108 protein-coding genes (1 of these 108 cut by a window edge) are annotated in these 113,413 nt (G+C 67.6%); 67 read left to right on the plus strand and 41 right to left on the minus strand.

Annotated features, from left to right (window positions below; translation table 11 throughout):
* On the minus strand, positions 1–212 hold a 212-nt coding region (locus AC5Y5O_RS16535), incomplete at its 3' end, for a hypothetical protein (RefSeq protein ID WP_500025817.1).
* Positions 213–248: 36 nt separating this feature from the next.
* Positions 249–1,598, minus strand: coding sequence for a 4-aminobutyrate--2-oxoglutarate transaminase (gene gabT, locus AC5Y5O_RS16540; RefSeq protein ID WP_500025819.1), 1,350 nt, complete (start codon positions 1,596–1,598; stop codon positions 249–251).
* Positions 1,599–1,819: 221 nt separating this feature from the next.
* On the opposite strand from gabT, the gene yajC reads away from it, so the two are divergent.
* The 6 genes from yajC to AC5Y5O_RS16570 all read left to right on the plus strand — a co-directional run bounded on the left by yajC (position 1,820) and on the right by AC5Y5O_RS16570 (position 9,890).
* The gene (gene yajC, locus AC5Y5O_RS16545; RefSeq protein WP_500025821.1) at positions 1,820–2,167 is read left to right on the plus strand and encodes a preprotein translocase subunit YajC; all 348 of its coding nucleotides are present in this window, start codon (positions 1,820–1,822) and stop codon (positions 2,165–2,167) included.
* Positions 2,168–2,256: 89 nt separating this feature from the next.
* The gene (gene secD / locus AC5Y5O_RS16550; RefSeq protein ID WP_500025823.1) at positions 2,257–4,038 is read left to right on the plus strand and encodes a protein translocase subunit SecD; all 1,782 of its coding nucleotides are present in this window, start codon (positions 2,257–2,259) and stop codon (positions 4,036–4,038) included.
* On the plus strand, positions 4,035–5,294 hold the full coding sequence (gene secF / locus AC5Y5O_RS16555) for a protein translocase subunit SecF (protein ID WP_500025826.1): 1,260 nt from the start codon (positions 4,035–4,037) through the stop codon (positions 5,292–5,294). Before secD ends, secF begins: the two co-directional genes overlap by 4 nt.
* 5 nt (positions 5,295–5,299) lie before the next feature.
* Positions 5,300–6,949 (plus strand): ABC transporter substrate-binding protein, encoded by a 1,650-nt coding sequence (locus tag AC5Y5O_RS16560; protein WP_096286614.1) that lies wholly within the window; start codon positions 5,300–5,302, stop codon positions 6,947–6,949.
* On the plus strand, positions 6,946–7,488 hold the full coding sequence (locus AC5Y5O_RS16565; protein ID WP_423790890.1) for an adenine phosphoribosyltransferase: 543 nt from the start codon (positions 6,946–6,948) through the stop codon (positions 7,486–7,488). Before AC5Y5O_RS16560 ends, AC5Y5O_RS16565 begins: the two co-directional genes overlap by 4 nt.
* A gap of 32 nt (positions 7,489–7,520) precedes the next feature.
* Positions 7,521–9,890, plus strand: coding sequence for a RelA/SpoT family protein (locus AC5Y5O_RS16570; protein ID WP_096291035.1), 2,370 nt, complete (start codon positions 7,521–7,523; stop codon positions 9,888–9,890).
* A 3-nt stretch (positions 9,891–9,893) separates the two neighbouring features.
* Here AC5Y5O_RS16570 and AC5Y5O_RS16575 read toward each other — a convergent pair whose 3' ends face one another.
* The 3 genes from AC5Y5O_RS16575 to AC5Y5O_RS16585 all read right to left on the minus strand — a co-directional run bounded on the left by AC5Y5O_RS16575 (position 9,894) and on the right by AC5Y5O_RS16585 (position 14,483).
* Positions 9,894–11,675 carry a protein kinase domain-containing protein gene (locus tag AC5Y5O_RS16575; protein WP_500025829.1) on the minus strand — a complete coding sequence of 594 codons (1,782 nt, stop codon included), beginning with the start codon at positions 11,673–11,675 and terminating at the stop codon, positions 9,894–9,896.
* A gap of 20 nt (positions 11,676–11,695) precedes the next feature.
* On the minus strand, positions 11,696–13,513 hold the full coding sequence (locus tag AC5Y5O_RS16580) for a protein kinase domain-containing protein (RefSeq protein ID WP_500025831.1): 1,818 nt from the start codon (positions 13,511–13,513) through the stop codon (positions 11,696–11,698).
* Between the two features lie 70 nt (positions 13,514–13,583).
* Positions 13,584–14,483: a peptidylprolyl isomerase gene (locus AC5Y5O_RS16585; protein WP_500025834.1), complete on the minus strand. Its 900-nt coding sequence runs from the start codon at positions 14,481–14,483 to the stop codon at positions 13,584–13,586.
* Between the two features lie 104 nt (positions 14,484–14,587).
* Between AC5Y5O_RS16585 and AC5Y5O_RS16590 the strand changes: the two genes are divergently transcribed.
* Together AC5Y5O_RS16590 and hisS are read left to right on the plus strand one after the other, a co-directional pair.
* Positions 14,588–15,250, plus strand: a complete 663-nt coding sequence (locus AC5Y5O_RS16590) for an MBL fold metallo-hydrolase (protein WP_500026138.1) — start codon at positions 14,588–14,590, stop codon at positions 15,248–15,250.
* Positions 15,247–16,533: a histidine--tRNA ligase gene (gene hisS, locus AC5Y5O_RS16595; protein WP_096286619.1), complete on the plus strand. Its 1,287-nt coding sequence runs from the start codon at positions 15,247–15,249 to the stop codon at positions 16,531–16,533. Before AC5Y5O_RS16590 ends, hisS begins: the two co-directional genes overlap by 4 nt.
* Here hisS and AC5Y5O_RS16600 read toward each other — a convergent pair.
* The 3 genes from AC5Y5O_RS16600 to AC5Y5O_RS16610 are packed head-to-tail and all read right to left on the minus strand — an operon-like array spanning position 16,511 to position 18,548.
* Complete coding sequence (locus tag AC5Y5O_RS16600; protein ID WP_500025837.1) at positions 16,511–17,623, minus strand: oxidoreductase; 1,113 nt, start codon at positions 17,621–17,623, stop codon at positions 16,511–16,513. The two genes, hisS and AC5Y5O_RS16600, sit on opposite strands and share 23 nt — an antisense overlap.
* Before the next feature lie 5 nt (positions 17,624–17,628).
* Positions 17,629–18,066 (minus strand): hypothetical protein, encoded by a 438-nt coding sequence (locus AC5Y5O_RS16605; RefSeq protein ID WP_096286623.1) that lies wholly within the window; start codon positions 18,064–18,066, stop codon positions 17,629–17,631.
* Positions 18,063–18,548, minus strand: a complete 486-nt coding sequence (locus AC5Y5O_RS16610) for a peroxiredoxin family protein (protein ID WP_096286625.1) — start codon at positions 18,546–18,548, stop codon at positions 18,063–18,065. Before AC5Y5O_RS16610 ends, AC5Y5O_RS16605 begins: the two co-directional genes overlap by 4 nt.
* A 93-nt stretch (positions 18,549–18,641) precedes the next feature.
* Between AC5Y5O_RS16610 and AC5Y5O_RS16615 the strand changes: the two genes are divergently transcribed.
* From AC5Y5O_RS16615 to AC5Y5O_RS16625, 3 genes are all read left to right on the plus strand, one after another.
* The gene (locus AC5Y5O_RS16615; RefSeq protein WP_096286626.1) at positions 18,642–19,289 is read left to right on the plus strand and encodes a TetR/AcrR family transcriptional regulator; all 648 of its coding nucleotides are present in this window, start codon (positions 18,642–18,644) and stop codon (positions 19,287–19,289) included.
* Between the two features lie 226 nt (positions 19,290–19,515).
* On the plus strand, positions 19,516–19,803 hold the full coding sequence (locus AC5Y5O_RS16620) for a PPE family protein, SVP subgroup (RefSeq protein WP_165796351.1): 288 nt from the start codon (positions 19,516–19,518) through the stop codon (positions 19,801–19,803).
* Between the two features lie 79 nt (positions 19,804–19,882).
* Positions 19,883–21,358: an HNH endonuclease signature motif containing protein gene (locus AC5Y5O_RS16625; protein ID WP_500025844.1), complete on the plus strand. Its 1,476-nt coding sequence runs from the start codon at positions 19,883–19,885 to the stop codon at positions 21,356–21,358.
* Here AC5Y5O_RS16625 and helR read toward each other — a convergent pair.
* From helR to AC5Y5O_RS16650, 5 genes are all read right to left on the minus strand, one after another.
* Positions 21,355–23,532 (minus strand): RNA polymerase recycling motor ATPase HelR, encoded by a 2,178-nt coding sequence (gene helR, locus AC5Y5O_RS16630; protein ID WP_207768502.1) that lies wholly within the window; start codon positions 23,530–23,532, stop codon positions 21,355–21,357. The genes AC5Y5O_RS16625 and helR overlap by 4 nt on opposite strands.
* A 92-nt stretch (positions 23,533–23,624) precedes the next feature.
* Positions 23,625–23,945: a hypothetical protein gene (locus tag AC5Y5O_RS16635; protein ID WP_096286632.1), complete on the minus strand. Its 321-nt coding sequence runs from the start codon at positions 23,943–23,945 to the stop codon at positions 23,625–23,627.
* The gene (locus tag AC5Y5O_RS16640) at positions 23,942–24,406 is read right to left on the minus strand and encodes an SRPBCC family protein (RefSeq protein WP_096286634.1); all 465 of its coding nucleotides are present in this window, start codon (positions 24,404–24,406) and stop codon (positions 23,942–23,944) included. The genes AC5Y5O_RS16635 and AC5Y5O_RS16640 overlap by 4 nt, the downstream gene beginning before the upstream one ends.
* On the minus strand, positions 24,403–24,717 hold the full coding sequence (locus AC5Y5O_RS16645) for an ArsR/SmtB family transcription factor (RefSeq protein WP_096286636.1): 315 nt from the start codon (positions 24,715–24,717) through the stop codon (positions 24,403–24,405). The genes AC5Y5O_RS16640 and AC5Y5O_RS16645 overlap by 4 nt, the downstream gene beginning before the upstream one ends.
* Positions 24,714–25,277: a TIGR03086 family metal-binding protein gene (locus AC5Y5O_RS16650; RefSeq protein ID WP_243393854.1), complete on the minus strand. Its 564-nt coding sequence runs from the start codon at positions 25,275–25,277 to the stop codon at positions 24,714–24,716. The genes AC5Y5O_RS16645 and AC5Y5O_RS16650 overlap by 4 nt, the downstream gene beginning before the upstream one ends.
* Before the next feature lie 79 nt (positions 25,278–25,356).
* Between AC5Y5O_RS16650 and AC5Y5O_RS16655 the strand changes: the two genes are divergently transcribed.
* Positions 25,357–26,379 carry an Rv2578c family radical SAM protein gene (locus AC5Y5O_RS16655; RefSeq protein WP_096286638.1) on the plus strand — a complete coding sequence of 341 codons (1,023 nt, stop codon included), beginning with the start codon at positions 25,357–25,359 and terminating at the stop codon, positions 26,377–26,379.
* Here AC5Y5O_RS16655 and AC5Y5O_RS16660 read toward each other — a convergent pair.
* Entirely contained in the window at positions 26,376–27,980 is a 1,605-nt protein-coding gene (locus AC5Y5O_RS16660) for a purple acid phosphatase family protein (RefSeq protein WP_096291040.1), read from the minus strand. The two genes, AC5Y5O_RS16655 and AC5Y5O_RS16660, sit on opposite strands and share 4 nt — an antisense overlap.
* 89 nt (positions 27,981–28,069) lie before the next feature.
* Between AC5Y5O_RS16660 and AC5Y5O_RS16665 the strand changes: the two genes are divergently transcribed.
* Positions 28,070–28,510: an Rv2576c family protein gene (locus AC5Y5O_RS16665; protein ID WP_096286640.1), complete on the plus strand. Its 441-nt coding sequence runs from the start codon at positions 28,070–28,072 to the stop codon at positions 28,508–28,510.
* 33 nt (positions 28,511–28,543) lie between these two features.
* On the opposite strand, the gene ypfJ is transcribed toward AC5Y5O_RS16665, so the two are convergent.
* The 3 genes from ypfJ to AC5Y5O_RS16680 are packed head-to-tail and all read right to left on the minus strand — an operon-like array spanning position 28,544 to position 30,859.
* Positions 28,544–29,422 carry a KPN_02809 family neutral zinc metallopeptidase gene (gene ypfJ / locus AC5Y5O_RS16670; protein ID WP_096286642.1) on the minus strand — a complete coding sequence of 293 codons (879 nt, stop codon included), beginning with the start codon at positions 29,420–29,422 and terminating at the stop codon, positions 28,544–28,546.
* A gap of 19 nt (positions 29,423–29,441) precedes the next feature.
* Positions 29,442–29,945 carry an SRPBCC family protein gene (locus AC5Y5O_RS16675; RefSeq protein WP_096286643.1) on the minus strand — a complete coding sequence of 168 codons (504 nt, stop codon included), beginning with the start codon at positions 29,943–29,945 and terminating at the stop codon, positions 29,442–29,444.
* Positions 29,946–29,971: 26 nt separating this feature from the next.
* Positions 29,972–30,859, minus strand: a complete 888-nt coding sequence (locus AC5Y5O_RS16680; protein WP_207768525.1) for an oxidoreductase — start codon at positions 30,857–30,859, stop codon at positions 29,972–29,974.
* 60 nt (positions 30,860–30,919) lie between these two features.
* On the opposite strand from AC5Y5O_RS16680, the gene aspS reads away from it, so the two are divergent.
* Genes aspS through AC5Y5O_RS16695 form a run of 3 tightly spaced genes read left to right on the plus strand, consistent with a single transcriptional unit; the run spans position 30,920 to position 34,247 of the window.
* A complete protein-coding gene (gene aspS / locus AC5Y5O_RS16685; protein WP_096286645.1) occupies positions 30,920–32,695 on the plus strand; it encodes an aspartate--tRNA ligase in 1,776 nt (591 codons plus the stop codon).
* Positions 32,692–33,135 (plus strand): nitroreductase family deazaflavin-dependent oxidoreductase, encoded by a 444-nt coding sequence (locus tag AC5Y5O_RS16690; protein WP_096286647.1) that lies wholly within the window; start codon positions 32,692–32,694, stop codon positions 33,133–33,135. The genes aspS and AC5Y5O_RS16690 overlap by 4 nt, the downstream gene beginning before the upstream one ends.
* A gap of 47 nt (positions 33,136–33,182) precedes the next feature.
* The gene (locus AC5Y5O_RS16695; RefSeq protein ID WP_096286649.1) at positions 33,183–34,247 is read left to right on the plus strand and encodes an FUSC family protein; all 1,065 of its coding nucleotides are present in this window, start codon (positions 33,183–33,185) and stop codon (positions 34,245–34,247) included.
* A 6-nt stretch (positions 34,248–34,253) separates the two neighbouring features.
* Here AC5Y5O_RS16695 and AC5Y5O_RS16700 read toward each other — a convergent pair whose 3' ends face one another.
* The gene (locus tag AC5Y5O_RS16700; RefSeq protein ID WP_096286651.1) at positions 34,254–34,643 is read right to left on the minus strand and encodes an MmcQ/YjbR family DNA-binding protein; all 390 of its coding nucleotides are present in this window, start codon (positions 34,641–34,643) and stop codon (positions 34,254–34,256) included.
* Between the two features lie 90 nt (positions 34,644–34,733).
* Between AC5Y5O_RS16700 and AC5Y5O_RS16705 the strand changes: the two genes are divergently transcribed.
* A complete protein-coding gene (locus AC5Y5O_RS16705) occupies positions 34,734–35,666 on the plus strand; it encodes a transglutaminase family protein (protein ID WP_096286653.1) in 933 nt (310 codons plus the stop codon).
* Positions 35,659–36,708 (plus strand): zinc-binding metallopeptidase family protein, encoded by a 1,050-nt coding sequence (locus tag AC5Y5O_RS16710; RefSeq protein WP_500025850.1) that lies wholly within the window; start codon positions 35,659–35,661, stop codon positions 36,706–36,708. Before AC5Y5O_RS16705 ends, AC5Y5O_RS16710 begins: the two co-directional genes overlap by 8 nt.
* On the opposite strand, the gene AC5Y5O_RS16715 is transcribed toward AC5Y5O_RS16710, so the two are convergent.
* From AC5Y5O_RS16715 to AC5Y5O_RS16730, 4 genes are all read right to left on the minus strand, one after another.
* A complete protein-coding gene (locus AC5Y5O_RS16715) occupies positions 36,705–39,338 on the minus strand; it encodes a circularly permuted type 2 ATP-grasp protein (protein ID WP_500025851.1) in 2,634 nt (877 codons plus the stop codon). The two genes, AC5Y5O_RS16710 and AC5Y5O_RS16715, sit on opposite strands and share 4 nt — an antisense overlap.
* 26 nt (positions 39,339–39,364) lie before the next feature.
* Positions 39,365–42,694 carry a transglutaminase family protein gene (locus AC5Y5O_RS16720; RefSeq protein ID WP_500025853.1) on the minus strand — a complete coding sequence of 1,110 codons (3,330 nt, stop codon included), beginning with the start codon at positions 42,692–42,694 and terminating at the stop codon, positions 39,365–39,367.
* Positions 42,695–42,760: 66 nt separating this feature from the next.
* The gene (locus AC5Y5O_RS16725; RefSeq protein ID WP_500025857.1) at positions 42,761–43,795 is read right to left on the minus strand and encodes a hypothetical protein; all 1,035 of its coding nucleotides are present in this window, start codon (positions 43,793–43,795) and stop codon (positions 42,761–42,763) included.
* Between the two features lie 43 nt (positions 43,796–43,838).
* Entirely contained in the window at positions 43,839–44,879 is a 1,041-nt protein-coding gene (locus AC5Y5O_RS16730) for a DUF2189 domain-containing protein (RefSeq protein ID WP_500025859.1), read from the minus strand.
* 228 nt (positions 44,880–45,107) lie between these two features.
* On the opposite strand from AC5Y5O_RS16730, the gene AC5Y5O_RS16735 reads away from it, so the two are divergent.
* On the plus strand, positions 45,108–46,463 hold the full coding sequence (locus AC5Y5O_RS16735; protein WP_096286663.1) for a replication-associated recombination protein A: 1,356 nt from the start codon (positions 45,108–45,110) through the stop codon (positions 46,461–46,463).
* Between the two features lie 4 nt (positions 46,464–46,467).
* Here the strand turns inward: AC5Y5O_RS16735 and AC5Y5O_RS16740 are convergent, their stop codons facing one another.
* On the minus strand, positions 46,468–47,091 hold the full coding sequence (locus AC5Y5O_RS16740) for a hypothetical protein (RefSeq protein ID WP_096286665.1): 624 nt from the start codon (positions 47,089–47,091) through the stop codon (positions 46,468–46,470).
* Between the two features lie 212 nt (positions 47,092–47,303).
* Between AC5Y5O_RS16740 and AC5Y5O_RS16745 the strand changes: the two genes are divergently transcribed.
* The 10 genes from AC5Y5O_RS16745 (at position 47,304) to aroQ (ending at position 56,958) form a co-directional block, all read left to right on the plus strand.
* On the plus strand, positions 47,304–47,693 hold the full coding sequence (locus tag AC5Y5O_RS16745; protein WP_207768526.1) for a secondary thiamine-phosphate synthase enzyme YjbQ: 390 nt from the start codon (positions 47,304–47,306) through the stop codon (positions 47,691–47,693).
* Positions 47,694–47,780: 87 nt separating this feature from the next.
* Complete coding sequence (gene alaS / locus AC5Y5O_RS16750) at positions 47,781–50,492, plus strand: alanine--tRNA ligase (protein ID WP_096286669.1); 2,712 nt, start codon at positions 47,781–47,783, stop codon at positions 50,490–50,492.
* Entirely contained in the window at positions 50,493–51,017 is a 525-nt protein-coding gene (ruvX, locus tag AC5Y5O_RS16755; protein WP_096286671.1) for a Holliday junction resolvase RuvX, read from the plus strand.
* Positions 51,010–52,257 (plus strand): endolytic transglycosylase MltG, encoded by a 1,248-nt coding sequence (locus tag AC5Y5O_RS16760; protein ID WP_096286673.1) that lies wholly within the window; start codon positions 51,010–51,012, stop codon positions 52,255–52,257. The genes ruvX and AC5Y5O_RS16760 overlap by 8 nt, the downstream gene beginning before the upstream one ends.
* Entirely contained in the window at positions 52,232–53,071 is an 840-nt protein-coding gene (locus tag AC5Y5O_RS16765) for a shikimate dehydrogenase (protein WP_096286675.1), read from the plus strand. Before AC5Y5O_RS16760 ends, AC5Y5O_RS16765 begins: the two co-directional genes overlap by 26 nt.
* A 114-nt stretch (positions 53,072–53,185) precedes the next feature.
* On the plus strand, positions 53,186–53,605 hold the full coding sequence (locus tag AC5Y5O_RS16770) for an A24 family peptidase (RefSeq protein WP_096286677.1): 420 nt from the start codon (positions 53,186–53,188) through the stop codon (positions 53,603–53,605).
* 54 nt (positions 53,606–53,659) lie between these two features.
* A complete protein-coding gene (gene aroC, locus AC5Y5O_RS16775; RefSeq protein WP_500026142.1) occupies positions 53,660–54,871 on the plus strand; it encodes a chorismate synthase in 1,212 nt (403 codons plus the stop codon).
* A 7-nt stretch (positions 54,872–54,878) separates the two neighbouring features.
* Entirely contained in the window at positions 54,879–55,442 is a 564-nt protein-coding gene (locus AC5Y5O_RS16780; protein ID WP_500025865.1) for a shikimate kinase, read from the plus strand.
* Positions 55,439–56,527 (plus strand): 3-dehydroquinate synthase, encoded by a 1,089-nt coding sequence (gene aroB, locus AC5Y5O_RS16785; protein WP_096286681.1) that lies wholly within the window; start codon positions 55,439–55,441, stop codon positions 56,525–56,527. Before AC5Y5O_RS16780 ends, aroB begins: the two co-directional genes overlap by 4 nt.
* Complete coding sequence (gene aroQ / locus AC5Y5O_RS16790) at positions 56,524–56,958, plus strand: type II 3-dehydroquinate dehydratase (protein WP_096286683.1); 435 nt, start codon at positions 56,524–56,526, stop codon at positions 56,956–56,958. The genes aroB and aroQ overlap by 4 nt, the downstream gene beginning before the upstream one ends.
* A 3-nt stretch (positions 56,959–56,961) precedes the next feature.
* Here aroQ and AC5Y5O_RS16795 read toward each other — a convergent pair whose 3' ends face one another.
* Complete coding sequence (locus AC5Y5O_RS16795) at positions 56,962–57,699, minus strand: B-4DMT family transporter (protein ID WP_207768503.1); 738 nt, start codon at positions 57,697–57,699, stop codon at positions 56,962–56,964.
* A gap of 33 nt (positions 57,700–57,732) precedes the next feature.
* Here AC5Y5O_RS16795 and AC5Y5O_RS16800 point away from each other — a divergent pair, with 33 nt between their 5' ends.
* Entirely contained in the window at positions 57,733–58,845 is a 1,113-nt protein-coding gene (locus AC5Y5O_RS16800; protein WP_096286687.1) for a M24 family metallopeptidase, read from the plus strand.
* A 38-nt stretch (positions 58,846–58,883) separates the two neighbouring features.
* Positions 58,884–59,201: a hypothetical protein gene (locus AC5Y5O_RS16805; RefSeq protein ID WP_096286688.1), complete on the plus strand. Its 318-nt coding sequence runs from the start codon at positions 58,884–58,886 to the stop codon at positions 59,199–59,201.
* 8 nt (positions 59,202–59,209) lie between these two features.
* Here the strand turns inward: AC5Y5O_RS16805 and AC5Y5O_RS16810 are convergent, their stop codons facing one another.
* Complete coding sequence (locus AC5Y5O_RS16810) at positions 59,210–59,332, minus strand: hypothetical protein (protein ID WP_279304391.1); 123 nt, start codon at positions 59,330–59,332, stop codon at positions 59,210–59,212.
* Positions 59,333–59,353: 21 nt separating this feature from the next.
* Between AC5Y5O_RS16810 and efp the strand changes: the two genes are divergently transcribed.
* The 4 genes from efp to AC5Y5O_RS16830 all read left to right on the plus strand — a co-directional run bounded on the left by efp (position 59,354) and on the right by AC5Y5O_RS16830 (position 63,763).
* Positions 59,354–59,917, plus strand: coding sequence for an elongation factor P (gene efp / locus AC5Y5O_RS16815; protein ID WP_085221955.1), 564 nt, complete (start codon positions 59,354–59,356; stop codon positions 59,915–59,917).
* A 2-nt stretch (positions 59,918–59,919) separates the two neighbouring features.
* Positions 59,920–60,405, plus strand: coding sequence for a transcription antitermination factor NusB (gene nusB, locus AC5Y5O_RS16820; protein ID WP_096286690.1), 486 nt, complete (start codon positions 59,920–59,922; stop codon positions 60,403–60,405).
* Positions 60,402–60,758 carry an antitermination protein NusB gene (locus AC5Y5O_RS16825; protein ID WP_096286692.1) on the plus strand — a complete coding sequence of 119 codons (357 nt, stop codon included), beginning with the start codon at positions 60,402–60,404 and terminating at the stop codon, positions 60,756–60,758. Before nusB ends, AC5Y5O_RS16825 begins: the two co-directional genes overlap by 4 nt.
* A gap of 158 nt (positions 60,759–60,916) precedes the next feature.
* Positions 60,917–63,763 carry an aminotransferase class I/II-fold pyridoxal phosphate-dependent enzyme gene (locus AC5Y5O_RS16830; RefSeq protein ID WP_500025881.1) on the plus strand — a complete coding sequence of 949 codons (2,847 nt, stop codon included), beginning with the start codon at positions 60,917–60,919 and terminating at the stop codon, positions 63,761–63,763.
* Positions 63,764–63,792: 29 nt separating this feature from the next.
* On the opposite strand, the gene AC5Y5O_RS16835 is transcribed toward AC5Y5O_RS16830, so the two are convergent.
* Positions 63,793–64,155: a hypothetical protein gene (locus AC5Y5O_RS16835; RefSeq protein ID WP_096286695.1), complete on the minus strand. Its 363-nt coding sequence runs from the start codon at positions 64,153–64,155 to the stop codon at positions 63,793–63,795.
* A 247-nt stretch (positions 64,156–64,402) separates the two neighbouring features.
* Here AC5Y5O_RS16835 and AC5Y5O_RS16840 point away from each other — a divergent pair, with 247 nt between their 5' ends.
* The 6 genes from AC5Y5O_RS16840 to AC5Y5O_RS16865 are packed head-to-tail and all read left to right on the plus strand — an operon-like array spanning position 64,403 to position 71,092.
* Entirely contained in the window at positions 64,403–65,152 is a 750-nt protein-coding gene (locus AC5Y5O_RS16840) for a GntR family transcriptional regulator (RefSeq protein WP_096286697.1), read from the plus strand.
* Entirely contained in the window at positions 65,149–65,379 is a 231-nt protein-coding gene (locus tag AC5Y5O_RS16845) for a 4Fe-4S dicluster domain-containing protein (RefSeq protein WP_500025885.1), read from the plus strand. Before AC5Y5O_RS16840 ends, AC5Y5O_RS16845 begins: the two co-directional genes overlap by 4 nt.
* A 25-nt stretch (positions 65,380–65,404) precedes the next feature.
* Complete coding sequence (locus AC5Y5O_RS16850) at positions 65,405–66,793, plus strand: ABC transporter substrate-binding protein (RefSeq protein WP_500025888.1); 1,389 nt, start codon at positions 65,405–65,407, stop codon at positions 66,791–66,793.
* Positions 66,790–67,665, plus strand: coding sequence for an ABC transporter permease (locus AC5Y5O_RS16855; RefSeq protein ID WP_243393856.1), 876 nt, complete (start codon positions 66,790–66,792; stop codon positions 67,663–67,665). The genes AC5Y5O_RS16850 and AC5Y5O_RS16855 overlap by 4 nt, the downstream gene beginning before the upstream one ends.
* The gene (locus AC5Y5O_RS16860; protein ID WP_096286703.1) at positions 67,662–68,414 is read left to right on the plus strand and encodes an ABC transporter ATP-binding protein; all 753 of its coding nucleotides are present in this window, start codon (positions 67,662–67,664) and stop codon (positions 68,412–68,414) included. The genes AC5Y5O_RS16855 and AC5Y5O_RS16860 overlap by 4 nt, the downstream gene beginning before the upstream one ends.
* Entirely contained in the window at positions 68,411–71,092 is a 2,682-nt protein-coding gene (locus tag AC5Y5O_RS16865) for a fumarate reductase/succinate dehydrogenase flavoprotein subunit (protein WP_500025893.1), read from the plus strand. Before AC5Y5O_RS16860 ends, AC5Y5O_RS16865 begins: the two co-directional genes overlap by 4 nt.
* Positions 71,093–71,109: 17 nt before the next feature.
* Here AC5Y5O_RS16865 and AC5Y5O_RS16870 read toward each other — a convergent pair whose 3' ends face one another.
* The 4 genes from AC5Y5O_RS16870 to AC5Y5O_RS16885 form a co-directional block, all read right to left on the minus strand.
* Positions 71,110–71,649, minus strand: a complete 540-nt coding sequence (locus AC5Y5O_RS16870; RefSeq protein ID WP_500025895.1) for a GNAT family N-acetyltransferase — start codon at positions 71,647–71,649, stop codon at positions 71,110–71,112.
* A 4-nt stretch (positions 71,650–71,653) separates the two neighbouring features.
* On the minus strand, positions 71,654–72,859 hold the full coding sequence (locus AC5Y5O_RS16875; RefSeq protein ID WP_500025897.1) for a serine hydrolase domain-containing protein: 1,206 nt from the start codon (positions 72,857–72,859) through the stop codon (positions 71,654–71,656).
* Positions 72,860–72,883: 24 nt separating this feature from the next.
* A complete protein-coding gene (locus AC5Y5O_RS16880) occupies positions 72,884–73,714 on the minus strand; it encodes a DUF6065 family protein (RefSeq protein WP_370498100.1) in 831 nt (276 codons plus the stop codon).
* A gap of 87 nt (positions 73,715–73,801) precedes the next feature.
* Positions 73,802–74,593 carry a DUF6065 family protein gene (locus AC5Y5O_RS16885; RefSeq protein ID WP_500025899.1) on the minus strand — a complete coding sequence of 264 codons (792 nt, stop codon included), beginning with the start codon at positions 74,591–74,593 and terminating at the stop codon, positions 73,802–73,804.
* Positions 74,594–74,786: 193 nt separating this feature from the next.
* On the opposite strand from AC5Y5O_RS16885, the gene AC5Y5O_RS16890 reads away from it, so the two are divergent.
* Positions 74,787–75,221, plus strand: a complete 435-nt coding sequence (locus AC5Y5O_RS16890) for a cellulose-binding domain-containing protein (protein WP_500025902.1) — start codon at positions 74,787–74,789, stop codon at positions 75,219–75,221.
* A gap of 10 nt (positions 75,222–75,231) precedes the next feature.
* Here the strand turns inward: AC5Y5O_RS16890 and AC5Y5O_RS16895 are convergent, their stop codons facing one another.
* Genes AC5Y5O_RS16895 through AC5Y5O_RS16905 form a run of 3 tightly spaced genes read right to left on the minus strand, consistent with a single transcriptional unit; the run spans position 75,232 to position 79,402 of the window.
* On the minus strand, positions 75,232–78,108 hold the full coding sequence (locus AC5Y5O_RS16895) for an MMPL/RND family transporter (protein ID WP_243393858.1): 2,877 nt from the start codon (positions 78,106–78,108) through the stop codon (positions 75,232–75,234).
* Positions 78,105–78,533, minus strand: a complete 429-nt coding sequence (locus tag AC5Y5O_RS16900) for an MmpS family transport accessory protein (protein ID WP_096286719.1) — start codon at positions 78,531–78,533, stop codon at positions 78,105–78,107. The genes AC5Y5O_RS16895 and AC5Y5O_RS16900 overlap by 4 nt, the downstream gene beginning before the upstream one ends.
* Positions 78,530–79,402: a hypothetical protein gene (locus AC5Y5O_RS16905; RefSeq protein WP_500025906.1), complete on the minus strand. Its 873-nt coding sequence runs from the start codon at positions 79,400–79,402 to the stop codon at positions 78,530–78,532. Before AC5Y5O_RS16905 ends, AC5Y5O_RS16900 begins: the two co-directional genes overlap by 4 nt.
* A 585-nt stretch (positions 79,403–79,987) precedes the next feature.
* On the opposite strand from AC5Y5O_RS16905, the gene pyrR reads away from it, so the two are divergent.
* The 12 genes from pyrR to metK all read left to right on the plus strand — a co-directional run bounded on the left by pyrR (position 79,988) and on the right by metK (position 93,207).
* On the plus strand, positions 79,988–80,560 hold the full coding sequence (gene pyrR, locus AC5Y5O_RS16910; RefSeq protein WP_370498105.1) for a bifunctional pyr operon transcriptional regulator/uracil phosphoribosyltransferase PyrR: 573 nt from the start codon (positions 79,988–79,990) through the stop codon (positions 80,558–80,560).
* A gap of 10 nt (positions 80,561–80,570) precedes the next feature.
* Positions 80,571–81,524 carry an aspartate carbamoyltransferase catalytic subunit gene (locus tag AC5Y5O_RS16915; RefSeq protein ID WP_500025909.1) on the plus strand — a complete coding sequence of 318 codons (954 nt, stop codon included), beginning with the start codon at positions 80,571–80,573 and terminating at the stop codon, positions 81,522–81,524.
* The gene (locus AC5Y5O_RS16920) at positions 81,521–82,813 is read left to right on the plus strand and encodes a dihydroorotase (protein ID WP_500025911.1); all 1,293 of its coding nucleotides are present in this window, start codon (positions 81,521–81,523) and stop codon (positions 82,811–82,813) included. Before AC5Y5O_RS16915 ends, AC5Y5O_RS16920 begins: the two co-directional genes overlap by 4 nt.
* Positions 82,810–83,307, plus strand: coding sequence for a PH-like domain-containing protein (locus tag AC5Y5O_RS16925; RefSeq protein ID WP_500025913.1), 498 nt, complete (start codon positions 82,810–82,812; stop codon positions 83,305–83,307). Before AC5Y5O_RS16920 ends, AC5Y5O_RS16925 begins: the two co-directional genes overlap by 4 nt.
* Positions 83,304–84,434 carry a glutamine-hydrolyzing carbamoyl-phosphate synthase small subunit gene (gene carA / locus AC5Y5O_RS16930; protein ID WP_500025915.1) on the plus strand — a complete coding sequence of 377 codons (1,131 nt, stop codon included), beginning with the start codon at positions 83,304–83,306 and terminating at the stop codon, positions 84,432–84,434. Before AC5Y5O_RS16925 ends, carA begins: the two co-directional genes overlap by 4 nt.
* A complete protein-coding gene (gene carB / locus AC5Y5O_RS16935; RefSeq protein WP_500025917.1) occupies positions 84,434–87,808 on the plus strand; it encodes a carbamoyl-phosphate synthase large subunit in 3,375 nt (1,124 codons plus the stop codon). The genes carA and carB overlap by 1 nt, the downstream gene beginning before the upstream one ends.
* A complete protein-coding gene (gene pyrF, locus AC5Y5O_RS16940) occupies positions 87,805–88,632 on the plus strand; it encodes an orotidine-5'-phosphate decarboxylase (RefSeq protein ID WP_500025919.1) in 828 nt (275 codons plus the stop codon). Before carB ends, pyrF begins: the two co-directional genes overlap by 4 nt.
* A gap of 453 nt (positions 88,633–89,085) precedes the next feature.
* Positions 89,086–89,403, plus strand: coding sequence for an integration host factor, actinobacterial type (mihF, locus tag AC5Y5O_RS16945; RefSeq protein ID WP_003407240.1), 318 nt, complete (start codon positions 89,086–89,088; stop codon positions 89,401–89,403).
* 112 nt (positions 89,404–89,515) lie between these two features.
* Entirely contained in the window at positions 89,516–90,142 is a 627-nt protein-coding gene (gene gmk / locus AC5Y5O_RS16950) for a guanylate kinase (RefSeq protein ID WP_500025921.1), read from the plus strand.
* 88 nt (positions 90,143–90,230) lie between these two features.
* The gene (gene rpoZ, locus AC5Y5O_RS16955) at positions 90,231–90,554 is read left to right on the plus strand and encodes a DNA-directed RNA polymerase subunit omega (protein WP_342928818.1); all 324 of its coding nucleotides are present in this window, start codon (positions 90,231–90,233) and stop codon (positions 90,552–90,554) included.
* Between the two features lie 63 nt (positions 90,555–90,617).
* Complete coding sequence (gene coaBC, locus AC5Y5O_RS16960; RefSeq protein ID WP_096286741.1) at positions 90,618–91,868, plus strand: bifunctional phosphopantothenoylcysteine decarboxylase/phosphopantothenate--cysteine ligase CoaBC; 1,251 nt, start codon at positions 90,618–90,620, stop codon at positions 91,866–91,868.
* 127 nt (positions 91,869–91,995) lie between these two features.
* Entirely contained in the window at positions 91,996–93,207 is a 1,212-nt protein-coding gene (gene metK / locus AC5Y5O_RS16965; protein WP_500025925.1) for a methionine adenosyltransferase, read from the plus strand.
* Here the strand turns inward: metK and AC5Y5O_RS16970 are convergent.
* Both AC5Y5O_RS16970 and AC5Y5O_RS16975 read right to left on the minus strand, forming a co-directional pair.
* On the minus strand, positions 93,204–93,767 hold the full coding sequence (locus AC5Y5O_RS16970; protein WP_096286745.1) for a pyridoxamine 5'-phosphate oxidase family protein: 564 nt from the start codon (positions 93,765–93,767) through the stop codon (positions 93,204–93,206). The genes metK and AC5Y5O_RS16970 overlap by 4 nt on opposite strands.
* Before the next feature lie 23 nt (positions 93,768–93,790).
* A complete protein-coding gene (locus AC5Y5O_RS16975) occupies positions 93,791–94,771 on the minus strand; it encodes an Lrp/AsnC family transcriptional regulator (RefSeq protein WP_500025929.1) in 981 nt (326 codons plus the stop codon).
* A gap of 127 nt (positions 94,772–94,898) precedes the next feature.
* Here AC5Y5O_RS16975 and AC5Y5O_RS16980 point away from each other — a divergent pair, with 127 nt between their 5' ends.
* Entirely contained in the window at positions 94,899–95,657 is a 759-nt protein-coding gene (locus AC5Y5O_RS16980; RefSeq protein WP_500025931.1) for an SDR family oxidoreductase, read from the plus strand.
* Positions 95,654–96,511, plus strand: coding sequence for an LLM class flavin-dependent oxidoreductase (locus tag AC5Y5O_RS16985; protein ID WP_500025937.1), 858 nt, complete (start codon positions 95,654–95,656; stop codon positions 96,509–96,511). The genes AC5Y5O_RS16980 and AC5Y5O_RS16985 overlap by 4 nt, the downstream gene beginning before the upstream one ends.
* Here AC5Y5O_RS16985 and AC5Y5O_RS16990 read toward each other — a convergent pair.
* From AC5Y5O_RS16990 to lipI, 3 genes are read right to left on the minus strand one after another with little or no spacing between them, the layout of a single operon-like run.
* A complete protein-coding gene (locus tag AC5Y5O_RS16990) occupies positions 96,508–98,007 on the minus strand; it encodes a flavin-containing monooxygenase (RefSeq protein WP_500025943.1) in 1,500 nt (499 codons plus the stop codon). The genes AC5Y5O_RS16985 and AC5Y5O_RS16990 overlap by 4 nt on opposite strands.
* Before the next feature lie 3 nt (positions 98,008–98,010).
* Positions 98,011–98,970 (minus strand): alpha/beta hydrolase, encoded by a 960-nt coding sequence (locus AC5Y5O_RS16995; protein ID WP_096286755.1) that lies wholly within the window; start codon positions 98,968–98,970, stop codon positions 98,011–98,013.
* A 22-nt stretch (positions 98,971–98,992) separates the two neighbouring features.
* Positions 98,993–99,952, minus strand: coding sequence for an esterase LipI (gene lipI, locus AC5Y5O_RS17000; protein WP_096291044.1), 960 nt, complete (start codon positions 99,950–99,952; stop codon positions 98,993–98,995).
* On the opposite strand from lipI, the gene AC5Y5O_RS17005 reads away from it, so the two are divergent.
* The 3 genes from AC5Y5O_RS17005 (at position 99,951) to AC5Y5O_RS17015 (ending at position 103,466) form a co-directional block, all read left to right on the plus strand.
* Positions 99,951–100,694 carry a lysoplasmalogenase gene (locus tag AC5Y5O_RS17005; protein WP_096286757.1) on the plus strand — a complete coding sequence of 248 codons (744 nt, stop codon included), beginning with the start codon at positions 99,951–99,953 and terminating at the stop codon, positions 100,692–100,694. The two genes, lipI and AC5Y5O_RS17005, sit on opposite strands and share 2 nt — an antisense overlap.
* A gap of 80 nt (positions 100,695–100,774) precedes the next feature.
* Entirely contained in the window at positions 100,775–102,784 is a 2,010-nt protein-coding gene (locus AC5Y5O_RS17010; protein ID WP_500025950.1) for a primosomal protein N', read from the plus strand.
* 199 nt (positions 102,785–102,983) lie between these two features.
* Positions 102,984–103,466 carry a MarR family transcriptional regulator gene (locus AC5Y5O_RS17015; protein ID WP_096286759.1) on the plus strand — a complete coding sequence of 161 codons (483 nt, stop codon included), beginning with the start codon at positions 102,984–102,986 and terminating at the stop codon, positions 103,464–103,466.
* A 6-nt stretch (positions 103,467–103,472) separates the two neighbouring features.
* On the opposite strand, the gene AC5Y5O_RS17020 is transcribed toward AC5Y5O_RS17015, so the two are convergent.
* On the minus strand, positions 103,473–104,291 hold the full coding sequence (locus AC5Y5O_RS17020) for a class I SAM-dependent methyltransferase (RefSeq protein ID WP_096286761.1): 819 nt from the start codon (positions 104,289–104,291) through the stop codon (positions 103,473–103,475).
* Between the two features lie 153 nt (positions 104,292–104,444).
* Between AC5Y5O_RS17020 and fmt the strand changes: the two genes are divergently transcribed.
* The 4 genes from fmt to ribD are packed head-to-tail and all read left to right on the plus strand — an operon-like array spanning position 104,445 to position 108,536.
* On the plus strand, positions 104,445–105,377 hold the full coding sequence (gene fmt, locus AC5Y5O_RS17025) for a methionyl-tRNA formyltransferase (protein ID WP_096286763.1): 933 nt from the start codon (positions 104,445–104,447) through the stop codon (positions 105,375–105,377).
* Positions 105,374–106,768 carry an RsmB/NOP family class I SAM-dependent RNA methyltransferase gene (locus tag AC5Y5O_RS17030; protein ID WP_096286764.1) on the plus strand — a complete coding sequence of 465 codons (1,395 nt, stop codon included), beginning with the start codon at positions 105,374–105,376 and terminating at the stop codon, positions 106,766–106,768. The genes fmt and AC5Y5O_RS17030 overlap by 4 nt, the downstream gene beginning before the upstream one ends.
* A 35-nt stretch (positions 106,769–106,803) precedes the next feature.
* Entirely contained in the window at positions 106,804–107,502 is a 699-nt protein-coding gene (gene rpe, locus AC5Y5O_RS17035; RefSeq protein WP_096291046.1) for a ribulose-phosphate 3-epimerase, read from the plus strand.
* A gap of 32 nt (positions 107,503–107,534) precedes the next feature.
* The gene (gene ribD, locus AC5Y5O_RS17040; RefSeq protein WP_423790891.1) at positions 107,535–108,536 is read left to right on the plus strand and encodes a bifunctional diaminohydroxyphosphoribosylaminopyrimidine deaminase/5-amino-6-(5-phosphoribosylamino)uracil reductase RibD; all 1,002 of its coding nucleotides are present in this window, start codon (positions 107,535–107,537) and stop codon (positions 108,534–108,536) included.
* Here ribD and AC5Y5O_RS17045 read toward each other — a convergent pair.
* Both AC5Y5O_RS17045 and AC5Y5O_RS17050 read right to left on the minus strand, forming a co-directional pair.
* Positions 108,533–110,080 (minus strand): MFS transporter, encoded by a 1,548-nt coding sequence (locus AC5Y5O_RS17045; protein WP_500026147.1) that lies wholly within the window; start codon positions 110,078–110,080, stop codon positions 108,533–108,535. The genes ribD and AC5Y5O_RS17045 overlap by 4 nt on opposite strands.
* 5 nt (positions 110,081–110,085) lie before the next feature.
* Positions 110,086–110,790, minus strand: a complete 705-nt coding sequence (locus AC5Y5O_RS17050; RefSeq protein ID WP_096291048.1) for an LppX_LprAFG lipoprotein — start codon at positions 110,788–110,790, stop codon at positions 110,086–110,088.
* Between the two features lie 131 nt (positions 110,791–110,921).
* Between AC5Y5O_RS17050 and AC5Y5O_RS17055 the strand changes: the two genes are divergently transcribed.
* The 4 genes from AC5Y5O_RS17055 to AC5Y5O_RS17070 all read left to right on the plus strand — a co-directional run.
* Positions 110,922–111,530 (plus strand): riboflavin synthase, encoded by a 609-nt coding sequence (locus tag AC5Y5O_RS17055; RefSeq protein WP_500025958.1) that lies wholly within the window; start codon positions 110,922–110,924, stop codon positions 111,528–111,530.
* Positions 111,527–111,802, plus strand: a complete 276-nt coding sequence (locus AC5Y5O_RS17060; protein WP_096286770.1) for a hypothetical protein — start codon at positions 111,527–111,529, stop codon at positions 111,800–111,802. The genes AC5Y5O_RS17055 and AC5Y5O_RS17060 overlap by 4 nt, the downstream gene beginning before the upstream one ends.
* Before the next feature lie 270 nt (positions 111,803–112,072).
* The gene (locus AC5Y5O_RS17065; protein WP_096286772.1) at positions 112,073–112,435 is read left to right on the plus strand and encodes a hypothetical protein; all 363 of its coding nucleotides are present in this window, start codon (positions 112,073–112,075) and stop codon (positions 112,433–112,435) included.
* A gap of 281 nt (positions 112,436–112,716) precedes the next feature.
* Positions 112,717–113,413, plus strand: partial view of a bifunctional 3,4-dihydroxy-2-butanone-4-phosphate synthase/GTP cyclohydrolase II gene (locus AC5Y5O_RS17070; protein ID WP_096286774.1) — the 5' portion only. The gene runs 581 nt beyond the window's last position; the window shows 697 of its 1,278 coding nt (coding positions 1–697); it begins with the start codon at positions 112,717–112,719; its stop codon lies beyond the right edge, outside the window.

Consider the following 113,413-nt stretch of genomic DNA (forward strand, 5'->3'; position numbering starts at 1 on the left):
ACCTCGCCGATGTGCTTGGTCGCCCGATACGACGGCGCGTCCTTGGGAACCAGTGAGACCGAATGCTCTTCGGACACCGCCTCGAGCTGCGGGACGGCCACGTTGAGGACGGCCACCAAGCCAAGCCAGACCAAGATGATCGGGGTTGCGAGCCGGTGGATCGTCCGGGCCAGGACTGGGTGCTCGGCGCGCGCGGCGGATCGTGGTCTCACGTTGCGCGAGGCCTGCTGCACCTTTGGGCCGCTCTGCTACAGGTCGGCCAGCAGCAGGCGCAGGACCTCGAGGCCCTCGATGAGTAGCTCGTCGCTGATGGTCAGCGGGGGCAGCAGCCGGATGACATTGCCGAACATCCCACAGGTCAGGACGATGATGCCGGCCGCGCCGGCGGCGGTCACCAGCTTGTTCGTCAGTTCGGCGTCGGGGTCGCTGGTGCCGGACTTGACCAGCTCGACGGCGATCATGGCGCCGCGGCCGCGCACGTCGCCGATCCGGTCGTCGCCGGCCTGCATCCGCAGCAGCACGTCGAAGATCAGCCGCTCGATGTGCTGGGCCCGCTCGATCAGGCCGTCGCTCTCGATCGTCTCGATGCTGGCCAGGGCCGCCGCGCAGGCGACGGGGTTACCGCCGAAGGTGCCACCCAGGCCGCTGACGTGCGGGGCGTCCATGATCTCGGCGCGGCCCGTCACCGCCGAGAGCGGCAGCCCACCGGCGATGCCCTTGGCCGTGCAGATCAGGTCGGGCTCCAGACCGTTCGGGCCCTCGTGCTCGCAGGCGAACATCGCCCCGGTGCGCGCGAACCCGCTCTGCACCTCGTCGGCGATGAACACCACGTCGTTCTTGTGGCACCAGTCGACCAGCGCGGGCAGGAAACCCTCGGCCGGGACGATGAATCCGCCCTCGCCCTGGATCGGCTCGATGATGACGGCGGCCAAATTGGCGGCGCCGATCTGCTTCTCCAAGACGCCGATCGCCCGCGCGGCGGCCAACTCGCCGTCGGTGGCCAGCTCCTTGTCGAGCAGGCCGTCGCGGTACGGGTAGGACATCGGCGCCCGGTAGATCTCCGGTGCGAACGGGCCGAAGCCGCTCTTGTAGGGCATCGACTTGGCGGTCAGCGCCATCGTCATGTTGGTGCGGCCGTGATAGGCGTGGTCGAAGGCCGCCACGGCGGGTTTGCGGGTGTAGGAGCGGGCGATCTTGATGGAGTTCTCGACAGCCTCGGCGCCGGAGTTGAACAGCACCGACCGCTTCTCGCCCGAGCCCGGGGTGATCCGGTTCAGCTCCTCGGCGACCGCGATGTAGGACTCATACGGCGTGACCATGAAGCAGGTATGCGTGAACTCGGCGACCTGTTCGCGCACCGCGTCGACGACCCGCGGCGCGGAGTTGCCGATCGTGGTGACTGCGATGCCAGAGCCCAGGTCGATGAGCCGATTCCCGTCGACGTCCTCGACGATGCCGCCACCGGCACGCGCGACGAACACCGGCAGGCTGATGCCGACGCCGTGGGACACCGCCGAGGCGCGGCGCTTGTTGAGTTCCAGCGATAGGGGACCAGGGATTTCGGTAACCAGCTGGCGGCTCTGTTCGAGGCTGGCCACGACGTCCTCCTCCCGGCGACACGCGTATCGCGTCGCGCTGAAAGCCTATCCGTAGGACGGGTCTTGGCGCCTGCCGAGGATGCGGCCCAACCGCGCGCCCCCGGGCCTGCCAGACTGGACGGGCACACACCGGCGCACCGCGCGGTGCGTGACCTCCCGGTCGCTCGGCACCGACCGTCGGAAAACCCGGCAATACCGATACGAAAGACAGGCACGTTTCGATGGAAAGTTTGGTTTTGTTCCTGCCGTTCCTGCTCATCATGGGCGGGTTCATGTACCTGGCGTCGCGTCGCCAGAAGAAGGCGATGCAGGCCACCATCGACCTGCACGAGTCATTGCAGCCGAGGGATCGCGTGCACACCACCTCGGGCCTGCAGGCCACCGTCGTCGCGCTCACCGACGACACCGTCGACCTCGAAATCGCGCCCGGCGTGGTGACCACCTGGATGAAGCTGGCCATCCGCGACAAGATTCTGCCGGAGGACGACTTCGACGAGGACGACGACTTGGAAGAGTCCGACGACGCCCAGGGTCCGGCCGGCGAGAGCCACTTGACCAAAGATCAGTGACCACAGCGGTCCGATGAGCGGTTTCCGCCAGGCGGGCACGTAGGCTCTGTCGGGAGCCAGAACCGATTATCAAGGGAGAGATAAGGAAAGTGGCATCGTCTTCGGCGCCGGTGCACCCTGCCCGCTACCTGTCGGTTTTCTTCGTCTTGCTGATCGGCGCTTACCTGCTGGTGTTTCTCACCGGGGACAAGCACGCCGCCCCGAAGCTCGGCATCGATCTGCAGGGCGGCACCCGCGTCACCCTGACCGCGCGCACTCCGGACGGCTCCCGCCCGAGCCGGGAGGCTCTCTCGCAGGCGCAGCAGATCATCAGCTCGCGCGTCAACGGCCTGGGCGTCTCCGGTTCTGAGGTCGTGGTCGACGGTGACAACCTGGTCATCACGGTGCCCGGCAACGACGGCAACGAAGCCCGCAACCTGGGCCAGACCGCTCGGCTCTACATCCGCCCGGTGCTGAACTCCGCGCCCGCCCAAGCCGCCGAACCCAAACCCCCTGGGGGCCAGCCCGCACCGCCTGGTGCGCAGCCCGCACCGCCTGGTGCGCAGCCCGCACCGCCTGGTGGCCAGCCCGCACCCCCTGGGGGCCAGCCCGCGCCACCACCCGCCGGGCGGCCGGCGCCGCAGCCGCGTCCTTACCCGCAAGACCCGCCGCCCAGCCCCAGCCCCGCGCCGCCCGCGCCCGCGCCCGGAAACCCGGCCGCCGACGCCCCGCCACCCGAGGTGCCCGGGCCGCCCGATCCGCGCAAGGATCTCGCCGACCGCATCAAGGTGATGAAGGATTTCCGGCAGAGCAACAACCCCTACATCCAGATGGTTGCTCAGCAGTGGGTGGCCGCTCACTGCGACAAAGAGGACATCCTGGCCGGCAACGACGACCCGGCCCTGCCGCTGATCACCTGCTCGACGGACCACAAGTACGTCTACCTACTGGGGCCGTCGATCATCAGTGGTGACCAGATCCAGGACGCCAGTTCGACGATGAACCAGCGCGGCATCGGCTACGTCGTCGACGTTCAGTTCAAACCCGCCGCGGCCAACACCTGGGCGGACTTCACCGCCGCCCACATCGGCACCCAGACCGCGTTCACGCTGGACTCTCAGGTCGTGAGCGCGCCGATGATCCAGGAAGCGATCCCCGGCGGGCGCACCCAGATCTCCGGTGGCGACCCGCCGTTCACCGCCACCACCGCCAAGCAGCTGGCCAACGTGCTCAAGTACGGCTCGCTGCCGCTGTCCTTCGAATCGTCGGAAGCCCAAACCGTTTCGGCGACACTGGGATTGACCTCGCTGCGCGCCGGTTTGATCGCGGGCGCGATCGGCCTGATCCTGGTGCTGCTGTACTCGCTGCTGTACTACCGGGTGCTGGGATTGCTGACGGCACTATCTCTGATTGCTTCGGGCGCAATGATTTTCGCGATCCTGGTGCTATTGGGACGGCAGATCAACTACACCCTGGACCTGGCGGGTATCGCCGGTCTGATCATCGGTATCGGCACCACCGCGGACTCGTTCGTGGTGTTCTTCGAGCGCATCAAAGACGAAATCCGCGAAGGCCGTTCGTTCCGCTCGGCCGTGCCGCGAGGCTGGGTACGTGCCCGCAAGACGATCGTGTCAGGTAACGCCGTCACCTTCCTGGCCGCCGCGGTGCTCTACGGCCTGGCGATCGGCCAGGTGCGCGGATTCGCCTTCACGTTGGGCCTGACCACGGTTCTCGACATCGTGGTGGTGTTCCTGGTGACGTGGCCGCTGGTCTACCTGGCCTCCAAGTCTCCGACGCTGGCCAAGCCCAAATACAACGGCCTGGGCGCTGTCCAGCAGGTCGCCCGCGAACGCCGAGCTTCAGACGTGAAGACGGGACGGGGAACCCGATGACCTCCAAAGACACCGACGCCACCGAGCTCACGGAATCCACCGATGCCGTGGAGCTGATGTCCGACTCCGCCGCGCAGCCGCCGCAGCACAGCTTTCTCGCCCGGCTCTACACCGGGACCGGCGCCTTCGAGGTCGTCGGGCGGCGCCGGTTGTGGTACGGCATCAGCGGGGCGATCGTCGCGATCGCGATCCTGTCGATCATCCTGCGTGGCTTTACCTTCGGCATCGACTTCAAGGGCGGCACCACGGTGTCGTTCCCGCGCGGCAACGTCACGACCTCGCAGGTGCAGGACGTGTTCCGCAAGACCCTGGGCCGTGACGCCGCATCGGTTGTCATCGTCGGCAACGGCGGCTCGGCGACGGTGCAGATCAGTTCCGAAACGCTGACCAACGACCAGACGACGAAGCTGCGCAACGCGCTGTTCGACGCGTTTGCGCCCAAGGGCGCCGACGGCAAGCCGAGCAAGGCGGCGATCAGCGACTCCGCGGTCTCGGAGACCTGGGGCGACCAGATCACCAAGAAGGCGCTGATCGCGCTGGGCGTGTTCCTGGTGCTGGTCAGCGTCTACATCATGGTGCGCTACGAGCGCTATATGTCGATCTCGGCACTGACGACCATGGTTTTCGACCTCACCGTCACCGCCGGGGTGTATTCGCTGGTCGGCTTCGAGGTCAGCCCCGCGACGGTGATCGGCCTGCTGACCATCCTCGGGTTCTCGCTGTACGACACCGTCATCGTCTTCGACAAGGTCGAAGAGAACACCAAAGACTTCCAGCACCGAAACCGGCGCACCTTCGCCGAGGAAGCCAACCTGGCGATCAACCAGACCTTCATGCGCTCGATCAACACCAGCCTGATCTCGGTCCTGCCGGTGCTGGCGCTGATGGTGGTGGCGGTGTGGTTGCTGGGCGTCGGCACGTTGAAGGACCTGGCGCTGGTGCAGCTGGTCGGCATCCTGGTCGGCACCTACTCGTCGATCTTCTTCGCCACCCCGCTGCTGGTCACGCTGCGTGAGCGCACCGAACTGGTGAAAAACCACACCCGCCGCGTCCTCAAACGGCGCAAGCCGGGCACGCCGGAGCCGGCGGTCAGCTCGGCCGACGAGGCATCCGACACCGAGAACACCACCGAGACGAAGAAGGCCGCGACGCCGTCCGGCGAGCCCGCACCCAACAAGCCGGCCCCCGGTGCACGGCCGGTGCGACCCACCGGCACCCGGCGCCCGAGCGGCAAGCGAAACGCCGGCCGGCGGTAGCCGCCATGCTCAGGCGGTCCGCGGCTATCTCTCTGACCGTTGCGCTCGCCGTCGCGGTCCTGGTGACGGGATGCTCGGGCAGCGCGGCCTCGCAGATCGACTACGTCGTCGACGGCCGGTTGAGCACCTACAACGCCAACACCACCGTCGGGTTCGCGTCGGCCGGGGCCCAAGCGTTCGCCCGCACCCTGACCGGGTTCGGCTATCACGGCCCCGACGGACAGGTCGTCGCCGATCGCGACTTCGGGTCGGTCACGGTGGTGAGCGGCTCACCGCTGGTGCTCGACTACCAGATCGCCGACAGCGCGGTCTACTCCGACGGCAAGCCGCTGACCTGCGACGACCTGGTGCTCGCCTGGGCCGCTCAGTCGGGCCGGTTTCCCGGATTCGACGCCGCCACCCAGGCCGGCTACGCCGATATCGCCAACATCGAGTGCATACCGGGACAGAAGAAGGCGCGGGTCTCGTTCGTCCCGGACCGCGGCGTCGTCGACTACACCCAGCTGTTCGCCGCGACCACGATGATGCCGTCGCACGTCATCGCCGACCAGCTGAATATCGATGTGACCGCGACGCTGCTGGGCAACAATCCCCAGTCGGTCGCGCCGATCGCGCAACTGTGGAACACCACCTGGGACCTCAAGCCCGGTCTCACCCACGACGAGATCGCCAAGCGCTTTCCGTCGTCGGGACCGTACAAAATCGAATCCGTCCTGGACGACGGCGCCGTGGTGTTGGTCGCCAACGACCGGTGGTGGGGTCCCAAGGCGATTACCAAGCGGATCACCGTGTCACCGCAGGCCCCCGACATCCAGGACCGGGTCAACAACCGCAGCGTCGACGTGGTGGACGTCGCGGCCGGGTCGTCGGGCACGCTGAACACCCCGGACAACTACGAGCGCACCGATTCGGCAGCGGCGGGCATCGAGCAACTGATCTTCGCGCCGCAGGGACCGCTGGCCCAGAACAACAATCGCCGCACGTTCGCGCTGTGTGTTCCCCGTGACGTGATCGCCCGGGACGCCGGGGCGCCGATCGCCAACTCCCGGCTGTCTCCGGTCGCCGAGGACGCCGTCGCGCAGGCCGACGGCGCCGCCGAGGCGAGCCCGTACAACAAGGCGGACCCGGTCGCCGCCCGCGCCGCGCTGGGTGGCGCGCCGCTCGCCGTGCGAATCGGCTACCAGGGCCCCAACGCCCGCCTCGCGGTCACCGTCGGGACGATCACCAAGTCGTGCGCCGCCGCGGGCATCAATGTCTCCAACGTCACACTCGACACCTCCGGGCCCCAGGCGCTGCGGGACGCGAAGATCGATGTTCTGCTGGCCAGCACCGGTGGAGCCAGCGGCAGCGGGTCCACCGGATCGTCCTCGATGGACGCCTACGACCTGCACAGTGGCAACGGCAACAACCTGTCGGGATATGCGAATCCGCAGATCGACGGCGTCATCGGTGCGCTTGCGGTGTCCGGCGACCCGGCCGAGCGCGTTCGCCTGCTGGCCGAGGGAGCGCCGGTACTCTGGGGTGACATGCCGACGTTGCCCCTGTATCGGCAGCAGCGCACGTTGCTGATGTCGAAGAAGATGTACGCAGTCAGCGCGAATCCGACCCGCTGGGGCGCGGGTTGGAACATGGACCGATGGGCTTTGATGCAGTGACGGATATTCGCGAGGACGCGGCCTTAGCCGACCTCATCGCGTCGTTGACCCGCGATGTTTCCAACTTTCCGCAGCGAGGAGTCCAGTTCAAGGACCTCACTCCGCTGTTCGCCGACCGAACGGCGATGAACGCGGTGATCGACGCGCTCGCTAGCATCGCCGCCGGCTCGGATCTGGTCGCCGGGATCGAATCGCGCGGGTCGTTGGTGGCCGCGGCCGTCGCCGCCCGGCTCGGCACCGGCGTGCTGTCCATCCGCAAGGAGGGCAAGTTGCCGCCACCGGTGCTCCGCGAAAAGTACACCCGCGAGTACGGTCCCGCGGCGATCGAGATCCCCGCCGACGGTCTCGACTTGCGCGGCACCAGCATCACGATCATCGACGACGTGCTGGCCACCGGCGGCACTCTCGGCGCGGCGAACCGGTTGCTCGAGCGCGCCGGGGCCAACGTCACCGGTGCGGCCGTCCTGGTGGAAATCACCGCGCTGGGCGGCCGGGAGGCGATCGCGCCTTTGGCGGTAGCCAGCTTGAGCCGCGTTTAGAGGGGATATTCTCGAGTTCGGAGGTGACCAACGTGGCGGATGAGCAAAGCACGGCGCAAGCTGTTGTGCCGCCCACGGACTCGCTACCGGCCATCGACACGCCGAGCTCGTCGGAGGCACCGACCGAAACCCTGAAGACGTCCAGCAGCGCGTCGCGTCGCGTCCGGGCCCGGCTGGCCCGGCGGATGACCGCCCAGCGCAGCGCATTCAACCCCGTGCTCGAGCCGCTGGTGGCGGTGCACCGGGAGGTTTATCCGAAGGCGAACTTTTCGATGCTCAACCGAGCCTTCGAGGTCGCCGACCAACGTCACGCCAGTCAACTGCGCCGCTCCGGGGATCCTTACATCACCCACCCGCTGGCCGTCGCCAACATTCTCGCCGAATTGGGCATGGACACCACCACTTTGGTGGCCGCGCTGCTGCACGACACCGTCGAGGACACCGGATACACGCTGGAGGCGTTGAGCGAGGAATTCGGCGAAGAGGTGGGCCATCTCGTCGACGGCGTGACCAAGCTGGACCGCGTCGAGCTCGGCAACGCCGCCGAAGGCGAGACCATCCGCAAGATGATCACCGCGATGGCGCGTGACCCGCGGGTGCTGGTGATCAAGGTGGCCGACCGGCTGCACAACATGCGGACCATGCGCTTCCTGCCGCCGGAAAAGCAGGCGCGCAAAGCCCGTGAGACGCTGGAAGTCATTGCGCCCCTTGCACATCGGCTAGGTATGGCCAGCGTCAAGTGGGAGCTCGAAGACCTGTCGTTCGCGATCCTGCACCCGAAGAAGTACGAGGAGATCGTTCGTCTGGTCGCCGGGCGCGCGCCGTCTCGGGACACCTACCTGGCCAAGGTTCGCGCCGAAATCGTCGCCACCCTCAACGCGTCGAAAATCAAAGCGACAGTTGAGGGCCGGCCCAAGCATTATTGGTCGATCTACCAGAAGATGATCGTCAAGGGCCGCGACTTCGACGACATCCACGACCTGGTCGGCATTCGCATCCTGTGCGACGAGATCCGGGACTGCTACGCCGCTGTGGGCGTGGTGCACTCGCTGTGGCAGCCGATGGCGGGGCGGTTCAAGGATTACATCGCCCAGCCCAGATACGGCGTCTACCAATCACTGCACACCACGGTCGTCGGGCCCGAGGGCAAGCCGCTGGAGGTGCAGATCCGCACCCGCGACATGCACCGCACCGCCGAATACGGCATCGCCGCGCACTGGCGTTACAAGGAAGCCAAGGGCCGCAACGGTGTGCTGCATCCGCACGCCGCCGCCGAGATCGACGATATGGCCTGGATGCGGCAGCTGCTCGACTGGCAACGTGAGGCCGCGGACCCGGGCGAGTTCCTGGAGTCGTTGCGTTACGACCTTGCGGTGCAAGAGCTTTTCGTGTTCACCCCCAAGGGGGATGTGGTCACGCTGCCGGCCGGGTCGACGCCGGTGGACTTCGCCTACGCGGTGCACACCGAGGTCGGCCACCGCTGCATCGGCGCCCGGGTCAACGGGCGGCTGGTGGCGCTGGAACGCAAGCTCGAAAACGGGGAAGTCGTCGAGGTTTTCACCTCCAAAGCGCCCAACGCCGGGCCGTCGCGGGACTGGCAGCAATTCGTGGTGTCGCCGCGCGCCAAGGCGAAGATCCGCCAGTGGTTCGCCAAGGAGCGGCGCGAGGAGGCGCTGGAGGCCGGCAAGGAAGCGATGGCCCGTGAGGTTCGTCGCGGTGGACTTCCGTTGCAGCGCTTGGTCAACGGCGAGGCCATGTCCGCGGTGGCCCGCGAGCTGCACTACACCGACGTGTCCGCGATGTACACCGCGATCGGCGAGGGACACGTCTCGGCGCGACACGTCGTGCAGCGGTTGCTCGCCGAGCTCGGCGGTATCGACCAGGCCGAAGAAGACCTCGCCGAAAGGTCCACGCCGACAACGATGTTGCGCCGCCCGCGCAGCACCGACGACGTCGGCGTCTCGGTCCCCGGCGCACCCGGCGTGCTGACCAAGCTGGCCAAGTGCTGCACACCCGTGCCGGGCGATGCGATCATGGGCTTCGTCACCCGCGGCGGTGGTGTCAGCGTGCACCGCACCGACTGCACCAACGCGGCGTCACTGCAGCAGCAGGCCGAGCGCATCATCGAGGTGCTCTGGGCGCCGTCGCCGTCGTCGGTGTTCCTGGTGGCCATTCAGGTCGAGGCGCTCGACCGGCACCGGTTGCTGTCGGATGTCACGCGGGTGCTCGCCGATGAGAAGGTGAACATCCTGTCCGCGTCGGTCACCACCTCGGGTGACCGAGTTGCGATCAGCCGCTTCACTTTTGAGATGGGCGACCCCAAGCATCTCGGGCACCTGCTCAACGTTGTGCGCAATGTCGAAGGCGTATACGACGTCTACCGCGTCACGTCTGCCGCGTAGGCCTCAGCCGATCCGTACCGAACTGATGGTCACCGGGGAGACCGGAAGACCGCTGTCCCGATTGCCGGCCACGCCCGCAGCCGCAATCTTGTCGAGGACCGCCAGGCCGGCCTGGTCGATGGTGCCGAGCACCGTGTTCACCGGCGGCATTTCGCCGTCCTTGAAGAACATGACGAATTGGCTGGCGTTGGTATTGGGCCCCTCGTTGGCCAGGGCCAACGTCCCGCGCGGATACAGCACGGACGCCCTGAGTGCTGGGTCCCCGGCAGGGTACTGGTTGACGGGGTATTCGTCGTTGAAGATGTAGTTCGGCCCGCCGGTGCCGTCACCGTCCGGACCACCGCACAAAAGCGTTCCGATGTCGATGGCCTTGGTCAGCCGGGCGCAGACGGTGTTGGCGTAGAAGCGTTGCCGCGCCAGGCTGAGGAAGCTATTCACCGCACATGGGGACTTGTTGTTGTCCAGCATGATGCCGATGTCCCCAAAATTAGTGGAGATGGTCGCGGCGATTTGGGCAGGTTCGGTGGATACCTTTCCTGACGGGGGCAGGCTGACCGACTTCGTTCCCGTCCCCTCCTGTGCGTCGGCCGGCACGGGCGTGTATTGACAGTTGGCACCCAGGTCAGGTGGCGGAACGAATGGTGGCAACGGCGGCAGGCCCGCTGCGTTCGTGGTGGTCGGGATCGTCGGTCCGCCCGGTACCGGCCCACCAAATTTGGGCGTCCGGGGATGGGGCATGGTGCTGGATGTCGCGTTGTTCGAGGCGGAATTGTCGTTCGTCACCAGGGCAACGACCAGGACCGTCACCATCGCGAGGGTGAAGGCCGACGCGGCGACGATCCCGATGATCAGGCGCCGGTTCGAGCGCTGCGACTGGGGTCGCAGCGGGGTGTGGGCCGTCGGGGTCGGCCCGGGTTGCGCAAGCGTTGGCGGATACGGCGGTAACGGGCCGTGGGCAGCTGTGCCGCCGTGGCCCGCCAGTGCGGCTTTGGCGGCCTCGGCGAACTCGAGGGATGTTTGGTAGCGCTGGTCGACGTCCTTGGCCATGCCCCGGATGACCACCTCGTCTAAAGCGGGCGGAACGCCGGGCGCGGTGAACGAGGCGCGCGGCGGCGGGGTGTTCAGGTGCGCGTTGAGCTGTTCTTCGAAGGTGTCGCCGGGGTAGGGCAGGTGTCCGGTCAGGCATTCGTAGAGCACGCAGGCCAGCGCGTAGACGTCGGCGCGGTGATCGGTCATGCCCCGGAAGCGCTCCGGGGCCATGTAGGCCATCGTGCCCATCGTGTGACCGGTGTGGGTCAGCGCGGTGTCGGCGGCGGTGCGCGCCAGCCCGAAGTCGATCAGGTACACGAAGTCGCGGGTGGACACCAGGATGTTCGACGGTTTGATGTCGCGGTGGATCAATCCGACTTCGTGGGCCGTATCCAGTGCTGCCGCAACCTGTTCGACGACCGCGACGGCGCGCTCGGGGCTCAGCCGGCCGCCGTTTTCGGCGATGTAGGCCAACAGGTCGCGGCCTTCGATCAGCCGCATGTCGACATACAGTCGGCCGTCGATCTCGCCGTAGCTGTGGATCGGCACCATGTGCGGGTCGTTCAGGCTTGCCGCGATGCGCGCCTCACGCCGGAACCGTTGCTGAAATTCGTCGTCTTCCGCCAGATGTGCGGGCAGCACCTTGAGCGCGACCACCCGATCGGTGAGGGTGTCGCGAGCGCGGAACACCTGTCCCATCCCGCCGCGCCCCAACAGGCCCTGTAGTTCGTAATGCCCGAATACTTCCGTCGACACCCAACGACCATATGCCGTTGTTAGCTGACCCGTATCGAGTTGATCGTTACCGCGGAGGTCGGCATTCCGGTCATCCGGTGGCCGGCGACTCCTGCCGCGGCGATCTTGTCGAGGACCGTGAGGCCGGCCGCGTCGATGTTGCCGAGCACCGTGAATGTCGGCGGAGCCTCGGTGTCCTGGTAGAACATGACGAATTGGCTGCCGTTGGTATTGGGCTCGTTGGTGGCCATGACCACGGCTCCGCGCGGGTAGATCACCGTCGCCCTGAGCGCGGGATCTCCGGGCGGATATTGATTGGTGGGGTATTCGTCGGCGAATTCGTAACCGGGACCGCCGTTTCCGTCCTTATCCGGCCCACCGCACACCAGCGTCGCGCCGTCCGAGCCGGTGGACAGGCGCGGGCAGATGGTGCCGTCGAAGAATTGTTGGCGGGCAAGGCTGACGAAGCTGTTCACCGTGCACGGTGACTCGTTGTTGGCGAGCGCGATGCCGATGTCGCCGAAATTGGTGGAGACAGTGGCGGGAATCTGCGCCGGCGTGGTGGCTACCCTGCCGGACGGAGGCAGGGTGACGGGCTTGGGCGAGGCATCCACGGAATCGTTGCCCACGGTTTGGTATTGACAGTTGGCACCCAGGTCAGGTGGCGGGGCAAATGCCGGCAACGGCGGCGCGGCATTCCCGTTCGGGGCGGCCTGGGTCGTCGCCGCTCCCGGTCCGCCGAAGGTGGGTCCCTGCTTGGGCGACCTCGGGCGGGGTGCGGCGCTGGATGTCGCGTTGTTCGACGAGGCGTCGCCGTTGGTCACCAGGGCGATGACCAGCACCGTCACCATGGCCAGCGTGAACAGCGATGCCGCCACGATGCCGATGATCAGGCCCCGGTTCGACTTCTGCGGCTCCGGTTGCTGCGGGGCATAGGCCGTCGGAGGATGGCCGGATTGCGCTGGCGGCGACGACGGGGTGGGCGCGGTGGCCGGGTAGGACGGCGGCGGTGGCGGGCTGGGCGGGCCGTGGGCAGCTGTGCCGCCGTGGCCCGCCAGTGCGGCCTTGGCGGCCTCGGCGAACTCGATGGCGGTCTGGTAGCGGTGGTCGACGTCCTTGGCCATGCCGCGAGCGACCACCTCGTCCAGGGCGGGCGGGACGCCGGGCGCGGTGAACGAGGCGCGCGGCGGCGGGGTGTTCAGGTGCGCGTTGAGCTGTTCTTCGAAGGTGTCGCCGGGGTAGGGCAGGTGTCCGGTCAGGCATTCGTAGAGCACGCAGGCCAGCGCGTAGACGTCGGCGCGGTGATCGGTCATGCCCCGGAAGCGCTCCGGGGCCATGTAGGCCATCGTGCCCATCGTGTGACCGGTGTGGGTCAGCGCGGTGTCGGCGGCGGTGCGCGCCAGCCCGAAGTCGATCAGGTACACGAAGTCGCGGGTGGACACCAGGATGTTCGACGGTTTGATGTCGCGGTGGATCAATCCGACTTCGTGGGCCGTATCCAGTGCTGCCGCAACCTGTTCGACGACCGCGACGGCGCGCTCGGGGCTCAGCCGGCCGCCGTTTTCGGCGATGTAGGCCAACAGGTCGCGGCCTTCGATCAGCCGCATGTCGACATACAGTCGGCCGTCGATCTCGCCGTAGCTGTGGATCGGCACCATGTGCGGGTCGTTCAGGCTTGCCGCGATGCGCGCCTCACGCCGGAAGCGCTGCTGAAACTCCTCGTCGTCTGCCAGATGTGCGGGCAGCACCTTGAGCGCGACGATGCGGTCCGTGCTGGTGTCATAGGCGCGAAATACCTGTCCCATGCCCCCGCGGCCCAGCAGCTCGCGTAGTTCGTAATGTCCGAACGACTCCGTCACCACTCAATGACCTTAAAGTGTCGACCAGCTTCCTACGAATCTTGGCGACCCGTGTTGCGCTGCTTCGGGTCTAGTCCAGCAGGATCGACTTGATCGTCACTTCGCTGTTCGGTGCGCCGTCTTCGCCGCCACCGTTGATGCCGCCCTTGGCGATCTTGTCGAGAACGGCCAGCCCGTCAGGCTGAATCGTGCCGAAGACGGTGTACTGCGGCGGCAGCTGAGAGTCCTTGTAGACCATGAAGAACTGACTGCCGTTGGTGCCGGGTCCGGCGTTTGCCATCGCGAGGGTGCCCCGCGGATAGAGAACGGGTTCGCGCAGCTTGGGGTCGTTCGGCGGGTACTGGTCGGTCGGGTACTCGTTGGCGAACTGGTAACCCGGCCCGCCGGTGCCGTCGCCCTTGGGATCGCCGCATTGCAGCACACCCAGCGTGTCCGAGGTGGTCAGGCGGTGGCACTTGGTGTTGTCGAAGTACTTCTGTCCGATCAGGCTAGCGAAACTGTTGACCGTGCAAGGTGATTCGTTGTTCGCCAGCATCAGGCCGATGTTGCCCTGGCTGGTCGCCATGCTGGCGCTCACCTGCGCGGGGTCGGTCGGCACCTTGCCGGTGCGCGGCGGCTTGACCGGCTTGGCGGCCGGATCCGTCGACGGCGGGTACTGGCAGTTGGCGCCCACGGTGTCCGACGGTTTGAACACCGGCAGCGGCGGAACCGGCGGAACCTGACCCGTTTGCGGAGTCGTCGTGCCCGACGCCGCCGGCGAGTTGCTCGTCGTCGGCGCTGCCGTGTCCTGCTTGTGCTTGTTGTTCGTGTTGATCACGGTGACCACCACCGCGGCGATCACCGCGATGGCAGCCACGACGCCGCCGACGATGACTAACACACGTCGCCTGCGGGCTTGCTTCGCCCGGCGTTCGAGCTGCCGTTCGAGTTTGCGCTTGGCGTTGGCGCGTCGCTGTTCGTTGGTCGGCACGGCCGGTATGCCTCCATGCGTGTCAGTGGGGGCGGGTTTGCAGGCTCAGGCTAATGCGGGCGGCGCGAGCGGTGTCAACTGGGCCCCGTGGGAAAATGGCGAACGTGTTGATCACCGGATTTCCCGCGGGCATGTTGCAGTGCAACTGCTACGTGCTGGCCGAGCGCCCCGGTACGGACGCCGTGATCGTGGATCCGGGGCAGCGAGCGATGGCGCCGTTGCGGCGCATCCTTGACGAGAATCGGCTCACCCCCGCCGCCGTGCTGCTCACCCACGGGCACATCGACCACATGTGGTCTGCTCAGAAGGTTTCGGACACCTACGGCTGCCCGACCTACATTCATCCCGAAGACCGCTTCATGCTCAAAGACCCCATCTTCGGTATGGGGCCACGGCTGGCGCAGCTGATGACGGGTGCGTTCTTCCGGGAGCCCAAGCAGGTGATCGAACTGGACCGCGACGGCGACAAGATCGACCTGGGCAACGTCAGCGTCAACGTCGACCACACGCCCGGACACACCCGCGGATCGGTGGTCTTCCGGGTGGCCGCGGACCAAGACGTGGTGTTCACCGGCGACACCCTGTTCGAGCGCTCGGTGGGCCGCACCGACCTGTTCGGCGGCAGCGGCCGCGATTTGCTGACCTCGATCATCGACAAGCTTCTGGTGCTCGACGACAACACCGTGGTGCTGCCCGGCCACGGCGCGGCGACCACGATCGGGGCCGAGCGGCGTTTCAATCCGTTCCTCGAAGGCCTGGCCGGATGACGGAGTCGTTCACCGCGTTTTCCGCGCCCAAGGGCGTGCCCGACTATGTCCCGCCGGACTCGGCACAGTTCGTCGCGGTGCGTGCTGGCCTGCTGGGCGCGGCACGGCGGGCCGGCTACGGTGACATCGAGCTGCCCATCTTCGAGGACACCGGGCTGTTCGCCCGCGGCGTCGGTGAATCCACCGACGTGGTGTCCAAGGAGATGTACACCTTCGCCGACCGTGGTGACCGCTCGGTGACGCTGCGGCCGGAGGGCACCGCCGGGGTGGTGCGCGCGGTGATCGAGCACGGCCTGGACCGCGGCGCGCTGCCCGTCAAGCTCTGTTACGCCGGGCCGTTCTTCCGCTACGAGCGTCCGCAGGCCGGCCGGTATCGCCAGCTGCAGCAGGTGGGCGTCGAGGCGATCGGCGTCGACGACCCGGCGCTGGACGCCGAAGTGATAGCGATTGCCGACGGCGGGTTCCGGTCACTGGGCCTGGACGGGTTCCGGCTGGAGATCACCTCGCTGGGCGACGACAGTTGCCGACCGCAGTACCGGGAACTGTTGCAGGAGTACTTGTTTGGGCTCGACCTCGACCAGGAAACACTGCGACGCGCACGACTGAACCCGCTGCGCGTGCTCGACGACAAACGGCCCGAGGTGAAGGCCATGACGGCCGATGCGCCGGTGCTGCTCGATCACCTGTCCGATGAGGCCAAGCAGCACTTCGACACGGTGCTGGCCCACCTCGACGCGCTGGGTGTGCCCTACGTCATCAACCCGCGGATGGTGCGCGGGCTCGATTACTACACCAAGACGACTTTCGAGTTCGTGCACGACGGACTCGGCGCGCAATCGGGCATCGGTGGCGGCGGCCGCTACGACGGGTTGATGCGCCGGCTCGGTGGACAAGACCTGTCCGGCATCGGTTTTGGACTCGGCGTGGACCGCACGCTGCTGGCGTTGCGCGCCGAGGGCAAGAGTGCGGGGGAGACCACGCGTTGCGACGTCTTCGGAGTGCCGCTCAGCGACGCGGCCAAGCTGCGGCTGGCGGTGCTGGGCGGTGAGCTGCGGGCCGCCGGCGTCCGGGTCGATATGGCCTACGGCGATCGTGGGCTCAAGGGCGCGATGCGCGCCGCCGACCGATCCGGTGCCCGCCTCGCGCTGGTCGCCGGTGATCGCGATCTGGAGTCCGGCACGGTCGGCGTCAAGGATCTCGCGGCCGGGGAGCAGGTGTCGGTGCCGATCGAATCGGTTGTCGCCGAGGTTCTCTCGCGTTTCAGGCGACTTCCCAATCCTTGATGTTGGCGACGGGCCCGAACAGGTCCCGCGGCACATCCGGTGACAACGGTCGTCCGGATCGCACCCGATGGGGCCAGTCGCGATTCGCCAGCGCGGGTTTGGCCAGGGCGACGACATCGGCAGCGCCCGAGTCGATGATGGCGGCGCCGTCTTTCGGGTCGTCCAGGTGGCCGTTGGCGATGATCGGCAGCCCGCTGTACTGCTTCGCAAGCTGCGCGAGCGATTTGTCTGAACCGGCGAATGCCGGTGCAAGCGCGCGATATTCGGTGGTGTGTATGTAATCGATGCCGGTGTCGGCCAGCGTGGCGAAGATGGTGGCCGCGTCGTCCTCGCCGCCCGTCCAATGATGGTGGTTGTCGGAAACCTTTCCCTGGGAGATCCGGATACCGACCGCGATCTCGCCACCGACTGCCGACGCGACGTCGTGGCAGACCTCGGCCGCGAGGCGCACCCGATTGGCGACGCTGCCGCCGTAATCGTCGGTGCGGGTATTCAGGTAGTCGGTGAGGAATTCGTCCAGCAGATACCCATTCGCACCGTGGATCTCCACACCGTCGAACCCGGCGTCGCGCGCCTGCCGCGCGGCGTTGACGAAGGCGCTGCGGACTCGGCCGAGATGCTCGACGGTCATCGCTTGGGGAATTTTGAAGGGGCCGGCACCGCGGTACATGGGTAGTTGCTCGCCTTTCGGGCGTATGGCGGACGGCCCCCAGGTGGTGTCGGTATGCGGGTTGCCCTGCGACTGGCTGCCGGCATGCATGAGTTGAGCGAAATATTTGGCCCCGCAGTCATGGACACCCTCGACCACTGGCTGCCAGGCCGACGCGTGCACGGCGTTGGCGATGCCTGGTTGAAAGAGATATCCCTGACTGGTCAGGTCGTCGATGTAAAGCCCCTCCGTGATCAACAGGCCGAATCCGCCCCGGGCGAATCTGCGGTAGTAGGCAGCGACCTGGTCGGTGGGCAGTCCGTCGGCCGTCGCGCTGACTCGTGTCATCGGTGCCAGGGCCACGCGATTGGCGAGTTCGACCCTTCCGATTTTCGCGGCGTTGAACAAGGTCTGATAAGGCGGACACGTGTCGTCGGGCACTGCCATCACTTTCGGATCGGTTGACGCGGGTCGTTGTCTCGATGAACGGCAAGCACATTCACCGCAGCCAACCACATACACAACAGCGGTATGAACGGAGGCTTGATCCGCAGGGGAAGCACCTCGGCTGGCACCTCCGGGTGCAGATGTACATAGGTAGCCCCCGCCATGTTGGCAATCAGTGCGGCTGAGGCGGCGGAGGTGAGCGGGTTGGCACGTGGAGAGTGTTTGCGCCTCAAGCGGGAGGCTGAAAGCAGACTCAACCCAATAGATATCTCACCGACTATGCCCATCGGTATGCTGGATCGCGGCAATCGACTGTTGGTGATTTGAACATTGAACTGCGTACGAAACGGTTCGATCAACTTCAACAATCCGAACCAGAACATCACCCAACCCAGGAATGGCGTGTTGTATCGCAAGATTTTCGCGGGGTTGCTCATCGTAGGTCCGGATGCTCCTTGATGTAGCGGATGAAGCCGATCACGTCGTCGGCGACCAGCCGGCCTATCGCACCGCTCGAGTAGACGGCGAGTCGGACCGTCCCGTCCGGCGCCAGGACGAAGCCGGTCGATTGCAGGTAGTGCGGCTCCTCGCTGACGTAGGCGTCGGTCACTGCGGCGATCTTGTCGGCGTCGGCGCTGTGGCCGACCGGGAAGGACAGCTTGCGCTTCGACACCAGCGCTGCGGTGGTCTCGGCATCGTCGACCGAGAAGGCGACGACCTTGACGCCAAGGTCGTTCAGCGCGTCGGCGGCACGAGAGAACGCGGCCAACTGCGCGTTGCAGTAGGGGCACCACGACCCGCGGTAGATCAGGACGACGCCGTAGTACCCGGCGAGATCGCCCGGTAGCGAGATCGTGCCGCCACCGACCGCTGGAAGTTCTAACGCGGGAAACTGATCACCGTTATTCAGGCGGGACATGCATTCCTCTCCCGGGGTAGGCGGACGACGTGGACAAAGTGTGCTGAACCCGAACTGGACTATCAAGTCCAATTCGATCTACACTTCTGCTTCATGCCGTCAAAAGAGCGCCCCGCGGGTGCGCGGCTGACGAATCGCGGTGCGGCGACCAGAGCGCGAATCGTCGCTGCGGCCGCGGCACTCGTCCGCCGGCAGGGTGTCGCCGGAACAAGCCTGGACGACGTCATCGCCGATACCAACACGAGTAAGTCGCAGCTGTACCACTACTTCCCGAACAAGGAAGCGCTCATCTGCGAGGTCATCAAGACCCAACTCGGCCAGGTCATCGCGGCCCAGCAGCCAAATCTCGGCGAAGTCTCCTCGTGGGAAGGACTGCAGCGCTGGTGCGACCATGTCTTGGCGATGGCCCGCGCTACACACGGTGTCGGGGGTTGCCCGCTAGGTTCGCTCGTGGGCGAGCTCGCCGAACAATCCGACTCGGCGCGACAGCAGCTTGCGCAGAGCTTCGCCGAGTGGCAGGCATATCTCGCTGCTGGCATGACGACGATGCGTGGCAATGGTGAATTGTCCGCCGATGCCGATCCCGCCGATCTCGCACTGTCGATGATGAGTGCGGTGCAAGGCGGCTTGCTGATGGCGCAGACGATGCGCAGCGCGCGGCCTCTCGAACTCGCGCTGGACATGGCGCTCGGGCACATCGCTACCTACCGCAGCGACCCGAAGCGGGGGCGCAAGGCCTGAGGGCAACGAGCAGGTGTCGGTGCCGCTCGATTCGGTTGTCGCCGAGGTGCTCTCGCGTTTTGGGCGCTCATCGCCGCCGGTTTTGACCGGGCGGGCGGAAATTAGCGATCCCGTCGACGAATATTCAGCAAACTGGTTCATGGCGGCCCGTGGTTATTGTACGGTCGTGCAAGATTGCGCGGGACAGGCGTCGTCGCCGCGCAGGCCGGCCGATAAGGAGACGTCCGTGGAACGTGCTGAGATGCCGAGCGGGGCAACCCCTCCCAGGGTGAAGTCGTTCCGCGATTTCTCCAGCGTGGTGGTGGAGTGCGCGGCTCTGGGCGCGTCGCCCGCGCTGGGCTCGCTGTCGGTACCGCCGGCCTGGCCGAAGTCCGCTCCCAGGCCCGACGAGCTCCCGGCTACCCCGAAGGTCAAGCCACCCGGCCTCACTTACCAGGACGGCCTGATGAGCGTGATGACCGGCCGTCACGCCGTCCCTGCGCAACAGGGGGAGTTGCTGGCCGACGAGGCGTGAGTCAGTTCGCGCCAAATCACTTGTGTCACTTGCGTTTCAGGCTGACTTTCTTGTCGGTGGGGCGTTGTATCATTCGAACATGGGTTCGAGTAGCTGCGACGAGATCGATGAGGTCTTCGGGCGGCGCTATCCGTCCACCACACCCGATTCCGCGGCCTTGGTCAATCGCATCCGCTCGTCCGCACGGGCGGAAAATCGGGCGGCCGCCACCCAGCTGACCGACATCGCAGACCTGTTCGCCTATCGACTGGCGCGTTGTTCGGACACCGAGGCATGGGCGGTCGACACGATGGAGGCGGTGGCCGCCGAAGTGGCGGCGGCGTTGCGGATCAGTCAGGGGCTGGCGGCGAGTCGCCTTCGGTACGCCCGGGCAATGCGTGAGCGGTTGCCGAAGGTTGCAGCGGTGTTCAAGGCCGGCGACATCGACTATCGGATGTTTCAGACGATCGTCTACCGCACCGATCTGCTGACCGACGACGAGGCACTGGCCAGAGTCGATGCGGAGTTGGCGGTTTGCTTGCCGCGTTGGCCATCGCTGACGCACGGTCGGCTGGCCGGGCAGGTGGACAGGATTGTGGTGCGGGCCGATGCCGATGCCGTCCGGCGGCGAAAGCAACGGCAATCCGGGCGCGAGGTATGGATCGCGGACATCGGCGACGGCACGTCCGAGATCCACGGTTCCTTGCTGACCCCCGACGCCCGGGCTCTGGAAAAGCGGTTGAACGCGCTGGCTGCCACGGTGTGTGAACACGACCCGCGCGGCCGTGAGCAGCGCCGGGCCGACGCGCTGGGCGCGCTGGCCGTTTCCGCCGACCGGCTGGGGTGCCGGTGCGGCCGGCCCGACTGCGCGGCGGGCAAGCGTCCCGCCGCGTCGCCCGTCGTCATTCATGTGATCGCCGAGCGGGCCGCGGTCGACGGTACCGGCTCGGTGCCCGCGTCCCAGCTCGGTGCGGACGGACTCATCCCGCCGGAACTCGTTGCCGAACTTGCCAAGTCGGCCCGGCTGGTGCCGCTGGTCCATCCCGCCGATGCTGCGCCCGAACCCGGATATGTGCCTTCGGCGGCGCTGCGGGATTTCGTGCGATGCCGAGACCTGACCTGCCGCTGGCCGGGTTGCGACCGGCCGGCAGTCGAGTGCGACGTCGACCATACGATCCCGTACGGCGACGGTGGCCCGACGCATGCGTCAAACCTGAAGTGCTACTGCAGGACTCATCACCTGGTCAAGACGTTCTGGGGATGGCGCGACAAGCAGCTGCCCGACGGGACGGTGATTCTGACCTCGCCGGCTGGTCAGACCTATGTCACCACCCCGGGCAGCGCGCTGCTGTTCCCGAGCCTGTGCCAGCCGACAAGCGGCGCGCCGGCGCCCGACATCGAACGGCTGCAGGACTACTGCGGCGAGCGGACCGCGATGATGCCGATGCGACGGCAGACTCGCGCCCAGAATCGCGCCGCTCGCATCGCCGCCGAACGTCGGCAGAACCGCCAGGCGCGGGTGGGGCCGGACGAATCGCTCACTGCCACAGGCGATCCGGATCCGCCGCCCTTCTAGTTCAAGACGGCCAAGCCGGACAGCGCCTCTGGCAACGGTTCTCGATGCAAGACGCCGAGCCGTTGGGTGGCGCGGGTGAGGGCGACGTAGAGCTCGGATGCGCCGCGCGGGCCGTCCGCGAGGATCCGCTGCGGGTCGACCACCAGCACGGCGTCGAACTCCAATCCCTTGGTCTGTGAGACCGGCACCGTACCCGGCACCCCGGGTGGACCGATCACAACGCTGGTGCCGTCACGACCGGCTTCGTCGCGCACGAATTCTTCAATCGCGCCAGGCAATTCGTCGTCGGTGACCTGTCGCGACCAGGGCCGCGCGCCGCAGGCGCGAACCGATTCCGGTGGCTGTACCCCCGGCGCGAACTCCTCGAGCAGCGCGGCGGCGACCGTCATGATTTCTTCCGGCGTGCGGTAGTTGACCGTCAGCGACCGGTAATCCCACCGGCCCGGCACGTACGGCTGCAGCATCGCTTGCCACGATGTCGCACCGGCGGCCGACCGGCGCTGGGCGAGATCGCCGACCACGGTGAAGGACCGGCCGGGGCAACGTCGCATCAGCACCCGCCAGTCCATCTCGGACAGTTCCTGGGCCTCGTCGACCACGACATGGCGATAGGTCCAATCTCGATCTGCCGCAGCACGTTCGGCGAGTTCACGCGTGTCGCGCTCGATGAAACGGTCGGCTAGGGCCTCGGCATGGATCACGTCGCGGGCCATCAGCTGGTCCTCGTCGTCCATCAGATCCTCGCGCGCGATCATCAGGTCCAGCACGCCGGCGGCGTACTCGGCCTCGTAGTTGCGCTCGCGCTTGGCGTTCGCCTCCGCGGCCTCGGCCGCCTTGTCGCGGCCGAGCAGATCGACCAGCTCGTCGAGCAGCGGCACGTCCGACACCGTCCAGGCCTCGCCGTCGACACGCAACAGCGACTGGGGCGCACCCACGGCATGCAGCCGCTCGGGGGAGAGGTACAGCGAAGCCAGCAGCTCCCGCGGTGTCAGGATCGGCCAGAGCCGGTCGAGTGCGGCGGCGAACTGCTCGTTGTCCGCCAGCTCGGCGAGCAGGTCGGAACGCAGCTGTTCCCATGCGCTGCGGTCCTCGCGGGTCAACCAGCCGCGGCCGATCCGGGCGATCGCGCGCTCGGTCAGCGCCCAGGTGAGGATGTCGATGAACACCGCGCGGGCCTGGTTGTGCGGTTGTCCGCTGCCGCGTGCCTCGTCTCGCGCCCAGCCGCCGATCTCGGCGTCGATGCGCATTGTGACGTCGGCCAGTTCGATCTCCAGCGGGCGCTCGGGTAGTCGCTGCCGATCGGCGACCGCGGCGGCCAGCACGTCGAGGATTTTCAGCGACCCCTTGAACGCCGCGCACTCCGGGGTGTCCTCGGCGGTGACGCGCATTCCAGGGACCAGATCGCCCGGCGTCATGAACACCACGCTGGACTCGCCCAGCGACGGCAGCACCCGATCGACATGGCGCAGGAACGCCGGATTAGGTCCCACCACAAGGACTCCGTGGCGCTCGATGCGCTCGCGCTGGGTGTACAGCAGGTACGCGACGCGATGCAGCGCCACGACCGTCTTGCCGGTGCCGGGGCCACCCTCGATCACCAGCACGCCGGGATGATCGAGCCGGATGATCTCGTCCTGCTCGGCCTGAATGGTCGCGACGATGTCGCGCATGCCCTCGCCTCGTGGCGCGTTGATCGCCGCCAGCAGGGCCCCATCGCCTTGCGCGTCCGCGCCCGGCCGGCCGAACACCTCGTCGGTGAAGTCGTCGATGCTTCGCCCGCGGGTGTGGAACTGGCGCCGGCGGTGCATGCCCTCCGGGGTGGCGGCGGTCGCGACATAGAACGCCCGGGCGGCCGGAGCGCGCCAGTCGAGCAGCAGCGGGTGATACTCGTTGTCGGCGTCGAACAGGCCGATGCGGCCGATGTAGCTGCGTTCACCGGAGATGGCGTCCAACCGCCCGAAGCACAGCCCGTAGTCGGCGACGTCCAGCCGTTTGACCTCCCTCGCCACCGCCCGGACCTCCGCGTCCCGGTCCGACAGGCTCTCGCCATCGCCCAGCAATGCCGCGCGGAAATTCTCCTTCGCCCGGGCGCGCTCGGCATCGAGGCGCGCATAGAGCCCGGTCACGTAGTCCTGCTCGGACCGCAGTTCGCCTTCATACCCAGGATTCGACAAGTACCCCTCCGCCACTTCAGTTCTCGGCCAGCGATATTGCGCATTTAACCCAGGAGGAGCCGGAAGATTCCTCTTTCCATATTGCCCTTCGATCAAGCGCAAAAGGCCAGGGCCTCGTTGAGGAGGGCCGGCCAGTGTGGCGATTGGCTGGGTGTGATAGCGGCCCATTCCCGAAAGCGGCGTCCGGCCGGGGCGAAGGGTAAGGCCAATCCGGACGTGATGAGTTCATCAACTCTTGCCGCGGGAAGCTTGACCACCAAGCAATCGGTTCGCGGGTCGAACGATGCGAAGAAGAGCCCGTTGACGCGCAGGCAGGGTAGGCCCATCATCGTTGAGCGAGTCACCGAGTCGGTTTTCAAGAGGATTTCCGCGAGGTCGGAGAAGCAGACTTCGGGTGAGGCGTCATTGGTCACGTTCGCCGCTCTTCGAACGTGGGTACCCGACGTTGCGCCCACGGGTCGGCGCCGACGTCCTCACCCTCGGCCGTGCGTCGCATGCGGTCGATGTAGTGCGCCCAGCCGCCGCGGTGGGCATCGGCGGCGGGCTCGTCGAGGCCGCGATGGACCAATGTGACCATGGTGGAACCGTCCGGCTGAGGAGTCAGGTCGATCTCGACAGTGGTTGAGCCAGGCGGTATTTCGACCTCGGGGCGTTCCCATCCGTAGGTGAATACGATCCGGTGTGGCGTGATCTCCAGGTAGCGGCCAGAGACGGTGTCGCCGTTGGGATGGGTCCATCGCACGATCCCGCCGGGAATCGGTTCGAGCGTGGCTTGCGGGGCCATCCACTGAATGAATTGATCCGGGTCGGTGAACAGTTCGAACACCCGTTGCGCGCTGGCGTGGACTACGAGTTGCTGGGCGGCCAGTTTCATGTCGGATCTGATTCGGCGGTCGCACGCAGCCGTTGCAACGGAGCAGCCCAGAATTCGTCGAGTAGCGCAGCGATCTGGCCAACGCGGGCAAGGTCAGCGCGATACAACCGGCGGGTGGCCTCCACCCGGACCTCCACGAGGCCTGCCTCGCGCAGCAGCTTGAGATGTTGACTTGCAGCCGATTTCGACAACCCCGCGGCTTCGGCGAGAGCGGACGCGGTGCGTTCCTGGTCCCAGACCAGCTGCAACATCGTCCGCCGTCCCGGGTGGGCCAAGGCCCTGATCGCGTTCTCGACGGCGGCCTCGCTCATGGGCGACGACCCATCGCGGCCAGGAGCCGATCCTGCGCCGAAGCGTCAGCGCTGAGCTCCACCTCTGGTCCGATGATGCCGGCTGCCCTTCCCCGCCGGGGCATCTCGGGTACGAACATCGCCGTACACACCTGAACCAGTGCGGGGTCGAGCTGCTCGTCCTGACCGGTGGCGCGTGCCAGATCCCAGGTGTGGATCAGCACATCCATAAACGTCCCGGCGACCGCCTGAGCGAGCGGCCAATCAAAGCCGAGCGGGGACGCGCAGGTTCGTTCCAGCACCCCCGGCTTTGAGACAGCTGTCAGCACCCGATGAACGTCCTTGCGATAACCGCGCGGCATCGCATCCTGCACCACCGCGGGTTGGCGACCCGCCGCCGCTGCGAGGAGATACTCCGCGCCCCCGACGAGATGATCGATGAGCTGTTGCACGTTCCACTCTGAACATGGTGTGGGCCAATCGAGTTGATCGGACCGCACCGTTTCGACAACGGTGATCGCGCGATCAGTGGCGGTGCGGTACAGCGCGACGGGGTCGACCATCGTCTCATTGTTCAGCATCTGCTAAATTTAGCGTCTGCTAAACAATCGGTCAAGGACATCGCTTGACATCGCATCGAACAATTGTTCGAATAGTGGTATGCGGTGGGCAAAACAGGCCGTCGCTGTCAACGGGGAACCGGTCGACGACGGGGCATTACCAGGACTGCAGCGGATCGGCCTGGTCCGCAGTGTCCGCGCACCCCAGTTCGAGGGGATCACCTTTCACGAGGTGCTGTGCAAATCGGCGCTCAACAGAATTCCGGACGCGGCCGCGCTGCCGTTTCGCTATACCGTCAACGGCTACCGCGGCTGCTCGCACGCCTGCCGTTATTGTTTCGCCCGCCCCACCCACGAATATCTGGATTTCAACCCCGGCACCGACTTTGACACCCAGATCGTGGTCAAGACCAATGTCGCGCAGGTATTGCGCCGCGAGCTGCGCCGGCCGTCGTGGCGACGCGAAGCGGTCGCGCTGGGCACCAACACCGATCCGTACCAGCGCGCCGAGGGCCGCTACGCGTTGATGCCCGGCATCATCGGCGCGCTCGCCGAATCCGGCACGCCGCTGTCCATTCTGACCAAAGGCACGCTGCTGCGGCGTGACCTGCCACTGATAACCGCTGCGGCTCAACAGGTTCCAGTGTCGGTCGCGGTGTCGCTGGCGGTCGGCGACGCGGAGCTGCACCGAGACGTCGAGCCGGGAACGCCGACGCCGCAGGCGCGCCTGGGTCTGATCGCCGCCATCCGCGACGCCGGCCTCGACTGCCACGTGATGGTCGCGCCGGTGCTGCCGCACCTCACCGACTCCGTCGAGCACCTCGACGGACTGCTCGGCCAGATCTCGGCCGCCGGCGCCACCAGCGTCACCGTCTTCGGCCTGCATTTGCGCCGATCCACCCGCGGCTGGTTCATGTCCTGGCTGGCCGGTTCCCATCCCGAACTCGTCGGCCGCTACCGCGAGTTGTACCGGCGCGGAGCGTATTTGCCGCCCGACTACCGCGAAATGTTGCGGGCGCGGGCCGCTGCGCTGATCGTCAAACACCGGCTGACCGGTGACCAGCGACCGTTTTCGCAGGCGCCGAAGTCCGGGCCGGAACCCGGTCAGCCCACGCTGTTCTAAGCGGGCTTGTCGCCGCGCGGTTTGGTCAGGGTGAACTGCTCCACGACCGCGACCGCGCCGAGTTGCCCGCGCAGCGCGTAATGCGTGGCCTTGATCGAGGTGTCGCCGCCCGGTTGGCCCGGATCGACGTCGAAAGCCACGAAGCCATAAGGGTTCTCGAAGTCGCGAAACGCCGACCAGGGTGCGTCCTCGACGACGTAAATCGGCTTCTTGCGCCCGATCGAAGCATCGAACGCTCCGACGCCGGTGATCACCCGGCACCGGGGTTCGGGGAAGAGCATGCCGTTGGTCGGTGCCGAGGTGCCGCCGCCACCCGCGACGACGTGCACCGTCCCGCGGGTCGTATCGATCACGTCGTGGGTGTCGACGGCTATCGGCGTCCGGGTGTCGGTGCTTTCGGTTCCCCGCAACGGATGAGACCGCTCGTAGTGGTGTTCGTGACCGCACAACACCAGATCGACCTGGTACTGGTCGAACAGTGGCAGCCATTGCTCGCGGACGCCGAGGTCGGCGCCGTTGGCCCGTTCGGCGGTGGAGACGGCGGTCTGATGCATGCAGATGACCACCCAGTCGATATCGGGATCGCGCCGCGCCGCCGCGAGTTCGGTTGTCAGCCAACGCTTCTGCTCGCCACCCGAATAGTTGTGGACGTAGAAGTTGCCGCCGTCCTGGTAGGCCACGTCGTCGTTGTTGAGGCTGATCACTCGCACCGAACCGGCGGTGAACGAGTACCAGAGCCCCCGCAATTCGGGGCTTGCCCCGGAATCGGGCACCGTGAAGTACGTCTGGTACGCGCCGTAGCCGACCGGCCCGTTGCCCAACTCGTTTTCGTGATTACCGGCGGCCGGCATCCACGGCCGGTAGCGCGCCGAGCGCGTGTTGTTCTCGAACCAGTTCGACCAGGTGCGGACGCGGTCCTGGGCGAGATTGGCGTAGCACAGGTCGCCGTTGACGAGGTTGAACAACGGACCTAGACGCTCGATCGCCAGCGTGGTGTCGGCGGCCGCGGGCGAGCCGATGTTGTCGGTGCTGTAGGTGCCGTCGGGCATCTTGTCCAGCGCAGGGGTGGACTGATCGCCGAAGCTTGTGAAGCGCAACGGCTTTCGCCCGACGGGCCCGGTCCGCACGGTGCCCTGCTCCGGTTCGGCGCCGTCGTGGATCGCGGCGTACACATAGTCGGTGTCCGGCGTCAGATTGGTCAGGCGAGCGTGGTTGACGCGAACTTCATTGTTGGACTTGGCATCTCGATACGTTCGGGTTTCTGCAGCGATGGTCTGGCCGTAACCGGACCCCGGCGTGCCGAGCATCACCCGCGGATTGCGGACGGTCTCGGTGCTGTGCCAGGACACCACCACCTCGGTGCCGGCGTTCTTGCCGAATTGCAGGTGCAGGCCGAACACCGGCGGCGCGCCGCTGCGATCCGGCTGACGCAGCAGTCCGGGCTCGTGCGAGTCGGACCACAACAGCGCGGCGGTCCCCACCCCGACGCCGGCGCCGACGCCCAACCCGACGACCGCGGAGGTGGCGCTGGTGGTCAACAACCGGCGGCGGCTAATGCCAGGCGCGCTGTCCGGAACGGCCGGATCGACGTCGTCGGTCATGCCTGCTTCATACCCGAGCCGGGCGTCCGTTGGCATATCGAAGGGTGAACGCCGGAGCCGTCGGTAACAAATCCGGTAGCGTTTTCGATATGACGAGCGTGAAAACGAACCTGCGAAAAGGGGCCGGCGCGGCGGCGTTGGCAGCGTTTGCGCTGGTAGGGGGAGTGATTCTCGGACCGGCGACGGCGCATGCGGACGGCCACCAGGTGACCTACACGATCACCTCGACCGGCAACCTGACGGCCACGGTGAACTATGTGAGTTCCGATCCGCCCAGCCCGTCCGCCTACAGCGCGGACCCGTCGAAGTTCATGACCAGCGTGCAGGCCCCACTCAGCGGGGGAACGCCGGTCACCTACACGGCAACGCTGGCAAACCCGAACCAGTACGCGAGCATCACCGCCAGCGGCATGCTGCACTGGCCGGACTCGGGCAACGGCCCGGCCTCGTTCCACTGCGAGATCGCGGTGGACGGTCAGGTGATCGCCCAGGCGGACGCCACCACCACCGTCACCTGCAAGGCCGGTTAGTCGGCCCGGCCGGGCCTCCGGCCGGGCGTGGGTCTAGCCGAGGTTCGTCGAGGCGAACGTGTCGCACTGCTGCACATCGCCGGTCTGGTAGCCGACGGTGAACCACTTTTGGCGTTGTGCGGCGGATCCGTGGGTCCACGACTCGGGATTGACGCGACCCGTCGACTCCTTCTGGATCCGGTCATCGCCGACCGAGGCGGCAGCCGAGAGCGCGTCCTGAATGTCTTTGTCGCTCAACGGCTCTAGGTACGGTACGCCGGTGCTTTCCTGCTTGACCGTCGACGCGTAGTGCGCCCAGATGCCGGCGTAGCAGTCGGCCTGCAACTCGGTGCGGACCCCGTTCCCGCCGGCGCCCTGTGCGCCCTGCTGGGCGCGGCCCAGGTTGCCCTGCAACTGCTGGACGTGGTGGCCATATTCGTGGGCGACCACGTACTCCTGCGCGAAAGGCCCACCGCTGGAACCGAATCTATCGACCAGTTCCTTGAAGAAGTCGGTGTCGAAATACGCGGTCTGGTCGACCGGGCAGTAGAACGGCCCCACCGCGGTGGTGGCCGGTCCGCAGCCGGTGTTGACCGATCCGGTGAACAGCCGCACATGCGGGCGGGTGTAGTTCGGCATCAGCTGGTGCCACACCGCGTCCACCGAGTTGCCGGTGGCGACGACGCGGCACTGCACGTACTTGTTGGCGTCGGCTCCGGTCTTGCACTGGCTAAGGTCGAATCCGGGCGCCGAGTAGCCGCCGGTGTTCGCGCCCTGCGGGGCCATGACCTTGCCGGGATCGATGCCGAGGAACAAGGCCGCTACCAGGATCAGCAACCCGATCCCGCCGCCCCCGAGGGCCATCCCCATGCCGCCACCGCCGGATGACGCCGCGGTGCTGGTGTCGATCTGCATACCCTCGTTGAAGGTCATGGTTTAGCTTTGCACACACCTAACGTTGTTGCGTAGCAGCAAATCGGTTGTCGGTATAGCGGCGCAGGTTGCTCAAGAACCGGCGCAGGCCCAGGTTCAGCAGCGGCCCGGTGAAGACCATCGCAAATCGGGCCGGCCCGGCCGGTTTCTGGGCCATGGTCCAGGTCAGCCGGCAGCCGCCGGGGATGACCTCGACTAGGTAGTCCTCGGCGAAAGCGGCGACGGCTTTGGTGGAGCACTCGTTGAACCGGAAGGCCATGCGGGTGAACGGCTCCCAGGCCAGAAATTCCTCGTCACCGGTGATACCGCCCCGCATCTCGACGATGCGGGTGGTGCCCACCCCGCGCGGCTCGGGACTGGTCCAGGTCACCTTGGTGATCACCGACGCCCAGCGCGGCCAGGCCTCGGCGTCGGCCAGCACCTCGAAAACCTGCTCGGGTGTGATGGCCAGGTCGACGCTGTTGCGAAACCGGAATGGCGCGTTCTCGATGAAGTCGAGATCGACGCGCTCGCAGGGATGCATGGCGACGACCCTAGCCTGCCTGTCCCTCAGCCGGGACCGTCGCTGGCCGCGGCCAGCAGTGGCACCAGCACATCGCTGATCGGTGTCGGCAGGTTGTGCGCGCGTGCCTTGCGGATGATCACCCCGTTGCGCAGGTCCCATTCCATCCGCCGGTGGTTCTCCCGGTCGGCCAGGATCGAGGTGCCCATGTCCTGCGGCGCGCTGCGGAAGGTGCCGACCAATTCGCCGACGATATCGTCGGGCAACCGGGCGCCTTCGGCCTGCGCGACGGTCAGACATTCGGCGACATAGCGGTGCGACAGCTCGGCGACGTCGTCGCGGTGGAACATCCCGGACCTCCGTCCCGACAGCGCCATCAACCCGGCCAACGCGTTGAGCAGCAATTTGCGCCAGGCGCTGGTGAGAAAGTCGGGGTCGCAGTCCACCCGGCAGCCGGCGTCCCGCAGCAGCTCGGCAACCGTCTGCGCCGAAGGGCCGCTGGGCAGCACCAGTGCGGGCTCCGTGCGCAGCCGCACCCAGCCCTCGGGCTGGGTCTCGGCGCCGTACCAGACGATCCCCGGAACCACGGGCGACGACGGGCACAGCGGCTGGACCTGCTCGACCTGCTCGACGCCGTTCTGCAGCACCGTGACGATGGTGTGCTCGGCGCACAGGCGCGAGAGCCAGCCGGCCGAGGCCTCGTTCTGGGTGGCCTTGACCGCCAGTATCACCACGTCGACGGGTCCGGACACGTGATCGGGATCGGTGTGCACGGGCCCCGGCACCACGATCGGGTCCTGGCCGTCGGGACGCAGTTCGATGCTGGCGCGGGGCGTGCGGCCGCAGATCAGCACCGAATGCCCGGCCTTGTGCAGCAGTGCGGCGACCGTCGTGCCGACAGCGCCGGGACCGACGAGAGCGATGTTTGTGGCGATAAAAGCGAAGTTACACCGCCCCTTAGACTGGTCAGTCGTCCAACGTAAAGAGGAGTATTCGTGCTGCGCAGCCACGCCGCTGGTTCGCTAAGGGATCGCGACGCCGGCCAACGGGTGACGCTGGTCGGGTGGGTGGCTCGCCGCCGCGATCACGGTGGCGTCATCTTCATCGACCTGCGGGACGCGTCCGGCATCGCGCAGGTGGTGTTCCGCGCGGCAGACGTGCTGGAACAGGCGCACCGGTTGCGCGCCGAGTTCTGCGTCGCGGTGCAAGGCGTCGTCGAGATCCGCCCGGAGGGTAACGCCAACGCCGAGATTCCCACCGGCGATGTCGAACTGAACGTCACGTCGTTGACCGTGCTCGGTGAAAGTGCGCCGCTGCCATTCCAATTGGACGAGCCGGCGGGGGAGGAGCTGCGGCTCAAGTACCGCTACCTCGACCTGCGCCGCGACGGACCGGCGGCGGCAATTCGGTTGCGCTCCAAAGTGAATGCCGCCGCCCGGTCGGTGCTGGCGCGTCACGACTTCGTCGAGATCGAGACGCCGACGATCACCCGTTCGACGCCGGAGGGCGCGCGCGACTTCCTGGTGCCGGCGCGGCTGCACCCCGGATCGTTCTACGCGCTGCCGCAAAGTCCGCAGCTGTTCAAGCAGTTGCTGATGGTCGCCGGCATGGAGCGCTACTACCAGATCGCGCGCTGCTATCGCGACGAGGATTTCCGTGCCGACCGGCAACCGGAGTTCACTCAGCTCGACATGGAGATGAGCTTCGTCGACGTCGAGGACATCATCGCGATCTCCGAGGAGATCCTGACCGCGCTGTGGGCCCTGATCGGCTACCAGATCCCGACGCCGATCCCGCGGATCAGCTACGCCGACGCCATGCGGCGGTTCGGGTCCGACAAGCCGGACATGCGCTTCGGGCTGGAGCTCGTCGAGTGCACAGAGTTCTTCTCCGACACCACATTCCGGGTGTTCCAGGCGCCGTACGTCGGTGCGGTGGTGATGCCGGGCGGGGCGTCGCAGCCGCGCCGCACGCTGGACGGCTGGCAGGACTGGGCCAAACAGCGCGGGCACCGCGGGCTGGCCTACGTGCTGGTCGGCGACGACGGCGAGCTGAGTGGTCCGGTGGCCAAGAATCTGACCGACGCCGAACGCGACGGGCTGGCCGGCCACGTCGGGGCCGGCCCGGGCGACTGCATCTTCTTCTCCGCCGGCCCGGCGAAGGCGTCGCGCGCGCTGCTGGGTGCCGCGCGCGGCGAGATCGCCCAGCGGCTCAACCTGATCGACGCGGGCGCCTGGGCGTTCGTCTGGGTGGTCGACCCGCCGTTGTTCGAACCCGCCGAGGACGCGACCGCCGCCGGTGACGTCGCCGTCGGCTCCGGCGCCTGGACCGCGGTGCACCACGCGTTCACCTCGCCCAAGCCGGAGTTCGAGGGTGCCCTCGTCTCCGATCCCGGTGTGGTGCTCGCCGATGCCTACGACATCGTCTGCAACGGCAACGAGATCGGCGGCGGCTCGATCCGTATCCATCGCCGCGACATCCAGGAACGGGTGTTCGCGGTGATGGGCCTGGACCAAGCCGAGGCGCAGGAGAAGTTCGGATTCCTGTTGGAGGCGTTCACGTTTGGCGCGCCACCACACGGCGGCATCGCGTTCGGCTGGGACCGGATCAACGCCCTGCTGTCCGGGGTGGACTCCATCCGCGAGGTGATCGCCTTCCCGAAGACGGGCGGCGGCGTGGACCCGCTGACCGATGCGCCCGCGCCGATCACCGCCCAGCAACGCAAAGAGTCCGGAATAGATGCCAAACCCAAACGGGTTGACCAAGCATGACCGAGACCTCAGATACCGAAACCGTCAAGTCTTTCAACACCGCCATCGCCGACGAATTTCGCGCTAACGGCGGCAAGGTAGGCGGACCGTTCGAAGGTGCCAAGCTGTTGCTGCTCACCACGACGGGCGCCAAGTCCGGGCAGTCGCGGTTATCGCCACTGGCGTATTTCGACATCGACGGCAAGCTGATCATCCTCGGCTCGTTCGCCGGGTCGCCCAAGGATCCGGCGTGGGTACACAACCTGCGCGCCAACCCGCAGGCCCACCTCGAGGTGGCCACCGACTCCGGCGTGGACACCTACGACGCCACCGCCCGCGAACTGCCGCCTGCCGAGCGTGAAGCGATCCTGCCCAAGGTTGTCGCCGCGGCGCCGGTGTTCGCCGAATACCAGTCGAAGACCAGCCGGGTCATTCCGCTGTTCGAGTTGCGGCGCGGCTGACACGTCTCGCATTGCCGCGCGCACCGGCGCTGCGGTAAGCAGGCGAGATGAGCACTTCGCTGCTGACGCGGCCGTTCGCGGGCCGGGCCGTCGTCGGGGGTTTCCAACGGGTCCGCGGCGTGTGGTTCTATCTCGTGCAAACGTCGGTAGCAGCGGGTCTGTCGTGGTACATCGCGCATGACCTGCTGGCACACCCGCAACCGTTCTTCGCCCCGATCGCCGCGGCGGTGTCGTTGTCGACCAGCAACGTGCTGCGCGCGCAACGCGCGATCCAGATGATCGTCGGGGTGACCCTGGGCATCGGGACGGGGACCCTGGTGCAGGCGCTGTGCGGACCCGGCGCGGTGTCCATCACGATCGCGGCGCTGGCCGCGCTGTTGGCGGCGGTCTTCATCGGTCAGGGCTACATCGGTCAGGGGATGATGTTCGCCAACCAGACCGTCGTGTCGTCGATTCTGGTGATCGCCCTCTATCGCAGCGGTGTCGGCTGGGAACGCATCTACGATGCGCTGATCGGTGGGGGACTGGCGATCGTCGTCGCCACCCTGCTGTTTCCGGCCGACCCGCTCGTCGTGCTGCGCAGCGCGCGTGTCGAAGTGTTGCGCACCCTGCATTCGGTGCTGGACCGCACCGGTGCTCTGGCCCGCGGCCGTGACGTTCCCGCTCGGGACTGGCCGCTGCCCGCCGTCGACAGGGTGCACGAGCAGCTGAGCGGCCTCATCCAGGCGCGGGCCACGGCGCGTCAGGTCGTGCGATTCGCCCCGCGGCGGTGGGGACTTCGCGACGCCGTGCAAGCCGCGGATCACCAGGCCCTGCATCTGGCCCTGCTCGCCGTCTCGGTGCTGCAGCTGGCCCGTGCCGTGGTCCCCGCGGTCGACGGCTGCTGCGCCCGGCTCCCGCAACCGGCGGAGGCGGTGCTCGACGATCTCGCGCAGGCGACGGCGCTGGCCGACTCCGATCCCGCGACCGCGACCAGCCATGTCGAAGCCGCCCGCCGGCATACCTCGCTGCTGCTCGCGAACGCGCGGGAAAGAAACGAAGTGGTGCTGGCCGACGTCGTCCAGGCGTGCGTCGACGACCTGCAGCGGGTGATCGACCTGGGCCAGCGGTAGGGGTGCTCAGATCGAGCCGGTCAAATACTCCTGGACCAGCTTCTTGGGCGCGCGCGTCAGCCAGGCTTCGGTGATCAGCTCCTCGAGACCGCGGACGTCGATCGCGGCCAGCCTGACCAGCACCGCGGGATAGCCGTCGAAGTGCGGCGTGGTGAAGTAGATGTCCGGCTCGTCGGCGACCAGCGCGAACTTGACGCCCTCGTCGGACACCCAGACGCCGAGGATGTCGCCCTCGGGCGCCTGGACCCCGTTGGCCGCCAGCGCGGCGCGGTCCGATACGCGCAGCGGTCGCTCCCACGCCAGCAACTTCTTGCCGACCCTCCAGTCATGCGGTGACTGCTCGCGGGTGAGTGGCAGCTCATCCACGATCCGGGCGACATCGTCCCAGGTGGCCACACGTCGATTGTGCTCCCGCTAGGGTGCGGTTGGAGCCGTATTGGCTATCGGTCGCCCACCCACGCATTCGGAGATATCAGGAGGTCAGTCGTGTCTTCTGCAGTGCATGAGCCGGACACCCGCCGCCATCGCGTCACCCACCGCACCGAGTACCGCTACTCGGACATCGTGACCAGCTCCTACGGCCGCGGCTTCCTGACGCCGCGCGACTCCCAGCGCCAGCGCTGCATCGCGCACCGCCTGACGATCGACCCGCCCCCTGCCGACAGCTCTACCAGCGTCGATGGGTACGGCAACATCAGTTCGTACTTCCATGTCACCGAGCCGCACACCGCCCTGACGGTCACCAGCGACTCCATCGTCGACGTCTATCCGGCGCCCCCGCAGCGCTACCGCAGCGGGCCGGCGCTGCAGCCCTGGGAAGCGGCCCGGCCGGCCGGGCGCCGGGGAGCGCTGGCCACCGAATTCGCCCTGGACCTGAATCCACCGGAGATCACCGACGAGGTCCGCGACTATGCGGCGCCCAGTTTCGTACCCGAACGCCCGCTGATCGAGGTGCTGCGCGATCTCACGTCGCGGATTTACGCCGACTTCACCTACCGATCGGGGTCGACGACGATTTCCACCGGGGTCAAAGAGGTTCTGGCGGCCCGGGAAGGGGTATGTCAAGACTTTGCACGGCTGGCGATCGCCTGCCTGCGAGCCAATGGGTTGGCGGCCAGCTACGTGTCCGGTTATCTGGCCACCGACCCGCCCCCCGGAAAGGAACGAATGATCGGCATCGACGCGACCCATGCCTGGGCCGCGGTGTGGACCCCGCAGGAACCCGGCCAGTTCGAGTGGCTTGGGCTAGATCCCACCAATGACCAAATGGTCGACCAGCGCTACATCATCGTGGGGCGGGGCCGTGACTACGCCGACGTCCCACCGCTGCGCGGCATCATCTACACCGACTCCGAACGCAGCGTGATCGACGTGGCCGTCGACGTGGTGCCCTTCGAAGGGGACGAACTCCATGCGTGATTTCAATTGCCCCAACTGCGGACAGCGGCTGACGTTCGAGAACTCCACTTGCCTGAATTGTGGTAGCGCGCTGGGGTTCTCAATTGATCAGATGGCTCTGCTGGTGATCACCGACGGCGAGGCCAGCGAGAAGCCTGGCTTCGTCAGCGCCTCCGAGTATGAGCTGTGCGCTAACCGTCAAGTGGCCGTGTGCAATTGGCTGGTGCCAGTCAACAACCCGCGGCTGCTGTGCGCATCGTGCGTACTGACCACCGAACGGCCCAACGATGCCGACTCGGTCGGCCTGGCCGAGTTCGCGGCGGCTGAGGCCGCCAAGCGGCGGCTGATCGTCGAGTTGCACGAGCTGAGGCTGCCGGTCATCGGCCGCGATCAGGACCCCGATTACGGGCTGGCCTTCCGGTTGCTGTCGAGTGGGCAGGAAAAGGTGATGACCGGCCACGAAAATGGCGTCATCACAATCGATTTGGCCGAGGGCGACGACGTGCACCGGGAGCAGCTACGGGTCGAGATGGACGAGCCCTACCGGACGTTGCTCGGGCACTTCCGCCACGAGGTCGGGCACTACTACTTTTACCGCCTCATCACGTCGGACGATTACCTGCGGCGGTTCAACGAGTTGTTCGGCGATCCCGATGCCGACTATCAGGAAGCGCTGGATCGGCATTACAACCAGGGTGCACCGGAGGGCTGGCAGGAAAGTTTCGTGTCGTCGTACGCGACGATGCACCCGGCCGAGGATTGGGCCGAGACGTTCGCCCACTACCTGCACATCCGCGACACCCTGGACACCTGCGCGTGGTCCGGATTCGCGCCGGCCTCGGCGACCTTTGATCGACCACCGTTGGGCCCCAGCGCGTTTGGTGCCATCATCGACTTGTGGCTGCCGCTGTCGTGGTCGCTGAACATGGTGAACCGCTCGATGGGCCACGACGACCTGTACCCGTTCGTGCTGCCCGCCCCGGTGCTGGAGAAGATGCAGTTCATCCATAACGTCATCGAAGAGGTGACGACGGCGGACACGCCGGCCGCCGTCGCGGGCTAGGCGGGCATCACCCGTCGTTCGTCCGGGCCCCACAGCGGCTGCATGCCGCCGGGCAGGGTCAACTGCGTGTCGGTGATGACGCCGGCCAGGTCGCGCAACTCGGTGTGGATCGTGGCGAGCAGGTCGGCCAGCTCTTCGCGGTGCCCGTCGACGGCCACCTCCAGCTCGGCGGGGTCCGAGCGGCGCAGCAGCGTGCTGATCTCCTCTACGGTCCGCTCCGGACGTGACGACCCCGACGCGCTGGGCAGGTCCTTGAGGTTGGCCCGTAGCCGCTCCAGCTGATAGAGCAGGGAGCGGGGGTTTTTCGCGTCGAACAGCATCAGTTCGGTCACCGCGGCGATGCTGACCTGACCGACGGTGCGGCGCCGGTAGATGACCGACGATTCGCAGGCCACCAGCGTCGACTCGATGATGGTCTGCTCGGCATCCGCGCTGCGCACCGTCGTGAGCGTGGCGCCCAGCAATGCGGTCAGCCACAGGCCGCGTTCGATCCGCTTGCCGATGTCCATCATCGTCCAGCCCGCGTCGCGCACCATCGACTCGCCGGCCACCCCCGACAGGGTCAGCATCCCGGCCAGGGTGCGTCCGTGCGCCGACGCGAGCCGGGTGTCGGCCTCGGCCAGCGATTGCGGCGGCTCGGGCCGGTGCGCGAGTCCGCGCTCCAGGTTGGCCAGCACCACCCAGGTGTCGTTGGACATCTGGTCGCGCACCGCCCTGGCGGCCAGGGCGAGGCCCTCCACGGACTGGATCAGAGATCCCGCCCGGTCCGGGTCGAAGGTCAACGCCCACAAGGTCGACGGGACGATCGCGATCATCTCGGCGTGGTCGTTGTCGGCCCCGGTGTCGCTGCCGGTGATGTGGCCCAGGGCGGCCATCAGCACCGGCACCACCTCGCTTTCCTCGGTGTCCTGATGGTGGCGGTAGACGTGGAAGCGGTCGCGGGCCGCCATCAGCAGCCGGGCGGTGCTTTCCGCGCGCTCGCCGTAGCGGCCGATCCAGAACAGGTCGGAGAGCACCCGCGGCGAGCTGACGCCCCAGGTGCCCGCGGCGGTCTTGACCGGTTGCGCCTCGGTCGGCAACGTGATGGTCTCGGCTCGCACACGTTCGGTGGGTCGAACCCAAACATCTTTAGCCGCAACAGTTTTCAACTCATAAGCGGCGGGACCCGGAGCCACTACGTAGCCGATGCCGCCGATCATCGGGGCATAGCCGCTGCGCTGGGCGACCGTGAACAGCCGCATGCCCACGCCCGCCGACGACAACACTCCGGCGTGGTCGGTCGGTGCGGAGGAGAATTGGGGTAGCTCCTGGCCGGCCCACTGCCACGGCATGCTCTCGATCTGTGCGGCGAGTCCGGTCAGCTGGGTCGACGAAAGCGTCGGTCCGACAAGGGTTTCCCCGCCGACGGTAGATTTGATCAACAGCGACGAGAGGTTGGCCAGCAGGTGCGAACGTTCCTTGTCGATGCCTCCCCAGTACACCGGCGCCGTGTTCAGTAGCGGGGCTTCGCCGAGCAGTTGCTCGGCCAGCTCGGGCAGAAAACGCAGCAGCCCAGGGCTTTCCAGGATTCCACTGCCCAGCGTGTTGACGACGGTCACCGTGCCGCGGCGTTGCGCCTCCACCAAGCCCACCACCCCGAGCCGGGAATCGGCGCGCAAGTCCAGCGGATCGGCGTAGAGCGCGTCCACGCGGCGAAGAACGACGTCGACCCGCTTGAGCGTCCCCAGCGAACGCATCCAGAGTTTGCCGTCGCGGACCACCAAGTCGGCGCTTTCCACCAGCGGAAAACCCAGCTGCGTCGCGAGATACGCCTGGTCGAACGCGGTTTCGGAGTAGATGCCCGGGCTGAGCACCACGACCACCGGGTCCTGGGCGTCGTCGGGCGCAGAATCGATCAGCGCCAGCCGCAGCGCCTGCGCGAACGGTGTGTTGGGCCGCGGCGCGATCCGCTCGTAGAGATCCGGAATCGCGTGCGCCACCACGCGCCGATCCGCCAGCGCATAACCGGCGCCCGAGGGCGCCTGCGTCCAGTCGGCATTGACCTCGAAGGAGCCGCTGGGCAACCGGCTCAAATCGCAGGCGTGCATGAACAATTGGTGGTGGCCCGGCACTTCGATTCCGCTGGCCGCGCGCACGTATCCGGGGTGGGCGAACACCAGCTCCGGGGGCAGCAAGCCGTCGGTGAGCAGCCGGCGCGGCCCGTACAGGTCGGCCAGCACGGCATCGAGCAGCCGCGAGCGCTGCACCAGCCCCGCCTCGAGCACCTCCCAGTCGGCCGCGGACACCACGATCGGCAGGGTGTCCAGGCTCCACGGCCGGGGTTCGAGGGCGTGGCCGCTGGTGGGATCGACTTCGGTGTAGGTGATTCCGTCGTTGTCGATCAGGTTGTGCACCACCGAGCGCAGCTGATTCAGCCCGGTGCGGCCACGTTCGGCGACCGTGTCGGCCAGCTCGGTCCAGGCCGGCCGCACGTGTCCGTCTTCGCCGAGGAATTCGTCGTAGCCGGCTCCCAGCGAGCCGGTGGGGCGCACCTCGAACAGTGCTTCCTGGGCGCGTGCGGTCCGGTACCCGGCCAGCAGGCGATCGGCGTCGTAATGCTCGGCCGAAACCGCCGACGGGTCGAGTGCCATCTAGATGCCAGTTTCCAAAGACGCCATCACCGCTGCACGGTACGCACGCGCCGCAGGTCGAGAATGCCCGGCGCGCCGATATCGGTGAATATCCGGGCCTGCTTCTCCCGGAGGCCGGCGAGGTCCAATTTGCCGGGGGTGAAGCCGATCGCCTCGAACCGTCGGGCTCGCCGCGATTCGGCCGCAACGGCGTTGACGGGTGGCTCCTCGTACGCCATGCCACCGGGATGCGAGACGTGATAGGTGCAGCCGCCGCGCGAGGTGCCCGACGTCAGGTCGATCAGCTCGAACTGTAACGGCACGTCGGTGGTGATCGTCGGATGCAGCGCGCTGGGCGGCTGCCACGCCTTGTACCGCACCCCGCCCACGTGGATGTCGGGGTTGTCGGTGGCCAGCAACGGCACCGGATAGCCGTTGCAGGTCACCACGTAGCGGTGCCGGTCGGCGCCGATGACGCGGATCTGCAGACGCTCGACCGAGGAGTCGACATAACGGGCGGTGCCCGTCGCGGTGGCCTCCTCGCCGAGGGTGTTCCACGGCTCGATCGCTCCGCGCAGCTCGATCTCGACGCCGTCGAAGACCGCGGTACCGATGCGCGGGAACCGGAATTCGGTGAACGGGTCCAGCCAGCTGGTCTCGAACGCGATACCGTGCGCGCGCAGGTCGGCGGCGACGTCGGCGATGTCGTGAATCAGGAAGTGCGGCAACAGGTATCGGCCGTGCAGATTAGTCCCGTGCCGGATCAGCGGGGCGCGCAGCGGCTCGTCCCAGAACCAGGCCACCAGCGAGCGCACCAGCAGCGACTGCACCATCGCCATCCGCAGGTGCGGCGGCATCTCGAAACCGCGCAGCTCCAGCAGGCCGAGCCGGCCACGGGGGCTGTCGGGGCTGTAGAGCTTGTCGATGCAGAACTCGGCGCGGTGGGTGTTGCCCGTGATGTCGGTCAGCAGGTGCCGCAGCGCACGGTCGGTCACCCACGGTTGTGGCGCCCCACCCTTGGAAGATGAAGCGAGCCGGGCGATCTCGGCGAACGCGATCTCGAGCTCGTACAGCGCCTCGGCGCGACCCTCGTCGACCCGTGGCGCCTGCGAAGTGGTGCCGACGAACCGGCCGGCGAACAGGTAGGACAGCGACGGGTGCCGCTGCCAGTAGGTCAGCAGCGAGACCAGCAGGTCCGGGCGGCGCAACAGCGGCGAGTCCGCCGGCGTCACGCCGCCGAGCGTGATGTGGTTGCCGCCCCCGGTGCCGCCGTGGCTGCCGTCGATGTCGAACGACTCCGTGGACAGGCGGGCCAATCGTGCCTGCTCGTAAAGCGTTTCGAGCTGCTGGCGCTGTTCGTCGAAACTGGCGGTGGGCGCGATGTTGACTTCGATCACGCCGGGGTCGGGCGTGATCGTCGTCGACTGCAGCCGCGGGTCCGGCGGCGGGCCATAACCCTCGATGACGACCGGGCTGCGGGTTTTGGCGGCCGCGGCCTCGATGCGGGCGACGATGTCGACGAAGTGTTCCAGCGCCTCGGTGGGTGGGATGAACACGTAGAGCAGCCCGTCCCGGGCCTCGGCGACCATCGCGGTCGGCGGCGCGGTGTCCGAGTCCTCCACCGGCGCGCTGGACGACTCCGCCGGCAGGGTGTGCGACACGGCGGTGGGATCGACGCCGAACGACGGCCGCGGCGGTTTCCAGCTGATCGAATTCAGGGGCAGTCGCAGCCCAGCGGGCGAATCTCCCTCCAGCAGCACGACGCGGCCGCGGCGCAGCTTCCAGTTCGCGCTGGCCCAGCCCAGGTCGTCGTCGCGGCGGTGTAGTGGAAGCACGAATGCGGCTGGGGCCGTGGTGGTTTCGTCGAGGTGAGCCAGCAGTGCCGCGCGCGCCTCGGCGTCGTCGTCGGCGAGGTCATCGCCGGGTTGCACCGCGTCGCCCTGCGGGAGGCGGACTTTGGCCGCCAGCCGGGCCAACGGGTCCTCGAAGGCGGGCCGCACCTGGGACAGCGGCAACCCCAGACCTTCGGCGACCTCGGCGAGGATCTTGTAGGCCGTCTCGGTGTCCGCGGTCGAACTCGTCGGCTGCGCCGCCCAGGGGTCGGCCAGCAGCGCGTCGTCGGTCCACAGTGGCAACCCGTCGGTGCGCCAGTACAGCCCGATCTGCCAGCGCGGCAACGGTTCTCCTGGATACCACCGACCCTGGCCGCGATGGATCAGCCCCTGCGGAGCCCACACCGCTTTGAGCCGAGCGGCCAGCGCCGACGCGCGCTCTCGTTTGTGCGGACCGTCTGCGGCGGTCGTCCACTCCTTATCGACCTGGTTGTCCACCGACACAAAGGTCGGTTCGCCGCCGACCGTCAGCCGGACATCGGCGGCGGCAAGCCGCTCGTCGACACCGCGGCCGACCGCGCAGATGGTCTCCCACGCCGCCTCCGCGTAGGGCCGCGTGACGCGCGGATCCTCATGGATGCGGGTGACGGTGTTGGAGAACTCCAGAGTGGTCTGACACGGGTCGGTGCTGCCGGTGATGGGAGCAGCGCTCGAGGGATGCGGGGTGGCCGCCAGCGGGATGTGGCCTTCCCCGGCGAACAGTCCTGACGTGGGATCGAGCCCGATCCAGCCCGCGCCGGGGATGTACACCTCGGTCCACGCGTGCAGGTCGGTGAAATCGGCCGCGGGCCCCGACGGCCCGTCGAGGGCTTCCACGTCGGAGGCCAGTTGCACCAGATAGCCGGAGACGAACCGGGCGGCCAGCCCGACCTGGCGCAGGATCGACACCAGCAGCCATGCCGAATCACGGCACGATCCGACACCGGTGCGCAGCGTGAAATCCGGTGTCTGGACGCCGGGTTCCATCCGCAGGCTGTAGGCCACGTCGGCGTTGACCGCATGGTTGAGTGCGACCAGGAAGTCGATGGTGCGGGTGCCGTTGGGCACCGAGAAGTTCTCCACCCAGGCCCGCGCCAGCTCACCGGGGCCCGACCCTTCGATGTCCTCGTCGACCGGGCGCAGATAGGGCTTGAGATCGTCGGCGAGCGCCTTGGGGTAGATCAACCCCGAAGCGGGAGGCCATGTTTCGGCCCAGTCTTCGATGAAGAAGTCGAACGGGTTGATCACCTTGAGGTCGGCGATCAGGCCGACGGTGATCGTCAACTGTTGCATGGGATTCGGAAACACAAGCCGGGCAAGGAAATTGCCGAGCGCGTCCTGCTGCCAGTTGATGAAGTGGTCGGCGGGCTCGACGCGCAGCGAGTATGCCTCGATGGGCGTGCGCGAGTGCGGAGCCGGGCGCAACCGCACCACGTGCGGGAACACTGAAACCAGCCGGTCAAAGGTGTAGCTGGTGCGATGCTCCAGCGCAACTTTGATGCTCATAACCGCTGATCTCATCACAAGGGCCGCAGCGCCGCAGCGCGCCGCGAGCGGGCAGAGCCGGGTCGGTTACGCGGAAACCGGTCCCGGCGGGGGGCCGGCGGGCGGTCCGGGCTGGTAGCCGGGCTGCTGCACCGGCACCACCTGACCACCCGAAAGCTTGCGGTAGGAGTACGTCAGGATCAGCGCCACCAGCGGGGCGGCCACCACGAGGCCGACACCGCACAACAGCGCACCGACGATGATCGTGGCCATGGTGACCAACCACACCAGCAGGGCGTTGAGGAAATTCGAGGCGACCAACGAGAAGCCCGAGGCGAACCCCTTGAAGGCGTTCTCCCCGCGGTCGACCACGAACAGGATGATGAACTGGGTGAAGATCCCCACGATGATGCCCGGAAGGAAGCACGCGGCATAGCCGACCGAAGTGACGATGCTGACCAGGATCGCGGCGAGAAACGCCATGCCGAGGTTGCGTGGCTTGAAGAAGGATCCGATGCTCACCGCCCGCCCGTCCGCGAGATCGAGGCATCCGGAGAAGAACGCGGCCTGGGCATACGCGGTCACAATCAGGGAGACGACGTAGCCAAGCCCGGCGACGGCCATACCGGTGGGACTGAGATTCGCCGCGAACGCGAAGTCATAGTCGGACGAGTCGTATGGGGTCACGTTCGAGCTCATGTTCTGGCCTACGAAGTTCAGCGCGGACGACGCGGCGAACAGCAGACCGAAAACAAGGGTGGGAACGATCAGCGCGACGGCATTCTTGGTGAAGGCGTTCCAGGCCCAGCTGAAGGCATCACCCACGCTGAATTGCGGCTTGGCCGGGCCGCCGTAGCCCGGGGGCGGTCCGTAGCCGGGAGGAGGAGCGCCGTAACCGGGGGGTGGGCCATAGCCCGGGGGTGGCGGCGGGGGCGCGCCATAACCGGGGGGTGGGCCGTATCCGGGCGGCGGTGCGCCGTATCCGGGAGGTGGCGCGCTTCCGGGAGGTGGGCCGTAGCCGGGTGGTGGCGCACTTCCGGGAGGTGGCCCATAGCCCGGAGGAGTGGGGCTGCTGCCGAGAGGTTCGGCCGAATCGCCTGGATGTTCGGGGGGCTGGCTCATGTTGTCGTCCTAACGTGCACGCGCGGAACTTGGATTGGCCTGGCTAGGCGAGCTGTTGTCCGGGTGGGGGCCCGGCGGGCGGTCCCGCCGGGTAACCGGGCTGCGCCAGCTCAACGACCTGACCGCCGGAAAGCTTGCGGTAGGTGTAGACCTGGATCAGCGCGGCAACCGGGATGGCCGCGATCATGCCCACCCCGCAGAGCAGCTCGCCGACCAGCACCACCGCGTACTGCACCAGCCACGACAGCAGCGCAGGGACGAGGTTGGCCCGCGTCGTCGCGATGCTGGCTTTGATGGATTCCACCGGTGACAGCGATCGGTCGACGGCGAACGGGATGGCGAACAAGGTGACGAACGCAAAGATGATGCCGGGGATGATGCACAGGATCGATCCGACCACGGTGCCTAACGCAATCAGCAACGCGACGACGAACACCGCCCCGACATTGCGTGGTTTGAAGAACGTGCCGATCGTCACCGGTTTGCCGTCGGCGATGTCCAGGCAGCCGGTCGTCACCCCCGCGTGCATGTAGATCGCAGCGATGAAGAGCAGCACGTAGCCGACGACCATGACCGCGATCGACGCCGGGCCGTACGCGATGTCCACGCCACTGGTCGTCTCGCCGTAGCTGTCGGTGTAGGTGGTGCTCGTGGTCTCACCGAAAACCATCGGCAGCAGCGCGGCGATCAGGGCGAAGATGGTGATCACCGCGACGTAGATCAGGACCGGAACGACCAGTGTGGCGATGTTCTGCTGGAACTTGCCCCACGCCCACTTGAACGCCTGGGTGACGTCGAACTGCGGGGACGCTGGTTCCCCGTAGCCGCCGAAACCGGGCGGCGGCGGGTAGCCCGCCGGCGGTGCGCCGTAGCCGGGGGGCGGGGGCGGCGGTGCGCCGTAGCCGGGCGGCGGGGGAGGTGGTGCGCCGTAGCCGGCAGGCGGCTGGCCGTAACCCGGAGGAGGCGGAGGCGGGGTGCCATAGCCCGGCGCGGCGTGCTGGGGTGGTGGCGCGTAGCCCGGCGGGTTCTGGTCGCCAGCGAAGGGTTCGGCCGGGTCGCCTGGCTGTTCAGGGGGCTGGCTCATGTGCCGTCCTAATTTGCTGTCGGAATCGCTTGCTGGGCATACGCGCGGAACTAGGCAACCCGGAACTTAGCAAATATGCGGCGGGGGAGCGAGGATTGGGCTTCGGTTGTTCCGGAGGTTGTTTCGGGGCTTGTTTCGCGGGTTGTTTCGGGGCCTGTTTTGGAGCCCTTTGCGGGGTCCCTTGCGGATCCCAGCGGCCAATACGCGTCCCTGCCCCAGCTGCGTGGTATGCCTGAAGCCGTGTCCGACGGTCTGTTTGACCTGCCCGGCGAATCGCAGACGGCCAACGACGCCCTGAGCGTGTCCGCCGGCGCGCCGCTGGCGGTGCGGATGCGCCCGGCCTCGCTGGACGAAGTCGTCGGGCAGGACCACTTGCTGGCGCCCGGCTCGCCGCTGCGCCGCCTGGTCGAGGGCTCGGGGGTGGCCTCGGCCATCCTGTACGGGCCGCCGGGCAGCGGCAAGACGACGTTGGCGGCGCTGGTCTCGCGCGCGACCGGCCGCCGATTCGAAGCGCTGTCGGCGTTGTCGGCGGGGGTCAAAGACGTCCGGGCGGTCATAGACAGCGCCCGCAAGGCCCTTCTTTCCGGCGAGCAGACGGTGCTGTTCATCGACGAGGTGCACCGGTTCTCCAAAACCCAGCAGGACGCCTTGCTGTCCGCGGTGGAGAACCGGGTGGTGTTGCTGGTGGCGGCGACGACCGAGAACCCGTCGTTCTCGGTCGTGGCGCCGCTGCTGTCGCGATCGCTGATCTTGCAGCTGCGCCCGCTGACGGCCGACGACATCCGGACCGTGGTGCAGCGCGCCATTGACGATCCGCGGGGGCTGGGCGGCCAGATCGGCGTGCAGCCCGAGGCCGTCGACCTGCTGGTGCAACTGGCCGCCGGCGACGCCCGGCGCGCGCTGACCGCGCTGGAAGTCGCCTCGGAGACGGTCGAGGCGGGCGGCGAGCTGACGGTGGCGGCCGTCGAGCAGTCACTGGACAAAGCCGCCGTGCGCTACGACCGTGACGGCGATCAGCACTACGACGTTATCAGCGCGTTCATCAAATCGGTGCGTGGCTCCGACGTCGACGCCGCGCTGCACTATCTGGCCCGCATGCTGGTCGCGGGAGAGGACCCGCGGTTCGTCGCGCGCCGGCTGATGATCCTGGCCAGCGAGGACATCGGGATGGCCGATCCGACGGCGCTGCAGATCGCGGTCGCCACCGCGCAGACGGTGGCGCTGATCGGCATGCCCGAGGCGCAACTGACGTTGGCGCACGCCACCATTCACCTGTCCACCGCGCCGAAGTCGAACGCGGTGACCACCGCACTGGCCGCGGCGATGAACGACATCAAGGCCGGCAAGGCGGGTCTGGTTCCGGCGCATCTGCGCGACGGTCACTATTCGGGAGCGGCCGCACTGGGTAACGCGCAGGGCTACAAATACGCGCACGACCACCCGGATGGCGTTGTCGCACAACAATATCCGCCGGACGAGCTGACCGGCGTCGACTACTACCGGCCGACCGGGCGCGGCGTCGAACGCGAGATCGGCGGACGGCTGGAACGGCTGCGCGCGATCATCCGCCGCAACCGCGGCTGACGCCTCAGACCAGGTCGGCCACTTTCACGTTGGCGATCGCCAGCTCGAACTCGGCCACGTCGACGATCTCGGCGCCCAGGTCGCGGGCCCGGCGGCTGCGCAGCTCGCTGGCCGCGTCACCGTTGCGAGCCATCGCCTCCGGGCTGTCGAACGTCGTGCACAACACCGCCCGCCGGCAGGTGGGGTGGTCGACCAGCAGGCTGGCGTTGCAGAAACCCTCGAGGTCCTCCATCTCCGGAACCACGACCAATTGGTAGAAGTCGAGAGAGCGCTCGAGCTGGTCCGGCACGATCTTGACCCAGGTGGCCCGCACCGCGGCGCCCTCGTGCGACGGCTGGCGACGGTTCAGGAAGGCCACGCTCCATTCCTGCACGCTGGCGCTGCCGTCGAACATCAACGCGATGTGGTCGCGGATGATGGCCACCCGCTCGGCGCTGGCGCGCATCTCCCGGATGCTCTCCCATGAGCTGGTGGCGATGCAGCGGCCCGATTGCCGGTCGACCAACAGCGAAAGGCCGACACACCCCTCAAGCTCCTCCATGGCGGGCACCACGACCTCGCGACAATGCGCGATTCCGGTGTCGATCGACTCGGGTTGTCCCTCGATGGTGAAAGAACGTGCGAACACGGATGGACCCCTAACTCCTCGGAGCAACGCCCCCTGCGTTGCGCGCCAACGGCCCCCTGGCAAATAACCTTCCTCCTCCCCGCTACCGCTGGCAATGGCTTCGCCGCAGTGTTCTCGCGGTGTTCTCCGGCTGTGGCCGCGCTCACAAACGGATGGCTGGTCCAGGGCACGTCCAGTGGTCGCGCCGTACGCTTGATCGGATGCAGACGGATGTGCTCGAGGTCGACACCAGCAGTCGTCGCATCGTGGACCTGACCGATGCGGTGCGCAGGTTTTGCTTCTCGTACGGCGACGGTCTGTGCAACGTGTTCGTCCCGCACGCGACGGCCGGGGTGGCGATCATCGAAACCGGCGCCGGATCCGACGACGACCTGGTCGAGACCTTGGAACGGTTGTTGCCCCGCGACGGCCGCTACCGGCACGCGCACGGCTCGGCCGGACACGGCGCCGACCACGTGCTGCCGGCGATCGTCGCGCCCTCGGTGACGCTGCCGGTCGCGGCCGGCGAGCCGCAGCTGGGCACGTGGCAAAGCGTCGTCTTGGTCGACCTCAACCGGGACAACCCGCGCCGCTCGGTGCGGTTGAGCTTTCTGGAGGGTTAGCTGCCGGGTAGGGGACGGCGCCGGGACCGGTACTGTGAGCGGTCGAAACGCGTCGTTGGACAGCTGATAGGAAGAAGCGGAAAAGAAGTGCAGACACACGAGATCAGGAAGCGGTTTCTTGATCACTTCGTGAAGGCGGGCCACACCGAGGTGCCGAGCGCATCGGTGATCCTCGACGACCCCAACCTGCTGTTCGTCAACGCCGGCATGGTCCAGTTCGTGCCGTTCTTCCTGGGTGCGCGCACCCCGCCGTACGCGACGGCCACCAGCATCCAGAAGTGCATCCGCACGCCGGATATCGACGAGGTGGGCATCACGACCCGGCACAACACCTTTTTCCAGATGGCCGGCAACTTCTCGTTCGGCGACTACTTCAAGCGCGAGGCCATCGAGCTGGCCTGGTCGTTGCTGACCACGTCCGTCGCGGACGGCGGCTACGGCTTGGACCCCGAAAAGATCTGGACCACGGTCTTTTTCGACGACGACGAGGCCATGCAGCTGTGGCAGGACATCGCCGGGCTGCCCGCGGAGCGGATCCAGCGACGCGGCATGGCGGACAACTATTGGTCGATGGGCATCCCCGGACCGTGTGGCCCGTCGTCGGAGATCTACTACGACCGTGGCCCGGAATTCGGTGTCGAGGGCGGCCCGATCGCCAACGAAGACCGCTACATCGAGATCTGGAATCTCGTGTTCATGCAGAACGAGCGCGGCGAGGGAACCGGCAAGGAAGACTTCGAGATCCTTGGGCCGTTGCCGCGCAAGAACATTGACACCGGCATGGGTGTGGAGCGGGTGGCGTTCATCTTGCAGGGCGTGCACAACGTGTACGAGACCGACCTGCTGCGCCCGGTCATCGACATGGTGGCAGCGCGCGCCCCGCGCGGCTACGACGCCGGCAACCACGACGACGACGTGCGCTACCGCGTGATCGCCGACCACAGCCGCACCGCCGCGATCCTGATCGGCGACGGCGTCAGCCCGGGCAACGACGGCCGCGGCTACGTGCTGCGCCGGCTGCTGCGCCGGGTGATCCGCTCGGCCAAGCTGCTGGGCATCGATGGACCGATCGTCGGCGACCTGATGACCACGGTGCGCGACGCGATGGGCCCGTCCTATCCCGAACTCGTCGCCGATTTCGACCGGATCAAGCGCATCGCCGTCGCCGAGGAGACCGCGTTCAACCGCACCCTGGCGTCGGGCTCGAAGCTGTTCGACGACGTGGCCGGTGCCACCAAAGCCGCCGGGGCCAAAGTGGTTTCCGGTTCGGACGCCTTCGCCCTGCACGACACCTACGGCTTCCCGATCGAGCTCACCCTGGAGATGGCGTCGGAGGCCGGCCTGCAGGTCGACGAACTCGGTTTCCGGGAGCTGATGGCCGAGCAGCGCCGGCGCGCCAAGGCCGATGCCGCCGCCCGCAAACACGCGCACGCCGACCTGACCGCCTACCGCGAGCTGGTCGACTCTGGCCCGACGGAGTTCACCGGCTTCGACGAGTTGAGCTCGCAGGCAAGGATTTTGGGCATCTTCGTCGACGGCAAGCGGGTGCCGGTGGTCGCGCACGGCGAGCACGGCGCCGAGGCGGCCGACCGAGTCGAGCTGATCCTGGACCGCACGCCGCTGTATGCGGAATCCGGTGGCCAAATCGCCGACGAGGGCACCATCAGCGGAACCGGAGCCGGCGAGAGCGCCCGGGCGGCGGTCACCGATGTGCAGAAGATCGCCAAAACCCTTTGGGTGCATCGGGTTAACGTCGAGTCCGGTGAGTTCGTCGAGGGCGACACCGTGATCGCGGCGGTGGACACCGGCTGGCGTAAGGGTGCAACCCAGGGTCACTCGGGCACCCACATGGTGCACGCCGCACTGCGACAAGTTTTGGGCCCCAACGCCGTTCAGGCCGGATCCCTGAACCGTCCGGGCTACCTGCGCTTCGACTTCAACTGGCAGGGCGCGCTGACCGACGAACAGCGCAGCCAGATCGAAGAAGTCACCAACGAGGCCGTGCAGGCCGACTTCGAGGTGCACACCTTCAACGAATCGCTGGAGAAGGCCAAGGCGATGGGCGCGATGGCGTTGTTCGGCGAGGCCTACCCCGACGAAGTGCGGGTGGTCGAGATCGGCGGCCCGTTCTCGCTGGAGCTGTGCGGCGGAACCCACGTGCACAACTCGGCGCAGATCGGCCCCGTGACGATCCTCGGCGAGTCGTCGATCGGCTCGGGGGTGCGCCGGGTGGAGGCCTACGTGGGGCTGGAGTCGTTCCGGCACCTGGCCAAGGAGCGGGCGCTGATGGCGGGGCTGGCGTCTTCGCTGAAGGTGCCCTCCGAAGAAGTGCCCGCCCGGGTGGCCAACCTCGTCGAGCGGCTCAAGGCCGCCGAGAAGGAACTCGAACGCGCCCGGCTGGCCGGTGCGAAGGCCGCGGCGGTCAATGCGGCAGCCGGCGCGGAGCGGATCGGTAACGTCCGTGTGGTGGCGCAGCGGATGGCGGGCGGGATGACGGCGGCCGATCTGCGTTCCCTCGTCGGAGACATCAAGGGCACGCTGGGCAGCGATCCCGCGGTGGTCGCCCTGATCGCCGAAGGCGAGAACGAGACGGTGCCCTACGCCGTCGCCGCCAATCCGGCCGCCCAAGATCTCGGGCTGCGCGCCAACGATCTGGTCAAACAGCTCGCCATGGCCGTCGACGGCCGCGGTGGCGGCAAGCCCGACCTGGCGCAGGGCTCCGGGAAGAACCCGACCGGCATTGACGCGGCGCTGGAGGCCGTCCGCTCCGAGATCGCCGTGATAGCGCAGGTCGGTTGAGTGGCATTGGCAGAGCATCGCTTGCCCGACCGGCCCGGCGACCCTAACCAGGACCCCGGGCGGGGACGGCGGGTTGGCATCGACGTGGGCAGGGTGCGCATCGGCGTGGCCGCCAGCGATCCCGACGGCATCCTGGCCACACCGCTGGAAACCGTGCGCCGGGACCGTTCCGGCAAGCACGTCCGACGGCTGGCCGAGCTCGTCCGCGAGCTGGAAGCCGTCGAGGTCGTCGTCGGGTTGCCCCGGACGCTGGCCGACCGCACCGGCCCGTCGGCGCTCGACGCGATCGAGATGGCCGAGGCGCTGGCCGAGCTTCTGGCGCGGGGAGCCGCGCCGGTGCCGGTCCGGCTGGCCGACGAGCGACTGACCACCGTCAGCGCGCAGCGTGCCCTGCGCGAGGCGGGAGTGCGGGCCAAGGAGCAGCGGGCGGTGATCGACCAGGCGGCGGCCGTCGCGATCCTGCAGAGCTGGCTCGATCAGCGCCGGGCGACGCTGGCCCAGTCGGGGGATGTCATCGATGGTTGATAGCGCACGCGACGAACGGGCCGAGCCGGCCGCGGTCGGTCCACCCCGGCAGCGGATGAGCCGGATGGCCCGCATCCAGGCCGAGCGCGGCCGTCGACGGCGCCGCTTCACCGGTCGCATCGTGCTGGGCGTGCTCGTCGTGATCGTGGTTGCCGCGGTGTTCGTCGGCTCCAAAATGTGGCACACGATGTTCGGCGCCGGCGACGACTACAGCGGAGACGGCAAGCGCGACATCGTGATTCAGATACAGGCCGGCGACTCGACGACGATGGTCGGTGAGACGCTGCACAACCAGGGTGTGATCAAGACCGTCCGGGCGTTCATCAACGCCGCGCACGGCAACGCCGCGATCACCTCGATCCAGCCGGGCTTCTACCGGCTGCGCACCGAGATCCCGGCCGATTCGGCCGTCGCGCGGCTGACCGACCCCGGCAACCGGGTGGGCAAGCTGGTCATTCCGGAAGGGCGCCAGCTCGACGACACCACCGACATGAAGACCAACAAGGTCAACCCGGGAATCCTGACGCTGATCTCCCGCGCCAGCTGCGTGGACCTCGACGGCAACAAGCACTGCGTCTCGGTGGAGGACCTGCGCGCGGCGGCGGGCAACACCCCGCCCAACGTGTTGTCGGTGCCGGCCTGGGCGATTCAGCCGGTCACCGAGCTGGGCACGGACCACCGCCGCCTCGAGGGCCTGATCGCACCGGGAACCTTCAACGTAGATCCGTCGGCCGCCCCGCAGAACATCCTGGCCAACCTGATCAGCGCGGGGGCCGCGACGTACATGCAGTCCGGGCTGGTGGACAGCGCGCAGGCGATGAAGCTGTCGCCCTACGACATCCTCGTGGTGGCCTCGCTGGTGCAGCAGGAATCCAACTCGCAGGACTTCGCGAAGGTGGCGCAGGTCATCTACAACCGGCTGAACGCCCACCACACACTGGAATTCGACTCGACGGTGAATTATCCGCTGGACCGTCGCGAGGTGGCCACCAGCGATGCCGACCGGGCGCAGAAGACGCCGTGGAACACCTACGTCTCACCGGGCCTGCCCGCCACGGCGATCTGCTCGCCCGGCATCGACGCGCTGCGTGCCGCCGAGCACCCCGAGCCGGGTGACTGGTTGTACTTCGTCACGATCGACGCCCAGGGGACCACGCTGTTCACCAAGGACTACAAGCAGCATTTGGCCAACATCGAGCTGGCTAAGCACAACGGTGTCCTCGACAGCACGCCCCGCTAGCGCGGGCCCGAGAAAGGCGGCCGTCCTCGGCTCGCCGATCGCCCATTCGAAGTCCCCGCAACTGCACCTGGCCGCCTATCGTGCGCTGGGCCTGGTCGGGTGGACGTACGAGCGCATCGAGTGCGGCGCCGAAGAGCTGCCGGGCGTCGTCGGCGGGTTCGGGCCGGAATGGGTCGGCGTGTCGGTGACCGCGCCGGGCAAGTTCGCCGCGCTGGAATTCGCCGACGAGCGCACCGAACGCGCCGAGCAGGTGGGATCGGCCAACACCCTGGTGCGCACGCCGCACGGCTGGCGGGCCGACAACACCGACATCGACGGCGTCAGTGGCGCCTTGGCGTCCATCGGGGGAGCCTCGGGATGGGCGCTGGTCTGTGGATCGGGCGGCACCGCGCCGGCGGCCGTCGTGGGCTTGGCGCAGCTCGGCGTCAGCGGCATCACGGTGGTGGCGCGCAACCCGCAGAAGGCGGCCCGGTTGATGGACCTGGGAACGCGGATCGGGGTGCCGACCCGGTTCCGCGGGCTGGACGAGGACGCCTTGGGTGACGAGGTGGCGGCGGCGCAGGTGCTGGTCAGCACGATTCCGGCCGATGTGGCGTCGCGGTATGCCGGCGCTTTCGCGCCGATTCCGGTGCTGCTGGACGCTGTCTACGACCCCTGGCCCACCCCGCTGGCCGCCGCGGTGGCCGACGCGGGCGGACGGGTGGTCAACGGCCTGCAGATGCTGCTGCACCAGGCCTTCGCGCAGGTGGAGCAGTTCACCGGGCTGCCGGCCCCCCGCGAAGCGATGACTTGCGCGCTGGCCGCCCTGGACTAGCGTTCCCTCGGTCTGGTGCCGACTTTCAGTCGCCGAGCGTGGGGCTTATGGACGAATTCGGGGCGGTTTCTGTACCTAGCCCCCACGCTCGGCGCACGCCACAGGAGAAAACCCATGCGGGCAACAGCGGCGGCGGTGGTGGCCGTCTGGCTGACGGTGCTGAGCTGCTACGACCTTCGGCACCGCCGATTGCCCAACCTGCTGACGCTGCCCGGTGCCGGCGTGATTCTGGTGGCCGCGGGGTGTCTGGGGCGCGGCGGGCCCGCGCTGGCCGGCGCCGCGGCATTGGCCGGCCTGTATCTGCTGGTGCACCTGATCGCACCGGCCGGGATGGGAGCCGGCGACGTGAAGCTGGCGATCGGCCTGGGCGGGCTGGCCGGCTGCTTCGGCGCCGCGGTGTGGTTTCTGGCGGCGGTGGCCGCGCCGCTGCTGACCGCGCTGGTGGCGGGGGGGCGGGGCGCCGGTTCGGTGCCGCACGGTCCGTCGATGTGTCTGGCCACCGCGGGCGCGGCGGGCCTGGCCCTGCTGGCCTGACGCTGGCCGGCACCATGGCAAGACCGGGCCGCGCACCATGGGAGAATGGGACCCGTGTTGCGTTGGATCACCGCCGGGGAGTCCCATGGCCGCGCGCTGGTAGCCGTGGTCGAAGGCATGGTCGCGGGCGTGGAGGTCACCTCCACCGACATCGGCGACCAGTTGGCCCGTCGCCGGCTCGGCTATGGCCGCGGCGCCCGGATGCAGTTCGAGCGGGACGCGGTGACCGTGCTGGCCGGGGTGCGCCACGGCGTGACCCTGGGCGGGCCGATCGCCATCGAGATCGGCAATACCGAATGGCCGAAGTGGGAAACCGTGATGGCCGCCGATCCGGTCGATCCCGCCGAGCTCGCCGACATCGCCCGCAACGCGCCGCTCACCCGGCCGCGGCCCGGGCACGCCGACTACGCCGGCATGCTCAAGTACGGCTTCGACGACGCCCGCCCGGTGCTGGAGCGGGCCAGCGCGCGGGAGACCGCCGCCCGCGTCGCGGCGGGAACCGTCGCCCGGTCGTTTCTGCGCCAGGCGCTCGGTGTCGAGGTGCTCTCGCACGTCATCGCGATCGGCCCGTCGCAGCCCTACGACGGGCCGCCGCCCGGACCGGATGACCTGGCGACGATCGACGCCAGCCCGGTGCGCGCCTTCGACAAGGCCGCCGAGCAGGCGATGATCGCCGAGATCGAGGCCGCCAAGAAGGACGGCGACACCCTCGGCGGCGTGGTGGAAGTCGTGGCGCTGGGCCTGCCGGTCGGACTGGGCTCGTTCACCAGCGGCGACAACCGCCTGGACAGCCAGCTGGCCGCCGCCGTGATGGGCATTCAGGCGATCAAGGGCGTGGAGATCGGCGACGGCTTCCAGACCGCACGACGCCGCGGCAGTCAGGCCCACGACGAGATGTACCCGGGGCCCGACGGCGTGATCCGCTCGACCAACCGGGCCGGCGGCCTGGAAGGCGGCATGACCAACGGCCAGGTGCTGCGGGTGCGGGCGGCGATGAAGCCGATCTCGACCGTGCCGCGGGCGCTGGCCACCGTCGACATGGCCACCGGTGACGAGGCCGTCGCCATCCACCAGCGCTCCGACGTGTGCGCGGTGCCGGCCGCCGGCGTCGTCGTCGAGACCATGGTGGCGCTGGTGCTGGCCCGGGCCGCGCTGGACAAATTCGGCGGCGATTCGCTGACCGAAACCCGGCGCAACATCGAGGCTTACCGGCGCGCGGTCGCCGAGCACGAAACACCGGCCGCGCGCGCCGAGGCGTCCGGGTAGGCGCGCGGTGACCCCCAGGGCGGTACTCGTCGGGTTGCCGGGCTCGGGCAAGTCGACCATCGGACGCCGGCTGTCCAAGGCGATGGGCGTCGGCTACGTCGACACCGACGTGCTGATCGAGCAGCAGACCGGCCGCACCATCGCCGACATCTTCGCCACCGACGGGGAACAGGAGTTCCGTCGCATCGAGGAGGACGTGGTGCGCGCGGCGCTGGCCACCCACGACGGGGTCGTGTCGCTCGGCGGCGGTGCGGTCACCACGGCCGGGGTGTGCGATGCGCTCGCCGGCCACACCGTCATCTACCTGGAGATCGGTGCCCGCGAAGGGGTGCGGCGCACCGGCGGCACGTCCGCGCGGCCCCTGCTGGCCGGCGGAAACCGGGCCGAGAAATACCGCGCGCTGATGGCGCAACGCATTCCGCTGTACCGGCGCGTCGCGACCATCCGGGTCGACACCAACCGTCGCAACCCCGGGGCGGTGGTGCGCTACATCATGTCCCGGCTGCCCCTGCAAACCACCCACCAGCCGGTCACGCCCGGCACCCCGAACGCCAGCAAGGCAACCACATGACAGAACCCACCCCACCGGTCACCGTGCAGGTGGCCGTCGATCCGCCGTACCCGGTGGTGATCGGCACCGGATTGCTGACCGAGCTGGGCGAACTGCTCGGCAGCCGGCACCGGGTCGCGATCCTGCACCAACCGGTCCTGGCGCAGACCGCCGAGGCGATCCGCAGCCACCTGGCCGGCCAGGGCGTCGACGCGCATCGCATCGAGATCCCCGACGCCGAGGCCGGCAAAGACCTGCCGGTTGTCGGATTCATCTGGGAAGTGTTGGGCCGCATCGGAATTGACCGCAAGGACGCACTGGTCAGCCTCGGCGGCGGCGCGGCCACCGACGTCGCGGGTTTCGCGGCCGCCACCTGGCTGCGCGGCGTCTCGATCGTGCATGTGCCGACGACCTTGCTGGGCATGGTCGACGCGGCAGTGGGCGGCAAGACCGGCATCAACACCGAGGCGGGCAAGAACCTGGTCGGCGCCTTTCACCAGCCGCTTGCCGTTCTGGTCGACCTGGCCACCCTGGAAACCTTGCCGCACAACGAGATCGTGGCCGGAATGGCCGAAGTCGTGAAGGCCGGGTTCATCGCCGATCCGGTGATCCTCGACCTGATCGAGGCCGACCCGCAGGCGGCCCTTGACCCCAAGGGTGAGGTGATGCCGGAGCTGATCCGTCGCGCGATCGCGGTCAAGGCCGAGGTGGTCGCCGCCGACGAGAAAGAATCCGAACTGCGCGAGATCCTGAACTACGGCCACACTTTGGGGCACGCCATCGAGCGCCGGGAGCGCTACCAGTGGCGGCACGGCGCCGCGGTGTCGGTGGGCCTGGTGTTCGCCGCCGAGCTCGCCCGGCTCACCGGCCGGCTCGACGACGAGACCGCCGCGCGTCATCGCGCCATTCTGACCTCGCTGGGCCTGCCCGTCAGCTACGACCCGGACGCCCTGCCCCAGCTGCTGGAATACATGGCCGGAGACAAGAAATCCCGCGCCGGCGTGCTGCGGTTCGTGGTTCTCGACGGGCTGGCCAAACCGGGCCGGCTGGTGGGACCGGACCCGGGCCTGCTGGTGACGGCCTACGCGGGAGTGTGTGCGCCATGACCGTCACCGTCAACGTCGTCAACGGCCCCAACCTGGGCCGGCTGGGCCGCCGTGAGCCCGAGGTCTACGGCGACACCACGCACGATCAGCTGGCCACGCTCATCGAACGCGAGGCCACCGAACTCGGACTCAAAGCCGTTGTGCGGCAAAGCGATAGCGAAGCCGAATTGCTGGACTGGATACACGCGGCCGCCGATGCGGGAGAGCCGGTGATCCTCAATGCCGGCGGCCTGACCCACACCTCGGTGGCATTGCGTGATGCCTGCGCCGAACTGCGGGCACCGCTGATCGAGGTGCACATCTCCAATGTGCATGCGCGCGAAGAGTTTCGGCGTCACTCATACCTGAGCCCGGTGGCGACCGGAGTGATCGTCGGGCTGGGTGTCGACGGGTACCTGCTGGCGCTGCGCTACCTGGCGAACACGGGCTAGCGACTAGTCCTTCTTCCCCCACTGCGAACTCGGCCATTCGGATTCCGGGCCCGCGTGCTTCGGGTCGGACTCGGTACGGATCACCTCGGTTTTGTCGTCGTCCGCACGGGTCGGGATCACCTCGGTTTTGGCGTCATCGGCACGAGTCGGGATCGTCTCGGTGGGCGCCTCCCGCTCGGCGGTGGCCACCGCCGAGGTCTGGGCCTGCGCTCCCGGGTGCTGCACCGGAACCTCACCCGTCGGTGCCTCGTCGGCGCTGGCGGCGGCGAACACGTCGGTGTCGGCGCGTTCCTCGTCTCCTCCCGTGCCGCGGTCAGCCGGGGGATTGCGGTCGATTCGCCATCGGCCGACGGCCACGCCGATGATGCCGGGCAGGAAGACGCACAGCGCGGTGAACGCCGCGAACGTCGTCACCTCGTTGATCAGGCCCCCGGTGTAGAGGCCCTTGTAGAACAGCGCGATGAGCCACGAGACGGCCCCGCTCACAATCCCGGCGAACAGGCCGGCCAGCAGCCAGGTCATCGCCAGATCCGCCCGGCGATCCGGATCCGCGTGGGCTTTCGCGTCGGCCCGGCCGTCCATCACCCCCCACACGCTCACGGCGATGACGAACACAAGAAGCAGTACGACACTTACCAGCGCGGCCTGTGTCTGCCACGCGTTGATGATCGCCCCCTGAAACAACCGGACAACAACCATCAGCCCAGCGAACGCCAATCCACGCAGCATCCAGTTACTCATGGCCAATCAGCGTAGCGAGTACCGTCGTGAGTCGTGACACATTCCCAGCGTCGAGACAATCTAAAACGCCAGATCGGGGCCAGTGGCTTGGACGCGATGCTGGTCACGGACCTGATTAACGTGCGTTATCTGTCAGGTTTCTCCGGATCCAACGGCGCGTTGCTGGTCTTCGCCGACGATCGCGAGGCCGTTTTAGCCACCGACGGCCGTTACCGCACCCAGGCCGCCGCTCAGGCGCCCGATCTCGAGGTCGCCATCGAGCGGGCGGTCGGGCGCCACCTGGCGGGGCAGGCGGCCGAGGCGGGCGTGTCCAAGCTGGGCTTCGAAAGCAATGTGGTCACGGTGGACGGCTTCGACGCCCTGACCAACGAGGTCGGCGAGCACGGCGGCGCGACCGAGCTGGTGCGGGCCGCCGGAATGGTCGAGGCGCTGCGCGAGATCAAGGACGCCGGCGAAGTGGCGCTGCTGCGACTGGCCTGCGAGGCCGCCGACGCCGCACTCAAAGACCTGGTCGGGCGGGGCGGCTTGCGGCCCGGCCGCACCGAGCGTGAGGTGAGCCGCGAGCTCGAGGCCTTGATGCTCGATCACGGCGCCGACGCGATCTCGTTCGAGACGATCGTGGCCGCCGGACCGAATTCGGCGATCCCGCACCACCGGCCGACCGACGCGGTCCTGGCCGACGGCGATTTCGTCAAGATCGACTTCGGCGCGCTGGTCGCCGGCTACCACTCCGACATGACCCGCACCTTCGTGCTGGGCAAGGCCGGCAAAGTCGCCGCCTGGCAGCTGGAGATCTACCAGCTGGTCGCCGAGGCGCAGCGGGCCGGCCGGGAGGCGCTGCGGCCGGGCGCCGATCTGCGTGAGGTGGACGGCGCGGCGCGGCAGGTGATCGTCGACGCCGGCTATGGCGAGCAGTTCAGCCACGGCTTGGGGCATGGGGTGGGTCTGCAGATCCACGAGGCACCGGGAATCGGCGCGACGTCGTCGGGGACTTTGCTGGCCGGTTCGGTGGTGACGGTGGAGCCCGGTGTCTACTTGCCCGGCCGCGGCGGTGTGCGCATCGAGGACACCTTGGTCGTGGGCGACCAGCCGGCCGCGGCGGAACTGCTGACCCGGTTCCCCAAGGAGCTGGCCATCCTGACGTAGCCGGCGTTCGCGCCCGGATGCTGCGTAGGATTCGGGAAATGGCCTACCTAGCCCTCATCGCCGTCTACGTAGTCGCCGCGTGCACCGCTCTGGCCGGGTTCTGGCTCACCGCCGTGTTGTTCGTCGGCCACGGCTACGACGCCACCGGGGTTGTCATGACGGCCGTCCGCCGGGTGGCCGGGCGGGGCCCGCTTCTGATCGCGGCCGGCGTCGGGCTGGGTTTGCTGGGCAACCTCGCCGCGAACCATCTGCCCCCGGCGCCCGCCTCCGACCTGGTGGCGCCGTCGCACCCGTCGGACCTGTGCGATCTCAACGACGGCCTTTTCGGCCTGTGCGGTGCCGGGCAGCTGCGCTAGCCGCGCGGTTAGTGGCGCACCGCAGCGCGGGTAAGCTGCATCCGGTGCTGTTCTGCTCGCACCGTTTGCGGCGGAACCCCGCTGCCGGGCAGCTGCCCGGCCTTGGAGAACAAGCCCTGTAAATTGGCCATCCTGTAGGAGATAGAGCGACCGTGGCATCGACTGCCGACTTCAAGAACGGACTGGTGCTGGTGATCGACGGCCAGCTGTGGCAGATTACCGAGTTTCAGCACGTCAAGCCGGGTAAAGGTCCGGCCTTCGTACGTACCAAGCTGAAGAACGTGCTCTCGGGCAAGGTCGTCGACAAGACCTACAACGCCGGCGTGAAGGTAGACACCGCCACCGTCGACCGCCGCGACGCCACCTATCTGTACCGCGACGGCTCGGACTTCGTGTTCATGGACAGCCAGGACTACGAACAGCACCCGCTGCCGGAATCGCTGGTCGGCGACGCCGCCCGGTTCCTGCTGGAGGGCCTGCCGGTGCAGGTGGCCTTCCACAACGGCGCACCCCTGTACCTCGAGCTGCCGGTGTCGGTCGAACTCGTCGTCACCCACACCGAGCCGGGCCTGCAGGGCGACCGGTCCAGCGCCGGCACCAAGCCCGCGACCGTGGAGACCGGCGCGGAACTGCAGGTGCCGTTGTTCATCAACACCGGCGACAAGCTCAAGGTGGATTCGCGCGACGGCAGCTACCTGGGTCGGGTCAACGCCTGACCATGCCGGACGGTAAATCGCCGAGGCCTGCCAAAGGACGCCACCACGCCCGTAAGCGCGCGGTGGACTTGCTGTTCGAAGCCGATTCCCGCGGCCTGACCCCGGTCGAGGTGGCCGAGGCCCGGATCGCGCTGGCGCAAGCCAACCCCGACGTCAAGGCGCTGCACCCGTACACGGTCGCGGTCGCGCACGGCGTCGGCGACCAGTTCGCCCACATCGATGACCTGATCAGCACCCACCTGCAGGGCTGGACGCTGGACCGGCTGCCCGCCGTCGACCGCGCGATCCTGCGAGTTGCGGTGTGGGAGCTGCTGTATGCCGACGACGTGCCGGAGCCGGTCGCGGTCGACGAGGCCGTGCAACTGGCCAAGGAGCTGTCCACCGACGAATCGCCGGGCTTCGTCAACGGCGTCCTGGGCCAGGTCATGCTGGTGACGCCGCAGATCCGGGCCGCGGCCAAGGCCATGCGGGGCAGCCAGGAAACGTGACCCGGCTGGAACTCCGCGTGTTCGTCGCCGCCTTCCTGGCCGCGACGGTGGTGCTGGGTGCGGTGATCTGTGCCGCGTACGGGTGGACCATCGTCGCCTCGGCGCTCTCGATCTACGCGCTGGGCGTGGGCGCCTGGCTGTACCACTCGATCGAGCGGCTGATCGTCGCCCGCCGCATCAGCACGGTGCGAGCGGCGGCCAGGCCGCTGCAGCCGCTATTGCCGGTGATGGCCGCGATCATGGGTCTCACTCAGGCGGTGGTGCGCTCGCTCAGCGACGTCGGCGATCTGCCGGTGCGACGGTGGGAGCTGCCTCGGCGGCGAGTCGTCGACAGCGACGAAAGCGAGCGCTGACCGAACAACGGCGATGCTGAGCGAAAAGATCGCGCACGCAGGCCAGACCGGATAACAATGAGGACGCGCGCTGATTCGTACGAGTCGTTTAGGTCGGTGTCGGGAAATATTCACTGCGGTAGCCGAGTATCGGACACCATCACAGAACAGGTGACGACATGAATCCCTACAGTGCCTACACGCGACGGCTGCGGGTCTCCGCGCTGGCGGCAGTGGCCAATCCGTCGTATACCCGCATCGACACCTGGAACCTGCTCGACGACGCATGCCGTCATCTCGCCGAGGTGGACCTGGCCGGGCTGGACAAGACGCACGAGGTGGCGAAGGTCAGGCGGCTGATGGACCGCCTCGGCGCCTACGAGCGGTACTGGCTGTATCCCGGGGCGGACAATCTGGCGACCTATCGTTCCCACCTCGACGGCCTGTCCACGGTGCGGCTGGCCGAGGAGGTGTCGCTGGCGGTGCGTCTGCTCAGCGAATACGGCGACCGCACAGCACTTTTCGACACTTCCACCCCGCTGGCCGACCAAGAGTTGGTGGCCCAGGCCAAGCAGCAGCAGTTCTACACCGTGTTGCTCGCCGACGACTCGCCGAATACCGGACCCGACTGCCTGGCCGAAGCCCTGCGGGCGTTGCGCTGCCCGTCCGACGACGTGCAATTCGAGCTGCTGGTGGTGCCCAGCGTCGAAGACGCCATCACCGCCGTCGCGCTGAACGGCGAGATTCAGGCCGCGATCATCCGCCACGACGTGGCACTGCGTTCGCGTGACCGGGTGCCGTTGATGAACACCCTGCTGGGCGCCACCGACGACGCGGTCGGACGCGACAGCGGCAGCGACTGCATCGAATGTGGCGACTGGATCCGTGAATTGCGGCCGCACATCGACCTTTATCTGCTCACCGACGAGTCGATCGCGGCGGGCAACGACGAGGAACACGACGTCTATGACCGGACGTTCTACCGGCTCAACGACGTCACCGATCTGCACAGCACGATACTGGCCGGACTCCGAAATCGTTTCGCCACACCATTTTTCGATGCTTTGCGGGCGTACGCGGATTCGCCGGTCGGGCAATTCCACGCGCTGCCCGTCGCCCGCGGCGCCAGCATCTTCAATTCCCGGTCACTGCAGGACATGGGGGAGTTCTACGGCCGCAACATCTTCATGGCCGAGACCTCGACCACGTCGGGCGGCCTGGACTCGCTGCTGGACCCGCACGGCAATATCAAGAAGGCGATGGACAAGGCCGCACGCACCTGGCACTCCAACCAGACCTACTTCGTCACCAACGGGACGTCGACGGCCAACAAGATTGTGGTGCAGTCGCTGACCCGGCCGGGCGACATCGTGCTGATCGACCGCAACTGCCACAAGTCGCACCACTACGGCCTGGTGCTGGCCGGCGCCTACCCGCTGTATCTCGATGCTTATCCACTGCCGCAGTTCGCGATCTACGGGGCGGTGCCGCTGGACACGATCAAGAAGGCGCTGCTGGACCTGGAGGCGGCCGGCCAGCTGGACAAGGTGCGCATGCTGTTGGTGACCAACTGCATCTTCGACGGCGTCGTGTACAACCCGCTGCGGGTGATGGAGGAGGTGCTGGCGATCAAGCCGGACATCTGCTTCCTGTGGGACGAGGCGTGGTACGCGTTCGCGACGGCCGTTCCGTGGGCCCGGCAACGCACCGCGATGGTGGCGGCGGACCGCTTGGAGCAGATGCTGGCATCGCCGGAATACGCTGCGGAATACCGTGATTGGGCCGCGAAGATGGAGGGGATCCCCCGGTCGGAGTGGGTCAACCACCGGCTGCTGCCCGACCCGGCCAAGGCGCGGGTGCGGGTGTACGCGACGCACTCCACGCACAAGTCGCTCTCAGCGTTCCGGCAGGCGTCGATGATCCATGTGCGCGACCGCGACTTCAATTCGCGCGCTCGCGACGCGTTCGGTGAGGCGTTCTTGACGCACACCTCGACCTCGCCCAACCAGCAACTGCTGGCCTCGCTGGACCTGGCGCGCCGGCAGGTCGACATCGAGGGATTCCAGTTGGTCCGCCAGACCTACGACATGGCACTGGTGTTCCGGCACCGCGTCCGCAAGGACCGGCTGATCAGCAAGTGGTTCCGCATCCTCGACGAAGCCGACCTGGTGCCCGAGGAGTTCCGGGCGTCGGCGGTCAGCTCGTACCGCGAAGTCCGGCAGGGCGCGCTGGCCGAGTGGAACGAAGCCTGGCGGTCCGATCAGTTCGTGCTGGATCCGACGCGCGTCACCCTGTTCCTGGGCAACACCGGGATGAACGGGTACGACTTCCGCGAGAAGATCCTGATGGACCGGTTCGGGATCCAGATCAACAAGACGTCGATCAACAGCGTGCTGCTGATCTTCACGATCGGTGTCACCTGGTCGAGCGTGCATCACCTGCTCGACGTGCTGCGCCGGGTCGCCACCGACCTCGATCGGGAGCGGGAGCTGGCCAGTGTGGCCGACTGGACGCTGCACCAGCGCCGCGTCGAGGAGATCACCGAGGATCTGCCACACCTGCCCGACTTCAGCGAATTCGATATCGCGTTCCGCCCGGTGGATGCCTGTGCGTTCGGTGACATGCGGGCGGCGTTCTACGCCGGCTACGAGGAGTCCGATCGCGAGTACGTGCAGATCGGCAGCGCCGGTCGGCGGATCGCCGAGGGCCGCAAACTGGTGTCCACCACGTTCGTGGTGCCCTACCCGCCCGGTTTCCCGGTGCTGGTTCCAGGGCAGGTCGTCTCCAAGGAGATCCTGTATTTCCTGGCGCAGCTCGACGTGAAGGAAATCCACGGCTACAACCCGGATCTCGGGCTGTCGGTGTTCACCGCGGAGGCATTGGACCGGCTGGAGGCGCAGCGCAGCGCGGCGTCGGCCGCGGTGGGCACCGCGTACCCGTCGTTCGAACTGCCCGCGGACACGTCGGTTCTCAACGGCGCGCGCAACGGTGATCGCATCCAGCGGGCCGTCACCGAAGACGCCTGACGTTTGATGCGGCCGCACGGTCGCCGGGGCTAAGCGATCAACGACCCGACGATTTGCCCGCCTCTGAGCGACTCTGCCCGTGCGCGTAGTGCGAGCACGCGTTGATGGATTCGATGCTCGGTGCCGCGCGGCATCCAGCCAGGCCCGTACCGGCCGCGGGCCAATCGCACGACTCGCACATAGCGGATCTCCCAACGCAACGCGTCGGAAATGGACTTCGACGGGCGCTCGCCGGCGTCAAAGTTGTGGTGCGCCAGCGCCTGGATCAAATCGGGGATTGTCGCCGCACCGTGCAGGGCCAGCTGCCACGTGAGCACATAGCGGAGTTCAATTCCGCTGAGTCGTAAAGAGTTGCTCGTGATTCTCCGAACTGTCCCATTGCACTCCGACATCCTCGGTGTTGTCGCTCGGAGGCGGGCAAAACGTCGTGTCCCGCGCGGCGCGACGCCGCACCCGGGGTGAAAGTTCGGCTCACCGCGATCACAAAGGCACCGCGTTTCCGTAGGTGGCGTAATAGTCGAAGGGCTCTGGGTTTTAGCTGGTCGTGGCCGAATGTGAACCGGCGCAATACTCGCGGCCGCCGGTCAGGCCCGGATCCCCGGCCCCAAAAATGCCCCTGAGCTGCATTAGCGTGGCGGCGTGGCCGAGGCGATACCCATTCGCGGACCCCGGGCCGACCGTGCCCGCCGGGTCGCCGACGTGTTGCGTCAGCAGATTCACGCCGCCGCCTATCCGGACGGTCTGCCCGCCGAAAGCCAACTGGCAGCCGAATTCACGGTGTCCCGCAACACGATCCGCGAGGCCCTGGGCATCCTCAAGCACGAGGGCCTGATCGACCGTGGGCCCAAGGTTGGCACCCATGTCGCACAACGCAAGTACGACCACCGGATCGACTCGCTGCTGGGGCTGAAGGAAACCTTCAAGCACATCGGCGAAGTCCGCAACGAGGTGCGCGCCGCCATGCTGGTGGTGGCGCCGCCTGCAGTGGCCAGCCGGCTCCAACTCGGACCCGGTCAGCAGGCGGTGTTCATCGAGCGATTGCGTTACCTCGGCGACCTGCCGCTCAGTCTCGACCTGACCTACCTGACCCCGGATATCGGAACCCAGATCCTGGACCACCCGCTGGAAAACCCCCTAGAACAGCAAGACCTTTTCGCGCTGATCGAGCAGGTGAGCGGGTGCCGGCTGGGCTCGGCATCGCTGGCTCTGGAGGCGATCCCGGCCGACGCCCACTCCGCGGCCACCCTGCACGTGCCCGACGGCTCGGCGCTGCTGATGCTCGAGCGCCTCACCAGCCTTGCCGACGGCAGGCCCGTCGACCTCGAGTACATCCGGATGCGCGGCGATCGAATCACCATGCGCGGCCACCTAGTAAGGAGTAAGCCATGACCTTGGTCAACAACAACCGAGTCGACGTGCCGGTCACGATCGACGAGTCGCTGTGTATCGACGGCTGTACCCTCTGCGTCGACGTCTGTCCGCTCGACGCGCTCGCCATCAACCCGGATACCAACAAGGCGTACATGCACGTCGACGAATGCTGGTACTGCGGCCCCTGCGCCGCCCGTTGCCCGACCGGAGCCGTCACGGTCAATATGCCCTGTCTACTTCGCTGAAATAACCTACAGCCCAGGATCTTTCATGAAACGACACGCCTTTGCGCTGTTGTCGGTAGCGGCCGTGATCATCATGGCCGTGTCCGGCTGCTCGCTGGAATCATTCTCGGCGTCCTCCGGTGTGGTCAACGTCGTCATCGGTTACCAGTCCAAGACCATCAACACCGTGACCGCCGGAACATTGCTACGCGCCCAGGGCTACCTGGAACATCGGCTCGCCGACATCACCGCCCGCACCGGCACCAAATACGCGGTCCGGTGGCAGGATTACGACACCGGTGCCCCGATCACCGCTCAGATGCTGGCCGAGAAGATCGACATCGGCTCGATGGGGGATTACCCCATGCTGATCAACGGCTCCAAGACGCAGACCAATCCGCTGGCGAAAACCGAAATCGTCTCGATCACCGGTTATAACCCCAAGGGCGCACTGAACATGGTTGTGGTGGCGCCCGGTTCGCCGGCCGCCACGTTGAACGACCTGGCCGGCTCCAAGGTCTCGGCCAGCGTCGGATCGGCAGGCCACGGCACGTTGGTGCGGGCCCTGGACAGGGGCGGCATCAAGGGCGTCGAGGTGCTCAACCAGCAGCCGCAGATCGGCGCTTCTGCACTGGAATCCGGCCAGGTACAGGGTCTTTCGCAGTTCGTTGCCTGGCCCGGGCTATTGGTGTACCAGGGCAAGGCCAAACTGCTGTACGACGGCGCCGAGCTGAACCTGCCCACCCTGCACGGCGTGGTGGTGCGCCGAGCCTATGCGGCGTCGCATCCGGAGGTGCTGGGCGCGTTCCTGCAAGCGCAATTGGATGCCACCGACTTCCTCAACCAGAAGCCACTGGAGGCGGCCCGCATCGTCGCCCAGGCCAGCGGGTTGCCGCAGGAAGTGGTGTACCTCTACAACGGCCCCGGCGGCACGTCATTCGACACCACCCTCAAACCGCCACTGGTCGAAGCGCTGAAAAACGATGTGCCATACCTGAAGTCGATCGGCGACTTCGCCGATCTCGACGTGGCGGGCTTCGTCCAGGACGCGCCGCTGCGTGCCGTGTTCGGCGCACGCGGCCGCAACTACGACGCGACTGCGGCCGTGACCGCCAACCCATCCCTGCTCACTGGGGACCCCGCGCAGGCCAGCGAACTGTGGCTGGACGGAACCGATACCACCCACACACTGGCCAATCCGAGCAGCCTGCTGCGGGCCGTGCGGAACGCGACCGCGCACGGTGCCAAGGTCCGTGCCGCCTATGTCCCCGACGCCGAGCTGGGCACCCGGTGGTTCGCCGACAAGGCAGTCTGGGTGCAAGACGGCCCGAACTACCTGCCGTTCGGAACCCCGGCCGGCGCGCATCGCTATCTCACCGCCCATCCCGGCGGCGCCATCGTGAACTACCAACAGGCCCTTGGAGGTTCGGTATGACTGCTTTCCTGACCGGCGATCCGGCCGCACCGGTCACCGGCCACGTCGCCGACGTGGTCCCGGCGGCCGGCACCCCGCGGCGCGTCACGTCGCCCTGGCAGTGGCGGCTGCTGCGGCTCGTCTCGGTCGCCGCCGCGATCGGGTTGTGGCAGCTGCTCACCGCCGACAAGGTGCGGCTGCTGCTGCGATTCGACACGCTGCCCACCGTCACCGAGATCGTCCATGCGCTGGGGCGCCGGCTCGGAACCTACGAGTACTGGCTCGACCTGGCGCAGTCGCTGATCCGCATTCTGACCGGTTTCGGGCTGGCCGCGGTGATCGGTGTCGCGACGGGCGTGCTGCTGGGCCGTTCCCGGTTGTTCGCCAACACCTTTGGTCCACTGGCCGAATTGGCCAGGCCCATCCCCGCGATCGCGATGGTTCCGGTGGCGATCCTGCTGTTCCCGACCGACGAGGCCGGGATCGTGTTCATCACCTTCCTCGCGGCCTACTTTCCGATCATGGTCAGCACCCGGCATGCGGTCCGGGCGTTGCCCACGCTGTGGGAAGACTCGGTGCGCACCCTCGGTGGCAACCGGTGGGACGTGCTGAAACAGGTGGTGTTGCCGGGCATCCTGCCGGGCGTGTTCGGCGGCTTGTCGGTCGGCATGGGGGTGGCGTGGATCTGCGTGATCTCCGCCGAGATGATCTCCGGCCGCCTCGGCATCGGCTATCGCACCTGGCAGGACTACACCGTGCTGGCCTACCCGCAGGTGTTCGTCGGCATCATCACCATCGGTGTGCTCGGGTTCGCCACAGCCGCCGCAGTCGAAGTCGTCGGCCGCCGGGTGACCAGCTGGCTGCCGCGCGCCCAGGAGGAGAGCAGGCGATGACCCTAGAAAACGTCGGTATGAGTCTCGAACTGGATCGAGTTCGCTTGTCCTACACCGGAGATCCGGTGATCGACGGGCTGAGCCTGTCGGTGCGCCCGGGTGAGATCCTGGTGCTGACCGGTCCCTCGGGATGCGGCAAGTCGACGGTGCTGCGTGCGCTGGCGGGCCTGCTGCGCCCCGACGCCGGCCGTGTGTTGGCCGACGGCGCCGACGTGACCACGACGTCCGGCGACCGCGGGATGGTGTTCCAGGACAACGCCCTGCTGCCGTGGCGCACCGTGCGGTCCAACATCGAGTTGGCCCTGCGGCTTCGGGGTGCGCCGCGATCCGGGCGCCGCGCGGAGGCCGACCGCTGGATCGCCGAACTCGGCCTCACCGGCTTCGGCGACTACCTGCCCAAGAGTCTGTCCGGCGGCATGCGACAGCGGGTCCAGCTGGCCCGCGGCCTGGCGGGGACGCCGCGCGCGGTGATGATGGACGAGCCGTTCGGCGCGCTGGACACCCAAACCCGTACGGCCATGCAGCGGCTGCTGATCGACACCTGGAGCGCACATCCGACCACGATCGTCTTCGTCACCCACGACGTCGACGAGGCGCTGCTGCTGGGTGACCGCATCGCCGTGCTGGGCAAGGCCGGTCAGCCGCTGCGTGCCCTGATCGACGTGCCGGACCCGCGAGTCGATCAGCAGCGCACTGCACTGCGTGCCGAAGTGATTGCCGCCCTGGATCATTCGGCGGTGGCGGCATGATGGAGATTCCAGACATGACGCCGCTGCGCCTGGACTGTGACGTGCTGGTCATCGGCGGCGGGACGGCCGGAACGATGGCGGCACTGTCGGCCGCCGAGAACGGCGCGCAGGTCCTGCTGCTGGAGAAGGCCCACGTGCGGCACTCCGGCGCGCTGGCGATGGGCATGGACGGGGTCAACAACGCCGTCATCCCGGGCAAGGCCGAGCCGGAGGACTACGTCGCGGAGATCACCCGTGCCAACGACGGAATCGTCAACCAGCGCACCATCTATCAGACGGCCAGCCGCGGGTTCGCGATGGTGCAGCGACTCGAGCGCTACGGGGTGAAGTTCGAGAAGGACGAGCACGGCGAGTACGCGGTGCGCCGGGTGCACCGTTCGGGTTCCTACGTGTTGCCGATGCCCGAGGGCAAGGACGTCAAAAAGGCGCTGTACCGGGTACTGCGGCAACGGTCGATGCGCGAGAAGATCCGGATCGAGAACCGCCTGATGCCGGTGCGGGTGCTCGTCGACGGCGGCCGTGCCGTCGGGGCGGCGGCATTGAACACGCGCACCGGCGAATTCGTCGCGATCGGCGCTAAGGCGGTGATCCTGTCGACCGGGGCATGCGGCCGGCTCGGGCTGCCCGCGTCCGGCTACCTGTACGGCACCTACGAGAACCCGACCAACGCCGGCGACGGGTACGCCATGGCCTACCACGCGGGCGCCGAACTGTCCGGCATCGAGTGTTTCCAAGTCAACCCGTTGATCAAGGACTACAACGGCCCGGCCTGTGCGTATGTCGCTAACCCGTTCGGCGGCTACCAGGTCAACGCGGACGGTGAGCGGTTCGTCGACTCCGATTACTGGTCGGGGCAGATGATGTCCGAGGTCAAGAGTGAAATCGACTCCGCACGCGGGCCGATCTACCTCAAGGTGTCCCACCTGCCGGACGAGACGCTCACCGCGCTGGAAAACATCCTGCACACCACCGAGCGGCCCACCCGTGGCACGTTCCACGCCAACCGCGGTCACGACTATCGCACCCACGACATCGAGATGCATATCTCCGAAATCGGTTTGTGCAGTGGGCATTCCGCGTCCGGAGTCTGGGTCGACGAACACGCCCGGACCACGGTGCCGGGGCTGTACGCCGCGGGCGACCTGGCGTGTGTCCCGCACAACTACATGATCGGGGCTTTCGTGTTCGGCGACCTCGCCGGCACGCACGCCGCCTCGAAGCGCTCGGAAGTGGCTGCGCCACAGCAACTCCCGGAGGATCAACTCAAAGAGGCACACGAGCTGATCTACCGGCCGCTGCGACACCCGGACGGGCCGCCGCAGCCACAGGTGGAGTACAAGCTGCGACGCTTCGTCAACGACTATGTGGCCCCGCCGAAGACGGCGGCCAAGCTGTCGATCGCGGTGCGCACCTTCGACCGGATGCATGACGAGATCGCCGCGATGGGGGCCCGCACTCCGCACGAGCTGATGCGCGCGGTCGAGGTGTCGTTCATCCGGGACTGCGCCGAGATGGCCGCGCGATCCTCGTTGACCCGGACCGAATCCCGTTGGGGTCTTTACCACGAACGCGCCGACATGCCGGTTCGCGACGACAGCGAGTGGGGCTATCACCTGAACCTGCACAAGGGTCCCGACGGACAGATGCGGTTCCTCAAGCGTCCCGTGGCCCCTTACCTGGTGTCGGTCCCTGAGCTGGACGGTCTGCCGCCGGTGGATCAGACGGTGCATGCGGTGGCGCAGCCGCCGCTGGTCGGCGGCAAGGCCCCGGCCGCTGCGGGTTCGCGAATCGAAACGGCGGCAACCACATTCGATCCGCCCTCACCACGGATCGCCGAGGTGCTCGCCCTCGAGGAACCGACGATCGCCGATCTGCAGCCGTATCTGGCCGACGCTGATCCCGGGGTGCGCCGCACCGCCGTGGCGACGCTGACCGAGTACATTCCCGACGGCTATGCGCCCGCGCTGTTTGCCGCGCTCGACGACGCCGACCCCGGGGTGCGCCGCACCAGCGCCGAGGCGATCCGCGAACTGGTCGAGGTACTGCCCGATCCGGGCGGTGCCGAGCCCTATCTGCGGTCCCAGGACACCGTGGTGCGGGCGGCCGCGGTCTACCTGCTGTCCGCGCGCCGCGCCGGTGCGGCCGGCCAATACCGCCGCGCGCTCGACGATTCCGACCACCGGGTGCGGATCGAGGCGGTGCGGGCGCTGGTTTCGGTCGACGACGTCGACGGGGTCCAGGCGGCCACCCGCGACGAGAGCCGCGAGGTCCGCATCGCCGCGGCAGCCGGCTTGGCCACGTTGCGCGCCGGCGGCGCGGCGGTCAGCGCATTGATCGTCGATGCCGACCCGTTGGTGCGCGCGGCCGCACTCGCGGCCCTCGGTGAATTAGGTTGCAGCGAAGATGATTTCGAGGCTGTCCAGCGCGCATTGCAGGCGCCGGCGTGGCAGATCCGCGAGGGTGCGGCGCGTGCGCTCAAGGGTGCCGCGACCGAACTCGCAGTTCCCAGACTGGCCGATGCGCTCGCCGATGCGCACCTCGACGTGCGCAAAGCGGCCGTTCTCAGCCTGACCCGCTGGGCCGATCAGGCCGCGGCCCGTGACGCGCTCGGCATCGCCCTCAAAGACAGCGACGCCGACGTGCGGGCCTATGCACGCCGGGCGTTGGAGAACACGTAGTCGGGCACGTCGCACGCTCAGCGCAAGGCCATGCCGTAGAGCAGGGCGTCCCGCGGCTCGGGTCCGATCGTGGGGTAGACGGCGTGGCGTTCCAGCCGGGCCTCGAGCGCGAACCCGGCTCGCTCCAGCAATTGCGCCGACCGCAGATTGTCGACGGCGCAGGTCGCCCAGACGCGCAGCAGCTCGGGGTCGGCGCGCAGCGCGGTCAGCACCATGTCCAGCACCTCGGACATCAGACCCTTGCCCCACCATTTCCGGCCGAGGCAGTAGCCGATCTCGACCGCGTCGGGCGCCGAGCGCCGGCAGCTGGTCAGCCCGATGACCTCACCGCTGTGCCGCAGCTCGACGGCCCAGGTTCGCTCTTCGTCAGTGGCGTTGAGCTTCTCGGCGATCACTCGCCGCGTGGTCGCCACGTCGCGATGTGGGGACCACAGCAGATATTTCGTGACCGCGCGATCGCGGGCGACCCGTTGGTACAGCGCACCGGCGTCCGCGAGCGTGGGGAGCCGCAGCACGAGCCGCGGGCCGACGATGCGATCGGGCGGGTGGTCGGCCACGGTGCTAAAGGTTGAGCGCTTGATAGGTGCGGCGGACGAATTTGGGTTGTACCGCTTGCAGTTTCGCGAGCGTGGTGTTGCCGGCCACGGCCGCCGCGACGTCCGCTGACATGTCGGGCATGTTCTGGACCAGATACAGCAGAACCAGATCCGCGGCCGGGTCGGCCTGCCACCACGTCCCGTACGCACCGGGCCAGCTGAACGTCCCGAGCCCGCCCGGCCCGAACAGCGCGGCGCTCTTGGCCGGATCGGTCACCACCGACAGGTTGAGCCCGAACCCGCGGCCGACCCAGTACGGCGCGCCCAGGAAGTTGTGCCGCTTGTGCTCGTCGGTGAGCCGGTCGGTCCGCATGAGACGCACCGATTCTCCGGACAGGACCCGCTCGCCGTCGACCGTCCCGTCGCCCAGCAGCATCCGCACGAATCGGAGGTAGTCGTCGGCCGTCGACAACAATCCGCCGCCGGCGTTGGGGAAGCTGGGCGGCGTGATGTGCGGCGGCCCCATCACGTCATGGTGCAGCCGGCTCTGTCCGTCGAGCCGGTACATCGTCGCCGCCCGGCGGCGGCCTTCCGGGGACACCGAGAACCCGGTGTCGGGCATGCCGACCGGGCCCAGCACCCGTTCGTCGAGGACCTGGTCGAACGGTTTGCCCTCGATGCGCGCCGCGATGACGCCGAGCAGGTCGATGGAGTGGCTGTAGGTCATCCGTTCGCCGGGCTGATGCACCAGCGGGAGCTTGGCCAGCTCGCTGACCCACACGTCCGGACCCTGATTGAACGGCAGCCGCTGGTAGGCCCGCGAGATGGGCCCGGATACCGAGAAACCGTAGGCCAGTCCGCTGGTATGGGTCAGCAGGTCCTCGATCAGGATCGCCCGGTTGACGGGGTGCGTGCGGTCCAGCGGACCGCGCGGGTCGTCGAGCACCCGCAGGTCGGCCAACTCGGGTACCCAGTGCGTGATCGGGTCTTTGAGCGTCAGCTTGCCCTCGTCGACCATGCTCATGATCGCGGCGACCGTGACCGGTTTGGTCATCGACGCGATGCGAAACAGTGTGTCTCGCTGCATCGGCAAGCCGGCGTCGACATCCCGGTAGCCGATCTCGTTGACCTGCAGGACTTCTCCGTGCTGCCATACCACCGTCACCGCACCGGCGAGCAGGCCGGCGTCGCACGCCTCGCGAATGGAGGCCTGGTTGCCATCGAGATTCACCCGGTCAGGGTAGCCCGCGCCCGGTTAGCCGTTCTGCGCGCGTTGGTCGCGGGCCCCCTGTTGGTGCTCCGCATGTTGGGGCCGAACAAAGGAACGAAGGTGACGGCGCGTCTGGTGATCCGGTGGCCCGGCGTCACCGTCGGTATGTCTGCCCCGGGTGTAGTCGCCCTGCCACTGGACTTGTTCGCCCGCGTTGAGCCGCGTCAGTTGCTCCATTTGCTTTGCCTTGCTGCGGGAACCGAGAAACACCTGATACTTGCGGTGTAATTCGGCATCGGACTCGATGCTCCTGAGTTCGGGGGCGAATTCTTCGAGCTCGCCGCGCCGTTGCGGGACGATCATGCAGATCGGCTCGTCGACCTCGAATCGCACCGGCATCAGTTTGCGGGTGAATTTCCAGCTCATGCTGAAACTCGCGCTTGTCCAGTCGGTTTCGACGATGCCCTCCAGCGCGCAGACGGCGTCCTTCGGATAGTTCGCCGGTCCGCGGACCAGCAGGTTGTAGCCGGGGGGAGTGCGAAACAGCATGGGCAGATGCCAGGTTAGGATCCCGTTGCCGAAGTGGCTGGTGGGCAGCAGCTGACCGGTGTTGCGCTGATGGGGTGCGATGATCACGTCCACACCGTCGTCCTGACCCATCCAGGTGGCGGTGAACGCGCACGGATTGCGCAGCTCCCAACCACTTTGGTTCGCGATCAGCATCGGCAGACACCGATTCGGCCAACCGGTCCGGGTCTTGGACATCTCGGGCATCCACGCCCGGCTGATCGGTGCCGGACCAATCGGGGGTGCGTTGTCACGGGTGATGAACCCGATCAACGGACGAGGCGTTCCGCCGTTGGGTGTGTCACTCACGTGCGCCAGACTAAACGGGGAACCTGGGAGTTCCCCAAAACCGGCGTCACGCCTGGTCATCGCCGGATGACACCGGCTGTCGGCGGTCTACTGCTGCTTCTCGCCGGGTGGGAGCGCAAAGGGACGAAGGCGGCGACGGGTCTGGTGATCCGGCGCCCCGGGCTCTCCGTCTCGGTGTGTGCCCCGGGTGTAGTCACCCTGCCAGTCCACCCGTTCACCGGCGGCGACGCGCGCCAATTGCTCGGCGTGCTTTGCCGCATCACGTTCGCGAAGGAACAACTCGTGTTTGCGCTGCAGCTCTGGATCGGCTGCGATGGGCCGGATTTCGGGCGCGAACTCTTCCAGCTCCCCGCGGCGCTGCGGGACGATCATGCAGATCGGCTCGTCGACTTCGAATCGCACCGGCATGGATTTGCGGGTGATTTTCCAGTTGATACTGAAACTGGCGCTGGCCCAGTCGGTTTCGACGACGCCCTCCAACGCGCACACGCCGTCTTTCGGATAGTTCGCCGGTCCGCGGACCAACAGGTTGTAGCCCGGGGGAGTGCGAAACAGCATCGGCAGACGCCAGGTGAAGATGCCGTTGCCGAAATGGCCGGCGGGCAGGAACTGATCGGCGACGTAGCGATCGGGCTCGATCATGACGTCCATACCCTCTTGGGCTATCCAGGTGGCCGTGAAGGCACACGGATTGCGCAGTTCCCAGCCGCTCTGGTTGGCGATCAGCATCGGCAAACACCGACTGGGCCAACCCTTGTCCGCCTCCGACTGCGCCGTCATCCACGCCCGGCTCGCCGGTGCCGGGACGATCGGCGGCGCGTTGTCGCCGGTGATGAATCCGATCAGCGGGCGGACCGGCCCGTCGGCGTTGTCACTCACGCGAGTCAGATTAGCTGCGAACCGATCGCCACGCCCACGGCGAGTCGGCCCCGGAAAAGGCGAGCCGGGCGCCGCGTCCCGGCCCGCCATGTCGGGGCTAAAGTTTCATAACGGTTGCGGTTGCGCAAAGTTGCTGCAGCTACCCCGCGATGCGCGGGCCGGTATCGCCGGTTTGCGCCTTAGTGTGGCTGCTATGGCCGGACTGAACAATCACGTGAAGCGCTGTCGCACAGCGCTTCACGCAGCCGTGTCGGCAGTGTTGGTTGCCAGCCTCGGACTCGCCGTCACCCCCGCGGCTCATGCGGCTGCGGCCATGGCCACGTTGCAGGTGGAACATACCTGGCAGACCGGTTTCATCGCCCACTTCACCGTCACCAACCCGAACATGTCGCCGATGGCCGACTGGAGGCTTGACTTCGACATGCCGGCGGGCCAATCCGTCTTGCACGCGTGGAACAGCACCGTCACCCAATCCGGCACGCACTTCGTGGTCACCCCCGCGAATTGGGATCGCGAGATCGCACCCGGCGGTACGGCCACCGGTGGTTTCCGGGGCGTGCTGAGCGGTACCTACACCCCGCCGTCGAATTGTCTGGTCAACGCGCAATACCCCTGCACCGTCGGGTAGCCGCCGAGCGTCATCCGGCGGTGTGTGCATTCGCGGCGTACTCGGCGGCGCGGCGCTGATCGACCGCGAAGGGGCGAGCGGGAGGCGGCGCGGCGTGGGTGCGGACCTGGCGGGGCCACCAGAACCAGCGTCCCAGCAGTGTGGCCGCGGCCGGCATCATGAATGAGCGCACGATCAGGGTGTCGAACAACAACCCGATCATGATCGTGGTGCCGATTTGGCCGACGACGCGCAGATCGCTGGTCCCCATCGCGCCCATCGTGAAGGCGAACACCAGGCCGGCGGTGGTGACGACGCCCCCGGTGCTGCCCATCGAGCGGATCATTCCCGTCTTGAGCCCGGCGCCGATTTCTTCCCGGAACCGCGCGGCCAGCAGCAGGTTGTAGTCCGATCCGACGGCCAGCATCACGATGATGGCCATCGCGAGCACCAGCCAGTGCAGCGGCATGTGCAGCATGTGCTGCCAGATCAGCACCGACAGGCCGAACGATGAGCCCAATGAGATCGTGACCGTGCCCACGATCACGGCGGAGGCGACCACGCTTCCGGTGATCGCCAGCATGATCATGAAGATCAGGCACAGTGACGCGATGGCCGCGATCATGAGGTCGTACATGGACCCGTCGCGCTCGTCTTTGTCGGTGGACGCCGTGCCGGTCAGATAGATGTTGGCGGCCGCCAGGGGAGTGCCCTTCACGGCCTCGTCCGCGGCCTGACGGATGCCGTCGATATGTGAAATGCCCTCGGCCGCTGCGGGGTCACCCTTGTGGGTGATGAAGAACCGCGCCGAGCTGCCATCGGGGGACAGGAACATGCTCAGTCCCCGCTTGAAGTCCGGATTTTCGAACGCTTCGGGTGGAAGGTAGAAGAAGTCGTCGTTCTTGGCGCCGTCGAAGGCCTGTCCCATCACGGTCGTGTTGCGTGTCAGCGCGTCCATTTGGGTGATCAACCCGGAGAAGGTGCTGGTCGCTGTCTGAGCGAGATCCTTGACGGTCTGCATCGCCGCGATCAGCGGGGGCATCTGCGCCAGCATCTGCGGCATGATCTTGTCGAGTTGATCGGTGTTGTGTGCCAGGTTGCCGACGTCTTCGCTGAGCCGGTCGATGCCGTCGACCCCGTCGAACAGCGACCGCAGCGACCAGCACAGCGGGATGTCGAAACAGTGTCGCTCCCAATAGAAATAGCTTCGGACCGGCCGCCACAGGTCCTCGAAATCGGAGAGGTGATCCCGCAATTCACCGGTGGTGTCCCGCATCTGTGTGGTGTCGCCCGCCATGCCGTGCGTGACGTTCGCCAGCTGCCGTGTCAGGTCCTGGATGTGCAACGAGACATCGATCATGTGCTGCAGCTCGTTGGTCATGCGGGACATGTCGGCCACCCGATTCCGCAGATTCTTGAGGTTCTCGATCGTGACGGCACTTTGCGCGCTGATCTGGAACGGGATCGAGGCGTGGTCGATCGGCGAGCCCAGCGGCCGGGTAATGCCTTGCACCCGCGCGACACCGGGCGTGTGGAAGATGCTGCGGGCGATCCGGTCCAGGACGAGCATGTCCGTCGGGTTGCGCAGGTCGTGATCGGCCTCGATCATCAGCAGCTCGGGCTCCATGCGGGCCGCCGGGAAGTGCCGGTCCGACGCCTGGAAGCCGATATTCGACGGGGTATCGGCCGGCAGGTAATAGCGCCCGTTGTAGCCCGTCTGATAGCTCGGCAGGGCGATCAGACCGATCAGCGATACCAGGATCGACGCGACGAGCACCGGCCCGGGCCATCGGACGACGATGGTGCCGATCCGGCGCCAACGCCGGGTGCTCACATTACGTTTGGGATCGAACGTTCCGAATCGGCTGGCGACGACGACGACGGCGGGCGCCAGGGTGAGCGAGGCGACGATCACCACCAGGACCGAGATCGAACACGGCCACCCGAGAGTGTTGAAGACCGGAAGCCGAGTGAAACTCAGGCAATACATCGCCCCCGCGACGGTCAGCCCGGACCCCAGGATCACATGCGCGGTTCCGTGGAACATGGCGTAGTACGCGGCTTCTCGGTCCATGCCGGCCGCTCGAGCCTCCTGGTAGCGTCCGATCAGGAAGATGACGTAGTCCGTTGACGCCGCTATCGCAAGTGCTACAAGCACATTCACGGCGAACGTGGATAGGGCGATGACGTCGTTGTCGGCCAGGGTGGCGATGACGCCCTCGGCAGTGAGCAACTCAACGCCCACCGTCAGCAGCACGAACAGCACGGTGGTCACCGAGCGATACGCGATGAACAGCATCAAAGCGATCACGACCACGGTGATCAGGGTGATCTTTTCCAGGCTGCGGTCGCCATAAGTGTGGGTATCACCATTGAGCGGACCCGGGCCGGTCACGTAGGCCTTGATCCCGGGCGGTGGCGGCACGCTGTCCACGATGCGTTCGACGGCGACGACGGATTCGTTGGCCGCCGAGCTGCTTTGATCGCCGGTCAGGTACAGCTGGACATAGGCGGCTTTACCGTCGGCGCTCTGCGATCCCGCCGCGGTCAGGCTGTCGCCCCAGAAGTTCTCCACATGCTCGACGTGCGCCCGGTCTTCGGAGAGTTTGGCGATCAGCGTGTCGTAGAAGCGATGCGCGCTGTCGCCCAACTTGTCTCGGCCCTCCAGCAGCACCATTGCCGTGGTGTCCGAATTGAACTGCTGAAAGTTCTTGCCGATGCGCTTCATCGCGATCAGCGACGGCGCGTCGTGGGCGCTGTAGGAGACCGCATGTGTTCCGGCGACTTCCGACAGCAGGGGTGTGGCCGTGTTGAGCACGGCGCACAACGCCACCCAGAACAGGATGATCGGCAGCGCAAGCCACCGGATTGTCCGGCCGGCCGCAACCACCCGCCCGCCTTCGCTCACGCGGACTTCACCAGGCAGCTGGTCGCAGCGTTGTGCGATCTCACCGTAAGCTCGTCGCGCACAACGCCATTGACGGTGATGCGGCATCCGAGGCTGGCGCTGTCGCCCTGCGCCACAACGTTGGCCACCACGGCACTGAGCGTGGTATCGATGCGCAGCGTCCATGGCACCGCGGCGTTTTCGACCTCCTGCGGCTGCGCGTCGGCATCCAGATAATGGATGCTTGCCGTCGCGCCGGGCGGGCCGAAAATCTCGTAGACAACGTGCTTGGGATTGAACGCGACGATTGCGTCGGCATTGCTCTTGTCTGATTCGTGTTGATGTGAGCCGAAAACCCCGTGCAGCCGGGAAACGATGATGGTGCCGACCGCCATTACGACCACCATGACGATCGGTACCCAGATGCGTCCAAGAATGCCGGTCATGTGACCTTCACGGGGGTCACCGCACGCAGGGCCCGGGCGAATCCGCTGGCGAGATCCGCCATGTCGGCCCGCACCCAAACCAGCAGCGATTCACCTTGGGCGAAGCGGGGATTGAGGTCGAGATAAAAGCGGACATCGGGGTCGTGTTCGAGTCGCTGCAATCGCGACGGGTCATGGGGCGCGGCCGACCGCACCACCCACGGGTTCTCGCTGACCTGCACGTAGTGCCGGCGCGGACTCAGTGCTCGCACCAGCGTCTCGACGTTGACCGGTGTCTGTCGCCTGCGACTCGGGTAAATCGTCGGCATCGTCACGGCGAGCCGGCGGTAGGCCGCCGGGGTGCTGGCCCGGGTCAGGTAGGCCAGCGGTACGTGCGGTTCGCGCAGCCGGGCGCGGATGCCCTGGCCGAGGAAGAACAGCGAGGCCGACGGCCCGCCGCGATAGTGCGATCGGAAGAATCCGCCGCCTCCCAGCACGGCGTGGGTGCGGCCGGCGTGCTCGATGCGGTCGATCGCGGCAAATGCACAACCCGCGAGTTCGCCGCGCGCCCCGTAGAACAGCGCAAGGCGAACCCGGGCGGCGCCGAAGATCAAATCGTCGATCTCTTCGGGTGTGTGGCCGTGCAGGGTCTCGCTGTAGATGTTGTAGAGCTCGTCGGCCAGTGCACGCCGGCGCGCGCCCTGCAGGCATTCCGATCGCAGGTATTCGCGCCGTGCGATGCGCTCGGCCGCGGGGCGCCGGCCGGAAACGGCCGACGAGACGTCGCCGCCCCCCAGCACCGCGTCAGGAGTAATGATCTGCGCACAATCGATCGGACCGAGCGATGCCGCGGGACACGGCTCATTAGCACGCGAACTCGCGCTGCGCATGGAAACTCCTATTCGGATGTAAGAAATAGCAGGCAAGGGTGGGGGTTTGCCCGCCTGCGCTAGGAATCTTTGCATTAGGGCGGAAGGTTTGCAACTGATAATTCTTGGTGAATTCACGTCGTCGCGTCAATGAAATCGACCCCGGAATCCGGTCGTATCGGCCCTTGTCATGGCCGTGTCGCACATGCTTCAAAACCCGGTAATCCCAGCTAAACCCGGCGAATGACGGCGTGGCAGCCGGCCGCACGACAATCCCTGGGCCGAATGATTAGCCCGCTTAAACTACTTGTCGATCATTGGTAACCATGTATTCCGCTGGAATTGCCCTGAGGGGCTGCGAATTATCGCTGTTGTACGTAGATTCAACAGGTTCGCTATTGATGTGCATTGTTCGATATTGCGAATATTCGGCGCCGCGCGAATAGCCATTTTTGCTTCGGCGAAGTAGCGGGGTCAGTACGGGCGGCCCCGGAGCACCGGGCGCGTCCCCCGTCGTCGGGCGAGCCGCGAAATGCTACGCTGCCCGACAGTCGACATCCTTTAACGATCCGTCCGGAGAGGCGGAGAAGGAGGTCAGGGTTTCGCATGAGTGCCGCGGGTGATTCCGCATCCGGCCGCGAATTGATGTCGGCGGCCGACGTCGGCCGAACGATTTCCCGTATCGCCCACCAGATCATCGAAAAGACCGCGCTGGATGGTCCCGACGCGCCTCGCGTGGTGCTGCTGGGAATCCCGACCCGCGGGGTGAGCCTGGCCGCGCGGCTGGCCGCCAACATCGGCGAATTCTGCGGCGTCGAGGTCGGCCATGGCGGGCTCGACATCACTTTGTACCGTGACGATTTGATGACCAAGCCGCCCCGGCCGCTGGAGGTCACCTCGATACCCGCCGGTGGCATCGACGACGCACTGGTGATTCTCGTCGACGACGTGTTGTATTCCGGCCGCTCGGTGCGCTCCGCGCTGGACGCGTTGCGCGACGTCGGCAGACCGCGAGTCGTACAGCTGGCGGTGCTGGTCGACCGCGGCCATCGCGAGCTGCCGATACGCGCCGACTACGTGGGTAAGAACGTGCCGACCGCGCGCAACGAGAGCGTGCACGTCCAGCTGCGCGAGCACGACGGCCGCGACGGCGTCGTCATCGGGAGGGACTCCGAATGAGGCGAGAGTCATGACCAGACATCTGCTGGCCGCCGGCGACCTCAGCCGCGACGAGGCCACCGCGATCCTGGACGACGCCGACCGGTTCGCACAGGCGCTGGTCGGGCGCGAGGTCAAGAAACTCCCCACCCTGCGCGGGCGCACCGTCGTCACGATGTTCTACGAGAACTCCACCCGCACCCGGGTGTCGTTCGAGGTGGCCGGGAAGTGGATGAGCGCCGACGTGATCAACGTCAGCTCGTCCGGGTCGTCGGTGAGTAAAGGGGAGTCGTTGCGCGACACCGCATTGACGCTGCACGCGGCAGGTGCCGACGCCCTGATCATCCGGCACCCGGCCTCCGGTGCGGCGCACCTGCTGGCCGACTGGACCGCGCACTCCAACAGCGAACACGGTGGCCCGTCGGTGATCAACGCCGGCGACGGCACCCACGAACATCCGACCCAGGCGCTGCTGGACGCGCTGACCATCCGCCAGCGGCTCGGCCAGATCGAGGGCCGGCGCGTGGTGATCGTCGGTGACATCCTGCACAGCCGGGTCGCGCGCTCCAACGTGATGCTGCTGGCCACGCTGGGCGCCGAGGTGGTGCTGGTGGCGCCGCCGACCCTGCTGCCGGTCGGTGTCGACGGCTGGCCGGCCACCGTCTCCTATGACTTCGACGCCGAGCTGCCCGCGGCCGACGCCGTGCTGATGCTGCGGGTGCAGGCCGAGCGGATGAACGGCGGGTTCTTCCCGTCGGTGCGCGAATACTCGGTGCGCTATGGCCTTTCGGACCGGCGCCAAACCATGCTGGGAAGCCACGCGGTGGTGCTGCACCCCGGCCCGATGGTGCGCGGCATGGAGATCGCGTCCTCGGTCGCGGACTCGTCGCAATCCGCGGTGCTGCAACAGGTTTCCAACGGCGTGCACGTGCGGATGGCCGTGCTGTTCCATGTGCTGGTGGGTGCGGAGGACATCGCGGCATGAGTGTGCTGATCCGTGGGGTTCGGTTGTACGGGGAAGGTGACCGTGTCGACGTGCTGGTCGATGACGGTCAGATCGCCGACATCGGACCGAAACTCGAGATCCCCGACACGGCCGACGTCATCGACGCGACGGATCATGTGTTGCTGCCGGGATTCGTCGACCTGCACACCCACCTGCGCGAGCCCGGTCGCGAATACGCGGAGGATATCGAAACAGGTTCAGCGGCAGCAGCTTTAGGCGGATACACGGCGGTGTTCGCGATGGCGAACACGACGCCGGTGGCCGACAGCCCGGTGGTCACCGACCACGTCTGGCATCGCGGCCAGCAGGTCGGCCTGGTGGACGTGCACCCCGTCGGCGCGGTCACCGTCGGGCTGGCCGGAACCGAGCTCACCGAGATGGGCATGATGGCCGCCGGTGTCGCGCAGGTGCGGATGTTCTCCGACGACGGCAACTGCGTGCACGATCCGCTGATCATGCGGCGCGCGCTGGAATACGCCACCGGCTTGGGCGTGCTGATCGCCCAGCATGCCGAGGAGCCGCGGCTGACCGTCGGGGCGGTGGCGCACGAAGGGCCCGCGGCCGCCCGGCTCGGACTCGCGGGATGGCCCAGGGCCGCCGAGGAATCGATCGTCGCGCGTGACGCGCTGCTGGCCCGCGACGCCGGGGCTCGGGTGCACGTCTGCCACGCCTCTACCGCTGGCACCGTCGAGCTTCTGAAATGGGCTAAAGGCCAAGGCATTTCGATCACCGCCGAGGTGACACCGCATCACCTGCTGCTCGACGACGCCCGGCTGGCCGGCTACGACGGGGTGAACCGGGTGAATCCGCCGCTGCGTGAGGCGTCCGACACGATCGCGTTGCGTCAAGCGCTGGCCGATGGGGTAATCGACTGTGTGGCCACCGATCATGCCCCGCACGCCGAACACGAGAAGTGTTGTGAGTTCTCCGCGGCCCGCCCCGGCATGCTCGGGCTGCAGACGGCGCTGTCGGTGGTGGTGCAGACGATGGTGGCGCCCGGGCTGCTCAGCTGGCGCGAGGTCGCCCGGGTGATGAGCGAAAACCCGGCGCGCATAGTCGGATTGCCCGATCACGGCCGGCCGCTGGAGGTGGGGGAGCCGGCCAACCTGACCGTGGTGGACCCGGACGCGACCTGGACCGTCACCGGCAGCGATCTGGCCAGTCGCTCCGCCAACACTCCTTACGAGTCGATGACCTTGCCCGCCACCGTGACGGCCACGTTGCTGCGCGGAAAGATCACCGCTCGGGATGGGAAGAGCCCGGCATGAACTCTGCAACGCTGGTGGGGTCGCTGATCTTCGCGGCTGTGCTGGTGGTGGTCATCGCGGTGGTCATCCAGCTGATGATGGTGGGCTGGCGCCGGCGGGCGCAGCGCCAGCAGGACCTGATCGGGACCCTGCCCGATATGCCCGACGAGGTGGGCGCGGCGAGTACCACACTGCGTGGCGTCTATGTCGGGTCGACACTGGCCCCGGAACCCAATGAGCGGGTCACGGCCGGTGATCTCGGATATCGCAGCAAGGCGGTGCTGAGCCGCTATCCCGAGGGGATCCTGCTGGAGCGCATCGGCGCCAATCCGATTTGGATTCCGCAGACCGCGATTTCGGAGGTGCGCACCGAACGCGTGATGGCCGGCAAGCTTGCCGCCCGGAGTGGGATCTTGGCCATCCGCTGGCGGCTGCCGTCGGGCGTCGAAATCGACACCGGGTTCCGGGCGGGCAATCGCGACGAATACGACGGCTGGCTTGAGGAGGCTGCGTGAAAGCCCAACTGGTACTCGAGGACGGTCGCGTCTTCACGGGTTGGCCGTTCGGCCAGATCGGCCAGACCCTCGGGGAGGCCGTGTTTTCCACGGGCATGTCGGGTTATCAGGAGACGCTGACCGACCCCAGTTATCACCGGCAGATCGTGGTGGCCACCGCGCCGCAGATCGGCAACACCGGGTGGAACGGCGAGGACGCCGAAAGCCGGGGCGACAAGATCTGGGTTGCCGGTTACGCGGTCCGCGACCCGTCGCCGCGCGCGTCCAACTGGCGGGCCACTTCGACGCTCGAGGACGAGCTGATCCGCCAGCACATCGTGGGGATCGCCGGCATCGACACCCGGGCGGTGGTGCGCCACCTGCGCAGCCGCGGTTCGATGAAGGCCGGGGTGTTCTCCGGTGACGCGCTGGCCGAGCCGGACGAGTTGCTGGCGCGGGTGCGCGACCAGCAGTCGATGCTTGGCGCCGACCTCGCCGGCGAGGTCAGCACCCCGGGCGCCTACGTCGTGGAACCCGAAGGGCCGCAGCGATTTACGGTTGCCGCCCTGGACCTGGGAATCAAGACCAACACGCCACGCAACTTCGCCCGGCGCGGAATCCGCAGCCACGTGTTGCCGGCGTCGGCCACCTTCTCCCAGATCGCCGAGATCAAGCCGGACGGGGTGTTCTTGTCCAACGGTCCCGGTGACCCGGCTACCGCCGACCACGTCGTCGCCCTCACCCGCGAGGTGCTGAACGCCGGAATCCCGTTGTTCGGCATCTGTTTCGGCAATCAGATCTTGGGCCGGGCACTCGGTCTGTCCACCTACAAAATGGTCTTCGGCCACCGGGGCATCAACATCCCGGTCATCGACCATGCCACCGGGCGGGTAGCGGTGACCGCCCAAAACCACGGCTTCGCACTCGAGGGTGAGGCCGGTCAGCGGTTCGACACGCCGTTCGGCCAGGCGATCGTCAGCCACACCTGCGCCAACGACGGAGTGGTGGAAGGTGTCAAACTGGTTGATGGACGGGCATTTTCGGTGCAATACCATCCGGAGGCCGCCGCCGGCCCGCACGATGCGGAGTATCTCTTCGACCAATTCGCCGATCTGATGGCTTCCCACGACAGCGGAAGGGGCCGCTAGTGCCACGTCGCACCGACCTCAACCACGTGCTGGTGATCGGCTCCGGGCCGATCGTCATCGGTCAAGCCTGCGAATTCGACTACTCGGGCACCCAGGCATGCCGGGTGCTGCGGGCCGAAGGCCTGCAAGTCAGCCTGGTGAACTCCAACCCGGCCACGATCATGACCGACCCGGAGTACGCCGACCACACCTACGTCGAACCCATCACCGCCGCCTTCGTGGAGAAGGTGATCGTCCAGCAGGCCGCGCGCGGCAACAAGATCGACGCCCTGCTGGCGACCCTGGGCGGGCAGACCGCGCTGAACACCGCGGTCGCGCTGTACGAGAACGGGGCGCTGGAGCGCCACGGCGTCGAACTGATCGGTGCCGACTTCGACGCCATCCAGCGTGGCGAGGACCGGCAGATGTTCAAAGACATCGTCGCCAAGGTCGGCGGTGAATCCGCGCGCAGCCGGGTGTGTTTCACGATGGACGAGGTCCGGGAGACGGTCGGGGAGCTCGGTCTGCCGGTCGTCGTGCGACCCAGCTTCACGATGGGCGGCCTGGGCTCGGGCATGGCGCGCTCGGTCGAGGAGGTCGACCGGATGGCTGGCGCCGGCCTGGCCGCCAGCCCCAGTGCCAACGTGTTGATCGAGGAATCGATCTACGGCTGGAAGGAATTCGAGCTCGAGCTGATGCGCGACGGCAACGACAACGTCGTGGTGGTGTGCTCGATCGAGAACGTCGACCCGATGGGTGTGCACACCGGGGATTCGGTGACCGTCGCGCCGGCCATGACGCTGACCGACCGGGAATACCAGCGGATGCGCGACCTGGGTATCGCGATCCTGCGTGAGGTCGGCGTCGACACCGGCGGCTGCAACATCCAGTTCGCGATCAACCCGACCGATGGCCGGCTGATCGTCATCGAGATGAACCCGCGGGTATCCCGTTCCAGCGCACTGGCTTCCAAGGCCACTGGCTTCCCGATTGCCAAGATCGCCGCCAAGCTGGCCATTGGCTACACCCTCGACGAGATCGTCAACGACATCACCAAGGAAACGCCCGCCTGCTTCGAGCCCACCCTGGACTATGTCGTGGTCAAGGCGCCGCGGTTCGCCTTCGAGAAGTTCCCGGGCGCCGACCCCACCTTGACCACCACGATGAAATCCGTCGGCGAGGCGATGTCGTTGGGCCGCAACTTCGTCGAGGCGCTCGGCAAGGTGATGCGCTCGCTGGAGACCGACCGGGCCGGCTTCTGGACCACCCCGGACCCCTCGGGCCCGGACGGCGAAGTCGAGGAGGTGCTGACCCGGCTGCAGACGCCGACCGAGGGCCGGCTGTATGACATCGAGCTGGCGTTGCGCCTGGGTGCTTCGGTGGAGCGGGTTGCCGGGGCCAGCGGCGTCGACCCGTGGTTCGTCGCGCAGATCGGCGAGCTGGTGGCGCTGCGCGCGGAGCTGGCCGCCGCCCCGGTGCTCGACTCCGATCTGCTACGCCGCGCCAAGCACAGCGGGTTGTCAGACCGCCAGATCGCGGCGCTGCGACCGGAATTGGCCGGGGAAGGCGGCGTGCGCTCGCTGCGTGGGCGCCTGGGCATCCACCCGGTGTACAAGACGGTCGACACCTGCGCCGCCGAGTTCGAGGCCAAGACTCCGTATCACTACAGCAGCTACGAACTCGACCCGGCCGCCGAGACCGAGGTCACCCCGCAGACCGAAAAGCCCAAGGTGCTGATCCTCGGCTCGGGGCCGAACCGGATCGGGCAGGGCATCGAGTTCGACTACAGCTGTGTGCACGCGGCAACCACGTTGAGCCAGGCTGGTTTTGAAACCGTGATGGTCAACTGCAACCCCGAGACGGTGTCCACCGACTACGACACCGCCGACCGGCTCTACTTCGAGCCGCTGACCTTCGAGGATGTCCTCGAGGTGTTCCGCGCCGAAGCGGAGTCGGCCAGCGGCGGCCCGGGCGTGGTGGGCGTCATCGTGCAACTCGGCGGTCAGACCCCGCTCGGGCTGGCTCAGCGGCTCGCCGATGCCGGTGTTCCGATTGTGGGCACCCCGCCGGAGGCCATCGACCTGGCCGAGGACCGCGGCGCCTTCGGCGACGTGCTGACCGCGGCCGGACTGCCGGCCCCGAAGTACGGCACCGCAACGACTTTCGCGCAGGCCCGCCGGATCGCCGACGAGATCGGCTACCCGGTGCTGGTGCGGCCGTCCTACGTGCTGGGCGGGCGCGGCATGGAGATCGTCTACGACGAGGAGACGCTGAAGAGCTACATCACCCGCGCCACCCAGTTGTCTCCCGAGCACCCGGTGCTCGTCGACCGCTTCCTCGAGGACGCGGTCGAAATCGACGTCGACGCACTGTGTGACGGCTCCGAGGTGTACATCGGCGGCATCATGGAGCACATCGAGGAGGCCGGTATCCACTCCGGCGATTCGGCTTGTGCGCTGCCGCCGGTCACGCTGGGCCGCAGCGACGTCGAGAAGGTCCGCCGGGCGACCGAGGCCATCGCGCACGGAATCGGTGTGGTCGGATTGCTCAACGTGCAGTACGCCCTCAAGGACGATGTGCTCTACGTCCTGGAGGCCAACCCGCGGGCCAGCCGTACCGTGCCGTTCGTGTCCAAGGCCACCGCGATCCCGCTGGCCAAAGCGTGTGCCCGGATCATGTTGGGCACCACCATCTCCCAGCTTCGGGAGGAGGGAATGTTGGCGCCGACCGGGGACGGGGCCAACGCCGCCCAGTACGCCCCGATCGCGGTCAAGGAGGCGGTGTTGCCCTTCCACCGGTTCCGCCGTGCCGACGGGTCGGCCATCGATTCGCTGCTGGGCCCGGAGATGAAATCCACCGGCGAGGTGATGGGCATCGACCGCGACTTCGGCAGTGCCTTCGCCAAGAGCCAGACCGCCGCCTACGGCTCCCTGCCGGCCCAGGGCACTATCTTCGTGTCGGTCGCGAACCGCGACAAGCGATCGCTGGTGTTCCCCGTCAAGCGGCTGGCCGATCTGGGCTTCCGGGTGCTCGCCACCGAAGGAACCGCGGAGATGTTGCGCCGCAACGGCATTCCCTGTGACGAGGTGCGCAAGCACTTCGAACCGCCGCAGCCGGGGCGCCCCGAGATGTCGGCGGTCGACGCGATCAAGGCGGGTGAGGTCGACATGGTGATCAACACGCCGTACGGCAACTCCGGTCCACGCATCGACGGATACGAAATCCGTTCCGTCGCAGTGTCGGTCAACATTCCCTGCGTGACGACCGTGCAGGGTGCGTCGGCCGCCGTGCAGGGCATCGAGGCCGGCATCCGCGGTGACATCGGGGTGCGTTCACTACAGGAGCTGCACAGCATGATCGGACCCGGCAGCCCGACCGAAAAGGACACTCGATGACCGGGTTTGGCGTCCGGTTGGCCGAGGCCAAGGCGCGGCGCGGGCCGTTGTGTCTGGGCATCGACCCGCACCCCGAGCTGCTACGGGCGTGGGAGCTGCCCGCCACCGCCGACGGTGTGGCCAAGTTCTGCGACATCTGTGTGGAGGCCTTTTCCGGCTTCGCCGTCGTCAAGCCCCAGGTGGCCTTCTTCGAGTCGTACGGCTCGGCCGGCTACGCGGTGCTGGAACGCACGATCGCCGCGCTGCGCTCGGCCGGGGTGCTGGTGCTGGCCGACGCCAAGCGCGGGGATATCGGCACCACGATGGCGGCCTACGCCGCGGCCTGGGCCGGCGATTCACCGCTGGCCGCCGACGCCGTGACCGCCTCGCCGTATCTGGGGTTCGGCTCGTTGCGCCCGTTGCTGGAAACCGCCGCGGCGCACGATCGCGGGGTGTTCGTGGTGGCGGCGAGCTCCAACCCGGAGGGCGCGACCGTGCAGCGTGCCACCTTCGACGGGCGCACGGTGTCCCAGCTGGTCATCGACCAGGCGGCGGTGGTCAACCGGTCGTCGAACCCGAACGAGCCCGGCTATGTCGGCGTGGTCCTGGGCGCGACGGTTTTCGAGGCGCCCGACGTCAGTGCGCTGGGCGGGCCGGTGCTGGTCCCCGGCGTCGGCGTGCAGGGAGGCCGTCCTGAGGCCCTGGCCGGCCTGGGTGGGGCCGCTGCGGGCCAATTGCTGCCCGCGGTGGCACGCGAGGTGCTGCGGGCCGGACCGAGCGTCTCGGACTTGCGGGCGGCGGCCCAACAGATGCTGGACTCCGTCGCCTATCTCGGCGCGCAATAGCGGGCCGGCCGGCGCTCCGGTTAACAGCGTCGGAATCTTTCCCCCTCGACTTCCGCCCGACGACCAGGGGTTTGTCCGCGCCGCGACACGCGCGACACGCCACGGCAAATCGTGATGCCCGGCACGAGGCACTGCGGCTATCCGTCGGCGCCGATTGCCACCGTCTCCCACCAGCCCGCCGACACCGCACCGCGCAGGCGTAAAACCGCAGCTAGAGCCCATGATCCTGATTCCCGCGCCGGCGCCACGGCAGCCGCGCACGTGCCGAATCCGGGCGCTCCCAGCGATGCCGAAGCATGCCCCTGAGAGCATGTGTGGGCGCGGCACAAGCTGGGCATTTAACCTCATAACCAGGGGGCCGGGTTAGATTTCGTCAGGAAGCGTGAGTACGGTCGTCTCCGCTGGGGCAAGCACCCGGCAGAGACACGAGATTGATCTAGATACGGAGGAATCGTGGCCCTTCCCCAGTTGACCGACGAGCAGCGCGCGGCCGCGTTGGAGAAGGCGGCTGCCGCACGTCGAGCACGAGCAGAGCTGAAAGACCGTCTCAAGCGCGGTGGCACCAACCTGACCCAGGTGCTCAAGGACGCCGAGAGTGATGAAGTCCTGGGCAAGATGAAGGTGTCGGCGCTGCTTGAGGCATTGCCGAAGGTGGGCAAGGTCAAGGCGCAGGAAATCATGACCGAGCTGGAGATCGCTCCGACCCGCCGGCTGCGTGGTCTGGGCGACCGTCAGCGTAAGGCCCTGCTGGAAAAGTTCGGCTCCGCCTAGTTCGCCGACGATGCAGGCCGAGAGGCCTGAGGAGAAGGCGGACGAGCAAGCACGGCCGACCTGCGGCGATGCAGGCCAGTTGGCCTATAGGCGCGCCCACTCAGGGGCGCCGGTGAACGTCGACGAGGGACCGGACGCCGAGCACCGCGCACGTGCTGAGCCATCCGGCAAGGGGCGTGTGGTGGTGCTGTCCGGTCCCTCAGCGGTCGGAAAGTCAACAGTGGTCCGGTGCCTGCGAGAGCGGGTACCGGACCTGCATTTCAGTGTCTCGGCCACGACGCGGGCGCCGCGGCCGGGCGAGGTCGACGGCGTCGACTACCACTTCGTCAGTCCGGCCCGTTTCCAGCAACTCATCGACGAGGGCGCCCTGCTGGAGTGGGCCGACATCCACGGTGGCCTGCAGCGATCGGGCACCCCGGCGGCGCCGGTCCGGGCCGCGACCAGTTCGGGATTTCCGGTGCTCATCGAGGTGGATCTGGCCGGCGCGAGGGCGATCAAAAAGGCCATGCCGGAGGCCATCACCGTGTTCCTGGCACCGCCCAGCTGGGCGGATCTGGAGGCCAGGCTGCGCGGGCGTGGCACCGAAACGCCGGAGGCCATGGCGCGCCGCCTGGAGACCGCCCGCGAGGAACTGGCAGCTCAAGACGACTTCGACCAGGTCGTGGTCAACAGTCAATTGGAGTCTGCGTGCGCGGAATTGGTATCCTTGCTGGTGGGAAACGCGCCTGGGGCGGCGTGAGCCGCCTCGTCCGACGCGATCAAGAATCAAAGTTTCCAGCTGTGTCAACCGCTCTTCAACGAAACCGAGCGCCAGGAGAAAGTCTTACGTGAGTATTTCGCAGTCCGACGCGTCGCTGACCGCCGTGGATCAATTCGATCCTTCGGCGGGCGGCCAGCGCGCCTACGACACCCCGCTGGGCATCACCAACCCGCCCATCGATGAGTTGCTCGACCGCGTGTCCAGCAAGTACGCGCTGGTGATCTACGCGGCCAAGCGCGCGCGGCAGATCAACGATTACTACAACCAGCTCGGCGAGGGCATCCTCGAGTACGTCGGCCCGCTGGTCGAGCCGGGGCTGCAGGAAAAGCCGCTCTCGATCGCGATGCGTGAGATCCACGCCGACCTGCTCGAGCACACCGAGGGCGAGTAGCAGGACGGGCCGGGCGCCGTGATCAGGTCTGAGAGCCGCTTCAACGAGGAAGGGCCGGCGTAGGTGGATCGCAAGCGGATCGTCGTCGGTGTCTCCGGTGGGATCGCCGCCTACAAGGCGTGCACCGTCGTCCGGCAGCTCGCCGAGGCGGGCCACGAGGTCCGCGTCATCCCGACCGAATCCGCGCTGCGCTTCGTCGGCGCCGCCACGTTCGAGGCCCTGTCCGGGCAGCCGGTGCATACCGGCGTCTTCACCGACGTCCCCGAGGTGCCGCACGTCCGGCTCGGTCAGCAGGCTGACCTGGTCGTGGTGGCACCGGCCACCGCGGACCTGTTGGCCCGCGCGGTTCACGGCCGCGCCGACGATCTGCTGACCGCGACGCTGCTCACGGCGCGATGTCCGGTGCTGTTCGCTCCGGCGATGCACACCGAGATGTGGTTACACCCGGCCACCGTCGACAATGTGGCGACATTGCGCCGTCGGGGCGCTGTGGTGCTGGAACCGGCGTTTGGTCGGCTCACCGGCGCGGACAGCGGCAAAGGACGGCTTCCCGAGGCCGAAGAGATCACCACGCTGGCCCAGCTGCTGCTCGAGCGCGGCGACGCGCTGCCCTACGACCTGGCCGGTCGCAAGCTCCTGGTGACCGCCGGCGGCACCCGCGAGCCGATCGATCCGGTTCGCTTCATCGGCAACCGCAGCTCCGGGAAGCAGGGCTACGCCGTCGCACGGGTCGCCGCCCAGCGCGGCGCCGAGGTCACGTTGATCGCCGGCCACACCGTCGGGCTCATCGACCCGGCCGGCGTCGAGGTGGTGCACATCAGCTCGGCGCAACAGCTCGCCGACGCGGTGTCCAAGCACGCGCCCGCCGCCGACGTGTTGGTGATGGCGGCCGCGGTCGCTGACTTCCGGCCCGCGCGTGTTGCCGCCGCGAAGATCAAAAAGGGTCCCAACGATGCCGACGACGCCCCGACCATCGACCTGGTGCGCAACGACGACGTACTGGCCGGCACGGTCCGCGCGCGAGCGCACGGGGAGCTGCCCAATATGCGGGCCATCGTCGGGTTCGCCGCCGAGACCGGCGACGCCAATGGCGACGTCCTGTTCCACGCGCGAGCGAAGTTGCGGCGCAAGGGATGTGACCTGTTGGTGGTCAACGCGGTCGGCGACGGCCGCGCATTCGAGGTGGACAGCAACGACGGCTGGCTGCTGGCCTCCGACGGAACCGAGGCCGCGCTGCAGCACGGATCCAAGACGCTGATGGCCAGTCGCATCGTTGACGCCATCGTCACTTTTCTGCAGGGCGAGAGCGGATAGCCCGCTCAATGCGCTCAGCGGATGGTTGCTAGAAAGGTTGCAATCACGACCGGCTTCGCCGGTGGGGCTGCAGACGCTTAAAATAATTTGTCTAACTAACATTTAGGCAGGACGGAAGGATGACAGGGTGAGCGAAAAGGGTCGGCTGTTTACCAGTGAGTCGGTGACCGAGGGGCATCCCGACAAGATCTGCGACGCGATCAGCGACTCGGTCCTCGACGCGCTTCTGGCGGAGGATCCCCGCTCACGTGTCGCGGTCGAGACGCTGGTGACCACCGGGCAGGTGCACGTGGTCGGCGAGGTCACGACGACCGCCAAGACGGCGTTCGCCGACATCACCAACACGGTGCGCGCGCGCATCCTCGAGATCGGCTACGACCACTCCGACAAGGGCTTCGACGGTCTGACCTGCGGTGTGAACATCGGCATCGGCGCGCAGTCGCCCGACATCGCCCAGGGCGTCGACACCGCCCACGAGGCCCGCGTCGAGGGCGCGGCGGACCCGCTGGACTCCCAGGGCGCCGGCGACCAGGGCCTGATGTTCGGGTACGCGATCAATGACACCCCGGAGCGGATGCCGCTGCCCATCGCGCTGGCCCACCGGCTGTCGCGCAGGCTCACCGAGGTCCGCAAGAACGGGACGCTGCCCTACCTGCGTCCGGACGGCAAGACGCAGGTCACCATCGAATACGAGGACAACGTCCCGGTCCGGCTGGACACCGTGGTCGTCTCCACCCAGCACGCCGACGGTATCGACCTGGAGAAGACGCTGGACCCCGACATCCGTCGGCACGTGCTGCAGACCGTGCTCGAGGAGCTGGGTCACGACACCCTGGGCTCGTCCGGGACGCGGGTGCTGGTCAACCCGACCGGCAAGTTCGTGCTCGGCGGGCCGATGGGCGACGCGGGCCTGACCGGCCGCAAGATCATCGTCGACACCTACGGTGGCTGGGCGCGCCACGGCGGAGGTGCCTTCTCCGGCAAGGATCCGTCCAAGGTGGACCGGTCGGCGGCGTATGCGATGCGCTGGGTGGCCAAAAACATCGTCGCCGCCGGGCTGGCAGAACGCGTCGAGGTGCAGGTGGCCTACGCGATCGGCAAGGCCGCCCCGGTCGGGCTGTTCATCGAGACGTTCGGCACCGCGACCGTCGACCCGGTCAAGATCGAGAAGATCGTGCCCGAGGTGTTCGACCTGCGGCCCGGCGCGATCGTTCGCGACCTGGACCTGCTGCGCCCGATCTACGCGCAGACCGCCGCGTACGGCCACTTCGGCCGCACCGACGTCGAGCTGCCGTGGGAGCAGCTGAACAAGGTCGACGACCTCAAGCGCGCCATCTAGCCGGGCAGGGGATGATCGGCGTCCAGCGCGGGCAGCCCGTCGATGCTGTGCAGGTTGCGCTTGACGGCGCGCACGTAGGTGTCCTCGGTCGCCTTGGTGTGGTAGGTGTCGAGCACCGGCCGTTCGTCGACGAGCTCGTAGTAGGGCACCGCGTATCCGCAGGCGTCGGCGATCCGTTCGACGTCGATGACGATAGCGGCCCGCACGCCCGCATGCTGCCCGTCGAAATGGGTTAGCAGACTGGGGAATTCGGAGTCGTCGGGGCGCACCACGCGTCCGGTGCCGAACAGCCGCAGAATCCGCGAGTTTCGGGTGAACGAGCAGAACATCAGGGTGATCCGGCCGTTGTCGCGCAGGTGCGCGATCGTTTCCACGCCGCTGCCGAACAGATCGAGGTATGCCACTCGGTGATCGTCGAGCACCGCGAAGGTGTCGCGATATCCCTTGGGGGAGAGGTTGATTCGGCCATCTTCGGAGGGGGCGGTGGCGACGAAGAACATGGCCTGGCTGTCGATGAATTCGCGCAGCGACTCGTCCAGACGCGAAAACTCCTTGGCCACGCCGCAAGCTTAGCGTCGCCCGTTCAGCGGGCGCGGATCAACCGGCCGTGCGCGATCAGTGAACCGACTTGCTTGAGCCGCTTGCTGCGGACACTGACGTCGTAGGCCCGGATGTGGTCGACGGTGGCCAGACGCTGCGCGAGGTAGTCGTACAGATGGGCCGGCCCGCGGCAGATCACGACGACCATCAGGTTGGCGGGTCCGCTGACCGTGGCGACCGAGGCGACCTCGTCGTGCCGCACGATCTGCTCGGCCACCACCGCCAGGTGGCACGGGGCAACCGATACCCAGACGATCGCGTTCAGCATGAATCCGAGCCGCTCCGGCAGTATGTCGAGATCGTAGGAGAGGGTGCCGCCGGCCTGCAGGGCGCGCAGCCGTCGCTTGACGCGGGCCGGTGACCACCCGGTGAGCGCGGCCAGTGTGCTGTCGGAAATGCGGCCGTCGTCGGCCAGCGCATCCAGCAGGGGCTGATCCTCGGCCGTTGGCCCGGTGGGCTGACCCGGCTGCGTTCGGTCCGCTGGCTGCAGCGCGTGGACCTGCTGGGTGTCCAACAGCTGCCCGTAGCCGGTCCAGTGCGCGTACATCGGTGAGCCGAATACGTTGAGTACCAGATCGACCCGCATATCCAGGACGGTCGAGGTGCGAGGCAGGCGGTGCAGCAGCCCCGCTTCGGAGTTGTCGAGGGGGGCGCGGACAACGCAGACGAGTTCGGTGCCCCCTGACAACGCGTTGACGTGTGTGACCTCGGGCCGGCGGACCAACGCGTCGGCAAGCCGGATCAGGTCGTCGGGTTTCGCGTGTACCCGGACCACCCATTGGCATTCGCCGTACACCCGAGGGTTGATAACGCCGATCACGCGAAGCACACCGTCGCGGCGCAGGGCGCGGTAGCGGCGGGCGACGGTCTGTTCACCGGTGCCCACGACCTCGGCGATGCGCCGGAACGACACCCGCGGTGACAGCTGCAGCGAGTGCAGAATTTGAGCGTCAAGAGCCTGCATTATGAGGAAAACACTACATATTTTCTGAACTATCGCCTATTTCTGACGTAGAACGGGGCTTTTCTGGCTTAATTCGGCGTCGCCACCGACGATGAAGGGCACATCGTTCGAGAAAGGGGGCGCCCCAATGGAATTGACCGGTAACACGATCCTGGTGACCGGCGGCGGCACCGGAATCGGCCGGGCCATGGCCATCGCGTTGTCGGGGCGCGGCAACCGGGTGGTGATCGCGGGCCGGCGGACCGCCGCGTTACGTGCGGTCGCCGAGTCGTATCCGGGTATCGAGTGGCATCCGCTGGACGTCACCGACACCGAGTCCGTCCGCGAGCTCGTCGCGACGGTCGAGCGCCGGTGGCCCGATCTCAACGTGCTGGTCAACAATGCGGGGGTGATGGCGCTGGAAAGCCCCGACACCCTCGATCCGGCGGTGTCGACGGCGGTCGTCGCCACCAACCTGCTGGGCCCGATCATGTTGACCGCACGGCTGCTGCCGACTTTGCGGCGCCAGCCCGACGCCACGATCGTGAATATCACCTCGGCACTGGCCTTCGTCCCGCTGGCCATCGCGCCGACCTACAGCGCCACCAAGGCAGGCCTGCACTCGTATACCGAATCGTTGCGAATCCTGTTGCGCGAAAGCGGTATTCAGGTCATCGAGATCGCTCCACCGCGAGTGCGCACGGAGATGGACAGTATTCGCAGCGACGATGCAATCGACGCCGACGAGTTCATCGCGGAAATCATGGCCGCGCTGTCCGAGCGGTCCCACACCCGTGAGGTCGTCGTCGAAGCCGCCCGTGCGGTGCGCTACGCCGAACGTGAGGGCCACTACTGCCGGATGCTGGCCGCCGTCAACGCCGATATCAACGCGGAGGATGTGCTGTGAAACTGGGAATCGGCCTGCCGAACCACGTCGCCGACGTATCCGGACCCGCCATCGTCCAATGGGCACGCCGCAGCGAAGAGGTTGGCTTCGAATCCGTCACGACGATCGACCGGTTGTTCTATCCGAGCGTCGACTCGCTGATCGCACTGGCCGCCGCGGCCGGAGCTACGAAGCAACTGACTCTGGTGACCAATGTGCTACTGGCCCCGATGTATCCGGTCGTCTTGCTGGCCAAGCAACTCGGCGGCCTGGCCCGGATATCCGGCGGTCGGCTCGTCGCCGGATTGGGTGTGGGCAACCGGGCGGACGAGTACGTCGGCACGGGTGCCGACTTCCACCGGCGTGGCCGAATCCTCGACTGGCAGGTCGAGCGGCTGCGCAGCCTGTGGGCCGGCGAACCGGTTGCCGACGACACCGCGTTATGCCCTGCGCCCGTGCGGATTCCGCTGCTGTTCGGCGGCCGGTCGGCGGCTACGGTGCGGCGGGTGATCGACACCGGTGACGGGTGGGCGGCGGGCGCTGTGCGCCACTACGACGTCCAGGCGCAGTTGGTGGAGCAAATCCGCGCCGGTTGGCAGGCCGCCGGCCGGCCGGCGCGACCCTACCTGCAGGCATCGGTGAACTTCGGACTCGGGCCGGCCGAGACCGTCGCAGCGGGCCGGGACCACTTGGCTCGCTACTACGGATTTATCCCGGAATACGCACAAGTCAATGTCGCCGATATGGTCTGCTCCGCGGCCGACGCCCGCGAGACCGTCAGTCGATACCGGGACCTCGGCTTCGACCGGCTGCTGTTCCACCCGACGACCGAGGGGCTCGAGCAGGTCGATCTGCTCGCGGACGCGATTCTCTAGAGCCCGTGCGGCGCGGCAGCGCCGGTGAATCGATAGTCGTCCAGGTCGAAGCGACGGCTGCGCCAGTACGCCTCCACCGTGGTGGCCGGACGCAGCGGCACGTCACCGTTCTTGTCGAAGTAGTAGCTGTTGGCCAGTCGGCAGCTGTCCTGCCAGAAGATCTGGCGGTGCCGCTTGCGCATCATCTCGTCGAAGTAGCGGCTGTTGGCCGCTTCGGTCACCTCGACGCGTGTCGCGCCGGTGCGCCGGGCCCGCCTGAGGCATCGCACGATGTGGTGGGTCTGCGTCTCGATCAGCGCGAAATACGAAGAGCCGACGTAACCGTAGGGGCCCATGACGCTGAACATATTCGGGAAGCCCGGCACGCTGACGCCCTCATACGCCTGCAGCCGGTGGGAGTCCCAGAACTCGGTCAGCGTGATGCCGCCGCTGCCAGTGATCGAGAAGGTCGGCATGTTGTCGGCGTCCATCACCTTGAAACCGGTCGCCAGCACCAGCACGTCGATCTCGTGATTCTCGCCGTCGGTGGTGGCGACCGCCCCCGGCGTGATCTTGTCGATCGGCTCGGTGACCAGCCGCACGTTGTCACGGTTGAACGTGGCCAGATATTCGTTGTGGAAGCCCGGTCGTTTGCATCCGACCGCGTATCGCGGGGTGAGCTGGTCGCGCACCCGGGGGTCGTCGACCTGTTGACGCAGATATCGGCGACCGGCGTCGCCCATCGGCTTGGCCAGCGGAACCAGCGTGAAGTACTGGGCGGCGATCGTGAAGGTCAGCTCGACGAACGCCTGACTGAGCAGCCGCTGGGCGACCTTACCGCCCGGAATCCGCATCGCGGCGCGCACCGGCGCGGGCAGCGGAACGTCGAACTTGGGGAAGCACCAGATTGGTGTGCGCTGAAATACGGTGAGCTGGTCGACAATTGGCGCGATCTCCGGGATGATCTGCACGGCCGAGGCGCCGGTCCCGATGACCGCGACGCGCTTGCCGGTCAGGTCCGTGCCGTGATCCCAGCGTGCGGTGTGCATGGTGATGCCGTCGAAGGAGTCCACGCCGTCGATGTCGGGCAGGTTCGGTACGGTCAGCACGCCGCTGGCGCTGATCAGGAACCTGGCGGTGACCACGCCGCCCGGATCGGTCTGCACGCGCCACAGCGCCCGCTCGTCGTCGAACTCCGCGGAAATCACCTTGATGTTCAACCGGATCCGCGATCTGATGCCGTATTTGTCGACGCAGTGGTCGGCGTAGGCCTTCAGCTCCCGGCCCGGCGCATAGGTGCGCGACCAATGCCGGCTCTGTTCGAAGGAGTACTGGTAGGAGAACGACGGAATATCCACGCCGATACCGGGATAGGTGTTCCAGTGCCAGGTGCCGCCGACCCCGTCGCCTGCTTCGATCACGAGGTAATCAGAGAGTCCGGCCTTGTCGAGCTTGATCGCGGCGCCGATGCCGGAGAATCCGGCTCCGACGATCACGGCGTGGTAGTCGGGCTGCATCTGCTAGGGGTACAGCGCCTTCCGTAGCGCCGTCAACCCACGGTCGGTCGCCGCGGCGGCCGCGGGGATCACCGGGGCGAAGTTGACGAAGCCGTGCACCAGGGTCGGCTCGTTGCTCAACTCCGCCGCCACGCCCGCGGCATTGAGCATCTCGGCGTAGCGCGCACCGTCGTCGCGCAGCGGGTCGTGTTCGGCGGTGCCGATGAAGGCCGGCGGCAAACCCGACAGGTCGGCGTTGGCCGGCGCGAGGGTGGCCGGCAGCACCGTCGGGTCGGTGACGTCGATCTCCGGGGGCAGATACCAGGCCAGGAAGGCCTCGATCACCTCGCGGTCCAGGATGGGCGCGAAGGCGTTCTCGGTGTGCGACGGCAGCGAAAGATCGGCGGTTACCACCGGATACCACAGCAACTGGAACACCAGCTGCGGCCCGGCGTTGTCACGGGCCAGCACCGCCAGGACCGCCGCGAGGTTGCCGCCCGCCGAATCCCCGGCCACCGCGATACGACTCGGGTCGCCGCCCAGTTCGCCGGCGTGCGCGCCGACCCACTGGAGCGCGGCCCAGGCGTCGTTGACCCCGGCGGGATACGGATGCTCCGGGGCGAGCCGGTAGTCCACCGACACGACGATGGCCTCGGCGCCGACCGCGTGCGCGCGGGCGACGTGGTCGTGAGTGTCCAGGTCGCCCAGACAAAAGCCGCCGCCATGGAAGAAGACGACGACGGGGGATGTCTCGGCCGGGGTGGGCGGCCAATAGATCCGGACCGCGATGTCGCTGTGCTCGCCGTGGCCGATCGTTCGGTCTTCAATGCGCAGGTCGGGCAGCAATTCCGGCGGCACCTTGAGCATCTTGAGCCGCTCGCGCGCGAGCTCGACACCGTCGTCCGCGTTGAACGTCGTCGGGAACAGATCGAGCAGCGCTTTGAACGTCGGGTCGATCTCAGGCCGGGCGGCGGGCTCAGTCATTCGTCCACCGTACGCCTGTTGTTCACCTGTACAGCGCATTCCTTAATGCCGCGAGCCCCCGATCCGACCCGGCCGTGGCGGCGGGAACCACGCCCGCGTAGCCGAGGTAGCCGTGCACCATCGTCTCGGCGTTGTGCACCTCGGCGGGTACGCCCGCGGCGGCCAACGCCTTGCCGTAGGTGATGCCGTCGTCGCGTAGCGGGTCGTAGCCGGCGACGCCGATATAGGCCGGTGGCAGGCCGGCCAGATTCTTCGCCCGCCCCGGCGCCATGCCCACCGGCGGATTGGACAGGTCGAGATCGCCTGCGTACCAACGAGAGAACTGTGCGATGGCCCTGGTGTCGAGAATCGGAGCGGTCGCGTTTTCGGCAAACGACGGCAGCGACTGGTCCCACATCACCGACGGGTACCACAACAGCTGGAAGGCAATCGACGGTCCGCCTTCGTCGCGGGTCCGCTGGGCAACCGCCGCGGCGATGTTGCCGCCCGCCGAATCCCCGGCAACGGCCAGCCGGGCGGTGTCGGCACCCAGCTCGGCGCCGTGCTCGGCGACCCACCGCGTTGCGGCCCAAGCGTCTTGGACGGCAGCGGGATACGGGTGCTCGGGAGCCAGCCGGTAATCGACGGACACCACGATCGCGTCGGCGCCCACCGCATGCTCGCGGGCGGTGCCGTCGTGGGTGTCCAGGTCGCCGATCACGAACCCGCCGCCGTGGAAGTAGACGACGACCGGCAACAGGGCGTCACCCGAATCGGTTGGCGGCCAATAGATTCTGATGGCGATAGCGCCGGCCGAGCCGTCGATGGTGCGGTCCTCGACGCGCAATTCGGGGTGCACCGGCCGGCGCGGCAGATCGCGGAACCGCTGGCGCGCAGCCTCGATGCCGTCGTCGGTGGATAGCCGGAACGGAACCGCGTCGAGTACCTTCAGCAAGATGGGGTCGATAGGAGGTTTCTCGTCGGCTTTGTCAAAGCTGGGCATGGAGGTACCGTACGCACCCCGCGTGCTGGCCGGCTGCTGGGTGGCGGCCTGCTGGGCGGCCATCGGCTACGGCGTGTTCCTGACCGTGGTCGCGGTGCAGTCGCCGCCGGGAACCGTACTCACCGGGCATTGGGTGCTGCAGCCGCCGTTCAAGGCGTTGATGGCTGTGTTGCTGACCGGGGCCGCATTCGCGCATCCCATCGTCAGCGAGCGGCGCTGGCTGATGCCGGCGATGCTGCTCAGCGCTACCGGCGACTGGTTACTGGCGATCCCGTGGTGGACGATGTCATTTGTGCTGGGGCTGGCGGCATTTCTGTGCGCGCACCTGTGCATCATGGGTGCGCTGGCGCCGTTGGTGGTCAAAGAGTCGCTGACGCGAACTCGCATCGCGGTGATGGCGGTGCTGTGCGTGACGGCGATCGCCCTGCTGGTGTGGTTCTGGCCGCACCTGGGTGCGGAGAACTTGACGATCCCGGTGACGGTGTACGTGGTCGTGCTGACCGCGATGGCGTGCACCGCGATAGCGGCCCGGCTGCCGACGATCTGGGTGGCGGTGGGGGCGGCGTGCTTCATGGCATCGGACGCGATGATCGCGATCGGCCGGTTCATTCTGGGCAATGAGGCGCTGGCAGTGCCGATCTGGTGGCTGTACGCCGCGGCCCTGATCCTGATCACGGCGGGATTCTTCTTCGGTCGCGACGTTGCCGCCTCTGACAATGACCGCGAGCCTGTCGAGGGCTGACTGTCGGTGGTCGCCGCTACGGTGTGGCCACGGACGGTAAAAATGGCGGTTGACAACACTTTTGGTGACTCGAGCACGCGATGAACACCGCGCGCACACCCCTCCAAACCGAACCGATCGCCCGGGTCCTGCCGATGCTGTCGGTACCGCACCTGGATCGCGAGTTCGATTACCTGGTGTCGGCCGAGCAGTCCGACGATGCCCAGCCGGGGGTTCGAGTGCGGGTCCGGTTCCACGGCCGCCTGGTCGACGGGTTCGTGCTGGAGCGCCGCAACGACACCGACCACGTCGGCAAACTGGGCTGGCTCGATCGGGTCGTGTCCCCCGAACCCGTGCTCACCCCGGAGATCCGCCGCCTGGTCGACGCCGTCGCGGCGCGTTACGCCGGGACCCGCCCGGACGTGTTGCGGCTGGCCATCCCGGCCCGGCACGCCAGAGTGGAGCGGGAGCCCACGGCGATCGGGCCGCCGCCGGTCGTGGCCCCCGTCGACCCGTCCTGCTGGGCGGTGTACGGAAGCGGCGATCAGTTCCTGACCGCGCTGGCCGAGGTGCGAGCGGCGCGTGCCGTGTGGCAGGCGCTGCCGGGGGAGCAGTGGGCGGACCGGTTCGCCGAGGCGGCCGCGCAGACGGTCCGCAGCGGCCGCGCGGCGCTGGCGATCGTGCCCGATCAGCGGGATCTGGACGCGCTGTGGCTGGCCGCGACCACCCGGATCGACGAGGACAGGGTGGTCGCGCTGTCCGCGGGCCTGGGACCGGCGGCGCGCTACCGGCGCTGGCTGGCGGCTTTGCGGGGTAAGGCGCGGCTGGTGATCGGCACGCGCAGTGCGGTTTTCGCGCCGCTGGACGACCTGGGGCTGGTCATGGTCTGGTCCGACGCCGACGACAGCCTGGCCGAGCCGCGGGCGCCGTATCCCCATGCCCGCGAGGTCGCGATGCTGCGTGCGCATCAGGCGCGATGCGCCGCGCTGATCGGCGGCTACGCCCGCACCGCCGAGGCTCAGGCCCTGGTGCGCAGTGGCTGGGCCCACGACATCGTCGCGACGCGGGCGGTGGTGCGGGCCCGCACGCCGCGGGTGGTCGCTCTGGACGACACCGGGTACGCCGACGAACGCGACCCGGCGGCGCGCACCGCGCGGATTCCGTCCATCGCGCTGCGCGCCGCACAGTCGTCGCTTCAGGCGGGGGCGCCGGTGCTGATCCAGGTGCCGCGCCGGGGGTATGTGCCGTCGCTGGCCTGCGGAAGGTGCCGCACCATAGCCCGGTGCCGGCATTGCACCGGGCCTCTCTCACTAGCCGGGTCGGTGCAGGAGCGCGGACCCGGGGCGGTGTGCCGGTGGTGCGGACGCGCCGAGCCGGCACTGCGGTGTGCCCGGTGCGGGTCGGAGTCGGTCCGCGCCGTGGTGGTCGGGGCCCGGCGCACCGCCGAGGAGCTGGGCCGCGCCTTTGCCGGCACGCAGGTCATCACCTCGTCGGGCGACGCGATCGTGGCCGAGGTCGCCGCCCATCCGGCGCTGGTGGTCGCGACACCGGGCGCCGAACCCCGGGCGGACGGTGGGTACGGGGCGGCGCTGCTGCTGGACACCTGGGCGCTGCTGGGCCGGCAGGATCTGCGCGCCGCCGAGGATGCGCTGTGGCGCTGGATGAGTGCGGCGGCGCTGGTGCGGCCCCGCGGCGACGGCGGCGTGGTGACGGTGATCGCCGAATCCTCCATTCCCACAGTGCAATCGCTGATTCGCTGGGATCCGGTGGGCCACGCGGACGCCGAGCTGACGGCACGCAGTGAGGTCGGCCTGCCGCCCAGTGTGCATATGGCGGCCATCGACGGCAGCGCCGACGCCGTGGCCGCATTGCTTGATGAGGCCGAATTGCCTTATGGCGCAGAGCAACTCGGACCGGTCGACCTGCCGCCCGGGGTGCGCCGGCCACCGGGCACACCGCCCGGCGTCCCGGTGATCAGGATGCTGGTGCGCGTCCGCCGCGAGCAGGGTCTGGAGTTGGCTGCCAGCCTGCGGCGCGGTGTCGGCGTGCTCAGCGCCCGGCAATCACACGAACCGGCGCGGGTGCAGATCGACCCGCCGCAAATTGGTTAGCCCTACCTTGCCGCGTTGCCAGCAAACACGTCGTGTTCCTGATTCACGGTCGAAGTTCTCCGGTCGGCTGGGCCAATCGCTTACCGTAGCGATAGTATTCATAAGCAATAGTTCCTTCCTACGGCATTCGTAGGCTGTCAACGGTCTTACCGAAGGCCTGCCAAACGGCCTGGAAAGGGCCCAGAAAAGGGGAGCCACGATGTCCACGGAACACACGATGGAAGCCGGCGAGTCGCTGGACGTGATCACCGACGCGTTGCTCACCGCGTCGCGGTTGCTGGTCAGCATGTCGGCCCGGTCAATCGCGCAGGTCGACGAGAACATCACCATCGCGCAGTTCCGCACCCTGGTGATCCTCTCCAACCGGGGTCCGGTCAACCTGGCCACGCTGGCCAACCTGCTGGGCGTGCAACCGTCGGCCACCGGACGCATGGTCGACCGGCTCGTCGCCGCCGGACTGATCGACCGTCTGCCGCACCCCACGTCTCGACGTGAGCTGATCGCCGCACTGACCAAGCGCGGTCGCGACGTGGTGCGTCAAGTCACCGCCTACCGGCGTGCCGAAATCGCCGCCATTGTCGAGAAGATGCCGGCGGCCGAGCGGCACGGGCTGGTGCGGGCCCTCACGGCCTTCACCGCGGCCGGCGGAGAGCCCGACGCCAACCTGGACATCGACCTATGAAGGGCCTCAAGCCTTTTCGGCGGTGAAGAGTAGGTATTCCCACCGCATCGTGCCGTCGGCCAGATGTTCCTCGGCCAGTTCGATCAGTTGTGCATCCAGCTCGGCGGACAGCACCCGATTGCCGCCGATGTTGGCGTAGGCCTCGATCGTCGGACCGTAGTGGTTCTTGAAGTACTCGTGAACGGCTGTGGCACAGTCGAATCGGTTGACCTCCAACATGCCCCGCACCGCTGCGACACGACGGATTTGTTCGCTGAGCAATCCGGTGACATAGCTTTCGCGTCCCCACAGGGCGGCCGGAGCGACGGCCGGCGAGAGACTCGGGCGGTAGGGCCGGATCGTCGCCAGCATCCGGCCGAAGAAACCTTGCGGGGTCCAGCTGATGACGCCGATCGTTCCGCCGGGGCGGCAGACTCGGGCCAATTCCCCGGCCGCCAGCCGGTGGTTGGGTGCGAATTGCACGCCGATCGCCGACATCACGACGTCGAATTCGCCGTCGCCGAACGGCAGCGCATGCGCGTTGGCCTCCCGGTAGTCCAGCGTCAGCCCTTGCGCCGCGGCCCGAGTTCGGGACCGCGCCAGCAGTTCCGGGGTGAGATCGGTGGACACGACGGTGGCACCGGTTTTGGCGGCGGGAAGCGAGATATTGCCCGAGCCCGCCGCGACGTCGAGCACCCGGGTACCGGGGCCAATACCGGTGGCAGCGACCAGAATCGGGCCCAGCGGAGCCATCACCTCCTCGGCCATCAAGGCATAGTCGCCCAGCGCCCAGATGGCGCGATGGGTGGCCGCAAGGTCTTCCGGGATGTTCACGTCGAGAGTCATCAGTCCTCCTGGGTGTTGGGAACAAAGCTGCGCACCCGACGTCGTTGTCGTCGGCGGCGTTTGCCGCCGTGATCATGTCCGCTAGAAACAGTATGCATACGCAATCATCTGTCCGCCAGTAACGGGGCGGACAGCGGTTCTTAGACTGTCCGGGTGCGTCTCGTCTTCGCCGGCACCCCCGAACCCGCGCTGCCCGCGCTGCGTCGCCTCATCGAGTCGCCCCGTCACGAGGTCGTTGCCGTGCTGACCCGGCCCGACGCCGCGGCTGGGCGGCGCGCCAAGCCGGAGGCGTCACCGGTGGCCCGCGAGGCGATCGACCACGGCATTCCCGTGCTGCGCCCGCAGCGCCCGAACTCGCCGGAGTTCGTCGCCGAACTGTCGGAGTTCGCCCCGGAGTGCTGCCCGGTGGTGGCCTACGGCGCGCTGCTGCGCGACGGCCTGCTCGCGGTGCCCGCGCACGGCTGGGTGAACCTGCACTTTTCGTTGCTGCCGGCCTGGCGCGGTGCGGCGCCCGTCCAGGCCGCGATCGCCGCGGGGGACGCGATCACCGGGGCGACGACGTTTCAAATCGAACCCAGCCTGGACTCCGGACCGGTGTACGGCGTCGTGACCGAGACGATTCGGCCGACGGATACCTCGGGCGATCTGCTTGCGCGACTTGCAATTTCGGGTGCGGCCCTGCTGTCGGCCACGCTGGACGGCATTGCCGACGGGACGCTCACCCCGCAACCGCAACCTTCCGACGGCGTCAGCATCGCGCCGAAGATCACTGTCGAGGAAGCCCGGGTGCGCTGGGATCTGCCGGCCGCGGTGGTCGAGCGCCGGATCCGCGCCGTCACACCCAACCCGGGGGCCTGGACGATGATCGGCGACCTGCGGATCAAACTGGGACCGGTGCAGATCGACACAGACGCTCCAGAGTCGTTGCCCCCCGGCGTCATTCACGTGGACCGCAAGAACGTGTGGGTCGGCACCGGCTCGGAACCGGTGCGGCTGGGCCAGCTTCAGCCGCCCGGCAAGAAACTCATGAACGCCGTCGACTGGGCGCGCGGTGCCCGCCTCGACGCCGCCGCGCGGGCCTCATGAGCCCAGCACCCAAACAGGGCCGGCCGCCCAACAGGCGCAAGCCCCTGGATCCGGCCCGGGCGGCCACCTTTCAGGTGTTGCGAGCCGTCAGCGAGCGTGACGCCTACGCGAACCTGGCCCTGCCCGCATTGCTGCGCGAGCGCGGCATCACCGGACGCGACGCGGCGTTCGCCACCGAGCTGACCTACGGCACCTGCCGCACCCGCGGCCTGCTCGACGCGGTCATCGGCGCCGCCGCCGGCCGTCCGTCGGAGGCGATCGACCCGGTGCTGCTCGACCTGCTGCGGATGGGTACTTACCAATTGTTGCGCACCCGGGTCGACGCGCACGCCGCGGTGTCGACCACCGTCGAACAGGCTGGGATCGAATTCGATTCGGCGCGAGCCGGTTTCGTTAATGGGGTGTTGCGGACAATCTCCCGGCGAGACGAGAAGTCCTGGGTGGACGAGCTGGCCCCCGACCCGGCACGTGATCCGGTCGGCCACGCCGCGTTCGTGCACGCACACCCGCGCTGGATCGCCCAGGCGTTCGCCGACGCACTGGGCGCCGACGCCGGTGAACTCGAGGCGGTTCTTGCCAGCGACGACGCACGGCCCCAGGTACACCTGGCCGCGCGCCCTGGCGTGCTCGGCGCGGCGGAACTGGCCGAATCGGTCGGCGGCACCGTCGGCCGCTACTCGCCGTACGCGGTGTACCTGCCGGGTGGCGACCCCGGGCAGCTGGCGCCGGTGCGCGACGCGCAAGCGCTGGTTCAGGACGAGGGCAGCCAATTGGTGGCCCGCGCGCTGACGCTGGCGCCGGTCGACGACGACGCCGGGCGCTGGCTCGATCTGTGCGCCGGCCCCGGCGGCAAGACCGCGCTGCTGGCCGCCCTGGCCGTCGAGCACGGCGCCCGGGTTACGGCGGTCGAGCCGTCGTCGGGTCGCGCGGACCTCGTCGTCGAGAACACCCGCGGGCTCGACGTCGACGTGCTGCGGGTCGACGGTCGCAACAGTGGCCTCGAGCCCGGCTTCGACCGGGTGCTCGTCGACGTGCCGTGCACCGGGCTGGGCGCGCTGCGCCGCCGGCCCGAGGCCCGTTGGCGCCGGCAGCCGGCCGATGTGCCGGCGCTGGCCAAGCTGCAGCGCGAACTGCTGGCCGCCGCGATCGCGCTGACCCGCCCCGGCGGCGTGGTGCTCTATTCGACCTGCTCGCCGCATCTGGCCGAAACCGTAGGGGTGGTGGCCGACGCACTGCGCCGTCATCCGGTGCAGGCCCTGGATACCCGGCCGTTGTTCGAGCCCGTCGAGGCGGGCCCCCCGTCTGCGCAAGGGCCGCACGTCCAGCTGTGGCCGCACCGGCACGGCACCGACGCGATGTTCGCCGCAGCGCTGCGTCGCGTAGCGGGGTAACGCCGCGCTGCGCCACCTTCGGCACCCTCAGTAGTCTGGCGCACATGGCTGGCAGCACCGCTGGACCCCTGATAGCTCCGTCGATCCTGGCCGCCGATTTCGCCCGGCTCGCCGACGAGGCGGCGGCCGTGGTCGGTGCCGACTGGCTGCACGTCGATGTGATGGACAACCATTTCGTGCCCAACCTGACGATCGGTCTGCCGGTGGTGGAGAGCCTGCTGGCCGCCACGCGCATTCCGATGGACTGCCACTTGATGATCGACGACCCGGACCGGTGGGCGCCGCCGTACGCCGAGGCCGGCGCCTACAACGTGACCTTCCATGCCGAGGCCACCGACAACCCGATCGGCGTGGCGCGCGATATCCGGGCCGCGGGCGCTAAGGCCGGAATCAGCGTCAAGCCGGGCACGCCGCTGGAGCCGTACCTGGAAATCCTGCCGCAGTTCGACACCTTGCTGATCATGTCGGTCGAGCCGGGCTTCGGCGGCCAGAGCTTCATCCCCGAGGTGCTGAGCAAGGTCCGCATCGTGCGCAAGATGGTGGACGCGGGGGAGTTGACGATCCTGGTCGAGATCGACGGCGGCATCAATGCCGACACGATCGAACAGGCCGCCGAGGCCGGGGTCGACTGCTTTGTCGCCGGTTCCGCGGTCTACGGCGCGCAGGATCCCGTGGGTGCGATCGAGGCGCTGCGACGCCAAGCCGGCGCCGCGTCGCCGCATCTACGGCTGTGAGTGGCCAGCCTGTCGAAAGCCTGGACGCCGCAATGCGTTTGGCGATCGAACAGTCGTATCTGGTCAAGGGTGGCAGCTATCCCAATCCTCCGGTCGGAGCGGTGATTCTGGATGCCGGCGGTCACATTGTCGGCGTCGGCGGCACCGAGCCGGCCGGTGGCGACCACGCCGAGGTGCTGGCGCTGCGCCGGGCCGGCGCCCTGGCGGCCGGTGGCACCGCGGTGGTCACGCTGGAGCCCTGCAATCACTACGGCAAGACGCCGCCCTGCGTGAACGCGCTGATCGACGCCGGCGTGCGCACCGTCGTGTACGCCGTCACCGATCCGAACGAGATCGCCGCGGGCGGCGCGGCGCGGCTGCGGGAAGCGGGCGTGCAGGTGACGTCCGGTGTGCTGGCCGACGAGGTCGCCGGCGGGCCGCTGCGCGAGTGGCTGCACAAGCAGCGGACCGGATTGCCGCATGTGACCTGGAAGTACGCCAGCAGCCTGGATGGCCGCAGTGCGGCCGCCGACGGGACCAGCCGGTGGATTTCCAGCGAGGCCGCCCGCTTGGACCTGCACCGCCGCCGCGCCGCCGCCGACGCGATCGTCGTCGGGACCGGCACCGTCCTGGCCGACGATCCAGCGTTGACCGCCCGGCTGCCGGACGGCTCGCTGGCAGCCAAGCAGCCGCTGCGCGTCGTGGTCGGTATGCGCGAAATACATTCCGAGGCAAAGGTTCTCAACGATGATTCGCGTACCATGGTGATTCGAACCCGTGATCCGCTGGAGGTGCTCAAGGCGCTCTCGGACCGCACCGACGTGCTGCTGGAGGGCGGTCCCACCCTGGCGAGCGCCTTCCTGCGGGTAGAGGCGATCGACCGGATCCTGACCTACGTCGCCCCGATGCTGCTGGGTGGACCCATTACCGCCGTCGGCGACGTCGGGGTGCCCACCATCGCGCGGGCGTTACGGTGGCGCTTCGACGGCGCCGACCGGATCGGCCCGGATCTGCTGCTCAGCCTGGTGCCGCAGCGCGGCGAGCCGCGCAGTTAGCGCTCGCCCAGCGCGACTGGCTCGGGCTCGGCGACTTCCGGCTCCTCGGCGTGCTCCTTGCGGCTGCCGAGTAGCAGGCCCAATAATGCGCCCACCACACAGATGACGACGGTGGCCGCGAAGATGTCGCCGTACATCAGCGCGAACGCCTTCAGATACAAGGTGGCTTGGGCCGCGATTCGCTGCAGCAGCGACGCGTCGGGCGGGATCTGCGCCGTCAGTCCGGCGATGATCTGGTTGAACCGGTACAGCCCCCAGGCGCTGAGCGCCGCGACGCCGATCAGCATGCCCGTCATCCGGGCCACCACCACCGCTGCCGACGCGATGCCGTGCTGGGCCGATGGCACCACCCGCAGCGCGGCCGAGGTCAGCGGCCCGATCACCAGGCCGAGTCCCAGACCGGCCACCAGCAGGTCGGTGTGAATCAGCGGCAGGCTGACCCCGAAGATGTCGTGATGCTGGGTCATCACGTCCATGCGCCAGTAGTGAATCAGCCAATAGCCGTAGGCCGCGATCAGGAGCCCGATGAAGGTCATCGCCCGGTCGCCGATCCGGGTTGCGATGAATCCGCCCAGCACCGCCCCGATCGGCAGCGCGATCAGGAACCACAGCAGCAGGCCGGCGGCCTGTGTCTGCGACATTTGCAGCACGCCCTGGCCGAACAGCTCGACGTTGACCAGGGTCACCATCAGCGCCGCACCGGCGGCCACCGACGCGCCCAGCGCGGCCAGGAACGGCCGGAAGTGCACCCCGGCGGGTTCGATCAGCCGGGTGCGGGAGAAGCGCTCCCACAGGATGAACACCACCCCGACCACCACCGCACCGATCACCAGCGGCAAGCCGTAGCTGGGCAGGATCGTCTTGCCGTCGGGCGCCGGGTTGTACAGCCCGATGACCGCCAGGCCCAGCGCGACGGCCAGCAGCACACCGCCGACGACGTCGACCTTTTCCGGCTCCTCGGCGCGCTGGTGTGAGGGCAGGCTGAATTGGATCGCGATCATGGCGAGCAGGGTCAGCGGCACGTTGATCCAGAAGACGTACTGCCACTGGTGAAACACCCAGACGATGAAGATTCCGTACAACGGACCCAGCACGCTGCCGAGCTCCTGGGCGGCACCGATACCGCCCAGCACGCTGGCGCGGTTGCGCTGCGCCCACAGATCGGCGCCCAGGGCCAGCGTGACCGGCAACAGGGCACCGCTGGCGATGCCCTGGACGGTGCGGCCGGCGATCAGCAGGTGAAAATCGCCCCAATGACCGGCCAGCGCGGTGATCACCGAGCCGACGATGAACAGCGCCAGGCTGATCTGCAGCACCAGCTTGCGGCCGAAGCGATCGGACGCGCGCCCCAGTAGCGGCATCGCGGCGATGTAGCCCAGCAGGTACATCGTGATGATCCAGGTGATGCGCTGCAGTTGATTGATCGGGATGTGAACGTCGCTCATGATGTCGCGCATGATCGTGACGACGACGTAGGCGTCCAGCGCGCCCAGCAGTACGGCGAGGCTGCCCGCGCTGATCGCGATTCCGCGTCCTGCTCGCATGCTCATCAGCTCACCGGAGGCTTGGTGACGGTGACCGGCTTGCCCCAGTCCGACAGCGTGATCTGGACCGAATTGCCCTGGCTCTTCTGCAGGTTGGCCTGGACCAGCTGATGGTCACCGCTTTCCTGAATCCAAACGGTGGCCGGTAGCGGCTGGCTCGCGCTCATGCTGGGGATGACTTTGTTCACCGCATCCGGGGCGACATTTCCGCTGATCTTGATCGTGGTCTGGCCGTTGATCGTCTCGCGGTCCTCGGCCTTGGCGTTGGTGAAGTTCGCCAGCACGTTGGCCAGACCGCTGTCGGGGCTCAGCAGCACCGAGACGTCGTAGACGTCGGAGGCCTTGCCGAAGTCGCTCCACTTGTTCGGGGTGAGCGTGGCGTACAGCACCGAGTCGTAGACGACGAAGTTGGCGTCGATGTCGGAGCCCGCCATCGACAGCTGCGCATTACCCGACGCGGCGGTGCTCGGGACGGTGGTCAGGTCGCCGGTGAGCTGCTTGATCGGCAAGCCGGGAATCTTGCCCTGCGTCGACAGCACCAGGTGCACGCTCTTGACGGTCTTGGTGACTTCGGCGGACTGCTTGACCAGAGTCGTGGCGTCGGGCAACGGGGCGCCGCTGGGCTTCGAACCCGACGAGCAGCCCGCGATTACGGCGGTGGCGAGGGTCAGGGAAGCGAGGACGGCCGTGAGACGGCGGCGTGTCTGCATACCGTGCATCGTAGAGGAGCGGGGTGAGCGGACTGCCGAACGCGGGGTGTCCCCGGGCCCGCGACGAGGGCGTTTCGCGTGTCGGTCGTGGGCGCTCACCAGGCAAAGCACCGGCGAATTAACCTGGTGGAATGTTCACCGGAATTGTCGAGGAACTCGGAGAGGTCACCGGCCGTGACGTGCTTGCCGACGCCGCCCGCCTGACCATCCGCGGGCCCGTGGTCACGGCCGACGCCGGCCACGGCGATTCGATCGCCGTCAACGGCGTGTGCCTGACGGTCGTCGAGTTGCTCGCCGACGGCCAATTCACCGCCGACGTGATGGCCGAGACGCTGGACCGGTCCAACCTGGGCGCTCTGCACGTCGGCAAGCGGGTCAACCTGGAGCGGGCCGCCGCGGTCAACAGCCGGCTCGGCGGGCACATCGTGCAGGGGCATGTCGACGGCACCGGCCAGGTGGTGGCCCGCACGCCGTCGGAACACTGGGAAGTGGTGCGGATCGAGATTCCCGCGGCGGTGGCCCGCTATGTCGTGGAGAAGGGGTCGATCACCGTCGACGGGATTTCGTTGACGGTTTCCGGGCTCGGCACGCGACCGCGCGACTGGTTCGAGGTCTCACTGATCCCGACCACCCGGGAACTGACCACCCTGGGCGCGGCCCCGGTCGGCACCGAGGTGAACCTGGAAGTCGACGTGATCGCCAAATATGTTGAGCGATTGATGACGGCGAGAAATCAATGAGGATCGTCGCCGCAATCGGCGCCGGCGTCGTGCTGTGCATGGCGTCGGTGTGGGGCAGTGCCACCGCTGACGCGAACGCGAATCAGGAACAACAGGCGTGTGCGCTGATGGACGATCCCGCCGGCCACGACTTGGGCTATCAGCCCGCCGAATATGCCTTCATGGTGTTGCGCGGTCAGATGACGGCCGGCGACGCGCGAAACGTGATCGCGCTGGCGACCCAGGACTTCTGCCCCAATCACGTCATCGATCTGCCGGCCAGCTGGCGTTAGCAGCCAAAATCGCTCTGCCGCAAGCGAATTAGTGGACTCAGGCGGCCGCTGCAAGGCCATCCGGAGCGGGGCGACTGGCTGGCCGGGTGCCGTTTACCAATGCTGCACCGGGCGGCGATCGCCGGCGCCCGAAGATTGCATTTTGGTAACAATAGTCACGATCCCACTACACCATGGCGACACGCCTGTTCTAAATCCCCACGCAGCCGTTTGCAGGTCCATACTCATCGCATAGGCCGGCCGCCTTTTCAACGCGAAGGAGCTGCAGAAATGTCCGTCGAAAGGTTGGCCGAGGCCGTCTACGAAGACCTCGCATTCGAAGCCGTAGCGACCCTTGCCGGCCGTAAGGCCGAAGCACAATCGCGAGCGGTGTGGAGCAAGGAAGTCAACGACACCACGCTGACGATCGTCGAGCACCGGGTGCGCGACTACACGAGTTACGAGTTGGTCGGTGACGACGGGCGCGATGTGTCGCTCGGACGGTTTTCCAGTTACCCCGCCGCCACCGCCGCGGTGAGCAAGTGGACGCACTTCATCGAGGCCGGCGGTTCGGTCGGTCGCTGGCTTGCCCACTACGCGGTCGATTGTGGTGGCGGCGTGGTGATCCAGATGCCGGTGAGGCGCACCGTTTAGCAGTTCCAACGGGTAAGAATCGTCACAATGCGTGTGGACCTCGAGGCGTGCCGGTACGCGGTCGTCGCAGGTCAGAGCGGGCGCTGACAAGGCGGAAGTCCGGTGCACGCAGGCACGACGGCACATGTTGGCCGCGCCCGCCCGCAACGTCACGCGAATTCGCGACGTGTCACCCACGTGGTGCCCGAAGAAGGGGCAATAACGCAGCGCCCCGCGTGGTTCATACTTGATGCAATGCGCGGACTTCGCGTGTTGCTCGGCACGACAGCAAGGCAGCACAGATGACGAGGTTGGACTCCGTCGAGAGGGCGGTTGCCGACATCGCGGCCGGTAAGGCCGTCGTCGTCATCGATGACGAGGAACGCGAGAACGAGGGCGACCTGATCTTCGCGGCCGAGAAGGCGACGCCGGAGATGGTGGCGTTCATGGTGCGCTACACCTCGGGCTACCTGTGCGTCCCGCTGGACGGCGCGATCTGCGACAAGCTGGGCCTGCTGCCGATGTATGCGCTCAACCAGGACAAGCACGGGACCGCCTACACAGTCACCGTCGATGCAAGAAACGGTGTGGGCACTGGGATTTCGGCGTCCGACCGCGCCACCACGATGCGGTTGCTGGCCGATCCCAACAGCGTCGCCGAAGACTTCACCCGCCCCGGCCATGTGGTTCCGTTGCGGGCCAAGGACGGCGGGGTGCTGCGCCGGCCCGGCCACACCGAGGCCGCCGTCGACCTGGCCCGGATGGCGGGCCTGCAACCCGCCGGTGCGATCTGCGAAATCGTCAGCCAGAAGGACGAGGGCTCGATGGCCCAGACCGACGAGTTGCGCGTGTTCGCCGACGAACACGATCTCGCGCTGATCACCATCGCCGACATCATCGAATGGCGGCGCAAGCACGAAAAGCACATCGAGCGGATCGCCGAGGCACGCATCCCGACCCGGCACGGCGAGTTCCGCGCCATCGGGTACGCCAGCATTT

The sequence above is a fragment of the Mycobacterium sp. NGS40 genome, assembly GCF_059812735.1.

What these genes read in the sequence shown, in the direction of transcription:
- yajC (WP_500025821.1), top strand. Translation starts at nt 1,820, where the DNA reads ATGGAAAGTTTGGTTTTGTTCCTGCCGTTCCTGCTCATCATGGGCGGG.
- secF (WP_500025826.1), top strand. Translation starts at nt 4,035, where the DNA reads ATGACCTCCAAAGACACCGACGCCACCGAGCTCACGGAATCCACCGAT.
- AC5Y5O_RS16560 (WP_096286614.1), top strand. Translation starts at nt 5,300, where the DNA reads ATGCTCAGGCGGTCCGCGGCTATCTCTCTGACCGTTGCGCTCGCCGTC.
- hisS (WP_096286619.1), top strand. Translation starts at nt 15,247, where the DNA reads ATGACGGAGTCGTTCACCGCGTTTTCCGCGCCCAAGGGCGTGCCCGAC.
- AC5Y5O_RS16605 (WP_096286623.1), bottom strand. Translation starts at nt 18,066, where the DNA reads ATGAGCAACCCCGCGAAAATCTTGCGATACAACACGCCATTCCTGGGT.
- AC5Y5O_RS16610 (WP_096286625.1), bottom strand. Translation starts at nt 18,548, where the DNA reads ATGTCCCGCCTGAATAACGGTGATCAGTTTCCCGCGTTAGAACTTCCA.
- AC5Y5O_RS16615 (WP_096286626.1), top strand. Translation starts at nt 18,642, where the DNA reads ATGCCGTCAAAAGAGCGCCCCGCGGGTGCGCGGCTGACGAATCGCGGT.
- AC5Y5O_RS16625 (WP_500025844.1), top strand. Translation starts at nt 19,883, where the DNA reads ATGGGTTCGAGTAGCTGCGACGAGATCGATGAGGTCTTCGGGCGGCGC.
- AC5Y5O_RS16640 (WP_096286634.1), bottom strand. Translation starts at nt 24,406, where the DNA reads ATGAAACTGGCCGCCCAGCAACTCGTAGTCCACGCCAGCGCGCAACGG.
- AC5Y5O_RS16645 (WP_096286636.1), bottom strand. Translation starts at nt 24,717, where the DNA reads ATGAGCGAGGCCGCCGTCGAGAACGCGATCAGGGCCTTGGCCCACCCG.
- AC5Y5O_RS16650 (WP_243393854.1), bottom strand. Translation starts at nt 25,277, where the DNA reads ATGCTGAACAATGAGACGATGGTCGACCCCGTCGCGCTGTACCGCACC.
- AC5Y5O_RS16655 (WP_096286638.1), top strand. Translation starts at nt 25,357, where the DNA reads ATGCGGTGGGCAAAACAGGCCGTCGCTGTCAACGGGGAACCGGTCGAC.
- AC5Y5O_RS16660 (WP_096291040.1), bottom strand. Translation starts at nt 27,980, where the DNA reads ATGACCGACGACGTCGATCCGGCCGTTCCGGACAGCGCGCCTGGCATT.
- AC5Y5O_RS16665 (WP_096286640.1), top strand. Translation starts at nt 28,070, where the DNA reads ATGACGAGCGTGAAAACGAACCTGCGAAAAGGGGCCGGCGCGGCGGCG.
- ypfJ (WP_096286642.1), bottom strand. Translation starts at nt 29,422, where the DNA reads ATGACCTTCAACGAGGGTATGCAGATCGACACCAGCACCGCGGCGTCA.
- AC5Y5O_RS16675 (WP_096286643.1), bottom strand. Translation starts at nt 29,945, where the DNA reads ATGCATCCCTGCGAGCGCGTCGATCTCGACTTCATCGAGAACGCGCCA.
- AC5Y5O_RS16690 (WP_096286647.1), top strand. Translation starts at nt 32,692, where the DNA reads ATGACCGAGACCTCAGATACCGAAACCGTCAAGTCTTTCAACACCGCC.
- AC5Y5O_RS16695 (WP_096286649.1), top strand. Translation starts at nt 33,183, where the DNA reads ATGAGCACTTCGCTGCTGACGCGGCCGTTCGCGGGCCGGGCCGTCGTC.
- AC5Y5O_RS16710 (WP_500025850.1), top strand. Translation starts at nt 35,659, where the DNA reads ATGCGTGATTTCAATTGCCCCAACTGCGGACAGCGGCTGACGTTCGAG.
- AC5Y5O_RS16715 (WP_500025851.1), bottom strand. Translation starts at nt 39,338, where the DNA reads ATGGCACTCGACCCGTCGGCGGTTTCGGCCGAGCATTACGACGCCGAT.
- AC5Y5O_RS16720 (WP_500025853.1), bottom strand. Translation starts at nt 42,694, where the DNA reads ATGAGCATCAAAGTTGCGCTGGAGCATCGCACCAGCTACACCTTTGAC.
- AC5Y5O_RS16725 (WP_500025857.1), bottom strand. Translation starts at nt 43,795, where the DNA reads ATGAGCCAGCCCCCCGAACATCCAGGCGATTCGGCCGAACCTCTCGGC.
- AC5Y5O_RS16730 (WP_500025859.1), bottom strand. Translation starts at nt 44,879, where the DNA reads ATGAGCCAGCCCCCTGAACAGCCAGGCGACCCGGCCGAACCCTTCGCT.
- AC5Y5O_RS16735 (WP_096286663.1), top strand. Translation starts at nt 45,108, where the DNA reads ATGCCTGAAGCCGTGTCCGACGGTCTGTTTGACCTGCCCGGCGAATCG.
- AC5Y5O_RS16760 (WP_096286673.1), top strand. Translation starts at nt 51,010, where the DNA reads ATGGTTGATAGCGCACGCGACGAACGGGCCGAGCCGGCCGCGGTCGGT.
- AC5Y5O_RS16770 (WP_096286677.1), top strand. Translation starts at nt 53,186, where the DNA reads ATGCGGGCAACAGCGGCGGCGGTGGTGGCCGTCTGGCTGACGGTGCTG.
- aroB (WP_096286681.1), top strand. Translation starts at nt 55,439, where the DNA reads ATGACAGAACCCACCCCACCGGTCACCGTGCAGGTGGCCGTCGATCCG.
- aroQ (WP_096286683.1), top strand. Translation starts at nt 56,524, where the DNA reads ATGACCGTCACCGTCAACGTCGTCAACGGCCCCAACCTGGGCCGGCTG.
- AC5Y5O_RS16795 (WP_207768503.1), bottom strand. Translation starts at nt 57,699, where the DNA reads ATGAGTAACTGGATGCTGCGTGGATTGGCGTTCGCTGGGCTGATGGTT.
- AC5Y5O_RS16805 (WP_096286688.1), top strand. Translation starts at nt 58,884, where the DNA reads ATGGCCTACCTAGCCCTCATCGCCGTCTACGTAGTCGCCGCGTGCACC.
- AC5Y5O_RS16810 (WP_279304391.1), bottom strand. Translation starts at nt 59,332, where the DNA reads ATGGCCAATTTACAGGGCTTGTTCTCCAAGGCCGGGCAGCTGCCCGGC.
- nusB (WP_096286690.1), top strand. Translation starts at nt 59,920, where the DNA reads ATGCCGGACGGTAAATCGCCGAGGCCTGCCAAAGGACGCCACCACGCC.
- AC5Y5O_RS16830 (WP_500025881.1), top strand. Translation starts at nt 60,917, where the DNA reads ATGAATCCCTACAGTGCCTACACGCGACGGCTGCGGGTCTCCGCGCTG.
- AC5Y5O_RS16835 (WP_096286695.1), bottom strand. Translation starts at nt 64,155, where the DNA reads ATGTCGGAGTGCAATGGGACAGTTCGGAGAATCACGAGCAACTCTTTA.
- AC5Y5O_RS16845 (WP_500025885.1), top strand. Translation starts at nt 65,149, where the DNA reads ATGACCTTGGTCAACAACAACCGAGTCGACGTGCCGGTCACGATCGAC.
- AC5Y5O_RS16850 (WP_500025888.1), top strand. Translation starts at nt 65,405, where the DNA reads ATGAAACGACACGCCTTTGCGCTGTTGTCGGTAGCGGCCGTGATCATC.
- AC5Y5O_RS16855 (WP_243393856.1), top strand. Translation starts at nt 66,790, where the DNA reads ATGACTGCTTTCCTGACCGGCGATCCGGCCGCACCGGTCACCGGCCAC.
- AC5Y5O_RS16860 (WP_096286703.1), top strand. Translation starts at nt 67,662, where the DNA reads ATGACCCTAGAAAACGTCGGTATGAGTCTCGAACTGGATCGAGTTCGC.
- AC5Y5O_RS16865 (WP_500025893.1), top strand. Translation starts at nt 68,411, where the DNA reads ATGATGGAGATTCCAGACATGACGCCGCTGCGCCTGGACTGTGACGTG.
- AC5Y5O_RS16890 (WP_500025902.1), top strand. Translation starts at nt 74,787, where the DNA reads ATGGCCGGACTGAACAATCACGTGAAGCGCTGTCGCACAGCGCTTCAC.
- AC5Y5O_RS16900 (WP_096286719.1), bottom strand. Translation starts at nt 78,533, where the DNA reads ATGACCGGCATTCTTGGACGCATCTGGGTACCGATCGTCATGGTGGTC.
- AC5Y5O_RS16905 (WP_500025906.1), bottom strand. Translation starts at nt 79,402, where the DNA reads ATGCGCAGCGCGAGTTCGCGTGCTAATGAGCCGTGTCCCGCGGCATCG.
- pyrR (WP_370498105.1), top strand. Translation starts at nt 79,988, where the DNA reads ATGAGTGCCGCGGGTGATTCCGCATCCGGCCGCGAATTGATGTCGGCG.
- AC5Y5O_RS16915 (WP_500025909.1), top strand. Translation starts at nt 80,571, where the DNA reads ATGACCAGACATCTGCTGGCCGCCGGCGACCTCAGCCGCGACGAGGCC.
- AC5Y5O_RS16920 (WP_500025911.1), top strand. Translation starts at nt 81,521, where the DNA reads ATGAGTGTGCTGATCCGTGGGGTTCGGTTGTACGGGGAAGGTGACCGT.
- AC5Y5O_RS16925 (WP_500025913.1), top strand. Translation starts at nt 82,810, where the DNA reads ATGAACTCTGCAACGCTGGTGGGGTCGCTGATCTTCGCGGCTGTGCTG.
- pyrF (WP_500025919.1), top strand. Translation starts at nt 87,805, where the DNA reads ATGACCGGGTTTGGCGTCCGGTTGGCCGAGGCCAAGGCGCGGCGCGGG.
- AC5Y5O_RS16975 (WP_500025929.1), bottom strand. Translation starts at nt 94,771, where the DNA reads ATGCAGGCTCTTGACGCTCAAATTCTGCACTCGCTGCAGCTGTCACCG.
- AC5Y5O_RS16980 (WP_500025931.1), top strand. Translation starts at nt 94,899, where the DNA reads ATGGAATTGACCGGTAACACGATCCTGGTGACCGGCGGCGGCACCGGA.
- AC5Y5O_RS16990 (WP_500025943.1), bottom strand. Translation starts at nt 98,007, where the DNA reads ATGCAGCCCGACTACCACGCCGTGATCGTCGGAGCCGGATTCTCCGGC.
- AC5Y5O_RS16995 (WP_096286755.1), bottom strand. Translation starts at nt 98,970, where the DNA reads ATGACTGAGCCCGCCGCCCGGCCTGAGATCGACCCGACGTTCAAAGCG.
- AC5Y5O_RS17005 (WP_096286757.1), top strand. Translation starts at nt 99,951, where the DNA reads ATGGAGGTACCGTACGCACCCCGCGTGCTGGCCGGCTGCTGGGTGGCG.
- lipI (WP_096291044.1), bottom strand. Translation starts at nt 99,952, where the DNA reads ATGCCCAGCTTTGACAAAGCCGACGAGAAACCTCCTATCGACCCCATC.
- AC5Y5O_RS17010 (WP_500025950.1), top strand. Translation starts at nt 100,775, where the DNA reads ATGAACACCGCGCGCACACCCCTCCAAACCGAACCGATCGCCCGGGTC.
- AC5Y5O_RS17015 (WP_096286759.1), top strand. Translation starts at nt 102,984, where the DNA reads ATGTCCACGGAACACACGATGGAAGCCGGCGAGTCGCTGGACGTGATC.
- AC5Y5O_RS17020 (WP_096286761.1), bottom strand. Translation starts at nt 104,291, where the DNA reads ATGACTCTCGACGTGAACATCCCGGAAGACCTTGCGGCCACCCATCGC.
- AC5Y5O_RS17030 (WP_096286764.1), top strand. Translation starts at nt 105,374, where the DNA reads ATGAGCCCAGCACCCAAACAGGGCCGGCCGCCCAACAGGCGCAAGCCC.
- ribD (WP_423790891.1), top strand. Translation starts at nt 107,535, where the DNA reads ATGCGTTTGGCGATCGAACAGTCGTATCTGGTCAAGGGTGGCAGCTAT.
- AC5Y5O_RS17045 (WP_500026147.1), bottom strand. Translation starts at nt 110,080, where the DNA reads ATGCGAGCAGGACGCGGAATCGCGATCAGCGCGGGCAGCCTCGCCGTA.
- AC5Y5O_RS17050 (WP_096291048.1), bottom strand. Translation starts at nt 110,790, where the DNA reads ATGCAGACACGCCGCCGTCTCACGGCCGTCCTCGCTTCCCTGACCCTC.
- AC5Y5O_RS17055 (WP_500025958.1), top strand. Translation starts at nt 110,922, where the DNA reads ATGTTCACCGGAATTGTCGAGGAACTCGGAGAGGTCACCGGCCGTGAC.
- AC5Y5O_RS17060 (WP_096286770.1), top strand. Translation starts at nt 111,527, where the DNA reads ATGAGGATCGTCGCCGCAATCGGCGCCGGCGTCGTGCTGTGCATGGCG.
- AC5Y5O_RS17065 (WP_096286772.1), top strand. Translation starts at nt 112,073, where the DNA reads ATGTCCGTCGAAAGGTTGGCCGAGGCCGTCTACGAAGACCTCGCATTC.